The organism is Rubrivivax gelatinosus, from assembly GCF_016583785.1.
Lineage (GTDB): Bacteria > Pseudomonadota > Gammaproteobacteria > Burkholderiales > Burkholderiaceae_C > Rubrivivax > Rubrivivax gelatinosus_B.
The window spans coordinates 1-88,714 of the sequence record NZ_NRRU01000005.1; the positions used below are offsets into that span (position 1 = coordinate 1).

Consider the following 88,714-nt stretch of genomic DNA (forward strand, 5'->3'; position numbering starts at 1 on the left):
CGGCGTTGTGGGCGGGCGGGCGGCGGCCTTTCGACGCGGAGTCGATGGCGCGGCTGGCGCCTTATCTGGGGTTCGTGCGCGTCGGTGCCGGCAAGCGCCTGATCGTCCAGGACGAGCCGGGCGAGTTCATGATCGTCGTGCTCGAGGGCATGGTGGTCGTCGAACGCCAGGGCGCGGGGGCCAACGCCCGGCTGGCCGAGGTGAGGCCGGGCGACGTGCTCGGCGAGATGTCGCTGCTGGACGCGGGGCCGCGGCTGTCACACTGCCGTACCGCCGAGCCCTGCGTGCTGGCGGTGCTCGAGACGGCGCAGCTGCTGGCGCTGATGAACGACGATGCCCACCTGGCGCTGCTGCTGCTCGCGGCGCTGGCGCGGCGGCTGTCGCTGCGGCTGCGCCAGACCAGCACGCGGCTGTCGGCCCTGCTGGGCGACGCCTGATCGATACCGGGAGAACACATGGAACGCGACCAGGCCTCGAAGTTCGTCAACGACCTGTTGAGGCTGATGATCACGCGCAGCGGCTCAGACCTGTTCCTGACGGCCGAGTTTCCGCCGGCGATCAAGGTCGACGGCAAGGTCACCAAGGTCTCGCCGCAGCCGCTGACCGGGCAGCACACGCTGCAGCTGGCGCGCGCGGTGATGAACGACAAGCAGGCCGCCGAGTTCGAGCGCACCAAGGAGTGCAACTTCGCGATCAGCCCGCAGGGCGTGGGGCGCTTCCGCGTCAACGCCTTCATGCAGCAGGGCCAGGTCGGGCTGGTGCTGCGCACGATCCCGCAGACGCTGCCGACGATCGACACGCTGGGCCTGCCGAAGGTGCTCAAGGACATCGCGATGTCCAAACGCGGCCTGGTGATCTTCGTCGGCGCCACCGGCTCGGGCAAAAGCACCTCGCTGGCGGCGATGGTGGACTGGCGCAACGAGAACTCCTACGGCCACATCATCACCGTCGAGGACCCGATCGAGTTCGTGCACCCGCACAAGAACTGCATCGTCACGCAGCGCGAGGTCGGCGTCGACACCGACGGCTGGGAGCAGGCGCTGAAGAACACGCTGCGCCAGGCGCCCGACGTGATCCTGATGGGCGAGATCCGCGACCGCGAGACCATGGAGCACGCGGTCGCGTTCTCCGAGACCGGCCACCTGTGCATGGCCACGCTGCACGCCAACAGCGCCAACCAGGCGCTGGACCGCATCATCAACTTCTTCCCCGAGGAGCGCCGCGGCCAGCTGCTGATGGACCTGTCGCTGAACCTGAAGGCGCTGGTCAGCCAGCGCCTGCTGCCGCGCGAGCAGGGGCGCGGGCGCATCGCGGCGGTGGAGATCATGCTGAACACGCCGCTGGTCTCGGACATGATCTTCAAGGGCGAGATCGGCGACATCAAGGAGCTGATGAAGCGCTCGCGCGAGCTCGGCATGCAGACCTTCGACCAGTCGCTGTTCGACCTCTACGAAGCCGGCGCCGTCACCTACGAGGACGCGCTGCGCAACGCCGACTCGCTCAACGACCTGCGGCTGCAGATCAAGCTCAACAGCAAACGCGCGCGCAACACCGACCTCGCGGCCGGCACCGAGAACATGCGCGTGATCTGAGCGCCGCCGGCGCCGGCGGCAGAATCGGCCTTCCCCAGCCGAACCGAGAGCCGCCGATGAGCAAGACCTACGACCCGACCCCGCCGCGCACCGTCGCCTTCATCGGCCTGGGCGTGATGGGCTACCCGATGGCCGGCCACCTGGCACGCGCCGGCCACCGCGTCACGGTCTACAACCGCAGTGCCGCCAAAGCCGCCGCCTGGGTCGCCGAACACGGTGGCCAGAGCGCACCGACGCCGGCCGCAGCCGCCGCCGGTGCCGAGTTCGTCTTCGCCTGCGTCGGCAACGACGACGACCTGCGTGCCGTCACCACCGGCGACGACGGCGCCTTCGCCGGCATGGCGCCGGGCGCGGTCTTCGTCGACCACACCACCGCCTCGGCCGAGGTCGCGCGCGAGCTGCACGGCGTCGCCGCGGCACGGGGCCTGCACTTCGTCGACGCCCCGGTCTCGGGCGGCCAGGCCGGCGCCGTCAACGGCGTGCTGACGGTGATGTGCGGCGGCGACGAAGCGCCGTTCGAAGCGATGAAGCCGGTGGCGCTGGCCTTCTCGCGCGCGGTCACGCGCATCGGCGCGAGCGGCGCCGGTCAGCTGGCGAAGATGGTCAACCAGGTCGCGATCGCCGGCCTGGTCCAGGGCCTGGCCGAGGCCATCGCCTTCGGCCAGCACGCCGGGCTGGACATGCCGCTGGTGCTCGACGTCATCGGCAAGGGCGCGGCGCAAAGCTGGCAGCTGGACAACCGCGGCCGCACGATGGTCGAAGGCAAGTTCGACTTCGGCTTCGCCGTCGACTGGATGCGCAAGGACCTGGGTCTGGTGCTCGACGAAGCGCGGCGCAACGGCGCACGCGTGCCGGTGACGGCGCTCGTCGACCAGTTCTACGCCGACATCCAGCAGCAGGGCGGCCGGCGCTGGGACACCTCCAGCCTGATCAAGCGGCTGGGGTGAACGTGAGCAGCGGCGGGCGACCAGCCCGCCGCCGACTGCGTCAGCGCGAGCCCGATGCGGGCGTCGAAGCCTGGGTGGCTTTCTGCAGGTTGGCCAGTTCGGCCTCGGAGATCATCTCGAAGACACGCACGACCTTGTTCACGCCCGAGACCGAACGCGCCAGGTCGGAGGCGCGCGTCGCTTCGCGTTCGGTGACGCGGCCCATCAGGTAGACGACGGCGCGTTCGGTGGTCACCTTGATCGACGGCGACTGCAGGTCCTTGGCGTCGACGAAGGTCGCCTTGACCTTGCTCGTCAGGATCGAGTCGTTGGAGCGCGAGCCCAGCGAGCTGTTGCCGGCGACGACGAGCTCGTTCGTGACCTGGCGCACGTTCTCGACGCGGCGCACCGCGTTCTCGACGCGCGCGCGGTCCTCTTCGGCCGGCACCTCGCCGGTCAGCAGCACCATGCGGTTGTAGCTGGTGACGTTGACGTGGCCGAGCGTGGCCAGGTCGCGCACCGCGGACGCGCCCTTGAGCTCGATGGCCTGGTCCTCGACCTGGGCGCCCGAGGTGCGGCGGTCGATCACCATCAGGCTGCCACCGACCATGGCGCCGCCGACGATCAGCGGCGCGCAGGCCGACAGCGAAGCAGCGGCGGCGCAGGCGGCCAGGGTCAGCGCCAGCGGGCGCATCACGAAACGAATGTTCACGGGTCCAGTTCTCCCATCAGTTGCAGGTCGATCGCGTCGCACAGGCAGTGCAGCACGAGCAGCTCGAGTTCGAGCGCGCGGCCGCCGCGGGCGTGCGGGATCGCCACCTTGACGTCGGTTTCGGCGAGCTGCCCGGCGACGGCAGCGGCCGCGGGGCCGGTGCCGGCGGTCAGGCCCGCCACGGTCATGTCCTTGTCGTGCGCGGCGGCGATGGCGGCGCTCGCGGCGACGCCATCGCCGTCGGCGGGCTCGATCCAGAACAGCACGTCGCCGGGATGGCCCAGTGCCTGGATCTGCTGCGCCGCGTCGGCACCGAGCACCATCGCCGGCAGCGGCGGGCGTTCACGTTCGTAGCTGCCGACCAGTCGCTGCGCGAAGTGCAGCGCCAGCGCCGAAGCGGCACCGCCGCCGCCGATCATCAGCTTGCCGCCGGAGGTGACGGCGCCGATCAGCGCGCCGCAGGCTTCGGCGACCGGGCGCGACAGCGTCTCGGCGGTCTGGTACTTCAGGTCGGCGCTGTCGAAGAATTGTTGCTGAATACGCTGCTCTAGCATGGCGCGGCGATCATAAGCCCCGGGTCCGGGGCGACCCCGGGGCGCGCGGGTTCAAGCGGCGTCGAACGCCGCCTGCAGCCATTCGATGCGGCCGTCCTCCAGCACGACGACGTCGAAGCGGCAGGGCGGCGGTGCGCGCCAGCGCATCAGGTAGTGCTGCGCCGCATAGATCAGGCGCGCGCGCTTGGCCGCACCGATGCTGGCGGCGGCACCGCCGAAGCCGCGTCCGGCGCGCGAGCGCACCTCGACGAAGACCAGCGTGCCGTCGCGGTCGCGCAGGATCAGGTCGACTTCGCCGCCGCGCGCGTGCGGGCCGCGTGCGACCCGATAATTGCGCTCCAGCAGTGTCAGGCCGCGCGTTTGCAGCCAGGCCAGCGCCCGAGTCTCGGCGGCATCGCCGAGCGCCTTCGTCCCCTGCCCGCCCGCGCCCTTGAACATCACGCCCTCCGCGCTGCTCGCAGCGGCCGCCGCCGCCGCCGGCGGCCAGCAGTTCCCGCCCGGCGCACTCTACGTCGTCGCCACGCCGATCGGCAATCTCGCCGACCTGACGCTGCGTGCGGTGCACGTGCTTGCCCGCGCCGACGCGGTCGCCTGCGAGGACACGCGTGTCGGCGCGCAACTGCTGCGCCACCTGGGGCTGGACAAGCCGCTGGTCGCGCTGCACGCCCACAACGAACACGACGCGAGCGCAGGCCTGCTGTCGCGCCTGGCGGCCGGGCAGGCCGTGGCCTACGTCAGCGACGCCGGCACGCCGGCGGTTTCGGACCCGGGTGCGGTGCTGGTCGCGGCCGCGGCTGCGGCCGGCCACAAGGTGGTGCCGGTGCCGGGCGCGAGCAGCGCGGTGGCGGCGCTGAGCGTCGCCGGCGACACCGTCGGCACGGGTTTCGAGTTCGTCGGTTTCCTGGCGTCGCGCGGCGGCGAACGGCGCGAGGCGCTCGCCGCCAGCCTGGCCAAGCACACGACGCAGGTGCTGTTCGAAGCCCCGCACCGCATCGAGGCGCTGGCCCAGGCGCTGGCCGAAGGCGCGCCCGAGCGCCGGGTCACGCTGTGCCGCGAGCTGACCAAGCAGTTCGAGACCGTCGCGACGATGGCGGCGGCCGAGCTGCCCGGCTGGCTGGCGGCGGATGCGAACCGCGTGCGGGGGGAGTTCGTGCTGGTGCTGCATGCGCTGGCGACCGTGGCCGAAGAAGCGCTGCCGGCGGCGGCGCTGCATGCACTGGAGGTGTTGATGCGCGAGCTGCCGCTGAAGCAGGCCGTCGCGCTCGCCGCCGAGATCAGCGGCGCGCCGCGCAACGCGCTGTACCAGGAGGCCTTGGCGCGGCGCGGCTGAAGGTCTTACTTCGCGACCGCTTCCGAAGCTGCGGCAGCCGGCGTGGCGGCCTTGGCCTTGGTGGCCTTGTGCTTGGCGGCATGCTTGGCCGGCTTGGCAGGGGCGGAGGCGGTGGCGGCAGCCGGTTCCGGGGTCGCGGCGGGCGCGGCCGGGGCAGCGGTCTGGGCGAACGCACCGGCGGCGGCAAGCGTCAGACCGGCAGCAGCAAGCAGGGTGCGAATCGAGGTCATTCAGTGTTCCTTTGAGGTTCGCGGTGGGCCAACATGGCCTCCGCCCTCAGAACAACGCGCCGGCCCAGACCGCTGCGCACCGCAGTTTGGTTACTGGGCCGTAAAGAAACGTGAAGCGCCATCGGCCCGCGAGGGGGTACGGGGCGACTTCTACAATTTCCCCATCCACGACAAGGCAGCCGATGATCACTCGCGAACCCACCCTCGAACGCCTGGCGATCGCGCAGTCCTCGCTGCTCGAACCCGCCGGCATCAGCGAAACGACGCTGGCGCGTGCGCTGGCGACGATCCGCGAGCACCGCGTCGACGACGCCGACCTGTACTTCCAGACCACGCGCCACGAAGGCTGGAGCCTGGAGGAAGGCATCGTCAAGGGCGGCAGCTTCAGCATCGACCAGGGTGTCGGCGTGCGCGCCGTCGCCGGCGAGAAGACCGCCTTCGCCTACAGCGACGACCTGTCCGAAGCCGCGCTGCTGGACGCCGCACGCACCGTGCGCACGATCGCCGCGGCCGGCCAGAACAAACGCGTCAAGCTCGCGCGCGCGCCGCGCATCGCCGTCAGCCGCGCGCTGTATGCGCCGATGGACCCGATCGCGACGCTGGACAGCGCGCAGAAGGTGGCGCTGCTCGAACGCATCGAGAAGCTGGCGCGTGCCAAGGACCCGCGGGTCGTCCAGGTGATGGCCGGCCTGGCGGCCGAGTACGACCTGATCTTCGTCGCACGCGCCGACGGCACACGCGCCGCCGACGTGCGCCCGCTGGTGCGGCTGTCGATCACCGTGATCGCCGAACAGGACGGCCGGCGCGAAGTCGGCAGCGGCGGCGGCGGCGGGCGTTTCGGCCTGGGCTACTTCAGCGACAAGGTGCTGGAGGAGTACGCGCAGCAGGCGGTCAACGCTGCGCTGACCAACCTCGAGAGCCGGCCGGTGCCGGCCGGCGAAATGACCGTCGTGCTCGGCCCGGGCTGGCCCGGCGTGCTGCTGCACGAGGCCGTCGGCCACGGGCTGGAGGGCGACTTCAACCGCAAGGGTTCGAGCGCGTTCTCGGGCCGGCTGGGCCAGCGTGTCGCCGCCGCTGGCGTCACCGTGCTCGACGACGGCACTCTGCCCGACCGCCGCGGCTCGCTCAACGTCGACGACGAAGGCGTGGCCTCGCAGCGCAACGTGCTGATCGAGGACGGCATCCTCGTCGGCTACATCCAGGACAGCCTGAACGCGCGCCTGATGGGCGTGAAGCCCACCGGCAACGGCCGCCGCGAAAGCTACGCCCACCTGCCGATGCCGCGCATGACCAACACCTACATGCTGGCCGGCGACAAGACGCGCGACGAGATCGTCGCGTCGATGAAGCGCGGCCTGTATGCGACCAACTTCGGCGGCGGCCAGGTCGACATCACCAGCGGCAAGTTCGTGTTCTCGGCGAGCGAGGCCTTCTGGGTCGAGAAGGGCAAGATCCAGTACCCGGTCAAGGGCGCGACCATCATCGGCAGCGGGCCGGAGGCGCTCAAGCGCGTCAGCATGATCGGCAACGACCTCGAACTCGACACCGGCGTCGGCACCTGCGGCAAGGAAGGCCAGAGCGTGCCGGTAGGCGTGGGCCAGCCGACGCTGCGCATCGAACGCCTGACCGTCGGGGGTACCGCCTGATGGCCGCCGTCGAATACGCCGACATCGAAGCCGCCGCCGGCCGCCTGGCCGGCCACGTGCTGGACACGCCCTGCGTCGAGAGCCGCACGATCGGCCAGATCATCGGCGCGCAGGTCTTCCTGAAGTTCGAGAACCTGCAGTTCACCGCTTCGTTCAAGGAACGCGGTGCGCTGAACAAGCTGCTGGCGCTGGCCAAACAAGGCGTCGCCGGCGTCGTCGCCGCGTCCGCCGGCAACCACGCGCAAGGCGTCGCGCACCACGCGCAGCGCCTGGGGCTGCGCGCCGTCATCGTGATGCCGGTGCACACGCCGACGGTGAAGGTCGAGCGCACGCTGGGTTTCGGTGCCGAAGTGGTGCTGCACGGCGAGAGCTTCGACGAGGCGCGCGATCGTGCGCTGGCGATCGCCGAAGAGCAGAAGCTGGCTTTCGTGCACCCCTTCGACGACCCGCTGGTCATCGCCGGCCAGGGCACGATAGGCCTGGAGATGCTGCGCGCCCAGCCCGAGCTGGACACGCTGGTGATCGCCGTCGGCGGCGGCGGGCTGATCAGCGGCATCGCCACCGCGGTGCGCGCCGTGCGTCCTGACATCCGCATCATCGGCGTGCAGACCGCGCGTTTCCCAGCGATGGTCAACGCGGTCAAGGGAACGCAGCACCCGCAGGGGCTGACGACGATCGCCGAAGGCATCGCCGTCGGCCAGCCGGGCGAGATCACGCGTGCGCTGATCGCCGAGCGTGTCGACGACCTGGTGCTGGTCGACGAAGGCGACATCGAGCAGGCGATCGTGATGCTGCTCGAGATCGAGAAGACGCTGGTCGAAGGCGCCGGCGCCGCCGGGCTGGCGGCGCTGCTGAAGGAGCCCGAGCGCTACGCCGGGCGCAAGGTCGGCCTGGTGCTCTGCGGCGGCAACATCGACCCGATGCTGCTGTCGGCCATCATCGGCCGCGGCATGGTGCGCGCCGGGCGCCTGGCGCGCATCCGCGTCGGCGCACGCGACACGCCGGGCGTGCTGGCCAAGATCACCTCGGTCGTCGCCCAGGCCGGCGCCAACATCGACGAGGTCCACCACCAGCGTGCGTTCTCGACGCTGTCGGCGCAGAACGTCGAGGTCGAGCTGGTGCTGCAGACACGCAACCCGCGCCATGTCGCCGACGTCGTCGCTGCGTTGCAAACGGCCGGTTTCGGCGCCCAGGCTTACTGAGGCGTCAGCGCAGCGTCAAAACAGGCGTGCTACATTCGACCCCGATGCGTTCCTTCGCCTATTTCTTTGCGTTCTTCTGGTTCTCGCCCCGTCCGGCGGCTGGAGAGGCAAACGCGTAGACGCAACGCACCCGAACCCAGAAAACCGCCGGCAGCCCCGGCGGTTTTTTTTCGCCCGCACCCGATCCACAGGAAGCACCGTCATGAGCCCGAAATCCGCCGCAGCCGCCGAAGGGCGCTACGCGCTGAGCGAGAAGACCAGCCAGACCGACGACCAGCGCATCCGCGACGTCACGCCGCTGCCGCCGCCGGACCACCTGATCCGCTTCTTCCCGATCGCCGGCACGCCGGTCGAGACCCTGGTTTCGGGCACGCGGCAGAAGATCCGCGACATCATGGCCGGCCACGACGACCGGCTGCTGGTCATCGTCGGCCCGTGTTCGATCCACGACCCGGCCGCGGCGCTTGAGTACGCACGGCGCCTGCGTGTCGAACGCGAGCGCCACGCAGGCGAGCTCGAGATCGTGATGCGCGTCTATTTCGAGAAACCGCGCACCACGGTCGGCTGGAAGGGCCTGATCAACGACCCCTACCTCGACGAGAGCTTCCGTATAGACGAAGGCCTGCGCATCGCGCGCCAGCTGCTCGTCGACATCAACCGCCAGGGCGTGCCGGCGGCCAGCGAGTTCCTCGACGTGATCTCGCCGCAGTACATCGGCGACCTGATCGCCTGGGGCGCGATCGGCGCGCGCACGACCGAAAGCCAGGTGCACCGCGAACTGGCTTCGGGACTGTCGGCGCCGGTGGGCTTCAAGAACGGCACCGACGGCAACATCAAGATCGCGACCGACGCGATCCAGGCCGCGGCGCGGCCGCACCACTTCCTGTCGGTGCACAAGAACGGCCAGGTGGCGATCGTCGAGACCCGCGGCAACAAGGACTGCCACGTCATCCTGCGCGGCGGCAAGGCGCCGAACTACGACGCCGCCAGCGTCGCCGCGGCCTGCGCCGAGATCGAGGCGAGCAAGCTGCCGTGCCGGCTGATGATCGACGCCAGCCACGCCAACAGCAGCAAGCAGCACCAGCGCCAGATCGAGGTGATGCGCGACGTCGGCGCCCAGCTCGCCGCCGGCAACCGCTGCATCTTCGGCGTCATGGTCGAGAGCCACCTGAAGGCCGGCGCGCAGAAGTTCAGCGCCGGCAAGGACCGGGCGGCGGCGCTGGATTACGGCGTCAGCATCACCGACGCCTGCATCGGCTGGGACGATTCGGTCGGCGTGCTCGACGGTCTGGCCGCAGCCGTGAAGGCGCGCCGCGCTCGGCTTGCCGCCGGGCATCAGCCGGCGCCGGCGGTGCAGGCTCTCTGAGCGGATGTGAGCGTTTGCTCTCTCGTCACCAGGCGCCGCGCTTGCCGGTGCCCGGGACCGCAGCCCGAGGAGCAGCCGTGAAACCCAGCCTCTTGCCGCTGCAGCGCGCCGTCGTCGGCGCGCTGCTGGGCGCCGCGGCCGCCGTCGTGGCGGCCCAGGACAGCCCGCACCCGCCGGCCGACCCGGTGCGTGCCGCCTACGACCGCGCCGACACCGACCGCGACGGCAGGCTCTCGCGCGCCGAAGCGGCGCGGCTGCCGACCGTCGGCAGCAAGTTCGAGCAATACGACGAGAACCGCGACGGTTACCTGAGCTTCGAGGAATACCGCACCGGCTTCCCGGTGACGGTCAGCCGGCCTGGCGCCTGAGGCGCTCGCTGCGTCGGCTGACTTCGCCGCCGCTCCTAGAATGCCGGGCCCATGGTTTTGTGGCCGCGGCCCCGCGCCACGCACGAGGAGAAGGCCGTGAGCGCCCTGACCCACGATGGCGCGGCAAGCGCGCCGCGCAGGCCCCTGCCCGAGGCGATGAGCGTCGCGCTGCAGGCCTTGTTCGGCCCGCGCCTGAGCAGCGCCGAAGCCGTGCGGCTGCAGCACGGCCGCGACGAGTCGCCGTTTCCGACGACACCGCCCGACGCCGTGGTGTTCTGCGAAACCACAGAGGAAGTGGCGGCTGTCGTCCGGCTGGCTGCCGAGCACCGCGTGCCGGTGATCCCCTACGGAGCCGGTTCCTCGCTCGAAGGCCAGCTGCTGGCGGTGCAGGGCGGCGTCAGCATCGACCTGTCGCGCATGACGCGCATCCTGCGCATCGCCGCCGAAGACCTGACGGCGACGGTCCAGGCCGGCGTCACGCGCGAGCAGCTGAACGCCGAGCTGCGTTCGCTGGGCCTGTTCTTCCCGGTCGATCCGGGCGCCAACGCGTCGATCGGTGGCATGGCCGCGACACGCGCCAGCGGCACGAACGCGGTGCGCTACGGCACGATGCGCGAGAACGTGCTCGCGCTCACGGTCGTCACCGGCCGCGGCGAGGTCGTGCGCACCGGCACACGGGCGCGCAAGTCGGCCGCGGGCTACGACCTGACGCGGCTGTTCGTCGGCAGCGAAGGCACGCTGGGCGTGATGACCGAGATCACCGTGCGCCTGTATCCGCTGCCCGAGGCGGTGAGCGCGGCGGTCTGCCACTTCGCCGACGTCGCCTCGGCGGTGCGGGCGACGATCCAGACGATCCAGCTCGGCGTGCCGATCGCACGCTGCGAGCTGCTGGACGTGAACGCGGTGCGCGCCGTCAACCGCCAGTCGGGGCTGGCGCTGCGCGAGGCGCCGATGCTGCTGATGGAGTTCCACGGCAGCCCCGCGGGCGTGAAGGAGCAGGCCGAGGCGGTGCAGGCGATTGCCGCCGAACTCGGCGGCGAGGACTTCGAGTGGGCGAGCACGCCCGAAGAACGCAGCCGGCTGTGGGCGGCGCGCCACCGCGCCTACTTCGCCGGCCTGCAGCAGCATCCCGGCACACGCTCGGTGACGACCGACACCTGCGTACCGATCTCGCACCTGGCCGAGATCGTCGAAGCCTCGGTCGCCGACGCCGAGGCCTCGGGCCTGCCCTACTACATCGTCGGCCACGTCGGCGACGGCAACTTCCACCTCGCCTATCTGGTGAAGGACGGCGACGCGGCCGAGCGTGCGACGGCCGAAGCGATGAGCGAACGCATGGTGCGGCTCGCGATCGCGCTCGAAGGCAGCTGCAGCGGCGAACACGGCATCGGCCTGCACAAGATCGGCTTTCTCGAGGAGGAAGCCGGGCCCGGCGGTATCGCGCTGATGCGCGCGATCAAGCAGGCGCTGGACCCGCTGGACATCCTGAACCCGGGCAAGATCTTCCTGCGCTGAGCACCCGCGCGACAGGCCCGGCGCACCGGGTTCAGGCCGGCGCGGTGACGCTCCAGCGTTTGGTGACGTCGCTGCGCCCGTTGACGCTCTCCAGGTGCACCGCAAAACCCCAGAGCCGGGCGACGTGTTTCAGGACCTCGTTCGCGCTCTCGTGCAGCGGCCGGTCGTTGTGCTGGAAGTGGCGCAGCGTCAACGAACGGTCGCCGCGCAGGTTGACGTTCCAGACCTGGATGTTGGGCTCGCGCGTGCCCAGGTCGTACTGGTGCGAGAGGGATTCGCGCACGCGCCGGTAGCCGGCTTCGTCGTGGATCGCGCTGATCTCGAGTTCGTTCTGCTTCTCGTCGTCGAGGATGGTGAACAGCCGCAGGTCGCGCATCAGCTTGGGGCTCAGGTACTGGCCGACGAAGCTCTCGTCCTTGAAGTTGCGCATCGCCTGGTCGAGCGCCGGCAGCCAGGGCGTGCCGGCGATCTCGGGGAACCACTGGCGGTCCTCGTCTGTCGGCTTCTCGCAGATGCGCTGGATGTCGTTGTACATCGCGAAGCCGAGCGCGTACGGGTTGATGCCGCTGTAGGCGCGGTGGCCGACCGGCGGTTGGTAGATGACGTTGGTGTGCGACTTCAGCCACTCGATCATCACGCCGTCGGTCAGGTAGCCGTCGTCGTACATCTGGTTGAGCAGCTTGTAGTGCCAGAAGGTGGCCCAGCCTTCGTTCATCACCTGGGTCTGGCGCTGCGGATAGAAGTACTGGGCGACCTTGCGCACGATGCGCACGATCTCGCGCTGCCAGGGTTCGAGCAGCGGCGCGTTCTTCTCGATGAAGTACAGCAGGTTCTCCTGCGGCTCTTCGGGGAAACGTTTGTTCTCGGCCGCCGGCGAGTCCTTCTCGGCGCGCCGCGGCAGCGTGCGCCACAGGTCGTTGACCTGCTGCTGCACGTAGGCCTCGCGGTCCAGGCGCTCGGCCAGTTCCTGCGCCAGCGACTTGCGGCTGGGCCGGCGGTAGCGGTCGACGCCGTGATTGGCGAGCGCGTGGCAGCTGTCGAGAAAGGTCTCGACCGCGTCCAGGCCGTGTTTCTCCTCGCACTTGGCGACATAGTCCTTGGCGTAGACCAGGTAGTCGATGATCGACGACGCGTCGGTCCACATCCGGAACAGGTAGTTGCCCTTGAAGAAGCTGTTGTGGCCGTAGGCGGCATGGGCGATGACGAGCGCCTGCATCGCCATCGTGTTCTCCTCCATCAGGTAGCTGATGCAGGGGTTGGAGTTGATGACGATCTCGTAGGCCAGGCCCATGTGGCCGCGCTTGTAGTTCTTCTCGGTGGAGATGAACTCCTTGCCGTAGCTCCAGTGGCGGTAGTTCACCGGCATGCCGACCGACGCGTAGGCGTCCATCATCTGCTCGGCGGTGATGATCTCGAGCTGGTTCGGGTAGGTGTCCAGGCCGAAACGCGCCGCGGTCGCGCGGATGATCGCGTGGTACTTGTCGACCAGCTCGAAGGACCAGTCGCTAGGCCCCGGCAGCGCCTCGCCCGGGCGTTCGGCGATCGGGATCGGCTCGGTGAGCAGCGTGCGTGCGCTTGCGTGTCTCATGCCGCCTGCGCCCCTTCCTTCTTGAACAGGTCGCGGAAGACCGGGTAGATCTGGTCGGCGCTGGTGGCCTTGCGCATCGCGAAGTGGCGGTTGGCGGCCTGCAGCTGGGTGTATTCCTCCCAGAGGTTCTGCTCTTCCTCGGCCACCTGGACGTAGGCGTAGTAGCGCACCAGCGGCAGCAGCTTGTCGCCCAGCAGCTCGCGGCAGCGGCCGCTGTCGTGGTGCCAGTTGTCGCCGTCGCTGGCCTGGGCGCCGTAGATGTTCCACTCGCTCGGGCTGTAGCGCGCGCGGATGATCTCTTCCATCAGCACCAGCGCGCTCGACACCACGGTGCCGCCGGTCTCGCGGGCGTGGAAGAAGTCGTGTTCGTCGACCTCCTGCGCCTGCGTGTGGTGGCGGATGAAGACGAGTTCGATCTTGTCGTAGTGCCGCGTCAGGAAGAGGTAGAGCAGGATGAAGAAACGCTTGGACAGCTCCTTGCGCGCCTCGTCCATCGACCCCGAGACGTCCATCAGGCAGAACATCACCGCCTTGCTGGTCGGCACCGGCACGCGCACGCGGTTGCGAAAGCGCAGGTCAATCGGATCCAGGTAGGGGATGCGCTCGATCCTGGCGCGCAACAGCGCGATCTCCTCCTCGAGCGCCTTGATCTCGCCTTCGCCGGCCAGATCCCCGGGCTGGACTTCAGCTTTCAGCGTCGCCAGCCGCTCCTCGAGTTCGCGCAGACCACGCCGCGAGGCCGCGCCGATCGCGATGCGCCGGCCGATCGCCCCGCGCATCGAGCGCACGACGTGCAGGTTGTTCGGCGTGCCGTCGTTGGTGAAGCCGGCGCGGTGGCTCTTCCACTCGGGCACCTCGGCGAGCTGGGTGCGCACCAGGTGCGGCAGCGCCAGGTCCTCGAAGAAGACCTGCATGAACTCTTCCTTGGACAGCGCGAAGACGAAGTCGTCCTCGCCTTCGCCCTGGTCGCTGGCCTGGCCGCTGCCCGACCCGCCACCCGCGCCGCCGCCCTTCGGACGTTCGATGCGGTCGCCGCGGATGTACTCCTGGTTGCCCGGATGCACGATCTCGCGCACCCCGCCCTGGCCGTGGCCGAACACCGGCTCGGACAGGTCCTTCTTCGGGATGTGGATCTCCTCGCCGCGTTCGATGTCGCGGATGCCGCGGCCGTCGATCGCACGTTTGACCGCCTCGCGGATCTGGTCCTTGTGGCGGCGCAGGAAACGCTCGCGGTTGCCGATCGACTTGTTCTTGCCGGCGAGCCTGCGGTCAATGATTTGCTGCATCCTCGGCCTCAGCCTATGCGATCAAGCTTCCCGCCGCGGATCCGGCTTCGCCGGGCCGCAGGCGGACGGCCCCCTTGGGGGGTAGCGAGCGAAAGCGAGCTCGGGGGCACCATCAGCTACTCTTTCTGACGCGCAGGTACCACTCGCACAGCAGCCGCACCTGCTTGGGCGTGTAGCCCTTGGCGACCATGCGGGTGACGAAGTCCTCGTGCTTCTTGGCTTCGTCGGCGCTGGCCTTGGCGTTGAAGCTGATGACCGGCAGCAACTCCTCGGTGTTCGAGAACATCTTCTTCTCGATCACGGTGCGCAGCTTCTCGTAGCTGGTCCAGACCGGGTTCTTGCCCTGGTTGTTGGCGCGCGCACGCAGCACGAAGTTGACGATCTCGTTGCGGAAGTCCTTCGGGTTGGCGATGCCGGCGGGTTTCTCGATCTTCTCGAGTTCGCCGTTGAGCGCGGCGCGGTCGAAGACCTCGCCGGTGTCGGTGTCGCGGTACTCGTGGTCCTGGATCCAGTAGTCGGCGTAGGTGACGTAGCGGTCGAAGATGTTCTGACCGTATTCGGAGTAGCTCTCCAGGTACGCGGTCTGGATCTCCTTGCCGATGAACTCGGCGTACTTCGGCGCCAGCAGTTCCTTGATGAATCCGGTGTACTTCTGCTCGAACTCGGCCGGGAACTGCTCGCGCTCGATCTGCTGCTCCAGCACGTACATCAGGTGCACCGGGTTGGCGGCAACTTCGGTGCTGTCGAAGTTGAAGACCTTGGACAGGATCTTGTAGGCGAAGCGCGTCGAGACGCCGCTCATGCCTTCGTCGACGCCGGCGTAGTCGCGGTACTCCTGGTAGCTCTTGGCGCGCGGGTCGGTGTCCTTCAGGTTCTCGCCGTCGTAGACCAGCATCTTGCTGAACAGCGACGAGTTCTCGGGCTCCTTCAGCCGCGTGAGGATGGCGAACTGGCTCATCATCTTCAGCGTGCCGGGCGCGCAGGTGGCCTGGGCCAGCGACGAGTTGCGCAGCAGCTTCTCGTAGATCTTGACCTCTTCGCTGACGCGCAGGCAGTACGGCACCTTGACGATGTAGATGCGGTCGAGGAAAGCCTCGTTGTTCTTGTTGTTGCGGAAGGCCTTCCACTCGCTCTCGTTGCTGTGCGCGAGAACGACGCCGTCGAAGGGGATCGCGCCGAAACCTTCGGTGCCCTTGAAGTTGCCTTCCTGGGTGGCCGTCAGCAGCGGGTGCAGCACCTTGATCGGCGCCTTGAACATCTCGACGAACTCGAGCAAACCCTGGTTGGACAGGCACAGGCCGCCGGAATAGCTGTAGGCGTCGGGGTCGTCCTGGGAGTAGGTCTCGAGCCGGCGGATGTCGACCTTGCCGACCAGCGAGCTGATGTCCTGGTTGTTCTCGTCGCCCGGCTCGGTCTTGCTGATGCCGACCTGGCGCAGGATGGACGGGAAGCGCTTGACGACCTTGAAGCGGCGGATGTCGCCGCCGAACTCCTCCAGCCGCTTCACCGCCCACGGGCTCATGATGCGGTTCAGGTAGCGGCGCGGGATGCCGAACTCGCTCTCGAGGATGGGGCCGTCCTCGTCGGGGTCGAACAGGCCCAGCGGCGACTCGTTCACCGGCGAGCCCTTGATCGCGTAGAACGGCACCTCCTGCATCAGCTGCTTCAGGCGCTCGGCGATCGAGCTCTTGCCGCCGCCGACGGGGCCCAGCAGATACAGGATCTGCTTCTTCTCCTCCAGCCCCTGCGCCGCGTGCCGGAAGTAGGACACGACCTGCTCGATCGCGTCTTCCATGCCGTAGAACTCGGCGAAGGCCGGGTAGACCTTGATGATCTTGTTGGCGAAGATGCGCGACAGCCGCGTGTCGTTGCGGGTGTCGATGCTCGTCGGCTCACCGATCGCGCGGAGCATGCGCTCGGCGGCGGTGGCATAGGCCAGCGGGTTGCGCTTGCACTCCGCGAGGTAGTCCTCGAGCGACAGCTCCTCCGCACTGAGGCGTTCGTAGCGCGCCTTCAGGTTGCCGATCACGTCCATGCGATCTCCTGGTCGGGTAGCGGCACGGGCGGCGGGGTCGTGTGCGATCCCATCCGTCTGCGCCTGGGAAGTTCTGATGAAGTCCCGGCTGTACGGGCCCAGGCTCCATCAGAGCTTTCCGTCTCTCGCCAGTGGTGCATGACCACCGTCTCGGCAGGCAGGTCCATCCTGCCCGTGGCTGGCAACGTTTTCCACCGGGTTTGGCCTGTCATCGACCGCCTGTTCCGAGGAATCCGTCTCACCCCTGCATTGCAAGAGATGTGCCCTGCCGGCGCTGCCGACGCCGCGCTGCGTTTTCGGCTGCGTCGGCCGTGCCGGATTGCACGCCACCCGCCAACCACGCACCGATGATGCGACGACGGCGATAAGCCTGTCGGGGCATCGGCCTTCGGACTGGGGGGCGGTAAGGGTATGCGGGCCGTTGCCGGCCGGCGACGACGCACCGGCCGGGTGCGCCGTGGAGCGCGCTACTCCTCGGCCAGGCCGAGGCGTTCCAGCAGGCCGCCCAGCTCGTCGAGCGAACCGAAGCTGATCGTGATGTCACCCGCCTGGCGCTTGCCGCGCGCACGCACGCGGATCTCGACACTGGCCGAGAGCGCGTCGGCCAGGCGTTCCTCCAGCCGCACGATGTCGCGCGACTTGGCCGGCGCCGCCTTCGCGCGCTCGGCCGATTCGGGCTGCGACTGGCGCTGCACCAGCTTCTCGGCTTCGCGCACGCTCAGCTTGCGCGAGCTGATCTCGTGCGCTGCCATGACCTGAGGCGCCGCTTCCAGCGCCAGCAGGGCGCGGGCATGACCCATGTCAAGATCGCCCGCCAGCAGCATCTGCTGCACCGGCGGCGCCAGGTTCAGCAGGCGCAGCAGGTTGCTCGCCGCGCTGCGCGAGCGGCCGACGGCCTGCGCCGCCTGCTCGTGCGTCAGCCCGAACTCGTGGATCAGGCGCTGCAGGCCCTGGGCTTCTTCGAGCGCATTCAGGTCTTCGCGCTGGATGTTCTCGATCAGCGCCATCACCGCGGCAGCTTCGTCGGGAACGGGCTTGACCAGCACCGGCACCGTGTCCAGGCCCGCGAGGCGGGCGGCGCGGAAACGGCGCTCGCCGGCGATGATCTCCCAGCGCCCCGGGCCGACCGGGCGCACGAGGATGGGTTGCATCACGCCCTGGCTCTTGATGCTCTCGGCGAGCTCGTAGAGCGAGCCCTCGTCCATGCGCGTGCGCGGCTGGTAGCGGCCGGGCTCGAGCTGGTCGAGGCGCAGCGTGCTCGGCTGGCCGTCGCCGGCCGGTGCATCGGAGACTTTGGGGCCAAGCAGCGCTTCGAGGCCCAGGCCCAGCCCCTTCGGTTTTTTTGTCGCCATGGTGGTGATTGTCACCGAGCGGCGAGTGCAGCCAGCCGAGCGACACCCTCGGGCCAGTCGCCCAGGCCCGATTCGGCGTTCAGATGGCCGCGGGCACCCAGGCTTTCGGCCACAGCGCCCCAGTCGGCGGCGAGCCCGCGCGAAGCCTCGGGCGTGGCGAAGGGATCGTCGTCGCTGTAGAGCACCCGCGCCGGAAACGGCAAGGCTTGCCGCAAGGCCGGCCGCCAGCGCGCGACCGGCAGCGGCGTTTCGTCGCGCTCCAGGTCGGGCGGCGCGACCAGCAGGGCGCCGGCGATGCGCGCCGTGTGCCGCGAATGCGCCGCCCAGGCGCTGACGAGATGGCAGCCCAGGCTGTGCGCCGCCAGCCGCACCGGCCCCGGTGCCGCCAGCACCGCGTCCTCCAGCTGCGCCATCCAGTCGCCGCGCAGCGGCCATTCCCAGTCCGACTGCTGCACACGCACGAAGCCGTGCAGCGCCTCCCAGCGGCTCTGCCAGTGCTGCGGGCCCGATCCCAGCCAGCCCGGCAGCACCAGCACACGTTCATCCAAGGTCATCGCCTTGCCTTATCCTCGCCCGTTCACTCCATGGATTGTGCGCGAGAGGCAGAGATGACATACACGGTCTACGTCGACGGGCAGGAAGGCACGACGGGCCTGCGTATCCACGAATACCTGGCGGGCCGCGGCGACGTCGAGCTGCTGAAGATCGCGCCCGACCTGCGCAAGGACGCCGCCGAACGCGCGCGCCTGCTCAACGCCGCCGACGTCGCCTTCCTCTGCCTGCCCGACGCCGCCGCGCGCGAAGCGGTGGCGCTGGTGAACAACCCCGACACCTGCGTCATCGACGCCAGCACCGCGCACCGTACCGCGCCGGGCTGGACCTACGGCTTCCCCGAGCTGGCGCCGGGCCAGCGCGACGCGCTGCGCAGCGCCAAACGCATCACCAACCCCGGCTGCCACGCCACCGCCTTCGTCGCGCTGCTTCGCCCGCTGCTCGACGCCGGCCTGGTGCCGGCCGCGCTGCCGGTCAGCGCGACGTCGATCACCGGTTACTCCGGCGGCGGCAAGAAGATGATCGAGCAGTACGAGGCCGGCGGGAACCCGGAACTCGCTGCGCCGCGCCCCTATGCGCTGGGCCTGGCGCACAAGCACCTGCCTGAGATGAAGGCACACACCGGGCTGGCTGCGGCGCCGCTGTTCGTGCCCGTCGTCGGCCCGTTCTACAAGGGCCTGGCGCTGTCGGTGCCGCTGCACCTGTCCCAGCTGCCGGGCGTGACGCCCGAGGCCATCCAGGCCGCCTACGAGGCGCACTACGCCGGCGAACGTTTCATCCGCGTGCTGCCGCTGCGCGACAGCGCGACGCTGGAACACGGTTTCCTCGATGTGCAGGCCAACAACGAGAGCAACCGCATCGACATCCTCGTCTTCGCCAACGGCGAGCAGCTGCTGCTGGTCGCGCGCCTGGACAACCTTGGCAAGGGCGCCAGCGGCGCCGCGGTGCAGGCGATGAACCTGCATCTGGGCCTGGACGAAGGCCTCGGTCTCTAGGCCGACCACGCCCGCCCGTGCAACGGCGCCCCGCGGGGCGCCGTTCTCGTTTTCAGACCCCGGGCGCCTGCCGGTAGTGGTAGGCGAAGGCGTCGGCAAAACCGAGCCGGCGGTAGATCGCACGTGCCGGCAGGTTGTCGGCCTCGACCTGCAGGTAGCCGACGCGTGCACCCTGCCCCATGGCCAGCCCCAGCAGCCGCCGGCACAGCCGTGACGCATGGCCCTGGCCGCGTGCGGCCGGCGCGCTGAAGACGTCGTACAGCCCCGCGAACTCGGCTTCGACCGCGACCTGGCCGCAGGCGACGATGGCGCCGTCGGCCTGGCGCACCAGCGCCAGCGCGCTGTACGGCACCGGGGAGCCCGCGAGGCGCTGGGCCTGGGCGATGCGCTGCGACGCCGGCGAACCCCGCAGCTCACCGATCGCTTCGGCAAAATCTTCGGCGGCCAGCCTGTTCCACGTGAAACCATCCGGCGCAGGCGCCTCGGCCTCGTGCACCAGCTCCGGCGCCAAAGCCGGCGCCAGCATCACCCGGGTGTCGTCCAGGCTGGCCCAGCCACGCGCCGCCAGATCCGCATCCAGCGACGGCGGCTGGGTATACGGTGTGATGCGCACGAACATCGGCAGCCCGGCGTCGCGATACACCGCGGCGGCGAGCGCGATGCGTTCGTCCAGCGCCAGCCGGCCTTCGGCGACGGCGTTGATGCAGCGTGCACGTTTGGCCTTGCCCGGCGAGTAGCGCACGAGCCAGCCGTCCAGCCAGCGCTGCTCGCGCGGCGCTGCGGCGTTCAGCCCGGCGTCCTCGGCGCGGGCCGCCAGCGTCTCAGCCGACACGCAGCACCATCTCGCGCGCAAACTCGACGAAAGCCTGTGCGCCCTTGCTGGCCGGGTCGAAGGTGACGCCCGGCTGGCCGTAGCTCGGCGCCTCTGCCAGGCGCACGTTGCGCGGGATCACCGTGTTGAACACCTTGTCGCCGAAGTGCGCCTTCAGCTGCTCGGCCACCTGCTGCTGCAGCGTGATGCGCGGGTCGAACATCACACGCAGCAGGCCGATCAGCTTCAGCTCCGGGTTCAGGTTGGCGTGCACCTGCTTGATCGTGTTGACCAGGTCGGACAGGCCTTCGAGCGCGAAGTACTCGCACTGCATCGGCACGACGACACCGTGTGCGGCGCACAAGCCGTTCAGCGTCAGCAGGCTGAGCGAGGGCGGGCAGTCGATCAGCACGAAGTCGTAGTCGGCTTCGGCCGCGGCCAGCGCCAGCTTCAGCCGGCGCTCACGGCGCTCCAGCTTCACCAGCTCAACTTCGGCTCCGGCCAGCTCGCGGTTCGCGCCGAGCACATCGTAGTCGGCGACGCTGCGCTGGCGCGCTTCGGCGACGCTGGCGCTTTCCAGCAGCACGTCGTAGACCGACAGCGCCAAGGCTCGCTTGTCGACGCCCGAGCCCATGGTCGCGTTGCCCTGCGGGTCCAGATCGACGACGAGCACACGTTGGCCCACCTGGGCCAGGCCGGCGGCGAGGTTGACGGTGGTCGTCGTCTTGCCGACGCCGCCTTTCTGGTTCGCGATACAGAAGATGCGCATGCTCGACGCGACTAAGCGCGCTTCGAAGAGGTTCGTGAATGACCGGTCGGCGTTCGGCGCAGTGTGCGGCGCGAATCCCGTCGCGAGGACGGTTGCGTTTCCGGTGCCGCCGAGCGTAGCGCAGATTGCGCCCTCGGCGCCCGGCAGACGCTCAGCGTTTGCGCATCCAGACCAGGCAGCGCTGCGCGTCCAGGCCCGGCACCGCCAGTTGTTCCACGTGGAACACCTCGATGTCGGCCGGCAGCGCCGCAATCTCGTCCTCGGGCAGCCTGCCCTTCATCGCCATCCAGCAGCCGCCCGGCTTCAGATGCGAGCCGGTCAACGTGACAAAGTCAGCCAGCGAGGCGAAGGCGCGCGAGGTGATCAGGTCGAAGGCCGGCGCGCGCCACTGTTCGACGCGCGAATGCACCGCATGCAGCTTGGCCAGCCGCAGCTCGGCCGCGACCTGGCGGATGAAAGCCGCCTTCTTGCCGACGGTGTCGACGCAGGAAACGTCCCAGCCCATGACGGCGAGCACGACACCCGGCAGGCCACCGCCGCTGCCGACGTCGAGCACGCGCCCGGCCGGCAGGCGTTGCGCCAGCGGCTTCACGACGGCCAGACAGTCGGCCAGGTGCTGCGTCAGCATCTGCTCGGGGTCGCGCACCGCCGTCAGGTTGTAGGTGCTGTTCCAGCGCCGCAGCAGCGCCAGATAGCGGTCGAGCGCGTCGAGCTGCGCCGCCGTCGCCGCGAGCCCGAGCGCGGCGCAGACCGTGGCCGCGGCGCTCATTGGGGCCGCCACGCCGGCAGCCGCAGCCGCAGCCGCAGCCAAGTCCTCTTCGCTCATGCCGCCTCGTCCTGCGTGAAGCCCTTGAACCGGCCCTTCTTCAGATGCACCAGCAGCAGCGAAATCGCCGCCGGCGTGACGCCGGAGATGCGCGAAGCCTGGCCCAGCGTCTCGGGGCGGTGGCGCGTCAGCTTCTGCCGCACCTCGAAGGACAGCGCGGTGACCTGGGCGTAGTCCAGGTCCTCGGGCAGCTTCATCTGCTCGTAGTGCGCGGCGCGCTGCACCTCGTCGACCTGCTTGTCGATGTAGCCGGCGTACTTGATGCCGATCTCGGCCTGCTCGATCACAGCGTCGGCTTCACGCGCGCCGTACTCGGCGCGCAGTGTTTCACGTGAAACAGCGTCGGCGACCCCGGCCGCCGCGGCAGCGGCCCAAACGGCGTCGAAGTCGACACCGGGGCGGCGCAGCAGGTCGGCGAGCTTGTATTCGTGTTCCAGCGCCTTGCCGATCAGGCGTTCGGCGTCGGCCGCGGCCAGCGTCGCCGGGCGCACCCAGGTGCTGTTCAGCCGCTGCTGTTCACGCTCCAGGCGTTCGCGCTTGCGGCAGAAGGCGTCCCAACGTGCGTCGCCGACGAGGCCCAGCGCCCGCCCGGCCGCCGTCAGCCGCAGGTCGGCGTTGTCTTCGCGCAGCTGCAGCCGGTACTCGGCGCGGCTGGTGAACATGCGGTAGGGCTCGGTGATGCCCTTGGTCGTGAGATCGTCGACGAGCACGCCGAGATAGGCCTCGTCGCGTCGCGGCGTCCAGGGCTCGCGGCCCTGCGCCTGCAGCGCGGCATTCGCGCCAGCGAACAGACCCTGCGCCGCGGCTTCTTCGTAGCCCGTGGTGCCGTTGATCTGGCCGGCGAAGAACAGCCCGCCTATCGCCTTGGTCTCGAAGCTCGCCTTCAGTTCGCGCGGGTCGAAGTAGTCGTACTCGATCGCGTAGCCGGGGCGCAGGATGTGCGTGTTCTCCAGCCCGACCATCGAGCGGATCGCGGCGAGCTGGATGTCGAAGGGCAGCGAGGTCGAAACGCCGTTCGGATAGAACTCGTTCGTCGTCAGGCCCTCGGGCTCCAGAAAGATCTGGTGCGAGTTCTTGTCGGCGAAGCGGTTGATCTTGTCTTCGATGCTCGGGCAGTAGCGCGGGCCCACGCCTTCGATGACGCCGGTGAACATCGGGCTGCGGTCGAAACCGCTGCGGATGATCGCGTGCGTGCGTTCGTTGGTGTGCGTGATCCAGCACGGCAACTGGCGCGGGTGCATCTCGGGCCTGCCGAGGAAACCGAACACCGGCACCGGGTCCAGGTCGCCGGGCTGCTCTTCCAGGCGCGAGAAGTCGATCGTGCGCCCGTCCAGCCGCGGCGGCGTGCCGGTCTTCAGCCGGCCCTGCGGCAGCTTCAGCTCCTTCAGCCGTGCCGACAGCGTCGTCGCCGCCGGGTCGCCGGCGCGGCCGGCGCGGTAGTTCTCCAGCCCGACGTGCACCCGGCCGTCGAGGAAGGTGCCGGCGGTCAGCACGACCGCGCGCGCGCTGAAGCGCAGCCCGATCTCGGTGACGACGCCGGTGACACGGTCGCCCTCGACGACCAGGTCATCGCAGGCCTGCTGGAACAGCCACAGATTGGGCTGGTTCTCCAGCCGCTGGCGGATCGCGGCCTTGTAGAGCACGCGGTCGGCCTGGGCGCGTGTGGCGCGCACGGCGGGGCCCTTGCTGCCGTTGAGGATGCGGAACTGGATGCCGGCTTCGTCGGTGGCCTCGGCCATCGCGCCACCGAGTGCATCGACTTCCTTGACCAGGTGGCCTTTGCCGATGCCGCCGATCGACGGGTTGCAGCTCATCTGCCCCAACGTCTCGATGTTGTGGCTGAGCAGCAGCGTCGCGCAGCCCATGCGGGCGGCGGCGAGTGCAGCTTCGGTACCGGCGTGACCGCCGCCGACGACGATGACGTCGAACGCTTGGGGATGCAGCATGAAGCTGCGGATTTTACGAGGGCAGCGCCACCCGGGCCCGCTCGCGGCGCTGATCCCACCACCGGTCGAAGAAGTAGTGCGCGATCGTGTTCGCCACCGGCTCGATCAGCGTCATCGCACCGGCGATCGCGAGGCTGCCGGTGAGCGCATAACCGATAGCGAACGAGATACCCACGTGCATCACGCCGAACGCAGCAGACTTGGCCATCACGATCTCCTTGTTGCGAATGACTCGTATTCTGGCCAGGCCCAGCTGCCGCCGGGATCGAATGTCGGCATCGCCGCGATAGCATCGGCCATGCCCTGTACCGTATCCGCCGCCAGCTGCCGCCCGGGCTGCGGCGCCTGCTGCATCGCGCCGTCGATCACGAGCGCGATTCCCGGCATGCCGCGCGGCAAGACCGCCGGCACGCGCTGCGTGCAGCTCGACGACGAGCAACGCTGCCGCCTCTTCGGCCAGCCCGAGCGCCCGGCCTTCTGCGCCGGGCTGCAGCCCTCGGCCGAGATGTGCGGCGACTCGCGCGAAGCCGCCTTCGCCTGGCTCACCCGCCTCGAACACGCCACCACGCCGACGTGAACACCGCCACCGCCCCGAGCCTGCGCGAACGCCTCGCCGCGCTGTACCCGATGCTGGCCGCGCTGCCGGCGGCCGAAGCCGACGCCGTGCTCGCGCACGACGCGATGCGGCTGGACGCACCCGCCGGCATGCTGCTGTTCGACGAAGGAGCCCCCTGCGGCGGGTTCCCGATGGTGCTGACCGGCTCGGTGCGCGTGGCACGTGGCTCGCCCGGCGGGCGCTCGCTCGAGCTGTACCGCGTGACGCCGGGCGAACTCTGCGTCGTCTCGGCGTCCTGCCTGTTCGGCCACGCCGCGATGTCGGCGCACGGCATTGCGGCCGAGCCCACCGAACTGGTGCTGCTGACGCCGGCCGGTTTCGAGCGCTGGTGCGCCCACACCGCCTTCCGCCAGTACGTCTTCGGCATCTTCGCCGACCGCCTGGCCGACCTGATGGCGCTGGCCGAGGCGGTAGCCTTCCAGCGCCTGGACCAGCGCCTGGCCGCCACGCTGCTGGGCCACGGCGCGGTGCTGCACGCCACCCACCAGAGCCTGGCCGACGAACTGGGCACGGTGCGCGAGATCGTCAGCCGGCTGCTCAAACGTTTCGAGCGCCAGGGCTGGATCGCCGTCGGCCGCGAACGAATCGACCTGCTCGACAGCGCCGCGCTGCGGGCACTCGCTGCCGGTGAGGCGCCCCGGCCCGTGTGACCGCGGTCACCGACGCGGCGCCAGCCCGCCGCCCACACTCTCCTGCACGGCATTCCCGCCGTCACATCGTCAGGAGCGACCCATGAAATCCAATGTCGGCGGCATCGACCGCATTCTCCGCATCGTCCTCGGGCTGGCCCTGATCGCGATGATGCTGGCCGGCTTCATCGGCGTCTGGGGCTGGATCGGCGTCGTGCCGCTGCTCACCGGCGCGATCGGCTTCTGCCCGCTCTACCCGTTGATCGGCTTCAACACCTGCCCGGTCAAACGCTGAGTCACTTCAGAGCCGCAGTCCTCAGCGTGCGGGCGACGTAGGCGATCGCGAGCGCGCTGATCAGTGCGCACACCAGCACCGGCGGCAGCAGTGCTGCCGCGTCCAGCGCCTCGCCGCGCAGCACGCGGCCCATCAGCGTCACCTGGGCCAGCGCCGGCACCCAGACGTGCCAGGGCGCCTCGCCGCCCTGGTTGAACAGCGTCACCAGCGGCGCCAGCGTCACCGCGAGCACGACTACCGTCGTGTTCGCCTGCGCCTCCTTGAAGCTGCGGCAGCGGATCGCCACCGCCATCAGCAGCGCCGCCAGCGCCGCCGCCAGCGGCAGCAACAGCACGACGAAGGCCAGCGCCTCGGCCGGCCCGTAACGGAACATCACCGCCAGGGTGTCGCTGCGCAGCAGCCACTGCCCGGGCAGGAAACTCGCCGCGCTGAGCACGGCGATCATCATGCCGACGGCGGCGACCGCGCCCCATTTGCCCAGCACCAGCGCCGTGCGCGCCGCCGGGTTGCACAGCAGCGGCTCCAGCGAGCCACGCTCGCGTTCACCCGCCGTCGTGTCCAGAGCCGCGTTCAGCGCGCCGTAGACCACCGCCATCAGCACGAACAGCGGCAGCATGCCCAGCAGCTGCGCCGCGCGGGCCGCCGCGTCGGCCAGGTCGCGCTCCTCGATGCGCGCCACCTGCAGCAGCTGCGGTGCGACACCACGCAGCGCCAGCCGCAGCGTGCCCTGCTCCTGCACGAAACCCTGCACCAGCCGCTGCACGCGCGCGCTGCCGGTCGCCGCGCGCGTGTTCGCGCTGCTGCTCACCAGCTCCAGCACCGCCGGTTCGCCGCGCAGCAACTTCTGTTCGAAGTCGGCCGGCAGCACCAGCACCGGGTCGCCCAGCGTGCGGGCGCGCAGCTGGGCCTCGTAGTCGGCCGGCGCCTCGCGCAGCGTCCAGGCCTGGCGCTCGACGTAGTTGCGCAGCGTCGGCGCCGCGGCGATGTCGTGCACCAGCAGCTCGCGCGCCTCGGCACGCTCTTCCAGCGAAGACACCAGCACCGACAGCAGCACCAGCACCAGCGGCCCCATCGCGACCGAACTGAGCAGCACGGTGAGCAGCGTGCGCCGGTCGCGCAGCGCGTCGACCAGCTCCTTGCGGAACACCGTCCAGGCCGAACGCAGCAATGCGCTCACGTCCTGGCCCCCTCGTCGGCAAACGCCAGCCGCACGAAGGCCTCCTCGAAGTCGGGTGTGCCGGCGCGCTCACGCAGTTCGTCGACGCTGCCGTCGGCGACGACGCGGCCGTGGGCGATGACGACGACGCGGTCACACAGGCGTTCGACCTCCTGCATCACGTGGGTCGAGAAGACGATGCACTTGCCGGTCTGGTCGCGCAGCCGGCGCAGCGTCTCGCGCAGCGCGCGTGTCGCCAGCACGTCCAGGCCGTTGGTCGGTTCGTCGAGCACGATGTTCGCCGGGTCGTGCACCAGCGCGCGCGCCAGCGCCGTCTTCATGCGTTCGCCCTGGCTGAAGCCGTCGGTGCGGCGTTCCAGCAGCGGCGTCATCTCCAGCATCGCCGCCAGCGCCTCGGCGCGTGCGTTCGCACGCCCGGCGTCCAGCCCATGCAGCCGCCCGTAATAGACGATGTTCTCGCGCGCCGTCAGCCGCGGGTACAGGCCACGCGCGTCGCCGAGCACGCCCAGCCGCGCCTGGGCCTCGCGCGGGCGCGTCGCGACGTCGATGCCGTCGACCGCCGCGCTGCCGGCGTCGGCCTCGATCAGCCCGGCCAGGATGCGCAGCGTCGTCGTCTTGCCGGCGCCGTTGGGACCCAGCAGCCCGGTGATGCGGCCGTCAGCGGCGCTGAAATCGACGCCGGCGACCGCCTGCACCGTGCGCGCCTGGCGGCCGCGCCCCTGGACGAACCGTTTCTCCAGCCCCCGGACCTCGATCATCGCGGCGCTCCCGGCGGCATGAAGGCACCGGGCCGCGGCAGCTTCGCGACGCAGCCGAAGTCGACCGCCAGCGCGGCGGCATCGGTCTCGGCATCGACGAAGCGGAACACCGCGTCGCGCACGCAGCCGATGGCCATGGTGCCGTGGCCGGCGTTGGGCACGACGACGTGCCGCGCCAGCGGCCCGAGCGCGGCCGCCGTGTGTTCGCCGTGGCGCGGCGGCGTCACCGGGTCGGCACTGCCCGACAGCAGCAGCGCCGCCACCGGCGAGCGGCCCATGCGGTAGAAGCCGGCCGGCACCTCGCCACGCGGCCAGTCGCGGCAGACGGCGGCGTAGTCGTCGGCCAGCGCACGGCCGAAGTCGCGGCCCGTCGCCTCGCCCGGCGGCGCCAGCCGCGGCACATCCTCGGCGCAGATCACCGAGAAATGCAGCCCCTGGGCGATGCCGCGCCCGGACAGGTCGATGCCGGCCGACGCCAGCCCGAACAAACCATCGAAGCGCCCGGCTGCCGCCTCGCTGATAGCCGCCGGCAGCGCCGAACTCCAGGCCGGCAGGTACAGCGCCTGGCGCACCAGGCCGAGCACCAGCTCGCGCGACAGCAGCACGTTCTGGCGCCGGCCGGTGAACGGGTGCGTGACCTCGGCCTGGCGCGGCAGGCCGGCCAGCAGCGTCGCCCACGACGCCGTCAGCGCCGGGAAACGTGCGCGGCAGCCGGGCTCGAGTTCGCAGGCGGCGAGCACCGCGTCCAGCGCCGCCTGCGCGTCCAGCGACGCCGCCGCCGGCAGCACCATGTCCGGCGGCGCGACACCGTCCAGCACCAGGCGCCGCACCGCCTGCGGGAACTGGCGCTGGTACTCGATCGCGGCGCGGGTGCCGTAGGACACGCCGGCCAGGTCGATGCGTTCGGCGCCGAGCGCACGCCGCACGGCGTCGACGTCCTGCACCGCCAGCGTCGTCGTGTAGAAACGCAGGTCGCCCAGCGGCGACTTCTGCAGCCGCTCGCGGCAGGCTTTCAGCGAAGCCAGCCGGCGCGACGGTTCGGCCTCGGTCAGCATCGACGCCAGCGCGTCGCCATCGTCGCAGTCCAGCGCCGCGCTGCGGCCGGTGCCACGCAGGTCGACGAGCACGATGTCGCGCCGGCTGCCCAGGCGCCCGAGCAGCCGCTCGACGCCGCCAGCGATGTCGATCGCGCCCTGCCCCGGGCCGCCAGCGAGGAACAGCACCGGGTCGGGCCGCGGCCGCCGCGCCTGCGCCGGCAGCACCGCGTACTGCACCACGATCGTCGGGCCGCCCGGTTTTGCCGGATCGAGCGGGCGCTTGATGCTGCCGCAGCGCGCCTCGTGTTCGACACCGGGCAGGCGGCAGGCCGTCGTCTGGGCCCAGGCCGGGCCGGCCAGCAGCGCGACGCCCAGCGCCGCCAGCCGCAGCAGCACGCCGGCGCTCACGCCAGCAGCCGGCGCAGTTCGCCGCTGTCGTGAAGCGCTTTCAGCTCGTCGAAACCGCCGACGAGCACGCCGCGCACGAAGACCATCGGGAAGGTCGGCCAGCCGCTCCACATCTTCAGCGCATTGCGCCGCCGCCACTGGCTGAAGTAGCTGCCGTACTCGAGGTAGCGGTAGCGGATGCCGGCGGCGTCGAGCAGGCGCCGCGCGCGGCGCGGGAACGGGTTCTGCGCCATGCCGACGACGACCACGGCCTCGGCCGCGAGCGCCGCCTGCACCTCGTGCACGATGCCGGCATGCAGGGCCGCGACACGTTCGCGGATCGCGGGGTGCAGGTGGTCGTCGTCCAGGGTGGCGCGCGGCATCGGGGACGAGGTTAACAAAGCCTGTGCGCCGCCGCCGTGCCGGCTTTAGGCCGGCGGACGGATGGTGGCCTCAACCGGCAGCGCGCGGCTGCAGCAGCGTGCGGCAGGTCTCGCGGGCACCGTCGGCGGCGTCGACCTTGCGGCAGACGCCGTCGAGCCGCGCCTGCAGCCGCTTCAGCGCCGCCGCGTGGCGGCCGCCTTGGTTCCAGGCGGCGAGCTTGGCGCCCAGGCGCTGCAGCGAGCGCACGCTGCGGCCCTGGAAGGCGCCAGCGTCGCGGCCGGCTTCGTCCAGCAGCTGCGCGGCGGTCTTCTCGATGCGCGCGCCGTCCTGCGGCGCCAGCTCGATCAGCGCGGCGACGTAGCCGCCGCCCCACTGCAGCCGCGTCGCCGGGCCTTCGCTCTTCTCGAAGGCCTGGCGGTACCAGCCGAGCGCGTCGTCGGTGCGGCCGAGCTTGCGCGCGTTGCCGCCGAGCTGGCTCATCAGGTAGTAGGGCGAATGGCTCTTGGTCAGGTTGGCCTTGAGCAGCGCGTCGCTCTCGGCCCAGAGGCCGGCGCGCGCCAGCAGGTGGGCGTCGCCGGTGATCACCGCCTGGCGTTCGTAACCGTCGCTGATCTCGCGCTCGTCGCGTGCCGCCTGCTCGCGCACCAGCTGCAGCAGCGCCGGCGCCAGCTCGACCTTGACGGCGTCCTCGGGCACGGCCAGGCGCGCCAGCTCGACACGCGAGCCGAGCGCACCCTGGCGGTCGGCGCGCGACAGGCTGGCATCGGCGGCCAGCTTCTGCAGCGCGGCGTCGAACAGCGGCACCAGCGGCGAGCGCTCCGGCGCCTGGCCATCGGCCAACGCCCGCACCAGGTCGGCGGCGCTCCAGACGAAGACGTCGGCATGGCGCCGCGCCAGCGCCGGGTCGGCGGCGACGCGGCGCACACGTTCCCGCAGCGCCGCGTCGGCCTTGACGGCCCCCTTGCCTTCGTCGGCCACCAGCGCCTTCAGCCACAGCCGGGTCGTGGTCTCGTCGTCGGCCGCCGGCGCTGCGGCGGCCAGCCGGGCCAGCAGCGCGGCGCGTTCGGACAGCGCGACGACGCGGCCGTCGTCGACGTCCCAGGCGTAGAAGGCGAGTGCACGCCACTCGTTGGCGGCGAGCGTGCGGCCGGCGAGCGCGTCGGCGACCAGCGCCTTCACCGGCCGGCCGCCGGCCAGCGCCTGCTGCAGCAGCGCCAGCACCTGTTCGGGCTCGGCTTCGCCGGGCAGGCGCGTGATCTCGTGGCCGTCGGGTGCGAACAGCACCAGCGTCGGATAGGCGCTGACGCCGAAACGTTTGCCCAGCTTCTGTGCGCCGGGGCGGTCGCCGTCGACGTGCACGGCGACGAAGTTGCGCGCCTGCACGGCGAAATCCTGGCGGTTGAACAGCGTCGCCTTCAGCTGGTTGCACGGCGGGCACCAGGTCGCGCCCCAGTACAGCAGCACCGGCTTGTTCTCGGCGCGGGCGCGCACGAACGCGCGGTCGACGTCGGCGTCGGCCGCGGCCGGCACCCAGGCGACGTTCTTCGACGGCAGGCCCGGCGCGGCAGCGGCGGGCCCGGCGCCGACGAGGCAGACGGCAAGACAGCAGGCGGCGAGAGCGTGTTTCATCCGGCGGCGATGGGTAACGGGGACGGCGGATTGTGCGCCGGGGGCCACGCGCACACCCCCCGTGTCGCGGGGGCCGGGCCGGTGGCGGGGCCATCGGCCACGGCATGAAGTCACGACCCGCCGGCCGCGGGGTGCCCGGCGGTGGCGCACTCTTCTACGATGCGGGAGTGAAAATTCGTAACGCCTTTGTCCCGATGCGGCCGGCGCTGTTCGCTCTGGCGTTCACGGCGGCCGTGGCCGCGCACGCGGCCGACATGAAGTCGGCGCGCTTCTACGAAGACGCGCTCTCGCGCTACGAGAAACGCGACTACGCCGGCGCCGTCGTGCAGCTGAAGAACGCGCTGAAGACGGACAAGACCCAGCTGCCGGTGCACGTGCTGCTGGGCAAGGCGCTGCTGGCCAACGGCGACGCCGTCGGTGCGCAGGTCGCCTTCGAAGAGGCGCTGCGCCTGGGCGTCAACCGCGCCGAGGTGGTGCTGCCGCTGGCCCAGGCGATGGTCGGCCAGGGCAAGCCCCAGGCGCTGCTGGAGCAGCCGCGTTTCGCGCCGGCCGGGCTGCCGACCGAGCTGCGCGCGGCGATGACGGTGATGCGCGCCGACGCCAGCGCCGACACCGGCGACGCCCGCAGCGCGCTGCAGCTGCTCGACGAGGCCAAGGCGCTGGCGCCGCGCGATCCCGGCCCCTGGCTGGCGGAAGTGACGCTGCGTTTGCGCACCGGCCTGCCCAACGAGGCCCAGGCCGCGGCCGACAAGGCGCTGGCACTGGCGCCGGGCCTGGCCCAGGCGCACTACCTGCGCGGCACCGTCGCCCACGCCAGAGGGCAGTTCCAGGCCGCGCTCGACAGCTACGGCCGCGCGCTCGGCATCGATCCGGCGCAGGTCGAGGCGCTGGTCTCGCGCGCCGGCCTGCTGCTGGACCTGCAGCGCACGGCCGATGCCCAGCGCGACGTCGATCGCCTGCGCAAAGCCGCGCCGGCCGATCCTCGCGGCGCCTACCTGCAGGCGCTGCTGGCCGAAAAGGCCGGCCGCGGTACCGAGTCGCGCGCCGCGCTGCGCGACGTCACCGGGCTGCTGGACCCGGTGCCGATGGAATACCTGCGCTACCGGCCGCAGCTGCTGATGCTCGGCGGTCTGGCCCACTACGGCCTGGGCGAGCAGGAGAAGGCCCTGCCCTACCTCGAGGCCGTGCAACGTGCGCTGCCCGGCACCGGTGCCGCCAAGCTGATCGCCCAGATCCAGCTGACGCAGAACAACGTCGACCGAGCGATCGAGTCGCTCGAGACCTACCTGCGCCGTCACCCCCAGGACAGCCAGGCGACGCTGCTGCTGGCCGCGGCGCAGATGGCGCAGGGCCGCCACGCCCGTGCCGCGGCGATCGCCGAGGAGGCGCTGCGCCAAGGCGACTCGCCGCAGATGCGCGGCCTGCTCGGACTCAGCCTGGCCGCCGGCGGCAAGATGCCGGACGCGGTGCAGGCGCTGGAAGCCGCGTTCAAGGCCGACCCGAAACAGCTGCCGGCCGGCATCGCGCTGGCGCAGATCCGGCTGCAGTCGGGCGACGCCCGCCGCGCCGCGCAAATCGTGCAGACGCTGCTGCAGAACCACCCGCGCCAGCCCGGCCTGCTCAACCTGCTGGGCAGTGCCAAGGCGCGGCTGGGCGACAGCTCGGGCGCACGCCAGGCCTTCGAGCAGGCGCTGGCGCTGGACCCGCGTTTCGTCGCGCCGCAGGTGCAGCTGGCCCGGCTGGATGCCGCCGCCGGCAAGCCCGACGCCGCGCAGCAGCGGCTGCAGCAGGCTCTGGCGCAGGACGACAAAGCGCTCGAGCCGACGCTCGAGATGGCCCGTCTGTCCGAGCGCCGCGGCCGCCTGGACGACGCGCGCCGCTGGTACGAGAAGGCCGACGACGTCGCCGGCCCCAACCTCTTCGACGCCGCGCTCGAACTGGTCGACTTCCATCTGCGCCACGACCAGCCGGAGGCGGCGCGCGAAGCCGCCAAGCGGCTGACGACCCGCGCCCCGGAGGCGGTGCCGGTGCTGATCACGCTGGCGCGTGTCTCGCTGGCCAACGACGACCTCCCGGCCGCCCGCACCGGTCTGACGCGGGCCTCGACGCTGGCCGACCACGACGTCGGCGCGCTGGTGCGCATCGCGCTGCTGCAGCTGGCCGCCAACCACGCCCAGGGCGCGCAGCACACGCTGAACAAGGCGCTGGCCGAGCGCCCGGACTCGGTCCCGGTGCAGGCGCTGATGGTCGACGCCGAGATCCGCGGCGGCGACGTCGCCGCCGCCGACAAACGCGCCCGTTCCCTGGCGGCGCAATATCCGAAGCTGGCCGTCGGCCAGGCGCTGCTGGGTGACGTCGCGCTGGCGCGCGGGCAGACAGCGGCGGCGGTGGAGGCCTACCGCGGCGCGCACCGGCTGCAGCCCAGCTCCGAGAGCCTGCTGCGCCTGTACCGTGTGCTCGCGCCCCGAGAGCCGGCCGCGGCGCAGACGCTGCTCGAGCACTGGCTGGCGACGAACCCGCGCGACCTGGTCGTGCGCCGCACGCTGGCCGACGGCTACGCCCGCGCCGGCCAGTGGCCCGCCGCCGCCAGCGCCTACCAGGCGCTGCTGAAGCAGACGCCGGACGACGCCGAAGCGTTGAACAACCTCGCGCAGGTGCAGATCCGTCAGAAGGATGCGGCAGCGCTGCAGACCGCCGAACGAGCCCTAGCGCTCAAACCCGGCGCGCCGCACATCCTGGGCACCGCCGGCTGGGCCGCCTTCCAGGCCGGACAGACCGACAAGGCGCTGCAGCGGCTGCGCGACGCGCGCCTGCGCGACCCGGGCAATGCGAGCACGCGCTATTACCTCGCGACCGTACTCGCGCGCTCCGGCCGCACGGCCGAAGCGCGTGAGGAAGTGCAGGCCGCGCTGCGCACACCGTCTTTTGCCGAGGCGAAAGACGCCCAGACGCTGCTGCAGGCCCTCAAGTGAGGGAGGTGCCGGGTGTCGCAACTTCTTACATCCACCGCGACGTACTACGCGGATGGCATGCAAGTCATTGATGGGATTCAGAAAATCTGGCTGGCGCGAGGTTTGCTTGGAGCCACGGCAAGTGGCGGCGGAAACGGTGCCGGTGTATTCGAAGGAAATCCGATGAAAACGAAAGCAAGACAGATCACCACCGCGGCGCTGATGGCCGTGGGCCTCGGATTCGCCGGCGCGGCATCGGCGCAGAGCACCTGGAACCTGTCGACCGACGCCTGCGACCCCAACGGCCTGAACCCCGGCGCCGCCGGCTGCACGATCGGCGGCGTCACCGCCACCGTCACCGCCTGGGGCAACAGCGGCAGCGGCGGCACCTTCGTCGCCGCCAAGATCACCGACCAGAGCAGCAGCGGCGTCGGCGCGACGAGCTCCTACGGCGGCAAGACCGAAGTCAGCAACGACGGCAAGAACCACGCGATCGACAACGTCGGCGGCTCCGGCAGCCTGGGCGCGAGCACGGAACTGGTGATGGTCCAGTTCAGCAGCGCGCTGATCCTGAACCAGTTCTCGATCGGCTGGTACTACAGCTACGGCGACGCCGACGTCTCGGTGCTGCGCTGGGACGGCACCGGCACGCCCGACCTGGCCACCACCTCGCTGACCAACTACGCCTCCAAGGGCTGGACGCTGGTGTCCAGCAGCGATCTGGTGCCGGACAAGACCGCCAAGGTGACGGGCTCGACGGCTTCGAGCTGGTGGCTGATCAGCAGCTACTTCGGCGCCACGACGACCGCCGCCGACGGCTCGGGCGCGCTCGACAAGGGCAACGACTACTTCAAGCTGCTGTCGTTCACCGCGACGGCCTCCACTGGTGGCGGCGGCGGTGGCGCCGCCCCGGAACCGGGTTCGCTCGCGCTGGCCGGCCTGGCACTCGTCGGCCTGGTGGGCGCGCAGCGCCGCCGTGCGCGCAAGCTCTGAGTCCCGCACAACTTCGTCCGTCGGGCCGGCACTGCCGGCCCGTTTTTTTCAGGCCGGCGCTTCGTCCGCACCGCCCAGCCAGGTCTGGCCACCGTCCTCGTCGCCCGGCTCGGCATTCGCACGCGCCAGCGCCATCCAGACCGCGAACGGCACCCGCGCCGCACGCCGCGGAGCGGCGCGGGCGACCTCCAGCCGGCCGTCCTCCGCCGCCAGCATCACGCCGTAACACGCCGGCACCTCGTCGACGGTCGCGATGCCTTCGCGCAGCACATACCAGCACTGGCTGGCCAGCGCCCGGTAGGCCGCGCCCTTGTCGGGCCGGCGCAAATCGGCCAGCAGGTCGGCGCGGCGCACCTTGATCTCGTGCACCAACGGCTCGGCGTAGTCCTCGACCGTGGTGTGGCGGATCGAGAACACATCGGGCATCGCCACCACCCAGCGCGCCGCGCCGTGCTCGCCGTCCAGCGGCGCGCGCAGCGCCAGGCCGCGCCAGACGATGCGCCCGGCGCGCTGCATCTCGCGCGCGATGCGCCCGACCAGCGCCTCGTGGGCGTCGAAGGCCCCGCGGTTGCGCTGCAGCGTCGCCGCCAGCAGCGCGACACCGGTGTCGCTGACGATCAGCGTCTCGCGCCCGGCCTCGTCCCAGCGGCGCTGCAGCAGGCCGGCGGCGAGCAGGTCGATCTCGATCGCGTCGCGGCAGGGCCAGCCGGCCGAGCGCCAGATCTCGCGCAGGCGCCGCCGGTGGGCGGCACTGGGCTCCACCTCAGTCGACGACCTGCACGCCCTTCCAGAACGCGATCCGGCCCTTGATCTCGGCCGCCGCTTCCTTCGGCTCGGGGTAGTACCAGGCGGCGTCGGGGTTGGCGTCGCCGTCGACGAACAGCGTGTGATACCGCGCCTCGCCCTTCCACGAGCACATCGTGCGCGTGTTGCTCGGCAGCAGGTACTGCGTCTTTACCGCCTCGGCCGGGAAATAGTGGTTGCCTTCGACCACCACGGTGTCGTCGCTCTCGGCGACGACGCTGCCTCTCCAGATCGCCTTCATTTCGTTCCTCTCGCTCATGCCGGGTTCGCCGGCTCCAGCCAGTGCAGCGAAAAACGTCGCGCCGCATCGGTCCAGACGGGGCCGGGTTCGAACCCGGCGCGCCGCGCGAGGGCCCGGAAACCCTCGACGCCGTACTTGTACGAATTCTCCGTGTGCAGGCTGTCGCCTTCGTCGAATTCGAAGCGCTCGCCACCGACCTGCAGCACCTGGCGCCGGCGGCTGACCAGGTGCATCTCGATGCGGCGCAAAGGCGGATGGTAGAACGCCGCGTGCGCCCAGGCGCCGAGATCGATGTCGGCGCCCAGCTCCCGGTTGGCACGCGCCAGCAGGTTGAGGTTGAACGCCGCGGTGACACCCTGCGCGTCGTTGTAGGCCGCGTGCAGTTCGGCCGGCTCCTTGAACAGGTCGACGCCGATCAGCAGCGCGCCGCCGTCCAGCCACTGGCGAAAGCGCGCCAGCAGCGCCTGCGCCGCCTCGGGCTCGAAGTTGCCGATCGAGCTGCCGGGAAAGAAGCCGATGCGCCGCCCCGCCGCCGGCGGCAGCACCAGGTCACGCGTGAAGTCGCCAGCCAGCGGCTCGACGGCCAGCCCGGGATAGTCGGCGCGCAAGGTGGCGGCGGCTTCGGCCAGGTACTCGCCGGAGATGTCGATCGGCACGAAACGCCGCGGCGACTCCAGCGCATCCAGCAGCAGCCGCACCTTGACGCTGGCACCGGCACCGAACTCGACGATCTCGGCGCCGGTGCCGATGCGGGCCGCGAACTCGGGTGCGTGCCGGTCCAGCAGCGCGAGCTCGGTGCGCGTCGGGTAGTACTCGGGCAGCAGGCAGATGCGCTCGAACAGGCGCGAGCCTTCGGCGTCGTAGAACCACTTGGGCGCGATGTGGCGGGTGCGCAGCCCCGCGACGAACTCCTCGGCGAAGCTCATGCGTCGAGCGCGAGCCGCAGGCCGCTGTACTGCCAGCGTGCCGCCGGCGGGAAGAAGTTGCGGTAGCTGGCGCGTGCATGCCCCGCCGGCGTCGCCACCGAACTGCCGCGCAGCACGATCTGGCCGACCATGAACTTGCCGTTGTATTCGCCGACGGCACCGGCCAGCGGCCGGAACCGTGGATACGGGTCGTAGGACGAGCGCGTCCACTGCCAGACGGCGCCGAAACACTGCGCCGGCGGTGTCGCCGACGTCGCCGCGTGCTCCCACTCGGCTTCGCTTGGCAGCCGCGCGCCGGCCCATTCGGCGAAGGCCGCCGCCTCGTAGAACGACAGGTGGCGCACCGGGGCCTCCGGCTGGCGTTCACGTTCGCCGTACAGCGTGAACTCGAGGCCGCCGTCGCGCCAGTACAGCGGCGCCGTCCAGCCCTGGGCCTGCACCACCGCCCAGCCGTCCGACAACCACAGCGCCGCGCGCCGGTAGCCTGCGTCGTCGACGAATGCCTGGTACTCGGCGTTGCTCACGAGCCGGTTCGCGAGCCGGTAGGGCTGCAGCAGCACGCGGTGGCGCGGCGTCTCGTTGTCGAAGGCGAAACCGCCGCCGCCGTGGCCGATCTCGACGCTGCCGCCGGCGTAGTCCAGCCAGCCGGGCTCGGCGGCCACCACCGGCGGCGGTTCGCCCGGCCAGGCGGCCGGGGCCAGCGGGTTCAGCGCCAGCGCCGCCAGCAGGTCGGTCTGGATCAGCTCCTGGTGCTGCTGCTCGTGCTGCAGGCCAAGCTCGATCAGCGGCCAGGCGCGCGCGCGCGTGTCGGCGTCGGCCCCGGCGATGAAGGCGGCCAGCGCCTCGTCGACCGCATGCCGCCACGGCAGCACCTCGGCCAGCGAGGGCCGCGACAACATGCCGCGCTGCGGCCGCGGGTGGCGCGGCCCCAGGCTCTCGTAATAGGAGTTGAACAGCCGCGCCCAGCGTTCGTCGTGCGGCCGGAAACCCGGCGCGTGCGGGCCGAGCACGATGGCCTCGAAGAACCAGCTGGTGTGGGCCAGATGCCATTTGGTCGGACTGGCGTCGGGCATGGCTTGCAGCGCCTGGTCTTCGGGCGAGAGCGGCGCCGCGAGCGCCTCGCTGTGTGCTCGCACCCGCCGCAGGCGTGCGCCCAGGCTCTGATCGTCGTCGGACATCGGCGGGGCTCCTGCGGCCGGTCGGTGAATCATTCTGGTCTGGGCTCGTGTCGGTTACCCCTTCGGGCAAGCCCCGTACCGTGTGTGCAGCTGTAAGCGGCGCACACGCCGGCCGAACGCTGCGTGCAGCCCCGCTGAAACACCGCTCAAGCCCTGCCGCCTACAGTGGCTGCCATGGACAGCAGCACCCTCAGCCCCAGCGTCACCACCCCGCGCAGCATCGAACGCCTGGTCGCCGGCCAGCCGACGAGCGACGGTGCCGGCGTGCGCCTCGTGCGCCTGCTGACGCAGGACCTGCAGCGCCGGCTCGACCCCTTCCTGATGCTGGACAACTTCGGCACCGACCGGCCCGAGGACTACATCGCCGGTTTCCCCGACCACCCGCACCGCGGTTTCGAGACCGTCACCGTGATGGTCCAGGGCCGCATGCGCCACCGCGACAGCGCCGGCCACGAAGGCAGCGTCGGGCCCGGCGGCGTGCAGTGGATGAGCACCGGCCGCGGCCTGGTGCACAGCGAGATGCCCGAGCAGCAGGACGGCGCGATGGAAGGTTTCCAGCTCTGGCTGAACCTGCCGGCGCGCACGAAGATGGGCGAACCCTGGTACCGCGACATTGACGCCGCCGCGGTGCCGGTGTGGCAGGGCGAAGGCGTGCGCGCGCGCGTCGTCGCCGGCCGCACGCACGGTGTCGCCGGTGCGGTCGAACGCGACACGACCGAGCCGCTGATCCTGGACCTGGAACTGGCCGCCGGCGCGCGTTTCGAGCAGCCGCTGCCGGCTGCGCACAACGCCTTCGTCGTCGTCTACCGCGGCAGCGCGCTGCTCGGCGGGCGTGAACTGGCGCGCGGGCCGATGGTGATCCTGGCCAACGGCGGCGACGGCATCGTGCTCGAAGGCGGCGCCGCCGGCGCGCGTGTGCTGCTGGTGGCGGGCCAGCCGCTGGGCGAGCCGATCGCGCAGTACGGCCCGTTCGTGATGAACAGCAACCAGGAGATCTTCGAGGCGGTCGAAGACTTCCGCGCCGGCCGCCTGGCCTGAGAACGGACCTGCGGCGCCGCAAGGCGCCGCAGATCGGGCTCGGGCCAGCTCGGCAGCGTCAGCGCTTGAGCGGGATCGGCGTCGTGCGCTCGACCGGCACCGCCGTCACCGCGTTCTGCGGCGACCCTTCGATCACACGGTCGGAATAGGTCAGGTAGACCAGCGTGTTGCGCGCCGCGTCGACCATGCGCACCACGTGCAGGCGCTTGAAGACCAGCGAGATGCGTTCGCTGAACATGTCTTCCTGCTGCGGCAGCGGCTTCGGGAACGAGATCGGCCCGGTCTGGCGGCAGGCGATCGAGGCGTCCGATTTGTCTTCGGCCAGCCCGAGCCCACCCTTGATGCCGCCGGTCTTGGCGCGCGAGACGTAGCAGGTGATGCCCTTGACGCCAGGGTCGTCGTAAGCGTCGACGACGATCTTGTGGTCCGGGCCGATCAGCTTGAAGACGGTGTCGACTTCGCCGACCGGCTCGGCCGCGGCGGCGCCGGCGCACAGCACGAGCACCGCTGCGGCCGCCGCCCGCAGGTGCCAGCGGGTATGAGTCACCGTCAGTGGTCCTCGACCAGGTCGCCGGCGGGTGCGGCGGCGCTGCCGCCGACCAGCACCGTGTACACCTTGCCGGCCTCGATCACCTGCTCGGTCAGCGACAGCACCGAGCCGGTCACGACCGGCGAGGTGACGATCAGCGTGCCGCTGCTGGCGGTCGAGACGTCGACGTAGGCCGACGCAGTACCGACCGCGACGCTGGTCACCAGCTGCGAGGACCCGAGCTTCAGCGACAGCGTCGAACCCAGGTCGCTGATGGCGTTGATGAGCCGGATCTTGCCCTTGCTGCTGTCGGTCGACAGCGTGTTGTCGTCCGTCAGCCAGACGGCCGCCGGCGCGCCCGCGCTGCCGTAGACCAGCAGCGTGTAGTCGGTGCCGGCCACCAGCGTGCCGCTGGGCAGCGAGCTGCTGACGTCGGTGCTGCCGATGGCGACCGCCACCGTCGGCGTGCCGGCGTCGACGAGCGCGTAGTCGCTGACCACCGGCGAGCCCGAGGACAGCAGTTCGGTCCCGTCGACGGTGGCGGTGACGGTCGCATTCGCCGCCGCCGCCGCCGCGACGCGCACGCGGGCATCGGTGACGTCGATGCGGGTCAGCGTGCTCTTTTCCTCGCGCAGCAGCAGGCCGTTGACGAGCACGCCGCTGGCCGCCGCGGTCAGCGCCAGCGTGTAGACCTTGCCATCGCCGAAGACGATGTCGGAGACGTCCAGGCGGACATCGCTCTTGCTGCCCGAGGCGGTGACGACCACGCGCCAGGTGCCGGAATCGATCTTGATGAAGTCGTTGAGCGTGCCCACCGCGGCCGCCGACTGCGTCGCGACCGAGTCGGCCAGCGTGTCGTCGGCGCCCATCACGTAGACGTCCAGCACGCCAGCATCGGTGGCGCCGTTGAAGACCCGCACCTTGCTCTGGTCGTCGTCCGGGTCGGAGGTGGTCTCATCGAGCTGCAGCCAGTCGAGATCACCGACCGGGCCCCAGGCGAGGATGGTGTAGTAGTCGTCCTCGCTCAGCGAGGGCGTGAAGGTCGACACCAGTGCCGAGGCCGAGCCGCTGCGCGAGATCGTCGAGTCGCAGTCGCCCGGGTCGACGTCCTTGTACTTCGTCTCGATGCCGTAAGCGATCGAGCTGAACAGGTTGTCGCCGTCGACCTTCAGCGTCAGCGAGTCGTACGAGCTGGCGTTGATGAAACGGACATGGGCCTTGGTCGTGTCCTCGCCGCCGCCGCAGCCGGCGAGCACCACCGGCGACGACAGCGCCAGCGAGAGCCAGCGCCTGCGGTTGATCTGCTGCATCGAAGTCTCCTGCGCGCCAGCGCGAGCGGCCGGCAAAGACGACATCATCGCCCAGTCGCGTTGCGCTGTTGCGTCCGGCGATGACGTCGTCGCGTCGATGCTGCAGCCGCGATCAGGTCGCGGGCTTGTCCGACAGCGCCTTCAGGTTGTCCTGAAGCTCCTTGCCCATCGGCGCATTCAGGGTAATGCCCTTGGGCGGGATCGGCGCCAGGAACCACTTGCGGTAGAGCTTCTCGAACTCGCCGCTCTTCATCAGCCTGGCGACGACGCCGTCGACCAGATGCTTGAACGCCGGGTCGTCCTTGCGCAGCATGATCGCGTAGGGCTCGACCTGGATCGGATCGCCGACGACGGCCAGTTCGGCCGGGTTCGCCGAACTCGCACGCAGGCCGTACAGCAGGATGTCGTCCATGCCGAAGGCGGCGGCGCGGCCGCTCTGCACCAGCAGCGCGGCCTCGGCGTGGTCCTTGGCGCCGATCAACTCGATCGGCAGCTTGTTCTCGCTGATCAGGTTGCGCAGGATGCGGTAGTTGGTGGTGCCGGTGGTCGACACCAGCACCTTGCCGTGCAGATCGGCGAGCGACTTGATGCCCGAGTCGGAGCGCACCAGGAAGCGTGTGCCGGTGTAGAAGTAGTTGACCGCGAACGCCACCTGCTTGGCGCGGTCGCTGTTGTTCGTCGTCGAGCCGCATTCGATGTCGATGGTGCCGTTGACCAGCAGCGGGATGCGGTTGGCGCTGGTCACCGGCTGCAGGTTCACCTTCAGGTCGGCACGGCCGGTGGCCTTCTTCACCTCGTCGACGATGCGGCCGCAGATCTCGTAGCCGAAGCCGACCGGCTGCGCCTTGTCGTCGAGGTAGGAAAAGGGGATCGAGGACTCGCGGTAGGCGACACCGATGCTGCCGCTGGCCTTGACCTTCTCCAGCGTGGTCTGGGCTGCGGCCGCACCGGCGACGACGGCGAGGGTCAGGACGGCAAGATGGCGCACGATCTGGGGCATGGAGGACTCCGTGTCGAGAGGTGGAGACCAGCTTAAGCAAAGCGGCTGCCAGCGTGACTCCGCATGAACACCCGGAGTCTGGCGCGCCACAAACGACGACGCCCGGCAACAGCCGGGCGTCGCGAGGGGGTACCGGCCGCGTTCAGACGCGGGCAGCAGCGGCGCTCTGCGCGACGATGCTCGACGCGCCGTCCTGCGAAGCCAGCGAGTCGATGCCGGAGAGCATCACGACGGTGAAGAAGGCCGCGCTGGCCAGCGCGATCAGGCGGGGGGCGAAGCGGGTGGTCATCGTGGGCTCCTTCGGGTTGCGTGCTGCGATGGAGTCCACTGTAGGCAGCGCCCCCGGCGGCCGCGAGCGGCTTGCGACGACCGGCGCCGGCAGGCGACGAAGCGCCTGCGGCGGCGACGGGCTGCAGCGCTCAGCCGGCGTCGCCTGGGTTGCGCGACGGCTGCGAAAGCGCTTGCGGCCACTCGGGCGCGCCGAACTCGTCAAGCTCGGCGTGTTCCGTGACCGCCAGGCCCTGCATCAGTTCGAGGCTGGACTCGTACCAGCCGCAGGCAGCCCCGGCACGTGTGCCGGCCGCGGCCGCCTCGCCCGGCGAAGCAGGCCAGTCCGGCGAGCCGTTGCGGCGGCGGCGATGCGAGAACAGTGCAGGCATGGACGGCTCCTTCCACTCTCCCCTTCGCGTCGAGCAGGGGTGCCGGCAAATGGTGATCCGGCGACGGTCATCCGACCATCACCCGAACGGCTCCACCAGCCGGGTAGGAGCCCGCTCCCCCGCGAACGGGTGATGCAGCGTTCACGGCCCGCCAGAGGCCCGGCAGCCGGCTAGCGGCCCAGAGGCGCGACGCCGAAGAGCCAGGCGTGGGCCCAGAACGCGAACACCGCCCAGGCGGCGGCGCCGACGACGACGGTCAGCACGGTGCGCGAGGCCGTGCCCGGCGCATAGACGGTGCCGGCCGCGGCATCACGCCGACGCGACGAGCGGTAGTCGAACACCGCCCAGACCATGAAGCTGCCGAACAGCAGCACGTCGGCCAGCGTGTGGTTCGCCAGCAGGTGGGCGAAGGCCCAGAGCTTGACGCCCAGGATCATCGGGTGGTGCAGCTTGGCCTTGATCTGGTTGCCGGGCACATAGGCGGCGACGTTCAGGATGAAGGCCAGCAGCACCAGCAGCGAGGCCAGGTGCCGCGCCCAGAGCATCGGCGTCCACAGCGCCACCGGGTCCAGCCGCGCCTCGCCGTAGCCGCGCACGATCAGCACCAGGCCGACGAGCGAGAGCACCGAATACAGGCCCTTGAAGCCGTTCTCGCCCAGCCGCGAACGCAGCCGCGTGCGCCAGTCGTCGGCGACGATGCGCACCGAATGCACGGCCAGGAACAGCACGAGGCCCAGTATCAGTTGCGTCATGGGTGACAGGGGGAAGTCGGGACCGGGCGCATTGTCGCCGCTCGCCCGCTATCCTGCCCGGCCATGAACAAGCGCTACTTCTGGGAAGATTTCGCCGCCGGCAGCGTCCGCGAGTTCGGCGCCACCACCGTCACGCGCGAGGCCATCCTGGCCTTCGCCGGCCAGTTCGACCCGCAGCCCTTCCACCTCGACGAGGAAGCGGCGAAACACTCGCTCTTCAAGGGCTTGTGCGCCAGCGGCTGGCACACCGCGGCGATGACGATGCGCATGATGTGCGACGAGTACCTGCTCGACGCCGCCAGCCTGGGCTCGCCGGGCCTGGAGAACATCCGCTGGAAGAAGCCCGTCTACCCGGGCGACACGCTGTCGGTGCGCATGGAGATCCTCGAATCGCGGCCGATGGCCAGCCGGCCGCAGGTGGGCCTGGTGCGCTCGAGCTGGACGGTGCTGAACCAACATGCCGAGCCGGTGATGACGATGGAAGGTTGGGCGATGTTCAGCCGGCGCGAGCCGGCGGTCGGCGAAAATCCGGGCTGAACCCTTGCCGTCTGGCGCTCACCGTCTTCGGAGGAAATCCTTCATGTCCCGTACTTCCCGTGTCCTGCGTTCGCTGCTCGCTGCCGGCGCCGCCACCGTGGCCTTCGCCGCGGGCGCGCAGGGCGCCGAGCCCAAGGTCCTGAACATCTACAACTGGGCCGAGTACATCGCCGAAGACACGCTCAAGAACTTCGAGAAGGAAACCGGCATCAAGGTCCGGTACGACATCTTCGACAGCAACGAGATCCTGCACGCCAAGCTGGTGGCCGGGAAGACGGGCTACGACATCGTCGTGCCGGGCGCGCACTTCGCGAAGGCGCAGATCGAAGGCGGCCTGTTCCAGAAGCTCGACAAGTCGCTGCTGCCGAACTGGAAGAACCTGGACCCGGCGGTGCTCGAGCAGATGGCCAAGGTCGACCCGGGCAACCAGTACCTCGTCGACTGGCTCTGGGGCTACGTCACCGTCGGCATCAACGTGAAGAAGGTGAAGGCCGCACTCGGCTCGACGCCGCTGCCGGCCAACGCCTGGGACCTGCTGTTCAAGCCCGAGTACGCAAGCAAGCTGAAGGGCTGCGGCGTCAGCATGCTGGACTCGGCCTCCGAGGTGCTGCCGGTGGCGATGATCTACGCCGGCAAGCCGGCCTACAGCCACGCCGCCAAGGACTACGACGCCGCGCGCGCGGCGCTCGCCAAGGCGCGCCCGAACATCACGCGCTTCTCGTCCTCGGGCTACATCGACGAGATGGCCAACGGCTCGCTGTGCCTGGTGATGGGCTACGCCGGCGACATGAACATCGCACGCCAGCGTGCGATCGACAGCAAGACGGGCGTCGAGATCCAGGTGCTGATCCCGCCCAGCGGCGCGACGATGTTCTTCGACTCGATGGCGATCCCCAAGGACGCCGAGCACCCGAAGAACGCGCACCTCTTCATCAACTACATCCTGCGCCCCGAGGTGCACGCCAGCCTGACGAACAAGGTCTTCTACGCCAACCCGAACGCGGCGTCGAAGAAGTTCGTGAAGAAGGACGTGGCGTCCAACCCGACGGTCTTCCTGTCGGCCGATGACATGAAGAAGCTGACATCGCCGGACGCCGTGCCGCAGGACATCCGCCGCGTGCAGACGCGCATCTTCACGGCCTTCAAAGCGGGGGCGAAATAAGCTCCCCGGCCGCGGTCATCGGCTTCTGGTTCGGCCCGCCGCCCTACGAGCAGCGGGCCGGCTGGTTCCGCAAGAGCGAGGCCTTCGACCGCCTGGTGGCCGAACGTTTCGGCGCCGAGGTCGAAGCCGCGCTCGCCGGCACGCTGGCGCAGGTCTGGGCGGCCGAGCCGCTGGCCGAGATCCTGCTGCTCGACCAGTTCACGCGCAACATCTTCCGCGGCAGCGCGCGCGCCTTCGCCGGCGACGCCCGCGCGCTGCAGCTGGCGCAGCAGCTGGTGGCGAGCGGCGAACACCTCGATCTGCCACCGATGCAGCGCTGGTTCGCCTACCTGCCCTTCGAACACGCCGAAGACCTGGCGCTGCAGGACGAATCGGTGCGCCTGTTCGGCGCGCTGGCGGCCGAGGACCCGGGCCTGGCCGGAGCGCTCGACTACGCGCAGCGCCATCACGAGGTGATCCGTCGTTTCGGCCGCTTCCCGCATCGCAACGCGCTGCTGGGGCGCAGCGACACCGCTGCCGAGATCGAATACCTGGCCCAGCCGGGCGCCGGTTTCTGAACCGGCGCCAGACGGCGTGAGCGCCCGGCTCTCGCCCCCCTCTCAGTGGTCCTCGAGCCGGGTGTGCACGCCTTCGGCGGGTTCACCGGTGTCCGGGTCCAGCCAGTCGGCGATGCCGATCTCCTGCTCGGCTTCGAACAAGGTCTCGCAGGGTTCGATCTCGCCGTCGCTGGCGGCTTCCATCGCCGCCAGGGCCTCGTCCTCGCTGGCGTAGGGGCCGAACTGCTGCCGGCCGGCGTCGGCCAGCCAGTACCAGCCGTCGGGCCGTTGCACGAGTTCACCGTCGCCCGGAGGGGTGGCGTCCAGCGACGCCTCATCCTCGATTGCGGCCGGCACGAATCGCGTGGGGGTCTGGACTTGCGGCTTCATCACTCGTACTCCTCTTGGACGAAGCCATTCTGAACCTCGCACCGGGCGGCGCAAGGTGCCCGACAAGCGCGTGGCAGCAAGGCTGTCCGGGGCCGCCAAAGCCTGCTAAGGTCTGAGATCGATCCGCTGCACACCCGCTGCAGCAGACCCGGCCGCCGCAACCGGCGGCCGACACGGCAGCCACGCTGCTGCCGTCCGTTTAGGCGCGCACCGCGCCTGCCACCGCCGCATCCAGCCGCGGCCAGCACCCGATTTTTCGCCCCAGGCCCGCGCCATCGTCAACGCTGACGGCGACTTTTCCACAGCTTGTTCTCAACGCATCTGCCGTCACCGAGCCCGAATGCCGTCTTGTGGACAAACCTGGGGACGGATGGCGAACAAGTCATGGCTTATCCACAGGCCGATCGCGTCCGCCGGACTTGTCCAGAAACACGAACGCCGGCAAAAGTGCCCGGCCCACAGCGTTTGCGGCGCTGCAAGCCATTGAAAACAAAGAAGAAGTCAGGCTTGTCCCCAGAACAGGCCGGCCCCTACTACGACTACCAGTTAGAAAGATGAAGCTAATACTGAATAACAGCCGCGGTGCGCGCGCGTTTTTCCGGGGTGCCGGCGCTGCATCGCGGCGGCCGCGAAAAATCGCGTTGTGAACGGGAAAGAAGAGCGCCGTCAGGAAGACAGCGCCGTCTGCGCGTTGGCAGCGGCGGCTTCGAAGACGATGAAGCGCGGAGCGGGCGCTGCGCGCCGGCTACTGGATGTCCGAGGCCTCGGCCCAGGTCTCGTGGCGCGGGGTCTCGCCGTTGGCCAGCTCGAAGGCCCAGCGCGACGCGAGTACACGCACACGTTCGACGTTGGCCGGCAATGGCGTGCCGCAGACCGTGCGGCCCAGCCAGTCGCTGTCTTCGCCTTCGGCGTCGACATGGGTCGAACCGGCACCCATGCTCACGCCGACGAAGCCCTCGTGGCCCGCGGCCAGCGACTCGGCACGCAACTGCCGCAGCACCGGCATCGCGCTCTGCTCGGCGTTGCAGCCGCTGGCCGCGGCCGCGATCGCGAGGATCGGGCGCTCGCCAGCGCGCGAAATGGCACGCAGCTGTTCAGCAAAGCCCTTGACCGGCACTGGATCGAGCAGCAGCGCACCGGCCAGGCGGTCCGGAGCGGCCGCGTCCAGACGCCAGCCCAGGCGTGCGGCGAAGGCGGCACCCGCCGAATGCCCGCCGACGACGATGCGCTGCGGGATAGCGCGGCCGTCGGGCAGGCGCAGGCCGGCCAGCAGCGCGGTCGCCATCGTGTCGGCCAGGTCGGGGTTGCCGTAGGCCATGTCGGCGTCCACGCACAGCGTCGCCAGGCCTTGTTTCGCGATGCGGCGTGTGGTCTCGCGCAGATTGGCGCAGCTGCGCGTGAAGCCGTGCTGCAGCACCAGCAGCGCGGTCGGTTCGCCCACCGGCAGCGCCCATTCGGCGGCGTAGCTGCGGCCACCCAGTTCGAGCGCTGGTGTCGGCGTGATGCTTCCGGTCGTCGGCCCTGGCACGCTCGCACAACCGGTCAGACCGATGGTGAGCGCACGGACCAGCAGACGCTTGAAGGACTTGAACACGCGAGGGGCTCGGGCCGCGACGGGCGACGCCGGCAGGGCCGCAAGGCAAGCCGGATTCCCGGTGGCGTCGTGGTCGGCGGTGTCGGTGGTGGGCGGCATGGCGGCTCGAGTTCCTGATTCTCTTCATCGGCTATTTGCCCTGTGCGAATCAGTGCGAAATGGCAATTTCGGTGTGAACTGATACACGCAGGCCACGGCTGATCCCCTGAACCCGGGGGGTGAACGCTGGAATACCCGAATCTGGCTCAAGGCTTGCGACAGCGGGCGTCCGCAACATCCACCCGGGGCCGGATCACCCGGCAGTTCAACGCGTCGGTCACGCGTGTCACGCCGCCGCCCCAGGGGGAGATGAGATTGAGACCGGAAACCATCGTCTGGATCGTTCCAGACGACATGGGCGACGCCGACGCGTCGCCGGCCGCGCTGCGTGCGCTCGGCTATACCGTCATCGAAGCGCCACTGGCCACCGCACCGCGGCTGGCTGCCGACCTGCGCGTGCTGCCGACCTCACCGCTGGCGGACGAAGCCGCGCTGCGCGCCGCCTGTGCCGGCGACCGCCGGCCGACGCTGGTGCTGGCCCACGACGCCGGCTGCGAAGCGATCGCACTCGAGGTCAGCGACCTGCGCGACGAGGTCGTGCGTCTGCCGCAGTCGCCCGAACACCTGGCCGCGCGCATAGACCGGCTGGTGCGCCGTGACCGCGACTCGGCCTGGCTGCACCGCGACATCCTCACCGGGCTGCTGAACCGGCGCGCATTCGGCCAGCGGCTGCGCAAGGTGCTGGAGGAGATGCTGCCGGGCGAGGTCCGCGGCCTGGTGCTGCTGGATCTGGACCATTTCAAGCGCATCAACGAACAGTTCGGCCATTCGGTCGGCGACCAGCTGCTGCGCAGCGCCGCCGAGACCCTGGCCGCCGGCTCCTCGCCCGACGACCCGATAGGCCGCCTCGGTGGCGACGAGTTCGTGCTGCTGCTGACACGCTACGACACCCAGACGCTGCTGAACGACGCCCGTGCGCTGCTGCGCCGGCTGTCCACGCCGCTGCAGGTGCCGTCGATCGGCGACAGCGTCGTGCTGACGGCCAGCGCCGGCCTGACGCTGCTGCGCCCGCATCTGACCGAAGGCGAGGTCATGCGCCAGGCTGACGCCGCGATGTACGAGGCCAAAGGATCGGGGCGCAACCGGCTGATGTGTTTCGAAGCCAGCGCCTCCTGCCCGTCGGCACCGGACATCGACGCCGACCTGGAACGTTTCAACGAGGTCACCAAGGTCTTCAGTGACCGCCTGGCGCGCATCGTCGGCGACATGGGGCGGCGCCTGGTCGAAGGTGCGCGCCGCCAGGCGCTGCAGGACGCGCTGACCGGCGCCCACAACCGGCGCTACTTCGACGAACGCCTGGCGCGCGAGGTCACGCAGGCGCAGCGCAACGGCCGGCCGCTGGCGCTGGCGCTGATGGACATCGACGACTTCCACGGCGTCAACGCCGGCTTCGGCTGGCCTTCGGGCGACGCCGTGCTGCGCGAGTTCGCGACCCTGGCCACCGGCAACGTGCGCCTGGTGGACTGGCTGGCGCGTTACGGCGGCGAGGAGTTCTGCGTCGTGCTGCCCGACACCGGAATCGACGCCGCGCTGGCGGTGATGGAACGCATCCGCGCGGCCGTCGCCGGCTACCAGTTCCACGCCATCGACGGCCGCACGATCCCGGTGACCGTCAGCGTCGGCGTCGCCGCGCTCGGGCCCGAGGACAACACGCCGATCACGCTGGTCGACCGTGCCGGCCGCGCCTGCCTGCGCGCCAAGGCCGCAGGCAAGGACCGGGTCGTCGCCGCCGGCAGCGCCTGATTCAGCGCGCCGCCAGGCGTGCGGCGAAGGCTTCCAGCGCCGGCTGCAGGCGCAGCGCTTCGGCCGCACGCACCCGCGCCTTGAGCTCGATGCGGGTCGCGACACGTTCCGCCGGTGCCTTGCCGGGCGCACCGACCAGCCGCTGCTGGTCGGCACGCAGCCGGTCCGCCGCCGCCTGCTGGTCGAAACCGGCGGCGCTGCCCGGCAGCAGCCAGGCGCGCGCGCCGAACATCGGCCCGGCCAGTTCCGCCAGGCGCGGGAACTGCTCGACGACGAAACCGTAGGCCAGTGCCGTGTGCCGCGGCGAGCTGCCCACCAGCTGCGGCAGCGAGGTCGCGATGTTGGCGGGCAGCGAGCCGTCCAGCGACAGCGCCAGCAGCCGGCGCACGAGTGCCGGCTCGGGCGCCTGTGCCGCCGCCGACGCGTAGAGCCAGCGGTCTTCCTCGGACGTGGCCGCTTTCAGCCGGCCCAACAGGATCTCGAACCGTGCCGTGTCGGCATGCCTGCCGACGGCCTGGACGACGGCACCTCGCAGTGCCGCCGGCAGCGGCTGGCGGCCCGAGGCGTCGGCGTCGAAGAGCAGACGCGCCTGTTCCAGCGTCGCCGTGTCGCCGTGCTGCGCGAGATCGGTGATCAGGCCGCTGCGCAGCGCCTCGATCTCGCTGCTTTCGTACTCAAGGGGCTGCCAGCCGAGGGTGGCGAGTTCCGGTGCCAGCAAGGCGCGAGCAGCCGCGTGCAGCGCCGCTTCGGCCGGGCTGCCGGCCAGCGTCTCGTCGAGGAAGCCGATCGCCCGCCGCGCCTGGGCGACGAGCGCCGGCCGGCCCGCGCCCTGCACCCGCGGCAGCTCGGCCAGCAGATCCAGCAGCGCCGCCATCGGCACGCGCCCGGCCTGGGCCAGCGCCAGCGTGTCGGCCAGCAGCGTGGCCTGCGCGGTGGCGGGCAGGCGGGGGAAGGACTTCAGCAGCGCGGCCTGCGTCGCCGGTGCATAGGCGACGCGGTAGAAACCTTCGCCGCCGGGGTTCAGCAGCGTCGGCGTGTCCGGGCAGCCAGGCAGCATGAGCGTGCTGCGCTCGCTGTCCATGAGCAGTGCCTGGGTGCTGTCGCCATGGCGCAGCACCAGCGGCAGCTTCCACAGCCCGGGCGCCGGCCGGCCGTCGAGCATGAAGCGCTGCTGGCTCAGCTCCAGCCGGGTGCGCCCGTTTTCGCAGCGTTCGCTCGCTTCGACCAGCGGGAAACCGGGCTGGTCGGTCCAGCTTGCCGCGACCGCCGTGACGTCCTCGCCCGAGGCGCGGCCGATGTGGTGCCAGAGGTCGCCGGCGGTCGCGTTCGAGAAGCGGCGCTCGGCCATGTAGGCGGCCAGCCCGCGCTGGAACGCCTGCGGCCCTATCCACTGCTCGAGCATCGCCAGCACCGCCCCGCCCTTGACGTAGGTGATGTCGTCGAAGACGTCGAAGACGCGGTCCTCGGGCACCGCGCCGGAGCGGATCGCACGCGTCGAGCTGCCGGCGTCGCGTGTCATCGCATCGTCTATCGGTCCGCGGCGGCGCAGCGCGATGTTCCAGTCGGGGTTGAAGCGCTCGGTCGCTTTTTCCTCCATCCAGGTGGCGAAGGCCTCGTTGAGCCAGATCTCCTCCCAGGACGCGGCGGTCACGAGGTTGCCGAACCACTGGTGCGCGACTTCGTGCGCAACGGTCGAGAAGATGCGCCGGCGCGTGAAGGTGTTGCTGCGCGCCGGGTCGAACAGCAGCGTGCTCTCGGCGTAGGAGATCAGGCCCCAGTCCTCCATCGCGCCGAAGCGGGTGCTGGGCACCGCCAACTGGTCGAGCTTGGGCAGTGCGTAGGGCAGACCGAAGTACTCGGTGTAGTAGGGCAGCACCTGCTGCGTGACCGACAGCGCGTAGGCGCCCTGGGCAGCCTTGCCGGGCGCGGTCAGGATGCGCAGCGGCACGCCGGCGGCCTGGCCGGCGAGCGCATCGAAACGCCCGACCGCCAGCGCGACGAGGTAGCTCGGCATCGGCGGTGTCGGCGCGAAGCGGTGCAGGCGTTTGCTGCCTTCGTCGACGGTGGCGATCTCGCTGGTGTTGGCGAGCACCTGCAGTTCCGCTGGCGCACGCACCGAGAGTTCGAAGACGGCACGAAACGAGGGTTCGTCGAAGGCCGGGAAGACCATGCGTGCAAACACCGCTTCGAGCTGGGTCGCGAGCATCGCCCCGGGCTGGCTGCCGCCGTAAGGTGCCCGGAACAGGCCCGAGCCGCTGCGCTGCACCGCGCCGTCCCAGGCGACTTCCAGCGTGGCGTCGCCGGCGGCCAGCGGCAGGCCGTCTTCGGGCGCGAGACGCCAGGTCTGGGCCTGGCTGTCGGCCTGCACCACGAGCCGGCGGTCGCCGCCGCTGGTGCGCAGCGTCACGCCTTGGGCAGTCAGCTCATGGGCGTGCAGCAGGATCGCGGGCACGGTCTCGCGCAGCCGCAGCGTGATCGTCGCCTTGCCGCTGAAACGTTCGGCCGCCGGGTCCAGGTCGAGCACGATCGTGTAGCGCGAAGGCAGCACCGTCTTGGGCAGATGGCCGGGCGTGCGGTCGAAATCGAAGCGCGGCTGGGCCGGTGCGGCGGCGGCCAGCATCAGCAGCGCGCAGGCCGCGGCGGCGCGGCGCAGCAGGCAGGCGGATCGGCCGATGCAGGTGCGGATGCGGACGGGACCGAAGTGCGTCATCGTGGGCTCCGAAGGGCTGAACGACGACTCTAACGGCAGCCGATCGCCGTGAATCGCCGCCGGCTTGCGCCGGCCATGCGCACACCGGCTTCTGCTGCGGCGACAATCCCCAACCTTTTCCGCGCTGCCTCCCATGCCTGACGACGATCAAATTCCGCCCGAATCCGGTGCGGAGCCCGCGAACCTGCCGCCTGCCGCACCTGCGGCCGATGCGGCCCCGGAGGTGGCGACCGAACCCGTTGCCCAGCCTGAGGGCGAAGCCGTGCCCGAGGCCGAAGCCGAAGCCGATGCGCCGGCACCGGCCGAGGCCGCTGGCGCCAAGGCCGTGCCCGAGCTGTCGCCGGCGGAGTGCGCCGCGCGCCTGGCCGAGCTCTTCCCGGCCCTGTTCGGTGCTGCGCCCAAGCCACTGAAGCTGCGCATCCAGGCCGACATCCAGCAGCGCGCGCCGGGCATCTTCACGCGCCGCACGCTGTCGGTATTCCTGCACCGCCACACGACGTCCAACGCCTATCTGAGCGCGCTGACGCGCTCCGAGCAGCGTTTCGACCTCGACGGCCAGCCCGCCGGCGAGCTGAGCGCCGAACACCGCGAGCTCGCGACCGCCGAACTGGCGCGCCGCCGCGGTGTGCACGAGCAACGCCGCGCCGCCGAACGTGCTGCCGCGCGTGCCGCCGAGGCCCAGAGCCGCGAGCAGCAGAACGCCGAGCACGAAGCGCGGCGCGAACGTGCCGGGCTGCTGCGTGCCTTCGAGACGACGACGCTGACGCGCGCCAACTTCTGCGCCTTGAAGGGCATCGCCGACGCCGAACTCGACGCCGTGCTCGAACGCGCGCGCCAGGAACGGGCCGAACGCCCGGCTTTGCCGCCGCGTGACGCCCATCCGGGCCGTCCCGACAATCGGCCTGAGCGCCGCGGCCAGCGGCCGCAAGGCCACGACCGCCGCCCCGGCGGCCCGCGGCCCGAAGGCGGCGAACGCCCCGATCGTGGCCCGCGCCCTCAGGGTGAACGACGTGCCGAAGGCGCACCGGCCGACGGTGCACCGCGTCCCAAGGGTCCGCGTCCCGAACGTGGCCCGCGCCCCGAAGGCCAGGGCCGGCCGCCCAAGCGCTGACAGCCGCGGCGCCCCGGCGCCGCGCTTTCAGGACGACGCGAGGATCGTGCGCACGCGCTCGCCGGCGGCACGCGGCAGTTCGCCGGCGAGCGCGATCGTCGGCCCGGCGGCGAGCAAACGTTCGAACGCCGCACGCACCGTCTCGGCCGGCACCGCGGCGATCGTCGAGCACCACTCGGCGCTGTCGCGCACGCGGCCGATCGCGTACAGGTCCAGCACCGCGTCTTCCAGGCGCCGGTACGGGCGCTCGTGCGAGCGCAGCCGGCGCACCTCGAGCTGCGCCTTGGCGCGCTCCAGATCCTCGGCCTCGACACGCTGGGCCTGGGTCTTCAGCAGCTTGAGGGTTTCGGCCAGCAGTTCGTCCAGCTGCTCGGGCGCGGTCGAGGCCTCGACGACGAACTGGCCGGCGATGTCGAGTACGTCGGCCGAACAGGCGGTGTAGTAGGCCAGGCCGCGCTGCTCGCGGATGCGGTCCATCAGCGGCGAGCTCATGCCTTCGCCGAAGACCGCGGCCGCCAGAACCCCGGCCGGACAGCCGGCCGACAGCCCCGGCAGCGGGAAACCCAGCACCAGGTGCGCCTGGCTGCTGCCCGACAGGCGCTTGGTCGCGACGCCGCCGGCATAGACCGGCGCGGCGACCAGGTTCTCGCTGCCGGCCGGCATGCTGCCGAAGGCGGCGGTGACGGCGGCTTCGAAAGCCGGCACGTCGATGTCGCCGGCGGCACCGACGACGACGTTGGCGCCGGTGTACTGGCGGCGCAGGTAGTCGACGAGCGCGTCGCGCGTGAAACGTTCGATGTTGCGCCGCGGCCCGATCACCGACTGCGCCAGCGCATGCGTGCCCCAGCAGGCCTTGTCGAAGAGCTTGAACGCGGTCGACAGCGGGTCGTCCTCGTCCTCGGTGCATTCGTGCAGCAGCACCTGGCGCTCGCGCTCCAGCTCCTCGGCCGGGAAGGTGGGGTGGCGCACCAGGTCGGCGAGCATGTCCACCAGCTGCGGCAGGTCGCCGGGGCGGCCGTGCATCGTGTAGCCGGTGTGGTCCTTGTCGGTGTGGGCGTTGACCTCGGCACCCAGGCGCTCGGCGTCCAGGTTGATGCGGCGCGCGTCGCGCATCAGCGTGCCCTTGAACACCATGTGCTCGACGAAGTGGCTGATGCCGTTGTCGAGCCGGCTCTCGTGCGCGCTGCCGCTGCGCACGAAGACGCCGATGCTGGCGGTGTGCACGTGCGGCATGCGGATGGTGACGATGCGCACGCCGTTGGCGAGCGTGGCGACGCGGGTGTCGTCGCGGGAGGTGTCGATACGGGAGACGGGCATGCGGCAAAAAACGGGAGCGCGGTCGGCGAGCATAGGCCAAGCGCAGGGCCGGCGTCGCCGGGCCGGGCCGCCGGCGGCAGCCACCACCGACCGGTCTGCATTGCTGCCCGCGCCGATCAGCCGGACCCGACATCCGACCACCAGCCTCGTGCATCGGCTCGCCGCCGGCAGCCGCGTTGGCCCCGGAGTAGGCTGGCCGGACCGACATGAGTCGGGAAAGCCCCATGAGCCAGTTGTCTGATGTCCGATAAGCTGAAACCGATGTTGACCGCCAGCCACGACCCGATGCCCAGCCGCCGCCGCCTGCGCTCTCTGGCCGACGGTGTCGTCGAAGCGCTGGTCGATCGCATCCGCAGCGGCCGCATCCCGACGGGTGACCGGCTGCCCACCGAATCGGCGCTGGTCGCGGAGTTCGGCGTCAGCCGCACCGTCGTGCGCGAGGCGATCTCCAAGCTCCAGGCCGGCAGCCTGGTCGAGACGCGCCACGGCATCGGCAGCTTCGTGCGGGCCGCGGGCGAGGGTGCGGCCTACCAGGTGCGGCCCGACCAGCTCGAGACGCTGCAGGACGTGATCGCCGTGCTCGAGCTGCGCATCGCCGTCGAGACCGAAGCCGCCGGGCTCGCCGCCCTGCGCCGGGACGACGGGAACATCAGCGTCATGCGCAAAACGATCGCCGACTTCGATGCCGCGGTCGAAGAAGGCGGCGACGCCGTCGGTGCCGACTTCGCCTTCCACCGCGAGCTTGCCCGGGCGACGCGCAACCCGCATTTCGAGAACCTGTTCGCCGCGCTCGGCACCGGCGCGATCCCGCGTGCGCGCCTGCCGGGCACGGTGCCGGACGCCGAGCAACAGGCCTATCTGCGCCGCGTCAACGTCGAACACACGAGCATCGTCGACGCCATCGCCGCGGGCGACGCCGACGCCGCTCGCGCCGCGATGCGCACCCATCTCGCCAACAGCCGCGAACGCCGCCGCCGCGCCGCGGCCGCCGCCGGCGGCTGACGTGAACACGCCCGACCCCCGGCAGGACCCGCGCGCCTTTCTGCGTGCGCTCTACGACGCCGCAGTGCGGCGGGCGCTGCCCGAGTTCGTCATCGCGCCCTTCCTGCCGCCACCGCCGCGTGGGCGCACGCTGGTGCTGGGCGCCGGCAAGGCCGGCGGCGCGATGGCCGCGGCGGTCGACGCGCTCTGGCCGGCCGACGCGCCGCTGTCGGGCCTGGTCGTCACGCGTTACGGCCATGTGCCGCCGGCCTACCGCAGCAGCGGCGGCCGCATCGAGCTGGTCGAAGCCGCGCACCCCGTGCCCGACGCTGCCGGCCGCGCCGCGGCGGCGCGCATCGCCGGCCTGGCGCAAGGCCTGGGCCCGGACGACCTGGTGCTGGCGCTGATCTCCGGCGGCGGCTCGGCGCTGCTGTCGCTGCCGGCGCCGGGGCTGAGGCTGGAAGACAAGCAGGCGATCAACCGCGCGCTGCTGCTGAGCGGCGCCTCGATCGGCGAGATGAACTGCGTGCGCAAGCACCTCTCGGCGATCAAGGGCGGGCGCCTGGCAGCGCTGGCGGCACCGGCGCCGCTGTGCTCGCTGCTGATCAGCGACGTGCCGGGCGACGACCCGGGCGTCATCGCCAGCGGCCCGACCGTGCCCGACGCGACGAGTTGCGCCGACGCGCTGGCGATCTGCCGGCGCTACCGCCTGGACCTGCCGCCGGCCGCGCGCGAAGGCCTGGATAGCGGCGCCTTCGAGACACCCAAACCCGGCGACGCCTGTTTCGCCGGCCAGACCCTGCACCTGATCGCAACACCGCAGCAAAGCCTGGAAGCCGCCGCCACGCTGGCGCGTGCCGCCGGTGTAGAGGCCCACGTGCTGAGCGACGAAATCGAAGGCGAGAGCCGCGAGGTCGGCAAGGTGCACGCGGCGCTGGCGCGTGCCGTCGCGCGCCGTGGCCAGCCCTTCGCCCGGCCCTGCGTGCTGCTGTCGGGCGGCGAGACCACCGTGACGATCAGGAACAAGGGCGGCCGCGGCGGCCGCGCCGGCGAGTTCCTGCTCGGCTGCGCGCTCGCGCTGCAGGGCGAGCCCGGCGTGCACGCGCTCGCCGCCGACACCGACGGCATCGACGGCGTCGAGGACAACGCCGGCGCCGTCGTCACCCCCGACACGCTGGCGCGCGCCGCGGCGCTGGGGCTGCGCCCCGCCGAGGCGCTGGACCTGCACGACAGCTACCCGCTGTTCGAGGCCCTGGGCGACCTGCTCGTCACCGGGCCCAGCTACACCAACGTCAACGACTTCCGGGCGCTGCTGGTCGTCTGAGAAGCAGCGATGCGGCGGCTCCTGCCGCCGCGTGACGACCGGCCGTGCCGGCCTCCGCACAGACCCGGGCATCGCGGGCAAGCCCGGATGCCGCCTGCGCTCCGCTGATGCGTAATGCCGGGCGCCGCCTGCCGGACCGCCGCCGCGGCGAACCACGACCACGAGGAGGAAACGATGAAGCCGAGCCCGCGCATCCGTGTTCGCTGTGCGTCGCTGCTGATCGCCGCAGCCGCGGCGCTCCTGCCGGCCGCAGCCAGCGCCGACACCTACACCCAGACGCGCTACCCCATCGTGCTGGTGCACGGCATGCTGGGTTTCGGCGCCATCGGCCCGGTCGACTACTTCTACGGCGTGCCGGCGGCGCTGCGTTCCGGCGGTGCGCTCGTCTACACGCCGTCGGTGTCGGCGCTGGAAAGCAGCGAGGCGCGCGGCGAGCAACTGCTGGCCCAGCTGCGTCAGCTGCAGGCGGCCTACGGCTACCGCAAGTTCAACCTCGTCGGTCACAGCCACGGCGGCCCGACCGCACGCTACGTGGCCGCGGTGGCACCCGAGCTGGTGGCCTCGGTGACGACCGTCGGCTCGCCGCACACCGGCTCGCCGGTGGCCGACGGCATCCAGGCACTGGCCGAAGCGACCGGCCTGACCCGGCTGGTGGCCGCCATCGTCGACGCGCTCGGCGTCGTGATCTCTTGGATCTCGGGTGCGTCGCAGCTGCCGCAGGACGCGCTGGGCTCGCTCACCTCGCTGAACAGCGCCGGCGCGGCCGCGTTCAACACTCGCTTCCCGCAAGGTGCGCCGACGACGAGCTGCGGCCAGGGCCCGGCCAGCGTCAACGGCGTGCGCTACTACTCGGCCGGCGGCACCAGCGTCGTCACCAACATCCTCGACCCCGGCGACGCCTTCCTGGCGCTGGGTGCGGCCTTCTTCGGCGGCCAGGCCAACGACGGCTTGGTGGGCCGCTGCTCCTCGCACTGGGGCATGGTGCTGCGTGACGACTACGGCTGGAACCACCTCGACGAGGTCAACCAGGCGCTGGGCCTGCGCAACCTGTTCGCGTCGGACCCGGTGGCGTTCTACCGCAGCCAGGCCAACCGGCTGAAGCAGGCCGGGCTGTGAGCGGCGGCGCGCCAGCGCGCGCTGCGCTGGCCCTGGGTGCCGCAGCGCTGGCCGTGCTGTCGGTGACGGCGCTGGGCTGGCGCCCCGGCACCCAGACCCGCGACGCGGCGGCGGCGCCCGGCGTCGCGCCGACGGCGGCGCCGGTGGCCGCGGCTGCCCGGCCCCCGCCCGTGCTGCGGCCGGAGCTGCCGCCGGACTTCGTGAGCTGGCTGCTGCAGCACAGCGCGCTGCGCGGCAGCACGCGCGATGGCGGCTGGGGCACGGCCGCTGGCGGCCGGCTGCAGCCTTCGCGCGAGCTGCGCCGGCTTTTCGACCATTTGCTGCAGCTGGAGGGCCAGGTGCCGGTCGACACGATCGGTGCGTGGCTGCAGCAGATGGCACGCGCCGAACTGCAGCCCGAGGTGGCGGCCGAAGTCGGGCGTATCTGGCAGGCCTATCTCGGCCTGCTGGCCGCTCCGGTGCGTACGCCACCGCGGCTGGACGACCCGGCCGCCATCGCCGCGGCACTGGACGAGCGCCACCGCCAGCGGGTGCAGTGGCTGGGGCCGGCCTGGGCTCACGCCTTCTACGGCGACGAGGAGGCGGCGATCCGCCAGACGCTGGCCGGCCCGGTGGCAGCGGACCCGCCGCAGCTGATCGACCGTAGCCGGCTCGACGCTGCCGCGCTGCAGCGCCTGGTCGAACTCGATGCCGAGCAGGCGCGCTGGCAGCAGCGCATCGCCGACGCGCGTGCCGATCTCGAGCGCATGCGCCAGGCGCCGGAACTCAGCGCGCTGCAGCGCGCCGAAGCGGCCGAGCGCCTGGTCAGCGAACGGTTCGAAGCCGGCGGCGAGCGGCTGCGGGCTCGCGCGCTGCTGCGGCTCGCGCCCTGAGCCGGCTACGGCGGTCGCCGGAACACCGTCGCAGCGGCGCCGTACACGGCGCTCGTGGTCGATGTTTCACGCTCCGGCCGACCTTGTTTGCGCATCGTGGTGTCGCAGCACGGATAATCCACGGATGAAACAGACCGATTTGCTTGCCGTCCACCAGCAGGAGCCGCTGGCGGCCCGCTGGTTCAGCCTCGCCAGTTATTGCCTGGAGAGCGGCTGCAACATCGTCACCTACGCGCCCGACAGCTTCCGCGCCGAAGTCGGCGACGTCGAAGAAGGCCAGTCGCGCCTCACCGGCTTCTTCGAAGCAAAGGTGCAGGAAGACGGCAGCGCCCGCTGGACCTGGGCCTGGACCGAAGACGACGCGCCCGCCGGCGCCGTGCTCAGCGAAGACGACGGCCGCAGCGAGTCCTGGACCCGCGTGCTGTCGGACTGGCGCGAACGGGCCTTCCCGGCCTGATCGCGGCCCTCGAGACCTAGCCCGCCTGATCCAGGCCGACGCCGGCCCCCGCGCCTGAACCGGCGCGCAGCTCCAGCGCGGCCGCCTCGCCGAAACGCAGCGGCGCCAGCGCCTGCGCGGTCGCTTCCTGGGCGGACTTGAAAACCAGGTGCTCGGCTTCCAGCCGCTCGTACCAGGCGGAGATCTCGACGCACGAAGCCGGCGGGTTGCCGGCTTCGTCGACGCAGCAGGCAGCCAGCAGCTGCTGCTCGGCGTCGGTGTGGCGCGCGAACAGCTCGGCCACCCAGTCGACGAAGACACGCAGCTTGGTGCTCAGGTGCCGGTTGGGCGGGTAGACCACGTACATCGGCAGCGGGTCGGTGTCCCAGTCGCACAGCAGCGGCACCAGTTCGCCCGAGTCCATGTGCGGGCGCAGCGTGAAGTACGGGATCTGCACGATGCCCAGGCCGTTGATCGCCGCGGTCAGGAAGGCGTTGCCGTCGTTGACCGAGAGCCGGTAGCGGCCCTGGACCTCGATGCGTTCGCCGTCGCGGTTGAAGTCGAACGGGAAGTGCCGCCCGGTCTGCGACGAAAAATAGCTCACCACCCTGTGCTCGCCGCTCTCCAGCTCGCGCGGATGGCGCGGCAGCCCGTGGCGGCGGATGTAGCCGGGCGAGGCCGCGCAGACGAAGCGCCATGAGCCCACCCGGCGCGCCACCAGCGACGGGTCGGTGATCTCGCCGGCGCGCAGCACGCAGTCGACCTTGTCGCCGACCAGGTCCACCGGCCGGTCGCTGACGCCCAGGTCGATCTGGATCTCGGGGTACTGCTCGTGGAACTGCGGCAGCGCCGGGATCAGCAGCAGCCGCGCCACCGCGGACGACACGTCGACCCGGATGCGGCCCTTGGGCGTCACGCGCGCATGCGTCAGCGAGCCTTCGAGCTCGTCCAGGTCGTTCAGCAGCCGGCTGACACGCTCGTAGTACGCCGCACCGTCGGGCGTGACGGTGACGCGCCGCGTCGTGCGGTTCAGCAGCCTGGTGCGCAACTGCTCCTCCAGCCCCTGGATCAGCCGCGTGACCGCGGCCTTGGGCAGGCCCATCGAATCGGCGGCCTTGGTGAAGGTGCCGGCTTCGACGACCCGGGTGAAGGCCTGCATCGCGCTGAGCTTGTCCATCGGTTTTCTCCGGCTGCTGAAGGGGCATTGTTTCATTTGCAGAAAAACTGTGTCTGCCAATCGGCTGTTTATCTCTCGTCAAGCAACGCCTATCGTTCAGTCCAACGCTGAAAGCCTCGTCTGCCTGCCGTCCACCCGATGAACACGATCGCCCCCACCCGCACTGCCGCCTGGCGCGACCACCAGGTCGACGCCGGCCTGGGCGAGCCGCTGGCGGTGCGGGTCCATGCGGCGGTGGCCGACGGTGCCGAGCTGCCGGCGCGCTGCCCTCTGGTGCTGCACCTGCCGGGTGGCGCCTTCATCGGCGGCGATCTGGACAGCGGCCTGCCGACCGCACGCCTGCTGGCCGAAAGCGGCAGCGTCGTCGTCTCGCTGGACTATCCGAAGGCGCCGGCGCGGCCCTTCCCGGCGGCGCTGCAGGCCGCGGCCGCCCTGCTGCGCTGGCTGCTGCGCATGCGCGGCCGGCTCGCCGGCACCGGCAGCGCGATCTGGGTGGCGGGCGAGGAAGCCGGCGCCAACCTGGCCGCCGGCCTGGCGCTGTGGGCACGTGACCAGCGCCTGCCGCTGGCCGGGCAGCTGCTGATCTCGCCGCTGCTGGACCCGCGTATGGCCAGCGCCTCGCTGCGTGCCGCCGGCCAGGGCTGCGCCGACTGCACGATCGCACGCGGCTGGCACGCCTTCCTCGGCCGCGAAGGCGAACACCCGTATGCCGCGCCGCTGTACGCGGCCCGGCTCGCCCACGTGGCCCCGGCTTTCGTCGCCGTGGCCGAAGACGACCCGTTGCGCGACGAGGGCCTGGCTTATGCCGCGGCCTTGCGCGCCGCCGGTGTCGCGGTGCAGACGCAGCGCCTGGCCGGCCCGACCGGCTGGCCGCAGGCGCTCGCCCGCCTGGCCAGCCTGCAGTCGCCCTGGGCGGCCGAGCTGCGCTGTTCGTTGCGGGCCTTCCTCGCCGAAGGGCTGGCCTGCTGTCCGATCGTCCGGCGCCCGTCGCGGCGCGCCGGACCTGCAGAGCCGGAGGCGGGCGCCAGCGCCGCCTGAGTTCCCTCTTTCCCCCGGGCCCGCCGTGGCCCGACCGTGGCCGCCTCGTGGGCGGCCCGGGATGGTTTTGTCTCTCTTTTCCCGTGCCTGTCCGGAGGACCCCACCATGTCGTTCCTTTCCACCTATTCGCGCCGTCCCGGCCCGCTGGCGCTGACGGCGCTCGTCGCCGCTCTCGGACTCGGCGGCGCCGCGCTGCTCGCCACCCACGACGCCGGCGCCGAAGCCGCAGCGACCGCCATGCCGGCGATGCCGGTATCGGTCGCCGCGGTGCTGCAGCAGGACGTGGCGCCCTGGTCGGCCTTCTCCGGCCGGCTCGAGGCGGTCGAACACGTCGAGCTGCGTGCCCGCGTCTCCGGCACCGTGCTCGCCAGCCACTTCCGCGAAGGCGCGCTGGTCAAGGCCGGCGAGCTGCTCTTCAGCATCGACCCGGCGCCCTACGCGGCCGAAGTCGAACGTGCCCAGGCCCAGGTGCTGGCGGCGCAGGCGCGCCTGAACTACACGCGCAGCGAGCTCGAACGCGCCAAGCGCCTGTGGGACGAACAGGCCATCGCGCAGCGCGAGCTGGACGAACGCGACAACGCCGCACGCGAAGCCGAAGCCAACCAGCGCGCCGCCCAGGCCGCGCTGCAATCGGCGAAGCTGAACCTGGGTTACACGCAGGTGCGGGCGCCGGTGTCAGGGCGGGTCGGCCGGCGCGAGGTCACGGTCGGCAACCTGGTGGCCGCCGGCCCGGGCGCGCCGGTGCTGACGACGCTGGTCTCGGTGAACCCGATCTACGCCAGCTTCGACGCCGACGAAGCCACCGTGACGCGTGCGCTCGCCGGCCTGCCCGGCGGCGGCCAGCGCCAGATCGAGCGCCTGCCGGTGCTGCTGGGCAGCGGCGAGGGCGCACGCACCGGCCGGCTGCAGCTGGTGGACAACCAGGTCGACGCGCGCAGCGGCACGGTGCGCCTGCGCGCCGTCTTCGACAACGCCGACGGCGTGCTGATGCCGGGCCAGTTCGCCGAGCTGCAGCTGGGCCAGGTGCGCAAAGCCAGCGCGCTGCTGGTCGACGAACGCGCTGTCGGCACCGACCAGAACAAGCGCTACGTCTGGGTCGTCGGCGCCGACCACAAGGCGGCCTACCGCGAGGTCAAGCTGGGCGCCGCCGTCGGCGGCCTGCGCGTCGTCAGCTCGGGCCTGAAGGCCGGCGAGCAGATCGTCGTCAACGGCCTGCAGCGGGTGCGTCCCGGTGCTGAAGTGGCGCCCCAGGTCGTGCCGATGGGCGCCACGGCCGACACGCCGGCGCGCTCCTGAGCCGTCACCCGCTTTCCGGGAACCACCCCATGAACCTGTCCAAATTCTTCATCGACCGGCCGATCTTCGCCGGCGTGCTCTCGCTGCTGATCTTCCTCGGCGGCCTGATCGCGGTGCGTGGGCTGCCGATCTCGGAATACCCCGAGGTCGTGCCGCCGTCCATCGTCGTGCGCGCCAACTACCCCGGCGCCAACCCCAAGGTCATCGCCGAGACGGTGGCGACACCGATCGAGGAGCAGATCAACGGCGTCGAAGGCATGCTCTACATGAGCAGCCAGGCCACGACCGACGGCCTGATGACGCTGACCGTCACCTTCAAGCTCGGCACCGACCCCGACAAGGCGCAGCAGCTGGTGCAGAACCGCGTCGCACGTGCCGAGCCACGCCTGCCCGAGGAGGTGCGCCGGCTGGGCATCACGACGGTCAAGTCCTCGGTCGACCTGACCATGGTCGTGCACCTGCTGTCGCCCAGCGGCCGCTACGACATGACCTATCTGCGCAACTACGCGGTGCTCAACGTCAAGGACCGCCTGGCGCGGGTGCAGGGTGTCGGCGACGTGCAGCTCTTCGGCTCGGGCGACTACGCGATGCGCATCTGGCTGGACCCGCAGAAGGTGGCCGCGCACGGGCTGTCGGCCGGCGACGTGGTGGCCGCGATCCGCGAGCAGAACGTGCAGGCCGCCGCCGGCATCGTCGGCGCGTCGCCAGGCGTGCAGGGCATCTCGGTGCAGCTGCCGCTGAACGCACGCGGCCGGCTGCAGACCGAGGAGGAGTTCGCCGACATCGTCGTGCGCACCGGCGCCGGCGGCGCGGTGACGCGGCTGCGCGACGTCGCACGCATCGAGCTCGGCGCCGCCGACTACGCGCTGCGCTCGATGCTCGACGGCAAGGACGCGGTGGCGGTGCCGATCTTCGCCGCGCCGGGCTCGAACGCGATCGCCATTTCCGACGGCGTGCGCGCGACCATGGCCGAGATCGCCAAGGCGATGCCCGAGGGTGTCAGCTACGAGATCGTCTACGACCCGACGCAGTTCGTGCGCGCCTCGATCGAGTCGGTGGTGCACACGCTGCTGGAGGCGATCGCACTCGTCGTGCTGGTCGTGATCCTGTTCCTGCAGACCTGGCGCGCGTCCATCATCCCGCTGCTGGCGGTGCCGGTGGCGGTGGTCGGCACCTTCGGCGTGATGGCGCTGTTTGGCTTCTCGATCAACGCGCTGTCGCTGTTCGGGCTGGTGCTGGCGATCGGCATCGTCGTCGACGACGCCATCGTCGTGGTCGAGAACGTCGAGCGCAACATCGAGGGCGGCCTGAGCCCACGCCAGGCGACCTACCGCGCGATGCGCGAGGTGTCGGGGCCGATCATCGCCATCGCGCTGGTGCTGGTGGCGGTGTTCGTGCCGCTGGCCTTCATCAGCGGCCTCACGGGGCAGTTCTACCGCCAGTTCGCGCTGACGATCGCGATCTCGACGGTGATCTCGGCGATCAACTCGCTGACGCTGTCGCCGGCGCTGGCCGCGCTGCTGCTCAAGGGCCACGGCGAACCGCCGGACCGGCTGACGCGAGGCATGGACCGCGTGCTGGGCGGTTTCTTCCGCGGCTTCAACCGCATGTTCCACCGTGGCGCCGAGCGCTACAGCGGCGGCGTGCGCGGCGCGATCTCGCGCAAGGCGCTGATGCTGGCCGTCTACGCGGTGCTGGCGCTGCTGACGGTCGGCCTGTTCCAGGTCGTGCCCAAGGGCTTCGTGCCGGCGCAGGACAAGCAGTACCTGATCGGCTTCGCCCAGCTGCCTGACGGCGCGACGCTGGACCGCACCGAGGCGGTGACGCGGCGCATGGACCAGATCGTGATGCAGCAGCCGGGTGTCGAACACGCAATCACGTTCCCCGGGCTGTCGATCAACGGCTTCACCAACAGCGCCAACTCGGGCATCGTCTTCGTCGCGCTGAAGGACTTCGACCAGCGCCGCGACCCGGCGCTCTCAGCCGGCGCGATCGCGCAGTCGCTGAACCAGCAGTTCGGCCAGATCCAGGACGCCTTCATCGCGATGTTCCCGCCGCCGCCGGTGCAGGGGCTGGGCACGACCGGGGGCTTCAAGCTGCAGCTGGAAGACCGCGCCTCGCTCGGCTACGACGCGCTCGACGCGGCGCAGAAGGCCTTCATGGCCAAGGCCTACCAGACGCCCGAGCTGGCCGGCATGTTCTCGAGCTGGCAGGTCAACGTGCCGCAGCTGTATGCCGACATCGACCGCACCCGGGCGCGCCAGCTGGGTGTGCCGGTGACCGAAATCTTCGACACGCTGCAGATCTACCTGGGCAGCCTGTATGCGAACGACTTCAACCGCTTCGGCCGGACCTATTCGGTGCGTGTGCAGGCCGACGCCGAGTTCCGCGCCCGGCCCGAGGACATCAGCGCGCTGAAGGTGCGTTCGACCAGCGGCGAGATGGTGCCGTTGTCGGCGCTGCTGAAGATCGAACCCAGCTTCGGCCCGGAACGGGCGATGCGCTACAACGGTTTCCTCAGCGCCGACATCAACGGCGGCGCGGCGCCCGGGTTCTCGTCGGGCCAGGCGCGCGACGCGGTCGAACGCATCGCCGCCGAGACGCTGCCGCCCGGCATCGGCTACGAGTGGACCGAGCTCACCTACCAGGAGATCCTGGCCGGCAACTCGGCGAAGCTGATCTTCCCGCTGGCCATCCTGCTGGTGTTCCTGGTGCTGGCGGCGCAGTACGAGAGCCTGACGCTGCCGCTGGCGATCCTGCTGATCGTGCCGATGAGCCTGCTGGCGGCGATGACCGGTGTCTGGGCGAGCGGCGGCGACAACAACGTCTTCACCCAGATCGGGCTGATGGTGCTGGTGGGGCTGTCGGCGAAGAACGCGATCCTGATCGTCGAGTTCGCACGCGAGCTGGAGTTCGCCGGGCGCACCCCGGTGCAGGCCGCGATCGAAGCCAGCCGGCTGCGGCTGCGCCCGATCCTGATGACCTCGCTGGCCTTCGTGATGGGTGTGCTGCCGCTGGTGCTGGCCAGCGGGGCCGGCGCCGAGATGCGGCACGCGATGGGCGTGGCCGTGTTCGCCGGGATGATCGGCGTCACCGCCTTCGGCATCTTCCTGACGCCGGTGTTCTACGTGCTGCTGCGCCGCCTGGCCGGCAACCGCCCGCTGAAGCTGCACGGCGAGGTGCCGCACGACGTCGAGGCGCCGCTGGAGCCCGACATGGAGCCGGGTGGCGCGGCGCTGCCGCGGCCGGCCACGACCCCGGGGGCGGCATGAGGCGCGATGGCCCGTCGCCGGCCCACGCCCGATTGACTGCACCCGTACTGGAGAACGAGATGACTGCTTCCGCCCTGCTGCGCCGTTGGCGCCGCCCCGCCCTGGCGCCGCTGCTGGCCGCGCTGGTGCTGGCCGGCTGCGCCACCGCGCCGGCGCCCGACCTGTCGGCGGTGCCTGCGGCACCGGCGGCCTTCAAGAGCACGCTGCCGGCCGAGGGCCGCTGGGCCGTCGTCGCGCCGGCCGACGCCGCCGAACGCGGCGCCTGGTGGGCCGTGTTCCAGGACCCGGTGCTCGACGACCTGGTGGCGCGTGCGCTGGCCTCCAACACCGACCTGCAGGTGGCCGCGGCGCGGCTGCAGCAGGCGCGTGCCGGGCTGAACGAAGCCGATGCGCGTCGCCGGCCGCAGCTGGGCGCCAGCGCCGGCGTGTCGCGCGCCACCGACCCGGGCGTGACGACGGTGCCGGCCAGCCTGGGCACGGCCGGGCTGGACCTGGCCTGGGAGCTGGACGTCTTCGGCCGCCTGAGTCTTTCCAGCCGCGCCCAGGCGCTGGACGCGCAGGCGAGCGAGGCGCTGCTGCAGAGCACGCGGCTGATGGTGCAGGCCCAGGTCGCGCAGAGCTACTTCGCGCTGCGCGCGAGCGACGCCGAACGCCGCCTGGTGCGCGCCACGGTGGCCGCCTACCGCGACACGCTGCGCCTGTCCGAACGCCGTCAGGCCGCCGGCGACCTGGGCGAACTCGAGGTGCAGCGGCTGCGCAGCGAAGTCGCCGGCACCGAAGCCGACGCGCTGGCGCTGGACCGCCAGCGTGCCGCGCAGGAGAACGCGCTGGCGGTGCTGCTGGGCGAATCGGCCAGCGGCTTCCGCCTGCCCGAAGCCGGCGACAGCGCCTGGACGGCGCGCCCGCCGGCGGTGCCGGCAGGCCTGCCGAGCGCGATGCTGGCGCGCCGCCCCGACGTCGCCGCCGCGCAGCGCAGCCTGATGGCGGCGCAGGCGCGGCTGGGCGTGGCGCAGTCGGCCTGGCTGCCCGACCTGACGCTGACCGCCAGCGGCGGCCACGCGTCGACCGACCTGGGCGACGTCTTCCGCTGGTCGGCACGCGCCTGGTCGGTGGGCACGCTGCTGTCGCTGCCGATCTTCGACGGCGGCCGCCGCCAGGCGCAGGAAGACCGGGCCGCGGCCGAAGCCCAGGTGGCGCTGGCCAGCTACCGCCAGCAGGTGCTGACCGCGCTGCGCGAGGTCGAAGACCAGCTCTCTGGACTGGGCCTGCTGCAGCAGCAGGCCGACGCGCTGGCGCAGGCGGTGCAGTCGGCGGGCCGCGCCACCGCCTTGTCGGACACGCGCTACCGCAACGGCATGGTCAGCCAGCTCGACCTGCTGGACGCACGCCGCAGCGAGCTGCGCAGCCTGCGCCAGGCGGTGCAGGTGCAGGGGGCGCAGTTGCAGGGGGCGGTGGCCCTGATCCGGGCGCTGGGCGGAGGGTGGGAAGGGGCTTGACGAGGCCGGAGTCGTCGGCCGGCGGCTCCGCGCGTCACGCTCGCCGGCACGACGCAACCGGCCCTCCCGACGCCGAAGGTTTCGCCTTACGCCACCGTCGAGACGCAGGTCTTCGCCGGTCTCGACTCGGTGGCGCCGCGCTCGTTCAGGCGGTGCCGGCCGTGTGCGTCACGGAATCGGAACCGACGCGTTGGCGTTCGGGAAGAAGGCCTTGCCGTAGGTGCCGTTCGTGATCTGAAGCCCGCCACGCGAGAAATAGCCTGCGCAGTTGCCTTGCTGCACGACGACGTATTCGCCGTCTGACGAGACGTTGTCGGTCGGGTTGCCGCAGATCTCGCCGGACGTCACCCGGTCGTTTGCAAGATTGATGGCGTGGTAGCGCACCGACTGGTCGGTTCCGAGATAGAGCTGGTTGCGTACCGCGGCGGCCCAGCACTTCGCCGTGGACGAGGCGGGCAAACCGTCCAGGGCAATCCGGCGCAGGAAGTCCACCGACGGCGCCGTGCCGTTGGACTCCCGGTAGATCACGAGTGCGGCGCCGACGGCTGAGGCGGGGTCGCCGCTGTCGACGACGACCACCAGGTCTGCCATTCGCACGATGGCGCAAGCGTGAGCGAAGGGGCCGATCTGCCCCGACCCCCAGCAACCCATGCCGCTGCCGTTGTCGCCGCACGTTGTCCAGTTGATGCGGGATTCGCCGGCAAGATGGTTGTAGACGGTGAAGAGACCGGGGCCGCGCGCGGGCGCATCAGGCCCTGCCGCCAACACCGGGGTCAGGACGCACAGGCAGGCCAGGCCCGCGAGCGAGGTCATGGCGAGCCGGGCCCGCAGAAGCGGATTGGATGTCACTGTCGAGCGCATGCCGTCGTCCTCCGTTGGCGCCGATGGTGGCGCGTTGCGGGCTGATACTGACGGGAGGCGAAGGTGGCGGCAATCCACTGCATGCGAGGCACCCGGCCGACGCTGTGCGGCCCGGCCGACGTGCGCGCCGGCGTGGCGCCCCTCTCGGTGCCGGGCCGGGGCCGGGGCTTGCTTGCTCGCCGAAGACCGCCGCGTTCATCGGCGCGCGAGACGCTCAGCCTCCGGAGGATGCCGGTCGAGCATCGAAGCGGTCGTCCGGCGCGAGCCGCACCAGGGCCGCCGCGTCGCGGGCGGTGCCGAACAGCCACTGGTCGACGTCCTCCAGTTCTATCGGCACGACCGAGCGTTTGTCCTGGCGATCGGGCGGGAGCTGGGGGTCGGGCTTGTGCATGCGCGACATCAGCGGGCAGGCATCGGCATTGAGCGTGAGCATCGTGTAGCTCTCGACCACCTCGCCCGTGGTCCGGTCGACCCAGGTGTTCCAGAGCCCGGCCAGACCCCAGACGCCACCGTCGGCACGGTGGAAGCGCCACCAGACGTTGCGGCCGGACTCCCAGTTGGGCTCGTCGAAGGACAGCGCGGGGATGACGCAGCGCCGCCCCTTGGCCCAGGAGTCCTTGTACGAGGCCTTCTGGGCAAGTTCCTCGAAGCGCGCGTTGTAGGTGGAGTAGCTGAGCTTGGGTGTCTTGGCGAAGCCAGGGACGAGGCCCCACTGGCCGACGACTTGTTCACCCCGGGCTTCGGTGAGGTCGCGCGCGGGGCGGATGAAGAGGCCTTGTGCGCGGGGGAAGACCTCGGCGCCCCGCCAGGGATGCCGGGTGTCCACCTGCCAGTACCGCTCGATGGCGGCGGCGTCGGGGGCGAGGTAGCGGGTGCACATGGCGGTGCATCGTATGGGCTCGATGACGGGCGCAGGGAGCCTGGGTGCGTCTCGCGGCTGCGTTCGCGGTCGTGGGGGGCTGCTTCAGACTGATTGCAGCCGCTCGAGCGTGGCCGGTGAGTGACTGCAGCGGGCAAGAAAGCAGTCGTTCCCGGTCGGGTCTCGGCAGCGCATGCGCCAGGAGTTGGCGAAACATCCCAATGCCAGCGACTCGATCACTTAGACCGCTTCCAGCAGGTCCGGGCGGCATGATGGGGCGGAATACGGCGATTCAATTGCCGGTGACCTGCCTAGGCCACATCGCCCCATCCCTGAGAACCACCCTCATCGCATGGATGCGTCGATCCGATTGAAAATGATCAAGCTATCCGTTTGTCTTCGATTGCCCAAAGCACGCGGCCGTCGCGGATGAAGAAGTGGCTTCTGCATCCCTTGATACGCCACACCGAGGGATACAGCGTGACATTGCCTTGCTTTGTGACCGTTGCCCTCCAGGACGGGTCGTCACGCGGAATGAGGCTGAGTGCGATGGTTTCTCGGCACCCACAGGGGCACTTAAATTGCGCTGACCACAAGGTCGCCGGGTCGTCTCCGATAAGGTAGACGACGGACTCGGCGACCTCGTCCGGCGGATCTTCAGCAAAGGTGTGGCCGTAGGTCCGCCTTGGATCCAGGAGCAGCCGGAACCATCGTGTGAGTTGCTTGAACCAGCTCATGAAGCTTTGAGGCTCAGTTCGGCCCAGTCCAACGGCGGTTCGACATCGCCGCGGCCAACATGTCGCGCCATCACCTCGCACGGCTCACCGTCCTCTTCACGGTCGAAGATGCCATGCATGAGGCTGATGCGCGTCGCCGCGTACTCACCATTCGGGTCCGAGCGGTAGGGATGCAGGCGAGCCAGCAGCTCATTTATCGCCAGGCTCGCGATCAGCGAGTTCAGCTGGATGACGGCCGGTCGATCTTCCTGGGCCCCACGGATGTAGCCCTCCGCCAGCAGTTCACGGTACTGCGCAGGGTCGGTACGCTGCAGGCCCGCGGCACGAACCTGTTCGAGGGTGAATTGGTGTCGACTCAACAAGCTGGAGCCCCCAGGGCGGATGTAGTGCACCGTGCCACACACCTGGTCGACGCCACCTTGGCCATCCGCCTCGATCTTGACGCCGAGGTCGAGATAGGGAATCTCGTAGAACGAGGCGAGCTTGTTCAGCAAGAAGCGGCCGTCGATCGTGTCCATGCAGCCGATCACCACGTCGCAGTCGGAGAGCGCCTGGATGACGGTGCGACTGAACAGGGTCTCGGGGTAAGTGGAGACCTGCGTGCCCAGTCCCATTGCCTCGATCGAACGCCGTGCGACGTCGACCTTGAGCCGTCGATCACGGGCATCGTCCACTGTCGTGTTGAGGATGCGGTTGAGGTTTTTTTCTTCTACCCGGTCCGGATCGACAAGGACAAGTTCGCCGACGCAGTTGCGCGCTAGTTGCTCAATGACAGGGCTGCCTGTGCCCGAGCACCCCACCACCCCCACCTTCAGCCGACGCAGGCGCTCGAACGTGCCGGCACCGAACGTCTGCGCCACTCGACGGGCGTATTCCGGCACCGGCGCCTCGGTTGCCCGGCGATAGATGCGAATGTCGTCGCCGACGACGCTCACGGCCGTGAGGTCTTCGAAGCGGCCGTCTTCGTGCACGACGCGTCCGAAGACGCGGCCATCGTCCATCACGATGACACTGGCGTGGGGCGCCGCACTGTCGGTCCAGGCATAGAGGCTTGGAAAGAGCGCTAGGTCCGACGCGTCGTCAATTTGGGAGAAGCGATCGAATCCACGGTGCCCGTGGATCTTGACGATGGCCCAGTTGCGCTTGGCTGCTTCGGCCAACAGAGGAACCAGCACCTGGGTAGGCCAGGTCACCCGGTCCGGGCGGCGTTCGGAGCAGATGCTGTAGGGCACCAACTCGAGCCGACGTACCAGCAGGCGATGCTTGGTTTCCCCCGCCGCGCGGCCGCAGATCGCGATCGCCACCGCCTCGCATCCATCGTCGGGGAAGAGGTGTTCCAGGAGCGACGCATGTTGCTCCTCGGTCATCGTCAGCGTGACTGCCATTTCAAGCCTTCTTTGTTTCGCGCTCCAGCCAGACCTGGACCTGCGCGAAATGGGTCCCCAGATTGTCGATACCCGGCCGCCAGGGGTTGATCGGCGTGCGGTGGCGGCTCCATCGCTGCCAGGTCTTGCCGTCGAAGGTGTCGGGGCTGATGGCCCCGATGGGTCGGCCGTCGACCAGCGCCAGGTCGGGCAGGAAGTACACCATGTCGATCTGGGACTCAGGGTAGCCAGGCTCAATCCGTACGTACGCCGCGACGGTCGAGACGTTGTAGCCCGGGGGCACGGGTAAGTCATACAAGACGACGCGTAGAGCGCCCCCGGTCGCCACGAGCTCGTATGGCAAACCCCGGTCTTCCAGCCACTCCATGTCCTCGGACGGCAGCGTGAACTCGCGCCGCATGGCTCAGCCCTCCGTCTGGTCCAGCGGCAGCGTTACGAAGCGCTCTACGCCCGGCTCGCTGAGGTCGACCTTGTCGCCCAGCCCGATGCGCTGGGGCTGGTTGCCCTTGTTACGCAGGTAGAGTGCGAACTGCTCCGGAGGCGTCTTCCCGGCGAGCGTGAGCAGTTCCAAGCCCGTCGGCGTTGCCATATGGACTTCGTAGGGTTTCTTGTCGATCTGGATCTTGAAACTGCGCGGCTTGGCCGACTCGCCGGGGGCGTCACCCTTGCCGGAACCCGATTGCACGTTGTCTTCTTGCATATGCCTGTCCTTCTGAATTTGCGCCTTTCTCAGGCTCCTGCTTTCATATGCGCATGGCAGGCCTTGGTGCGGACAAGAAAATATTTGCAGGCGGTGTGTCCGCAGGCGTGGGTTTGCAGCGCATATGCCTAAGTGGAGCTTCTAGCCATCGAACACCCGACCGACGAAGACGTCGCCTCCCACGAGGAAGTCGTACAGGCGCTGCAGTCGCTGTCTGAAGCGGACCTGTTGCGCCTGAAGCAGCTGGCCAAGCTCAGGTGCGCCGGCCTCCACGTGATGGATTGGGAAGACCTGCTGAACGAAGCCGTGACTCGGGTTCTCGCCGGCAATCGCCGGTGGCCAAGGGCGGTGCCGTTCGTGGCTTTCATGGCCCAGACCTTCCGAAGCATTGCCAGTGAAGAGTGGCGCCGGCTTGAGGTGGCCAACACCACGTCGGAGAGTGACCTGAGTGATTCCGACGGCACGTCGCCGCTGGAATCAGCGGCGCTAGACCCGATCCATCCGGGCCGTGAGGTGCTGGCGCGCAAGGCGCTCGAAGAGATCGAGGCCTTGTTCAGCGCCGATCCGTCGGCGATGGCGGTCCTGCAGGGCTTTGCCCAGGGCTACACGCCTGAGGAAATCATGGGGCAGAACGGCCTCACATCAACCCAATACGCAACGCTCCAGCGCCGCATCCGCCGCAAGCTGGGCAAACACTTTTCCTAGGGGTGCAACCATGCCCAGCCGTAGTTCCTCTTTCAAGACGCTCGAGCAGACACTCTCCGGTCTCGAGCAGTTGGTGCTCCACGCCTCAGACAAAAATCTTCTCAGGGACACCCAAGCAGCCTCCGATGCTGCTCGGGAAGTTGAGCAGCTCATCGCACGTCGCGTGGCACCGTTAGGCCAAGTCAAGAAGCGCGGCCGGGGCGTAGGTGGCGTAAGTGATTTCGGCTTCCTTGCAGGCATGCGCTCGAGTGGCTCCGGCGCTCCGGTGAGCGCCGTATATGGGGCTAAAAAGCAGCCCACGAGTGATGAAGTCGAGCAGGTCATCGAGAAGCTGCTGTCTCCCTCGGCGAACAAAAAGAAGGTTCAGAAGAAGTTCAAATAGTGTTGGTGAGGTGAGGCGATGACGTCAGAAGTTGTTGTCATGAATCGGTTTGGCGTTGCCTTGGCCAGCGACAGTGCCGCCACGGTCTACGTGGGAGGCCGTGTGAAGTTCTATCACGCCGACAAGCTTTTCATGTTGTCGCACTTCCATCCTGTCGGGGTGATGGTCTACAACAACTCATCGCTCCTGGGCGTGCCTTGGGAAACCATCCTCAAGATGTTTCGCGCACAGCTTGCCGACAAGTGCTTTGACACGCTCGAAGAATACGGCACTGAGTTAATCAAGTACTTGAACGGAAACACTGCGTTGTTTCCGGAAGCTGTTCAGCAGCAGTACTACTGCCACCTGGTGGAGACCCTGTTCAAGGGAATCAAGGACGGGGTGGACAACGCCTGGATCGAGCGAGGTTCCAGCACGGCTTGGAGTCGTGACGACGAAGACGCGGCTTCGGAGTACAAGTCCGTGCAGGCCAACGTGATTCAGGAATCCTTGAAGGAGTGGCGACAAAAGCAGGATGTTTCTGCTGACTGTTTCGGCCTTGAGGTTGGAGCCGAACTGGCTGGCATGGCGTCCGGCAAGATCTCCGACCTTGTGGCCAAGTACTTCCCGTCTGCCGATGGAGCAGATGTCGTGGCGCTCAATGAGTTGGCGCGCTTGGTGGTGACAAAGCAGGAAATCCTGACTGAGTCCTTGTCGGGCTTGGTTATTGCGGGCTATGGCAAAGCCCAGCATTTCCCCGTGATGCAAGAGTACACGCTTGGGGAGATCTTCAAGAGCCGCCTGAAGTACAAACTAGAGCGAACTGAGGCGATAACCTCCAAGCGACCGTCGTTCATCAGGCCGTTTGCCCAGTCAGAGATGGTGGACACCTTCTTGAATGGCGTGAGTCCTGCTTTTGAGTACGAGGCTTACAAGGAGATCTATGAAGTCGTGATGGCTTCGGCAGAACAGATTATCGATGGCATCCCTCGGATGAGTAAGAAGGCCAAACAGGCCTACTTGGACAAGGTTGTCCCTCCCAGCGGCGAGGCTGTGCTGGCGGCAGTGCGTAGACTGCGTGATCTGCGCAAACGTAAACATCTGAAGCCTGTGCTTCAGTCGATCGAGTTTTTGCCGAAAAACGAACTGGCACATGTCGCCTCGTCTTTGGTAAACCTCAGTTCTTTTCAAAAGCGGATGTCGATCAGTGAGGACGAAACCGTTGGAGGCCCCATCGACGTCGCCGTCATCTCGAAGGGAGACGGCTTTGTTTGGATTGATCGAAAACACTACTTCAAGCGCGAACTGAATCGCCATTTCTTTGGGCACGGCAAGCCCACCCCAGACCAAAACCGCAACGGAGCAGCAGATGACGAATAAATCAGCCGAGAGGAGAGCGACCCAAAGGCAAGAACGTAGTGCGACTGACGCTCACGAGTTTCTTGCGACCGTTGTGTCGGAAGATACCAGGCTCAAAACGGTGCATCGTCTGTCGCTGCAGTCCGATTCCAAGAAGGCGTCTCCAACCGACGAGACGGTCAGAATATACCGCCATCACTTGCAAGCCAATAAATGAAGGGCGCGGAGCTTGAATAGGCGCGGCGCGGTGTCCAAGTTTCATTGGGCGATAATGTCAACAAGCGCCGCATCTCGGCTTCCGCTCGAAAGGGAATGAAATGAAGTATCCCGACTTCAGCGAATCAAAGATTCTTCAGGATTTGCCAACGCTGGCCGCTCAGGCCGGCAAGAGGGCCAATGCCCACGCACTGTCAACACTTGGGAAAGTGGTGATGGTTAAGGGCGGCCACGTTGTCGAAGCGAGCTTGGACGGTTCTGTGCGCGCGCTGTTCGCCGTGAGCCCAGCCACCGTGGTCAAGAAGGGTCTTGTACTCAAGCGCCGCACCAAGAAGTGACCACCGAGGCGCCTCGACGCATCCGGATGTTTGCCGGCCCGAACGGGTCCGGCAAGAGCACTGTCTTTGATGAACTCCGAAAGTCGTGGATCGGCATCTACGTCAACGCGGATGACATCGAGCGCGATTGGAAGCAGAGCAGCATCCTGGAACTGAATCAGTTCGAGCTGAACGCCGAAGCGGCCGCGCGCCTCCCGGCATTCTTGCAAGCTTCACCTCTGGTAGGCAAAGAGAGGCTTGCCGCTGCTACCGTGACGATGGCAGCGACGCGAGTGTCCATTGAAGGGCTCGAGATCAATTCCTACCTTGCGGCGGCAACCGCGGACTTCATTCGCTACGAACTGCTGACGGCGGGCAAGTCATTTACCTTCGAAAGCGTGATGTCGCACCCGGGGAAGGTGGAGTTTCTCAAGCGTGCGCAGCTAGATGGCTATCGCTGCTACCTGTACTTCATCGCGACGGATGACCCAGAGATCAATGTCGCCCGCGTAGAGCAGCGAGTGAAGCTGGGCGGGCATCCAGTTGCACGAGAACGAATCATCGAGCGATATCACAAGTCGATCCAGTTACTCGAAGACGCGGTAAGCGCGACAGACCGGGCGTACGTCTTCGATAACTCGGGGGATCGCCCCGTCCTATTGGCAGAGATCACAGGCGGAGAACAGCTGCAAATCTGCGCGGACCTGTTGCCTCGTTGGTTCGCCGAGTCTTCTCTGTGGCTCTCGTTCAAGGATGCGTTCGCTCAGCAGCAGGACGTGGCGGGCGACTGTGGCGCGAACTAACCCTTCGGATGCGCAGAGCGGCGCGTTGAAGCACTAGGTAATCGGCAGGACAGAGCGGTGAGGAACCGCGAATGTCGCGTTCGTGTCACTGATCAGCCATTGGGCTTGGCGACCCATATGACAGCTTTCGCTGCATACCGGTCTTTGCCCCCCGATCCGGCAGCGGATCCGTAATCGCGAAGCCCACCAACTCCCGGCAGGCTCCTAGGTAACGACGACCGCCAGCGCTCCTAGGCGCAGCGATCCACTGCAGCGAGCGTGTTGGAGATCCGTGTCGAACAGGGCCCCGCACGGAACGCTGCGTCAGATCGATAGCCGCTCGTCGGCTCTCCGGAGGCGTTTAACCCGAGGACATCTGCGGGGCGCTCAAGGCGGGTCACCCCGTGCCGCGTCCGGCCGGCCGAGCCCACCCGCAAAGCGTGCCTGCGCCCCTACAGATGCTCGGCCAACCCCGCCATGTAGGCCAGTCGCCCTAACTTTGTCAGCCAGTCGCCTTTTTGTGGCGCCAGTCGCAAAAACTCTGGCGCCCTACGGGGAGAACTAGACGCTCAAACGTCGATATTCCCCGCCCTCAACGCATTGCTCTCGATGAACTCCCGCCGCGGCTCCACCTCGTCGCCCATCAGCATCGTGAACACGCGGTCGGCTTCGAGCGCGTCCTCGATCTGCACGCGCAGCAGGCGGCGCACCTGCGGGTCCATCGTCGTCTCCCACAGCTGCCCGGGGTTCATCTCGCCCAGCCCCTTGTAGCGCTGGCGCGCGACGGCGCTTTCGGCCTGGGACATCAGCCAGTCCATCGCGGCGCGGAAGTCGCCGGCCTTCTGTTCCTTCTGCTTCTCGCCTTCGCCGCGGCGCACCACGGCCTCAGCGCCCAGCAGGTCCTTGAAGGTGCGGCCGGCCTCGGCCAGCGCGGCGTAGTCGGCACCGTGCAGGAACTCCTGCGTGATGACGCTGGCCTTGACGTTGCCGTGATGGCGCCGGCCGATGCGCAGCAGCGGCTTGTCGGTGCGCGGGTCGATGTGCGCCTCGACGCTGGCGTCCTTCAGCGCGGCCTGCAGCGCCGCGGCGCTGGCCTGGGCCGCTTCGACGCTGTCGACGTTCAGTTCCAGCCCGTTGGAGATGGTGCGCAGCGCGTCCAGGTCCATCCAGTTGCCCAGGCGCTGCACGACGTTGCTGGCGACGATGTACTTGCGCGCCAGGCTCTCCAGCGCCTCGCCCTGCAGCGCCGGGCGGCCGCCTTCGGCCAGGCCGTCGGGCAGCACCGCGGCGCCTTCCAGCGCCACCTTCAGCAGGAAGGCGTCGAGCTCGATGCCGTCCTTCAGGTACTGCTCGTTCTTGCCCTGCTTCACCTTGTACAGCGGCGGCTGGGCGATGTAGATGTGGCCGCGCTCCACCAGCTCCGGCATCTGCCGGTAGAAGAAGGTCAGCAGCAGCGTGCGGATGTGGGCGCCGTCCACGTCCGCGTCGGTCATGATGATGATGCGGTGGTAGCGCAGCTTGGCGACGTTGAAGTCCTCGGGCCCGATGCCGGTGCCCAGCGCCGTGATCAGCGTGACGATCGAGTCGGAGGACAGCAGCTTCTCGTAGCGCGCCTTCTCGACGTTCAGGATCTTGCCGCGCAGCGGCAGGATCGCCTGGAACTTGCGGTCACGCCCCTGCTTGGCGCTGCCGCCAGCGGAGTCGCCCTCGACGATGTAGATCTCGCACAGCGCCGGGTCCTTCTCCTGGCAGTCGGCCAGCTTGCCCGGCAGGCCCACGCCGTCGAGCACGCCCTTGCGCCGCGTCATCTCGCGCGCCTTGCGCGCGGCTTCGCGCGCCCGCGCGGCGTCGACGATCTTGCCGCAGATGATCTTGGCGTCGGTCGGGTTCTCCAGCAGCCAGTCGTTGAGCAGCCGGCTGACGATGTCTTCCACCGGCGCGCGCACTTCGCTCGAGACGAGCTTGTCCTTGGTCTGGCTCGAGAACTTGGGCTCCGGCACCTTGACGCTGACGACGCAGGCCAGGCCTTCGCGCATGTCGTCGCCGGCGACCTCGACCTTGGCCTTCTTCGCCAGCTCGTTGTCCTCGATGTACTTGTTGATGATGCGCGTCATCGCCGCGCGCAGCCCCGTCAGGTGGGTGCCGCCGTCACGCTGCGGGATGTTGTTCGTGAAGCAGAGAACGCTCTCGTTGTAGCCGTCGTTCCACTGCATCGCGACCTCGACGCCGATCGTCGTGCCCTGGTCGCTGTTCTTCTCGCCGGTGGCGTGGAAGACGTTGGGGTGCAGGATCTTCTTGCCCTGGTTGATGAACTGGACGAAGCCCCTGACGCCGCCGGCGAAGGCGAAGTTGTCTTCCTTGCCGTTGCGTTCGTCGACGAGGCGGATCTTGACGCCGTTGTTCAGGAACGAGAGCTCGCGCAGCCGCTTGGCGAGCACGTCGTAGTGGAAGTCGATGTGGTTGAAGATCTCGTCGTCGGGCAGGAAGTGCACCTCGGTGCCACGCTTGTCGGTGTCGCCCAGGATCTTCATCGGGCTGGTCTCGAAGCCGTCGCGCACTTCGATCACGCGGTCCTGCGTGGCGCCGCGCTTGAACTCGATCGAATGCACCTTGCCTTCGCGGCGCACCGTCAGGCGCAGCCACTTGCTCAGCGCGTTGACGCAGGACACGCCGACGCCGTGCAGCCCGCCCGAGACCTTGTAGCTGTTCTGGTTGAACTTGCCGCCGGCGTGCAGCTCGGTCAGCGCGATCTCGGCCGCCGAGCGCTTGGGCTCGTGCTTGTCGTCCATCTTCACGCCGGTCGGGATGCCGCGGCCGTTGTCGACGACGCTGATCGAGTTGTCGCTGTGGATGGTGACGACGATGTCGTCGCAGTGCCCGGCCAGCGCCTCGTCGATCGAGTTGTCGACGACTTCGAAGACCAGGTGGTGCAGGCCGGTGCCGTCGGAGGTGTCGCCGATGTACATGCCCGGGCGCTTGCGCACCGCTTCCAGCCCTTCGAGGATCTGGATGCTGCCTTCGCCGTAGGCCACCGAGGCGGCGCTGCCGGTCGACGCAGGCACGGGTTGCGGCGTCTGCGGGGCGTCGTTCGGGGTCGGGGTGTTCGGGAGTTCGCTCATCGGGGTTCTCGTTTCTCGGACGCCATCGGCGCCCGACGGCCCGCGGGCCGTCTGCACATCAGGTGGGCGCCGCGGCCGCTGCGCGGCTGCCGGCGCCGGCCCGCGCCGAGCCGGCCGGGCCTGGGCGCGGCGGGCTCGGCCGCCGCGGGCAAAGGCTTCAGATCCGCATCGGCATCACGACGTACTTGAAGCCGGGGTGCTCCGGCACGGTGAACAGCGCGCTCGCGTTCGTGTCCTGCAGCTCGATCTTCACCATCTCCTGCTGCATGTTGGTCAGCACGTCGATCAGGTAGGTGACGTTGAAGCCGATCTCGATGGCGTCGCCGGCGTAGTCGATCTCGAGCTCTTCCTTGGCCTCTTCCTGCTCGGCGTTGGACGAGGCGATGCGCAGCACGCCCGGCTCGATGTTCAGGCGCACGCCCTTGAACTTCTCGCTCGTCAGGATGGCGGCCCGCTGCAGGCTGCCCAACAGCGTCGAGCGGCCCAGCACCAGCGCGTTCTTGTGGTTGCGCGGGATCACGCGGTTGTAGTCGGGGAACTTGCCCTCGACCAGCTTGGTGACGAACTCCAGCCCCGAGAACGCGAACTTGGCCTGGTTGCCGGCGAAACGCATCTCGATCGGCGTCTCTTCGTCCTTCAGCAGGCGCTGCAGTTCGAGCACGGTCTTGCGCGGCAGGATGACTTCCTGGCGGTTGGGCACGTCGGTTTCCAGCGTGCCCTGGGCCATCGCCAGGCGGTGGCCGTCGGTGGCCACGAGCGTCAGCGTCTTGCCTTCGGCGATGAACAGGATGCCGTTCAGGTAGTAGCGGATGTCGTGCACCGCCATTGAGAAGTGCACCTGGTTGATCAGCTGGCGCAGCGTCTTCTGCGGCACGCTGAAGGCCGGGCCGAAGTCGACCGCCTCGTTGACCAGCGGGAAGTCGTCTGCGGGCAGCGACTGCAGCGTGAAGCGGCTCTTGCCACCGGCCAGCGTCAGCTTGTTCTGCGCCGCCGACAGCGTCACCACCTGCTCCGACGGCAGTGCGCGCAGGATGTCGATCAGCTTGCGCGCGCCGACGGTGGTGGCGAACTGGGCGTCGTCGCCGCCGAGCTCGGCGCTGGTGCGCACCTGGATCTCCAGGTCGCTCGTCGTCAGCTCCACGACCGGACCGTTCTTGCGCAACAGCACGTTGGCCAGGATGGGCAGCGTGTGCCGCCGCTCGACGATGCCGGCCACCGATTGCAGGGCCTCGAGCAACTTTTCCTGGGCGGCCTTCAGAACAATCATGTCTTCCTCTTTAACTTGGTGGTCGTAGTAGGCAGCGGGGACTTCTGGGGACAACGCTATTTTCCGCTTTTCCCACAACGTCTTAGCCGGTGCGCAGCGCTGTGGGTCGACAGGTGGCGCGTGACGCAGGTTTTCTGGACAACTCGGCGGCGGCGGCGCGCGCTGTGCACAAGTGCCAGCTTGTCCCGAAGTTTTCCCCAGGCTGCGGCGCCATCCGGTGACGGCCGTCAGCCCTTGAGTGTCTGCTCGAGCACGTGCAGCTGCTGGTTGAGTTCGCTGTTGCGGGTGCGCTCGTCGGCGATCTTGCGCACCGCGTGCAGCACCGTCGTGTGGTCGCGGCCGCCAAAGAGCTCGCCGATCTCGGGCAGGCTCTTCTTGGTCATGTCCTTGGCCAGGTACATCGCGATCTGGCGCGGCCGCGCGATCGAGGCCGGGCGCTTCTTGCTGTACATGTCGGCGACCTTGATCTTGTAGAAGTCGGCCACCGTCTTCTGGATGTTCTCCACCGAGATCTGCCGGTTCTGGATCGACAGCAGGTCCTTCAGCGCCTCGCGCGACAGCGCGATGTTGATGTCCTTCTGGCTGAAGCGGCTGTAGGCCAGCACCTTGCGCAGCGCGCCTTCGAGCTCGCGCACGTTGGCGCGCACGTTCTTGGCGATGAAGAAGGCCACGTCTTCCGGCATCTCGGCGCCTTCGCCCTGCGCCTTCTTGATCAGGATGGCCACGCGCATCTCGAGCTCGGGCGGCTCGATGGCCACCGTGAGCCCGGCGTCGAAGCGGCTGGTCAGGCGCTCGTCGATGTCCACCAGCCCCTTGGGGTAGGTGTCGCTGGTCATGATGATGTGCGCGCGCTTGGCCAGCAGGGCCTCGAAGGTGTTGAAGAACTCCTCCTGCGTGCGGTCCTTGCCGGCGAAGAACTGGACGTCGTCGATCAGCAGCAGGTCCAGCGAGTGGTACTTGGCCTTGAGCTCGTCGAAGGTCTTGCGCTGATAGTTCTTGACGACGTCGCTGATGAACTGCTCGGCGTGCAGGTACAGCACGCGGGCGTCGGGGCGGTCCTTCAGCAGCGCGTTGCCGACGGCGTGCACCAGGTGGGTCTTGCCCAGGCCGACGCCGCCGTAGATGAACAGCGGGTTGTACATCTGCCCCGGCGCGCCGGCGACGTGCAGCGCGGCGGTGCGCGCCATCTGGTTGGCGCGCCCCGGCACCAGGTTGTCGAAGGTGAGCGAGGGGTTGAGCTTGTGGCGGTTGGACGCCGGTGCCGGCGAGGCCGCCATCGGTGCGCTGGTGGCGGCCGCCACCGCGTTGGCGGCGAACACGGCCGCCGTGGCCACCGGAGCCGGCACCGAGGCGTGGGCGTAGCCGTTGCCGGCGCGCAGCGGTGCCAGGGCCGGCGCCTCGGCGCGCGGCGCCAGCGTCAGCTCCAGCCGCACCGGCTTGCCGGCGATGTCGCTCAGCACCGACTCGATGCGGCCGGCGTACTGCGCGCGGATCCAGTCGAGCTTGAAGCGGTTCGGAACCCGCACCGATACGACCGCGGCGTCCGCCTCGTCTTCGCTGACCTGGGCCGGCGGCAAAGGCCGGATCCAGGTGTTGAACTGATGTTCGGGCAACTCGGTCGCGAGGCGCTCGCAGCCGCGTTGCCAGAGGTCTACGGTCATTGTGGAAATCTTGTTTTGCAGGGGGCGCATTCTACGTGCCGGACGCCAGGGTTCAAGCGAGTTATCCACAGATCGGGAGCCGGGGGTGTGGTGCCATCCCCTGCAGCGCGACTCAGGGGCATCAGGCGTAACTGATTGACGTTGAACGCATTTCTTGCTGTAATCGAGGGTTTTCCGAATTTCTTACCCCCTGGCAAGAAAGAGCTCTACATCATGAAGCGCACCTACCAGCCGTCCAAGATCCGCCGCGCCCGCACCCACGGCTTCCTCGTGCGCATGAAGACGCGTGGCGGCCGTGCCGTCATCGCCGCCCGTCGCGCCAAGGGCCGCAAGCGCCTCGCCGTCTAAGGCCGTACCGGTCCGGCACGCCCCGCGTCGCCGCCGTCTTACTGCCGCCGAGGCCCCGTGCAGCGTCCGGTCCGCCCTCTCGTGCACCCGATGGTGCAGAAGGCCGACTTCGAGCGCGTGCTCGCGACGCCCAGCCGATCGCGAAGCACTCACTTCGCCGTTCACCACGTGGACGGCGGACCTTGTGCGTCCCGCTGGCATCAGCTTCACCCGGCTGACGCCGAGTTGTCCACAGGCGACGCACAGAGTGGTGCACAGCCTGTGGATGACTCGCGCCGCGTGGCACCCGATGCCTGCTGGCTCGGCAGCATCGTTCCGAAGCGGCATGCCCGCCGCTCGGTCACGCGTGTCCTGCTGAAGCGCCAGATCCGCGCGGCGATGGCGCGTCACGCCGATACCCTGGCCCCCGGGCTGTGGGTGGTGCGGCTGCGCGCGCCGTTCGTGCCGGCGCAGTACCCGTCGGCGGCGTCCGACGCGCTGCGTTTGGCGGCGCACCACGAGCTCGAGCAGCTCTTCGGCCGTGCCCGGCGCGCCTGAGATGCTGGCCGAACTCGCCCGCCTGCCGCAGCGCCTGCTGGTGCTGCTGGTGCGTGCCTATCGCCTGCTGCTCAAGCCCTGGTTGGGCAATGCCTGCCGCTTCGAGCCCAGTTGCTCGCAGTACGCACTGGACGCACTGGGCCGCCACGGCGCCGCTGGCGGCAGCGCGCTCACCGTCTGGCGGCTGCTGCGTTGTCATCCGCTGTGCAACGGCGGCTGCGATCCTGTGCCCGAGCGTTTCCCGAACCCCGCGCGGGGTCTGTTCACCCGGCTCGTCCGCCCTCATGCGGACGACGCCCTGTAGCCCGAGCCTATGACCGACATTCGCCGCACCATCCTCTGGGTGGTCTTCGTCACCTCGCTGTTCCTGCTGTGGGACGCGTGGAACAAGCACAACGGTCAGCCTTCGCTGCTGGGCGGGCCGGCCCGCCCGGTCGCTGCGGCGTCGGCACCGGGCACATCGGCTTCGGCCGGCGTGCCCAGCGCCTCGCCGACGGCCCAGGCGCCTGCCGGCACCGTGCCGCAGCCGGCGGCAGCGCCCGGTGGCGAGCCGGTCGTCGTCACGACCGACCTGGTCAAGGCCACCTTCGACAGCGTCGGCGGCCAGCTGGTGCGCCTGGAGCTGCTGAAGTACCGCGACGCCAACCACCCGGAACACAACGTCGTCCTGATGGACCGCGTCGCCGCGCGTGAGTACGTCGCCCAGACCGGCCTGATCACGGCCCAGTCCGGCGTCGCGCTGCCCACGCACCTGACGCCGATGACGGCGGTTCCGGGCGCGCGCGTGCTCGCCGACGGCCAGGACAGCCTGAGCCTGCGCTTCGAGTCGGCGCCGGTCGACGGCCGCCGCCTGGTCAAGGTCTACACCTTCAAGCGCGGCGACTACGCCGTCGGCGTGCGCCACGAGTTCGTCAACGGGGGCAGCACGCCGGTGACGGCGCAGCTGTACCTGCAGCTGGCGCGCGACGGCCAGGCGCCCGAGGGCGAGTCGAAGTTCTATTCGACCTTCACCGGCCCGGCGATGTTCACCACCGCCAGCAAGTACAAGAAGATCGACTTCAAGGACATCGCCAAGGGCGACGCCGGCCACGACAAGACCGCCAAGGACGGCTGGATCGCGATGGTCCAGCACTACTTCGCGTCGGCCTGGATCGTCAACGCCGAAGGCGCGCGCGAGTTCCGCACCGCCAAGGTCGGCGACAACCTGTACACGATCGCGATGGTGCTGCCGCTGGGCGAAGTCGCGCCGGGTGCGACCCAGGTGCAGGAGTCGCAGCTCTTCGCCGGCCCGCAGATGGAGAACCGCCTGGCCGAACTGGCGCCGGGGCTGGAGTACCTGAAGGACTACGGCTGGCTGATGCCGCTGTCCAAGCCGCTGTTCTGGCTGCTCGACGAGCTGTATTCGGCGATCGGCAACTGGGGCTGGGCCATCGTCGCGCTGGTCGTGGTGCTGAAGATCGCCTTCTTCTGGCTCAACGCCAGCGCCTACAAGTCGATGGCCAAGATGCGCGCCATCAACCCGCGTGTCATGGAGATGCGCGAGCGCCTGAAGGACAAGCCGCAGCAGATGCAGCAGGAGATGATGCGCATCTACCGCGAGGAGAAGGTCAATCCGCTGGGCGGCTGCCTGCCGATCCTGATCCAGATGCCGTTCTTCATCGCGCTGTACTGGGTGCTGCTGTCCAGCGTCGAGATGCGCAACGCGCCCTGGATCGGCTGGATCACCGACCTGTCGGCGAAGGACCCGTGGTTCATCCTGCCGGTGCTGATGACGGCCTCGTCGCTGGCGCAGGTGGCGCTGGGTGCCAAGCCGCCCGATCCGATGCAGGCGCGGCTGATGTGGTTCATGCCGCTGGCCTTCGGGGTGATGTTCTTCTTCTTCCCGGCCGGCCTGGTGCTGTACTGGCTGACGAACAACGTGCTGTCGATCGCGCAGCAGTGGTACATCAACAAGAAGCTGGGCGTGGCCTGACGGCCAACGGCTGAAAGCCCGATGACAAAGCCCCCGCGGCTCGCGCCGACGGGGGCTTTTTTCTGGGTGCCGCCGGGCGGCTAGGGCTTCCAGCGCTTCAATTGGTCGGTGTCGAGGAAGAAGTAGGGCTTGAAGGCGCCGTCCTGGCGCGTGCCGACCTCGATCGCCTGGACCTCGACCACGAGCGCGGCGTCGACGCTCGACTTGTCGGCGCGCGCCGTGTTCGGCTGCAGGCCGGTGACGTGGCCGTAGACACGCACCAGCCCGCGCGCGTCGTGTTCGCGCAGGGCCTCGATCTCGCGCGCCTTCTCGATCGGCACCTTGACCGTCATCGGCACGTAGCCCGAGCACTCGTCGCTGCAGTTCTGGCCCAGCCCCAGCGCCTTGAACGATGGCTCGTAATGCAGCCGGTAGTTGTAGCCCTTGGCGTCCGAGTAGAAGACGGTGTCGAAGCGGCGGCCCAGGTTCAGCGTCAGGTAGTACTCGCCGGTGGCGACGTCTGGGCCGGCCAGGGTCATGATCTCGCCCATCCAGCCGAAGACGACGTTCAGGCTGTCGCGATCGGGCCTGGCCTCGGCCTTGGCGCGGTCGGCGGCCTCCTGCTTCTTGAAGGCGTTGCTCTCGGCCGTCAGCGCCGGTTGGCGGATGCGCGCCAGCAGCAGCCAGTCGGGCTGCTCGACCGACGCCGCCTGCAGCAGCCAGGTGGCGCCGTAGCGGTCGAAGAGCGCGTCGGGCATCTTCTGGATCTCGGCGTTGCCGGCTTCGCTGACCTCCTGGCGGACGTAGCCGGCGTAGCGCGCCGGCACCTGGAACAGCGGCTGGAGCACGATGCTGCTGACGCTGCCGAAGCTGGTGCTCTGGCGCGTGGTCGGCGCGGCGTCGCCCTGGGCCGGCGGGTTGGCCGGCGCAGCGGCGGAACCGGCCGTGTCGGGTTTGCCGCAGGCCGCCAGCGCGCAGGCGGCGACGGCCGTGAGGATGAAACGCAGCTTCATCACGATGCTCAGGGCTGGATGAAGGCGAGCACGCCGTAGCCGCCACTGGCCTTGCGCACCGTGTGCACGATGACCTGCTTGCTGCCGCCGTCGACCGGCAGCTGGTAGAGCTGCCAGCGGAAGACCTCGCCGTCCTCGGCGTAGCCGCTGTCGGAGAACAGCGCCGGCACGTCGGCGGCGGCGACCGTCAGCACGGTGCTGCCCGAGTCCTTCACCGTCAGGCTGCCGTCGCTGGCGAAGGTCGCCACTGCGCTGCCGTTGCCTGCGTGCACGCCCGTGCTGTCCTGCACGCACCCGTAGGACTGGAAGCCGACGCTGCGCGCCACGTTCGCCGCCTGGGTGCTGCCGAAGACGTCGGTCGCGACGCGGCCCGAGGACAAGACCGCCAGGTGTTTGACCGCGTCGCTGTTGCTCTGGCAGGTGATGAACAGCTTCTGGTTCAGCTTGATGCCGCCGGCGACCGAGGTTGCGGATGGGTCGAAGTAGGAGATCGCGTCCGCCCAGGCATCGGTGGTCACGGCCTGGAACTGGGCGCTGTCGGCCTGCGCCGTCGACGCCGCCACCGCGATGCACTGCTCGGCGGCGCTGGCGCTGCCGTAGACCTCGGTCGCACGCGCCGCCCGGGTGATGCCGTAGGCGCCGGGGAAATAGACGTCGTACGAGGTGGCGCTGCCGCTGCCGCTGCCGCTGCAGATCGTGGCCGCCTGGCCGGCCGTGGGCGGCGTCGCGCTGCCGCCGCTGCCGCTGTCGTCGTCACTGCCGCCGCCGCCGCCGCAGGCACTCAGCGCGCAGGCGGCCGCCAGCATCGTCGCGGCCCATGCCGCCATGGCCAGCGGCCGCTTGTTTCCCTTGCTCATGATCGGTGTTCCTTCAGGGTCGAGTGGTGAACCCACCTGTCGTGCAGGTGCTCACACGGCCCTAACGAGAACGGCGCCCGCCAAGCGCCATCGGCGGACGCAATATCAGCGTGCCAGCGCCTGTTCGAGCGGCCCGAGCAGCGCCGCGTAGTAGCGCTCGCCGCCTTGCTGCCGCAGCCGCGCCTGCCAGGCCTGCAGGCGGCCGCGGCTGTCGTCGTCGAGCCCGCCGCTGGCGCCCAGGCGCACGCCGGCCTCGATCGCCCAGAGCACGCCGCTGCCGTCGGCCAGCGCGACGGCACGCTGCCAGGCGCGGCGTGCGTCTGCCGCGTGGCCGGCGGCGGCGGCGACGTCGCCTTCGCGCAGCGCCAGCACCGCCGTGCGTGCCGGCTGCGCCGCCAGGCGTTGCTGAGCCAGCGCCTGGCCCTGGGCCAGCAGCGCCTGCGCCTGCTCCTGCCGGCCCTGGTGCAGCGCGCTGGCGATGCACATCTGCACGAAGCGCAGCTGCAGCGTCGGCTGCGGTGCGGCCGGCTGCGCGCCGAGCTGCGTGCAGTCGCGCGCCAGCGCCGCCCAGTCGCCGTCGCGCAGCGCGAACTCCATCGTGTTCGCCTGCGCCGTGAGGCGAAAGGCCGGCAGCGCGGCGTTGGCCGGCAGCGCCGCGATGCGCCCGGCTTCGGCGATCTCGCGCCGGGCTTCGTCGCGTGCGCCGCCGCCCAGCAGCAGCAAGGCCAGGTTGGCGTGGCTGCGCGAGAGGATGACGACGTCCTCGCCCATCACGCGGCGGATGACGCCGATGCCGTGGCGCAGCCAGTCTTCGGCGCGCGCCGGCTCCAGCGCCCAGGCGGCGACCTGGCCGGCCTGGTCCTCGGCGGCCGCGGTCTTCCAGTCGTCGGCACCCCATTGGCGGCGGTTGGCCTCGACGCCGGCCTGGGCGGCGCCGAAGGCGGCGTCGAGTTCGCCGCGGTTCAGGTGCGCGACCAGCAACTGCTCGTAGACCGTGCCCAGCGCGTTGCGGCCGGGCAGCGGCGTCAGCAGCTCGGCGGCGCGCTGCAGGTCGGCCAGGTCGGCGTCGCTGGGCGTGTGCAGGCGGGCGCCGAAACCGCCGCGCGCCATCAGCGCGCGCGCCAGGCGCAGCGGGTCCTTCACGCCGTGCGCCTCGTAGGCCGCCAGCGCCTGCTGCGCCTCGGCCAGGCCGTCGGCATAGCGGCCGCTGGCTTCGCGCAGGTCGCGTTCGCCCATCAGCGCGTCGGCCCAGGCCACGCTGCCGCGCCCCTGCACCTGTTCGGCCTGGCGCACCCGTTCGTCGGCCAGCTGCTGCGACAGCGGCGCCAGCCCGAGCTGCTGGGTCAGCGTGCCGAGGTCGGCCAGCAGCCGGTCGCGCGCTTCGGGCTGGCCCTGCAGGCTGTGCAGCACCTGCTGCGCGCCGCGTTCGATGACCAGGCGCAGCGGCATCTCGCGCTCGCGCGTGTCCGGCAGCGGCTTGTGCTCGGGGTTGAAGAGGTCGACGACGAAGCCGTACATCGCCTCGGCGCGCCGGGCTTCGGCCCGCGCCTGCTGCGCCGACTGCAGCGCCCACGCGGTCGTGCCGATCAGCGCGAAGACGGCGAGCGCGCTGGCGCTGACGGCCCAGCGGTGGCGGCCGACGAAACGCCGGGCACGTTCGCGCCAGGGCTGCGGCCGCGCCAGCAGCGGTTCGCCGGCCAGATGGCGCCGCAGGTCGGCGGCCATCGCGTCGATGCCGGAGTAGCGCGCCGCGACCGGCTTGCGCAGCGCCTTGCCGATCCAGGTGTCGAGGTCGCCGCGCAGCGCACGCGCCAGCGCCCGGTCGGCGACGACGGCCGACGGTGCCGGCGGCTCGCATTCCAGCACCGCGTGTTCGAGCGCGTGCCGGTTCCCGGGCTGCCAGGCGGCATAGGGGCTGCGGTCGGTGACGAGGCGGTAGGCGAGCACGCCCAGCGCATAGACGTCCGCGGCGACGCCCGGCTCCTCGCCGCGCACCTGCTCGGGCGCCGCGTACTCGGGTGTCATCGGGCGCTGGCCGTGCTGGGTCAGCCCGGGTTCGCTGCCGCCGTCGAGCAGGCGGGCGATGCCGAAGTCCAGCAGCCGCACCTGGCCGTCGGCCTGCACCAGCACGTTGGCGGGTTTGATGTCGCGGTGGATGACGAGCCGGCCGTGGGCGTACTGCAGCGCGTCGCAGATCTGCAGCAGCAGGCCCAGGCGTTCGGCCAGCGGGCTGCGCCGCGCGTCGCACCAGGCGAGCAGGTCCTGGCCTTCGACGTATTCCAGCGCCAGCCAGGGCAGGCCCTGGGCGCTGGTGCCGGCGTCGTACAGCCGCGCGATGCCCGGGTGCGCCAGGCGCGCGAGGATGTCGCGCTCGCGCCGCAGCCGGCCGGCCCAGGCGGCGGACGGCCCGTGCGGCAGCTTCAGCGCCACCTCGCGCTGCAGCTCGCCTTCGGTCGAATGCGCGCGCCAGACGCTGGCCATGCCGCCGCGGCCGAGTTCGGCGACCAGCGTCCAGGGGCCGACGATTTCGCCGGCGGCGTGCTGTGCCTGCGCCGGCGCTTCGTCGCCGGCACCGGA

General features: G+C 70.0%; 84 protein-coding genes and 1 pseudogene. 39 read left to right on the plus strand and 46 right to left on the minus strand.

Translation table 11 applies throughout. From position 1 onward, the window contains the following. From CKO43_RS02330 to CKO43_RS02340, 3 genes are all read left to right on the plus strand, one after another. Nucleotides 1–437, plus strand: a 437-nt coding sequence (locus CKO43_RS02330; protein ID WP_200377713.1) for a cyclic nucleotide-binding domain-containing protein, incomplete at its 5' end; no start/stop codon positions are given. 18 nt (nucleotides 438–455) lie between these two features. Continuing rightward, nucleotides 456–1,592: a PilT/PilU family type 4a pilus ATPase gene (locus CKO43_RS02335; protein WP_200226640.1), complete on the plus strand. Its 1,137-nt coding sequence runs from the start codon at nucleotides 456–458 to the stop codon at nucleotides 1,590–1,592. Nucleotides 1,593–1,648: 56 nt separating this feature from the next. Beyond that, nucleotides 1,649–2,539 (plus strand): NAD(P)-dependent oxidoreductase, encoded by an 891-nt coding sequence (locus tag CKO43_RS02340; RefSeq protein WP_200377714.1) that lies wholly within the window; start codon nucleotides 1,649–1,651, stop codon nucleotides 2,537–2,539. 40 nt (nucleotides 2,540–2,579) lie between these two features. On the opposite strand, the gene CKO43_RS02345 is transcribed toward CKO43_RS02340, so the two are convergent. Genes CKO43_RS02345 through CKO43_RS02355 form a run of 3 tightly spaced genes read right to left on the minus strand, consistent with a single transcriptional unit; the run spans nucleotide 2,580 to nucleotide 4,222 of the window. Beyond that, nucleotides 2,580–3,212 carry a BON domain-containing protein gene (locus CKO43_RS02345; protein WP_200226702.1) on the minus strand — a complete coding sequence of 211 codons (633 nt, stop codon included), beginning with the start codon at nucleotides 3,210–3,212 and terminating at the stop codon, nucleotides 2,580–2,582. A 14-nt stretch (nucleotides 3,213–3,226) separates the two neighbouring features. Next, nucleotides 3,227–3,784, minus strand: coding sequence for an SIS domain-containing protein (locus CKO43_RS02350; protein WP_200226638.1), 558 nt, complete (start codon nucleotides 3,782–3,784; stop codon nucleotides 3,227–3,229). A 51-nt stretch (nucleotides 3,785–3,835) separates the two neighbouring features. Beyond that, a complete protein-coding gene (locus CKO43_RS02355) occupies nucleotides 3,836–4,222 on the minus strand; it encodes a YraN family protein (RefSeq protein ID WP_200226637.1) in 387 nt (128 codons plus the stop codon). On the opposite strand from CKO43_RS02355, the gene rsmI reads away from it, so the two are divergent. Further along, nucleotides 4,215–5,114 carry a 16S rRNA (cytidine(1402)-2'-O)-methyltransferase gene (gene rsmI, locus CKO43_RS02360; protein ID WP_200226636.1) on the plus strand — a complete coding sequence of 300 codons (900 nt, stop codon included), beginning with the start codon at nucleotides 4,215–4,217 and terminating at the stop codon, nucleotides 5,112–5,114. The genes CKO43_RS02355 and rsmI overlap by 8 nt on opposite strands. Nucleotides 5,115–5,119: 5 nt before the next feature. Here rsmI and CKO43_RS02365 read toward each other — a convergent pair whose 3' ends face one another. Then, the gene (locus tag CKO43_RS02365) at nucleotides 5,120–5,344 is read right to left on the minus strand and encodes a hypothetical protein (RefSeq protein ID WP_200226635.1); all 225 of its coding nucleotides are present in this window, start codon (nucleotides 5,342–5,344) and stop codon (nucleotides 5,120–5,122) included. Nucleotides 5,345–5,526: 182 nt separating this feature from the next. On the opposite strand from CKO43_RS02365, the gene tldD reads away from it, so the two are divergent. The 5 genes from tldD (at nucleotide 5,527) to CKO43_RS02390 (ending at nucleotide 11,441) form a co-directional block, all read left to right on the plus strand. Next, nucleotides 5,527–6,990, plus strand: coding sequence for a metalloprotease TldD (gene tldD / locus CKO43_RS02370; protein ID WP_200226634.1), 1,464 nt, complete (start codon nucleotides 5,527–5,529; stop codon nucleotides 6,988–6,990). After that, nucleotides 6,990–8,192 (plus strand): threonine ammonia-lyase, encoded by a 1,203-nt coding sequence (locus CKO43_RS02375; RefSeq protein ID WP_200226632.1) that lies wholly within the window; start codon nucleotides 6,990–6,992, stop codon nucleotides 8,190–8,192. The genes tldD and CKO43_RS02375 overlap by 1 nt, the downstream gene beginning before the upstream one ends. Nucleotides 8,193–8,394: 202 nt before the next feature. After that, a complete protein-coding gene (locus CKO43_RS02380) occupies nucleotides 8,395–9,558 on the plus strand; it encodes a 3-deoxy-7-phosphoheptulonate synthase (RefSeq protein WP_200377715.1) in 1,164 nt (387 codons plus the stop codon). A 77-nt stretch (nucleotides 9,559–9,635) separates the two neighbouring features. Further along, nucleotides 9,636–9,926: an EF-hand domain-containing protein gene (locus CKO43_RS02385; protein ID WP_200377716.1), complete on the plus strand. Its 291-nt coding sequence runs from the start codon at nucleotides 9,636–9,638 to the stop codon at nucleotides 9,924–9,926. A gap of 156 nt (nucleotides 9,927–10,082) precedes the next feature. Beyond that, nucleotides 10,083–11,441: an FAD-binding oxidoreductase gene (locus tag CKO43_RS02390; protein ID WP_242481032.1), complete on the plus strand. Its 1,359-nt coding sequence runs from the start codon at nucleotides 10,083–10,085 to the stop codon at nucleotides 11,439–11,441. 31 nt (nucleotides 11,442–11,472) lie between these two features. Here CKO43_RS02390 and CKO43_RS02395 read toward each other — a convergent pair whose 3' ends face one another. From CKO43_RS02395 to CKO43_RS02415, 5 genes are all read right to left on the minus strand, one after another. Then, complete coding sequence (locus CKO43_RS02395; protein ID WP_200226628.1) at nucleotides 11,473–13,029, minus strand: SpoVR family protein; 1,557 nt, start codon at nucleotides 13,027–13,029, stop codon at nucleotides 11,473–11,475. Then, complete coding sequence (locus CKO43_RS02400) at nucleotides 13,026–14,315, minus strand: YeaH/YhbH family protein (RefSeq protein WP_200226627.1); 1,290 nt, start codon at nucleotides 14,313–14,315, stop codon at nucleotides 13,026–13,028. The genes CKO43_RS02395 and CKO43_RS02400 overlap by 4 nt, the downstream gene beginning before the upstream one ends. A gap of 112 nt (nucleotides 14,316–14,427) precedes the next feature. Beyond that, entirely contained in the window at nucleotides 14,428–16,350 is a 1,923-nt protein-coding gene (locus tag CKO43_RS02405; protein WP_200226625.1) for a PrkA family serine protein kinase, read from the minus strand. Nucleotides 16,351–16,817: 467 nt separating this feature from the next. Next, nucleotides 16,818–17,702, minus strand: coding sequence for a ParB/RepB/Spo0J family partition protein (locus CKO43_RS02410; protein ID WP_200377718.1), 885 nt, complete (start codon nucleotides 17,700–17,702; stop codon nucleotides 16,818–16,820). An 11-nt stretch (nucleotides 17,703–17,713) separates the two neighbouring features. Continuing rightward, entirely contained in the window at nucleotides 17,714–18,256 is a 543-nt protein-coding gene (locus tag CKO43_RS02415; protein ID WP_200377719.1) for an RBBP9/YdeN family alpha/beta hydrolase, read from the minus strand. Nucleotides 18,257–18,310: 54 nt separating this feature from the next. On the opposite strand from CKO43_RS02415, the gene argC reads away from it, so the two are divergent. Continuing rightward, entirely contained in the window at nucleotides 18,311–19,249 is a 939-nt protein-coding gene (argC, locus tag CKO43_RS02420; RefSeq protein ID WP_200377720.1) for an N-acetyl-gamma-glutamyl-phosphate reductase, read from the plus strand. A 52-nt stretch (nucleotides 19,250–19,301) separates the two neighbouring features. On the opposite strand, the gene CKO43_RS26280 is transcribed toward argC, so the two are convergent. From CKO43_RS26280 to CKO43_RS02445, 5 genes are all read right to left on the minus strand, one after another. Continuing rightward, entirely contained in the window at nucleotides 19,302–20,081 is a 780-nt protein-coding gene (locus tag CKO43_RS26280; protein WP_200377721.1) for a GNAT family N-acetyltransferase, read from the minus strand. Beyond that, nucleotides 20,071–20,829 carry a ParA family protein gene (locus CKO43_RS02430; protein ID WP_200226618.1) on the minus strand — a complete coding sequence of 253 codons (759 nt, stop codon included), beginning with the start codon at nucleotides 20,827–20,829 and terminating at the stop codon, nucleotides 20,071–20,073. Before CKO43_RS02430 ends, CKO43_RS26280 begins: the two co-directional genes overlap by 11 nt. Before the next feature lie 151 nt (nucleotides 20,830–20,980). Beyond that, the gene (gene rsmG, locus CKO43_RS02435; RefSeq protein ID WP_200377760.1) at nucleotides 20,981–21,598 is read right to left on the minus strand and encodes a 16S rRNA (guanine(527)-N(7))-methyltransferase RsmG; all 618 of its coding nucleotides are present in this window, start codon (nucleotides 21,596–21,598) and stop codon (nucleotides 20,981–20,983) included. A gap of 53 nt (nucleotides 21,599–21,651) precedes the next feature. Then, nucleotides 21,652–23,601 (minus strand): tRNA uridine-5-carboxymethylaminomethyl(34) synthesis enzyme MnmG, encoded by a 1,950-nt coding sequence (gene mnmG / locus CKO43_RS02440; RefSeq protein ID WP_200377722.1) that lies wholly within the window; start codon nucleotides 23,599–23,601, stop codon nucleotides 21,652–21,654. A gap of 13 nt (nucleotides 23,602–23,614) precedes the next feature. Beyond that, nucleotides 23,615–23,809 carry a DUF2061 domain-containing protein gene (locus CKO43_RS02445; protein WP_200226611.1) on the minus strand — a complete coding sequence of 65 codons (195 nt, stop codon included), beginning with the start codon at nucleotides 23,807–23,809 and terminating at the stop codon, nucleotides 23,615–23,617. 90 nt (nucleotides 23,810–23,899) lie between these two features. Here CKO43_RS02445 and CKO43_RS02450 point away from each other — a divergent pair, with 90 nt between their 5' ends. From CKO43_RS02450 to CKO43_RS02460, 3 genes are all read left to right on the plus strand, one after another. Continuing rightward, nucleotides 23,900–24,178: a YkgJ family cysteine cluster protein gene (locus tag CKO43_RS02450; RefSeq protein WP_200226609.1), complete on the plus strand. Its 279-nt coding sequence runs from the start codon at nucleotides 23,900–23,902 to the stop codon at nucleotides 24,176–24,178. A 50-nt stretch (nucleotides 24,179–24,228) separates the two neighbouring features. After that, nucleotides 24,229–24,867, plus strand: coding sequence for a Crp/Fnr family transcriptional regulator (locus CKO43_RS02455; protein WP_200377761.1), 639 nt, complete (start codon nucleotides 24,229–24,231; stop codon nucleotides 24,865–24,867). An 82-nt stretch (nucleotides 24,868–24,949) separates the two neighbouring features. Continuing rightward, nucleotides 24,950–25,141 (plus strand): YgaP family membrane protein, encoded by a 192-nt coding sequence (locus CKO43_RS02460; RefSeq protein ID WP_200377723.1) that lies wholly within the window; start codon nucleotides 24,950–24,952, stop codon nucleotides 25,139–25,141. Nucleotide 25,142: 1 nt separating this feature from the next. Here CKO43_RS02460 and CKO43_RS02465 read toward each other — a convergent pair whose 3' ends face one another. From CKO43_RS02465 to CKO43_RS02485, 5 genes are all read right to left on the minus strand, one after another. Beyond that, a complete protein-coding gene (locus CKO43_RS02465; RefSeq protein WP_200377724.1) occupies nucleotides 25,143–26,318 on the minus strand; it encodes an ABC transporter permease subunit in 1,176 nt (391 codons plus the stop codon). After that, on the minus strand, nucleotides 26,315–27,076 hold the full coding sequence (locus tag CKO43_RS02470) for an ABC transporter ATP-binding protein (RefSeq protein WP_200377725.1): 762 nt from the start codon (nucleotides 27,074–27,076) through the stop codon (nucleotides 26,315–26,317). Before CKO43_RS02470 ends, CKO43_RS02465 begins: the two co-directional genes overlap by 4 nt. Further along, nucleotides 27,073–28,521 (minus strand): alpha/beta fold hydrolase, encoded by a 1,449-nt coding sequence (locus tag CKO43_RS02475; RefSeq protein WP_200377726.1) that lies wholly within the window; start codon nucleotides 28,519–28,521, stop codon nucleotides 27,073–27,075. The genes CKO43_RS02470 and CKO43_RS02475 overlap by 4 nt, the downstream gene beginning before the upstream one ends. Further along, nucleotides 28,518–28,883: a glutaredoxin domain-containing protein gene (locus CKO43_RS02480; protein WP_200377727.1), complete on the minus strand. Its 366-nt coding sequence runs from the start codon at nucleotides 28,881–28,883 to the stop codon at nucleotides 28,518–28,520. Before CKO43_RS02480 ends, CKO43_RS02475 begins: the two co-directional genes overlap by 4 nt. A 70-nt stretch (nucleotides 28,884–28,953) precedes the next feature. Next, nucleotides 28,954–30,513, minus strand: a complete 1,560-nt coding sequence (locus tag CKO43_RS02485) for a thioredoxin family protein (RefSeq protein ID WP_200377728.1) — start codon at nucleotides 30,511–30,513, stop codon at nucleotides 28,954–28,956. A gap of 167 nt (nucleotides 30,514–30,680) precedes the next feature. On the opposite strand from CKO43_RS02485, the gene prsT reads away from it, so the two are divergent. Together prsT and xdp1 are read left to right on the plus strand one after the other, a co-directional pair. Continuing rightward, nucleotides 30,681–33,485, plus strand: a complete 2,805-nt coding sequence (gene prsT / locus CKO43_RS02490; protein ID WP_346728197.1) for an XrtA/PEP-CTERM system TPR-repeat protein PrsT — start codon at nucleotides 30,681–30,683, stop codon at nucleotides 33,483–33,485. 162 nt (nucleotides 33,486–33,647) lie between these two features. After that, nucleotides 33,648–34,457 carry an exosortase-dependent surface protein XDP1 gene (xdp1, locus tag CKO43_RS02495; protein WP_200377729.1) on the plus strand — a complete coding sequence of 270 codons (810 nt, stop codon included), beginning with the start codon at nucleotides 33,648–33,650 and terminating at the stop codon, nucleotides 34,455–34,457. Nucleotides 34,458–34,505: 48 nt separating this feature from the next. Here xdp1 and CKO43_RS02500 read toward each other — a convergent pair whose 3' ends face one another. Genes CKO43_RS02500 through egtB form a run of 4 tightly spaced genes read right to left on the minus strand, consistent with a single transcriptional unit; the run spans nucleotide 34,506 to nucleotide 37,606 of the window. Next, the gene (locus tag CKO43_RS02500) at nucleotides 34,506–35,219 is read right to left on the minus strand and encodes a hypothetical protein (RefSeq protein ID WP_200377730.1); all 714 of its coding nucleotides are present in this window, start codon (nucleotides 35,217–35,219) and stop codon (nucleotides 34,506–34,508) included. Nucleotide 35,220: 1 nt separating this feature from the next. Continuing rightward, on the minus strand, nucleotides 35,221–35,502 hold the full coding sequence (locus tag CKO43_RS02505) for a DUF427 domain-containing protein (RefSeq protein WP_200377731.1): 282 nt from the start codon (nucleotides 35,500–35,502) through the stop codon (nucleotides 35,221–35,223). Between the two features lie 14 nt (nucleotides 35,503–35,516). Beyond that, nucleotides 35,517–36,428, minus strand: coding sequence for an L-histidine N(alpha)-methyltransferase (gene egtD / locus CKO43_RS02510; protein ID WP_200377732.1), 912 nt, complete (start codon nucleotides 36,426–36,428; stop codon nucleotides 35,517–35,519). Next, nucleotides 36,425–37,606, minus strand: coding sequence for an ergothioneine biosynthesis protein EgtB (egtB, locus tag CKO43_RS02515; RefSeq protein WP_200377733.1), 1,182 nt, complete (start codon nucleotides 37,604–37,606; stop codon nucleotides 36,425–36,427). The genes egtD and egtB overlap by 4 nt, the downstream gene beginning before the upstream one ends. A 174-nt stretch (nucleotides 37,607–37,780) precedes the next feature. On the opposite strand from egtB, the gene CKO43_RS02520 reads away from it, so the two are divergent. Next, nucleotides 37,781–38,644, plus strand: coding sequence for a pirin family protein (locus CKO43_RS02520; RefSeq protein WP_200377734.1), 864 nt, complete (start codon nucleotides 37,781–37,783; stop codon nucleotides 38,642–38,644). 58 nt (nucleotides 38,645–38,702) lie between these two features. Here the strand turns inward: CKO43_RS02520 and CKO43_RS02525 are convergent, their stop codons facing one another. The 6 genes from CKO43_RS02525 to CKO43_RS02550 all read right to left on the minus strand — a co-directional run bounded on the left by CKO43_RS02525 (nucleotide 38,703) and on the right by CKO43_RS02550 (nucleotide 42,894). Then, complete coding sequence (locus CKO43_RS02525) at nucleotides 38,703–39,191, minus strand: CreA family protein (protein WP_430699134.1); 489 nt, start codon at nucleotides 39,189–39,191, stop codon at nucleotides 38,703–38,705. Nucleotides 39,192–39,193: 2 nt separating this feature from the next. Continuing rightward, the gene (locus CKO43_RS02530; protein ID WP_200377735.1) at nucleotides 39,194–40,483 is read right to left on the minus strand and encodes a DUF4397 domain-containing protein; all 1,290 of its coding nucleotides are present in this window, start codon (nucleotides 40,481–40,483) and stop codon (nucleotides 39,194–39,196) included. 112 nt (nucleotides 40,484–40,595) lie between these two features. Then, entirely contained in the window at nucleotides 40,596–41,483 is an 888-nt protein-coding gene (locus CKO43_RS02535; RefSeq protein WP_200377736.1) for an amino acid ABC transporter substrate-binding protein, read from the minus strand. Nucleotides 41,484–41,625: 142 nt separating this feature from the next. Further along, nucleotides 41,626–41,772, minus strand: coding sequence for a hypothetical protein (locus tag CKO43_RS02540; RefSeq protein WP_200226585.1), 147 nt, complete (start codon nucleotides 41,770–41,772; stop codon nucleotides 41,626–41,628). A 130-nt stretch (nucleotides 41,773–41,902) separates the two neighbouring features. Further along, nucleotides 41,903–42,142 (minus strand): hypothetical protein, encoded by a 240-nt coding sequence (locus CKO43_RS02545; RefSeq protein ID WP_200226584.1) that lies wholly within the window; start codon nucleotides 42,140–42,142, stop codon nucleotides 41,903–41,905. 170 nt (nucleotides 42,143–42,312) lie between these two features. Beyond that, nucleotides 42,313–42,894 (minus strand): NnrU family protein, encoded by a 582-nt coding sequence (locus CKO43_RS02550; protein ID WP_200226583.1) that lies wholly within the window; start codon nucleotides 42,892–42,894, stop codon nucleotides 42,313–42,315. 63 nt (nucleotides 42,895–42,957) lie between these two features. On the opposite strand from CKO43_RS02550, the gene CKO43_RS02555 reads away from it, so the two are divergent. The 3 genes from CKO43_RS02555 to CKO43_RS02565 are packed head-to-tail and all read left to right on the plus strand — an operon-like array spanning nucleotide 42,958 to nucleotide 45,150. Further along, the gene (locus CKO43_RS02555) at nucleotides 42,958–43,431 is read left to right on the plus strand and encodes a MaoC family dehydratase (RefSeq protein ID WP_200226582.1); all 474 of its coding nucleotides are present in this window, start codon (nucleotides 42,958–42,960) and stop codon (nucleotides 43,429–43,431) included. Nucleotides 43,432–43,474: 43 nt separating this feature from the next. Then, entirely contained in the window at nucleotides 43,475–44,593 is a 1,119-nt protein-coding gene (locus CKO43_RS02560; protein ID WP_200226581.1) for a polyamine ABC transporter substrate-binding protein, read from the plus strand. Beyond that, complete coding sequence (locus CKO43_RS02565) at nucleotides 44,590–45,150, plus strand: DUF924 family protein (protein WP_200377763.1); 561 nt, start codon at nucleotides 44,590–44,592, stop codon at nucleotides 45,148–45,150. The genes CKO43_RS02560 and CKO43_RS02565 overlap by 4 nt, the downstream gene beginning before the upstream one ends. A gap of 42 nt (nucleotides 45,151–45,192) precedes the next feature. Here CKO43_RS02565 and CKO43_RS02570 read toward each other — a convergent pair whose 3' ends face one another. Beyond that, nucleotides 45,193–45,519 (minus strand): hypothetical protein, encoded by a 327-nt coding sequence (locus tag CKO43_RS02570; RefSeq protein ID WP_200226580.1) that lies wholly within the window; start codon nucleotides 45,517–45,519, stop codon nucleotides 45,193–45,195. A 745-nt stretch (nucleotides 45,520–46,264) separates the two neighbouring features. Further along, on the minus strand, nucleotides 46,265–47,113 hold the full coding sequence (locus CKO43_RS02575; protein ID WP_200377737.1) for an alpha/beta fold hydrolase: 849 nt from the start codon (nucleotides 47,111–47,113) through the stop codon (nucleotides 46,265–46,267). A gap of 354 nt (nucleotides 47,114–47,467) precedes the next feature. On the opposite strand from CKO43_RS02575, the gene CKO43_RS02580 reads away from it, so the two are divergent. Next, nucleotides 47,468–48,955, plus strand: a complete 1,488-nt coding sequence (locus CKO43_RS02580) for a diguanylate cyclase (RefSeq protein WP_242481029.1) — start codon at nucleotides 47,468–47,470, stop codon at nucleotides 48,953–48,955. A 1-nt stretch (nucleotide 48,956) separates the two neighbouring features. Here CKO43_RS02580 and CKO43_RS02585 read toward each other — a convergent pair whose 3' ends face one another. After that, the gene (locus tag CKO43_RS02585) at nucleotides 48,957–51,665 is read right to left on the minus strand and encodes a M1 family metallopeptidase (RefSeq protein WP_200377738.1); all 2,709 of its coding nucleotides are present in this window, start codon (nucleotides 51,663–51,665) and stop codon (nucleotides 48,957–48,959) included. 262 nt (nucleotides 51,666–51,927) lie between these two features. On the opposite strand from CKO43_RS02585, the gene CKO43_RS02590 reads away from it, so the two are divergent. Then, complete coding sequence (locus tag CKO43_RS02590; protein ID WP_346728198.1) at nucleotides 51,928–52,776, plus strand: ProQ/FINO family protein; 849 nt, start codon at nucleotides 51,928–51,930, stop codon at nucleotides 52,774–52,776. Nucleotides 52,777–52,803: 27 nt separating this feature from the next. Here CKO43_RS02590 and CKO43_RS02595 read toward each other — a convergent pair whose 3' ends face one another. Continuing rightward, nucleotides 52,804–54,093, minus strand: a complete 1,290-nt coding sequence (locus tag CKO43_RS02595; protein WP_200226576.1) for a M16 family metallopeptidase — start codon at nucleotides 54,091–54,093, stop codon at nucleotides 52,804–52,806. 261 nt (nucleotides 54,094–54,354) lie between these two features. On the opposite strand from CKO43_RS02595, the gene CKO43_RS02600 reads away from it, so the two are divergent. The 5 genes from CKO43_RS02600 to CKO43_RS02620 all read left to right on the plus strand — a co-directional run bounded on the left by CKO43_RS02600 (nucleotide 54,355) and on the right by CKO43_RS02620 (nucleotide 58,843). Further along, on the plus strand, nucleotides 54,355–55,095 hold the full coding sequence (locus tag CKO43_RS02600; protein ID WP_242481030.1) for a FadR/GntR family transcriptional regulator: 741 nt from the start codon (nucleotides 54,355–54,357) through the stop codon (nucleotides 55,093–55,095). A 1-nt stretch (nucleotide 55,096) separates the two neighbouring features. Then, entirely contained in the window at nucleotides 55,097–56,398 is a 1,302-nt protein-coding gene (locus CKO43_RS02605; protein WP_200226575.1) for a DUF4147 domain-containing protein, read from the plus strand. Between the two features lie 174 nt (nucleotides 56,399–56,572). After that, nucleotides 56,573–57,514, plus strand: coding sequence for an esterase/lipase family protein (locus CKO43_RS02610; RefSeq protein ID WP_200377740.1), 942 nt, complete (start codon nucleotides 56,573–56,575; stop codon nucleotides 57,512–57,514). Then, a complete protein-coding gene (locus CKO43_RS02615; protein ID WP_200377741.1) occupies nucleotides 57,511–58,386 on the plus strand; it encodes a lipase chaperone in 876 nt (291 codons plus the stop codon). Before CKO43_RS02610 ends, CKO43_RS02615 begins: the two co-directional genes overlap by 4 nt. A 124-nt stretch (nucleotides 58,387–58,510) precedes the next feature. Beyond that, the gene (locus tag CKO43_RS02620) at nucleotides 58,511–58,843 is read left to right on the plus strand and encodes a hypothetical protein (protein ID WP_200226571.1); all 333 of its coding nucleotides are present in this window, start codon (nucleotides 58,511–58,513) and stop codon (nucleotides 58,841–58,843) included. Nucleotides 58,844–59,102: 259 nt separating this feature from the next. On the opposite strand, the pseudogene CKO43_RS02625 reads toward CKO43_RS02620, so the two are convergent. After that, nucleotides 59,103–59,999, minus strand: a pseudogene (locus CKO43_RS02625) (LysR substrate-binding domain-containing protein); the annotation flags it as partial. Between the two features lie 138 nt (nucleotides 60,000–60,137). On the opposite strand from CKO43_RS02625, the gene CKO43_RS02630 reads away from it, so the two are divergent. From CKO43_RS02630 to CKO43_RS02645, 4 genes are all read left to right on the plus strand, one after another. Next, nucleotides 60,138–61,037: an alpha/beta hydrolase fold domain-containing protein gene (locus CKO43_RS02630; protein WP_200377742.1), complete on the plus strand. Its 900-nt coding sequence runs from the start codon at nucleotides 60,138–60,140 to the stop codon at nucleotides 61,035–61,037. A gap of 106 nt (nucleotides 61,038–61,143) precedes the next feature. After that, complete coding sequence (locus CKO43_RS02635; protein ID WP_200377743.1) at nucleotides 61,144–62,334, plus strand: efflux RND transporter periplasmic adaptor subunit; 1,191 nt, start codon at nucleotides 61,144–61,146, stop codon at nucleotides 62,332–62,334. A 29-nt stretch (nucleotides 62,335–62,363) separates the two neighbouring features. Then, entirely contained in the window at nucleotides 62,364–65,606 is a 3,243-nt protein-coding gene (locus CKO43_RS02640; protein ID WP_200377744.1) for an efflux RND transporter permease subunit, read from the plus strand. A gap of 59 nt (nucleotides 65,607–65,665) precedes the next feature. After that, complete coding sequence (locus CKO43_RS02645; protein ID WP_200377745.1) at nucleotides 65,666–67,102, plus strand: efflux transporter outer membrane subunit; 1,437 nt, start codon at nucleotides 65,666–65,668, stop codon at nucleotides 67,100–67,102. A gap of 168 nt (nucleotides 67,103–67,270) precedes the next feature. On the opposite strand, the gene CKO43_RS02650 is transcribed toward CKO43_RS02645, so the two are convergent. From CKO43_RS02650 to CKO43_RS02675, 6 genes are all read right to left on the minus strand, one after another. Next, the gene (locus CKO43_RS02650; RefSeq protein ID WP_200377746.1) at nucleotides 67,271–67,963 is read right to left on the minus strand and encodes a hypothetical protein; all 693 of its coding nucleotides are present in this window, start codon (nucleotides 67,961–67,963) and stop codon (nucleotides 67,271–67,273) included. A 214-nt stretch (nucleotides 67,964–68,177) separates the two neighbouring features. Then, nucleotides 68,178–68,843: an SOS response-associated peptidase gene (locus CKO43_RS02655; RefSeq protein ID WP_200377747.1), complete on the minus strand. Its 666-nt coding sequence runs from the start codon at nucleotides 68,841–68,843 to the stop codon at nucleotides 68,178–68,180. A 359-nt stretch (nucleotides 68,844–69,202) separates the two neighbouring features. After that, nucleotides 69,203–69,559: a DUF6527 family protein gene (locus CKO43_RS02660; protein WP_200377748.1), complete on the minus strand. Its 357-nt coding sequence runs from the start codon at nucleotides 69,557–69,559 to the stop codon at nucleotides 69,203–69,205. Beyond that, nucleotides 69,556–70,944: a HesA/MoeB/ThiF family protein gene (locus CKO43_RS02665; protein ID WP_200377749.1), complete on the minus strand. Its 1,389-nt coding sequence runs from the start codon at nucleotides 70,942–70,944 to the stop codon at nucleotides 69,556–69,558. Before CKO43_RS02665 ends, CKO43_RS02660 begins: the two co-directional genes overlap by 4 nt. A gap of 1 nt (nucleotide 70,945) precedes the next feature. Further along, nucleotides 70,946–71,344, minus strand: a complete 399-nt coding sequence (locus CKO43_RS02670) for an E2/UBC family protein (RefSeq protein ID WP_200377750.1) — start codon at nucleotides 71,342–71,344, stop codon at nucleotides 70,946–70,948. Nucleotides 71,345–71,347: 3 nt separating this feature from the next. Beyond that, complete coding sequence (locus tag CKO43_RS02675) at nucleotides 71,348–71,644, minus strand: multiubiquitin domain-containing protein (protein WP_200232482.1); 297 nt, start codon at nucleotides 71,642–71,644, stop codon at nucleotides 71,348–71,350. 132 nt (nucleotides 71,645–71,776) lie between these two features. Between CKO43_RS02675 and CKO43_RS02680 the strand changes: the two genes are divergently transcribed. From CKO43_RS02680 to CKO43_RS02700, 5 genes are all read left to right on the plus strand, one after another. Next, nucleotides 71,777–72,349: a hypothetical protein gene (locus CKO43_RS02680; RefSeq protein ID WP_200377751.1), complete on the plus strand. Its 573-nt coding sequence runs from the start codon at nucleotides 71,777–71,779 to the stop codon at nucleotides 72,347–72,349. 10 nt (nucleotides 72,350–72,359) lie between these two features. Continuing rightward, a complete protein-coding gene (locus CKO43_RS02685; RefSeq protein ID WP_200377752.1) occupies nucleotides 72,360–72,731 on the plus strand; it encodes a hypothetical protein in 372 nt (123 codons plus the stop codon). Nucleotides 72,732–72,749: 18 nt separating this feature from the next. Next, a complete protein-coding gene (locus CKO43_RS02690; protein ID WP_200377753.1) occupies nucleotides 72,750–74,090 on the plus strand; it encodes a hypothetical protein in 1,341 nt (446 codons plus the stop codon). A 296-nt stretch (nucleotides 74,091–74,386) separates the two neighbouring features. Further along, nucleotides 74,387–74,623 carry a hypothetical protein gene (locus tag CKO43_RS02695; protein WP_200377754.1) on the plus strand — a complete coding sequence of 79 codons (237 nt, stop codon included), beginning with the start codon at nucleotides 74,387–74,389 and terminating at the stop codon, nucleotides 74,621–74,623. Further along, nucleotides 74,620–75,405: a zeta toxin family protein gene (locus CKO43_RS02700; protein WP_346728199.1), complete on the plus strand. Its 786-nt coding sequence runs from the start codon at nucleotides 74,620–74,622 to the stop codon at nucleotides 75,403–75,405. Before CKO43_RS02695 ends, CKO43_RS02700 begins: the two co-directional genes overlap by 4 nt. A gap of 548 nt (nucleotides 75,406–75,953) precedes the next feature. Here CKO43_RS02700 and gyrB read toward each other — a convergent pair. From gyrB to dnaA, 3 genes are all read right to left on the minus strand, one after another. After that, on the minus strand, nucleotides 75,954–78,503 hold the full coding sequence (gene gyrB, locus CKO43_RS02705) for a DNA topoisomerase (ATP-hydrolyzing) subunit B (RefSeq protein ID WP_200377755.1): 2,550 nt from the start codon (nucleotides 78,501–78,503) through the stop codon (nucleotides 75,954–75,956). Between the two features lie 157 nt (nucleotides 78,504–78,660). Beyond that, on the minus strand, nucleotides 78,661–79,770 hold the full coding sequence (gene dnaN / locus CKO43_RS02710; protein ID WP_200226556.1) for a DNA polymerase III subunit beta: 1,110 nt from the start codon (nucleotides 79,768–79,770) through the stop codon (nucleotides 78,661–78,663). Between the two features lie 227 nt (nucleotides 79,771–79,997). Beyond that, complete coding sequence (gene dnaA, locus CKO43_RS02715) at nucleotides 79,998–81,431, minus strand: chromosomal replication initiator protein DnaA (protein WP_242477804.1); 1,434 nt, start codon at nucleotides 81,429–81,431, stop codon at nucleotides 79,998–80,000. 213 nt (nucleotides 81,432–81,644) lie between these two features. Between dnaA and rpmH the strand changes: the two genes are divergently transcribed. The 4 genes from rpmH to yidC all read left to right on the plus strand — a co-directional run bounded on the left by rpmH (nucleotide 81,645) and on the right by yidC (nucleotide 84,288). Then, nucleotides 81,645–81,779, plus strand: coding sequence for a 50S ribosomal protein L34 (gene rpmH / locus CKO43_RS02720; RefSeq protein WP_200226552.1), 135 nt, complete (start codon nucleotides 81,645–81,647; stop codon nucleotides 81,777–81,779). 90 nt (nucleotides 81,780–81,869) lie between these two features. Then, entirely contained in the window at nucleotides 81,870–82,316 is a 447-nt protein-coding gene (locus CKO43_RS02725; RefSeq protein WP_200226550.1) for a ribonuclease P protein component, read from the plus strand. A 1-nt stretch (nucleotide 82,317) separates the two neighbouring features. After that, nucleotides 82,318–82,620 (plus strand): membrane protein insertion efficiency factor YidD, encoded by a 303-nt coding sequence (yidD, locus tag CKO43_RS02730; RefSeq protein WP_200226694.1) that lies wholly within the window; start codon nucleotides 82,318–82,320, stop codon nucleotides 82,618–82,620. A 9-nt stretch (nucleotides 82,621–82,629) separates the two neighbouring features. After that, nucleotides 82,630–84,288 (plus strand): membrane protein insertase YidC, encoded by a 1,659-nt coding sequence (yidC, locus tag CKO43_RS02735; protein WP_200377756.1) that lies wholly within the window; start codon nucleotides 82,630–82,632, stop codon nucleotides 84,286–84,288. Between the two features lie 80 nt (nucleotides 84,289–84,368). On the opposite strand, the gene CKO43_RS02740 is transcribed toward yidC, so the two are convergent. From CKO43_RS02740 to CKO43_RS02750, 3 genes are all read right to left on the minus strand, one after another. Then, complete coding sequence (locus CKO43_RS02740) at nucleotides 84,369–85,280, minus strand: hypothetical protein (RefSeq protein ID WP_200377757.1); 912 nt, start codon at nucleotides 85,278–85,280, stop codon at nucleotides 84,369–84,371. An 8-nt stretch (nucleotides 85,281–85,288) separates the two neighbouring features. Continuing rightward, nucleotides 85,289–86,137: a hypothetical protein gene (locus CKO43_RS02745; RefSeq protein WP_200377758.1), complete on the minus strand. Its 849-nt coding sequence runs from the start codon at nucleotides 86,135–86,137 to the stop codon at nucleotides 85,289–85,291. A gap of 105 nt (nucleotides 86,138–86,242) precedes the next feature. After that, nucleotides 86,243–88,714: serine/threonine-protein kinase (locus CKO43_RS02750; protein WP_200377759.1), on the minus strand; the 2,472-nt coding region annotated here is incomplete at its 5' end.

Coding starts and splice junctions, on each gene's coding strand:
- CKO43_RS02335 (WP_200226640.1), top strand. CDS start 456: ATGGAACGCGACCAGGCCTCGAAGTTCGTCAACGACCTGTTGAGGCTG.
- CKO43_RS02340 (WP_200377714.1), top strand. CDS start 1,649: ATGAGCAAGACCTACGACCCGACCCCGCCGCGCACCGTCGCCTTCATC.
- CKO43_RS02345 (WP_200226702.1), bottom strand. CDS start 3,212: ATGCGCCCGCTGGCGCTGACCCTGGCCGCCTGCGCCGCCGCTGCTTCG.
- CKO43_RS02350 (WP_200226638.1), bottom strand. CDS start 3,784: ATGCTAGAGCAGCGTATTCAGCAACAATTCTTCGACAGCGCCGACCTG.
- CKO43_RS02355 (WP_200226637.1), bottom strand. CDS start 4,222: ATGTTCAAGGGCGCGGGCGGGCAGGGGACGAAGGCGCTCGGCGATGCC.
- CKO43_RS02365 (WP_200226635.1), bottom strand. CDS start 5,344: ATGACCTCGATTCGCACCCTGCTTGCTGCTGCCGGTCTGACGCTTGCC.
- tldD (WP_200226634.1), top strand. CDS start 5,527: ATGATCACTCGCGAACCCACCCTCGAACGCCTGGCGATCGCGCAGTCC.
- CKO43_RS02375 (WP_200226632.1), top strand. CDS start 6,990: ATGGCCGCCGTCGAATACGCCGACATCGAAGCCGCCGCCGGCCGCCTG.
- CKO43_RS02380 (WP_200377715.1), top strand. CDS start 8,395: ATGAGCCCGAAATCCGCCGCAGCCGCCGAAGGGCGCTACGCGCTGAGC.
- CKO43_RS02390 (WP_242481032.1), top strand. CDS start 10,083: ATGAGCGTCGCGCTGCAGGCCTTGTTCGGCCCGCGCCTGAGCAGCGCC.
- CKO43_RS02395 (WP_200226628.1), bottom strand. CDS start 13,029: ATGAGACACGCAAGCGCACGCACGCTGCTCACCGAGCCGATCCCGATC.
- CKO43_RS02400 (WP_200226627.1), bottom strand. CDS start 14,315: ATGCAGCAAATCATTGACCGCAGGCTCGCCGGCAAGAACAAGTCGATC.
- CKO43_RS02405 (WP_200226625.1), bottom strand. CDS start 16,350: ATGGACGTGATCGGCAACCTGAAGGCGCGCTACGAACGCCTCAGTGCG.
- CKO43_RS02410 (WP_200377718.1), bottom strand. CDS start 17,702: ATGGCGACAAAAAAACCGAAGGGGCTGGGCCTGGGCCTCGAAGCGCTG.
- CKO43_RS02415 (WP_200377719.1), bottom strand. CDS start 18,256: ATGACCTTGGATGAACGTGTGCTGGTGCTGCCGGGCTGGCTGGGATCG.
- argC (WP_200377720.1), top strand. CDS start 18,311: ATGACATACACGGTCTACGTCGACGGGCAGGAAGGCACGACGGGCCTG.
- CKO43_RS02430 (WP_200226618.1), bottom strand. CDS start 20,829: ATGCGCATCTTCTGTATCGCGAACCAGAAAGGCGGCGTCGGCAAGACG.
- rsmG (WP_200377760.1), bottom strand. CDS start 21,598: ATGAGCGCCGCGGCCACGGTCTGCGCCGCGCTCGGGCTCGCGGCGACG.
- mnmG (WP_200377722.1), bottom strand. CDS start 23,601: ATGCTGCATCCCCAAGCGTTCGACGTCATCGTCGTCGGCGGCGGTCAC.
- CKO43_RS02445 (WP_200226611.1), bottom strand. CDS start 23,809: ATGGCCAAGTCTGCTGCGTTCGGCGTGATGCACGTGGGTATCTCGTTC.
- CKO43_RS02450 (WP_200226609.1), top strand. CDS start 23,900: ATGCCCTGTACCGTATCCGCCGCCAGCTGCCGCCCGGGCTGCGGCGCC.
- CKO43_RS02455 (WP_200377761.1), top strand. CDS start 24,229: ATGCTGGCCGCGCTGCCGGCGGCCGAAGCCGACGCCGTGCTCGCGCAC.
- CKO43_RS02460 (WP_200377723.1), top strand. CDS start 24,950: ATGAAATCCAATGTCGGCGGCATCGACCGCATTCTCCGCATCGTCCTC.
- CKO43_RS02470 (WP_200377725.1), bottom strand. CDS start 27,076: ATGATCGAGGTCCGGGGGCTGGAGAAACGGTTCGTCCAGGGGCGCGGC.
- CKO43_RS02480 (WP_200377727.1), bottom strand. CDS start 28,883: ATGCCGCGCGCCACCCTGGACGACGACCACCTGCACCCCGCGATCCGC.
- CKO43_RS02485 (WP_200377728.1), bottom strand. CDS start 30,513: ATGAAACACGCTCTCGCCGCCTGCTGTCTTGCCGTCTGCCTCGTCGGC.
- xdp1 (WP_200377729.1), top strand. CDS start 33,648: ATGAAAACGAAAGCAAGACAGATCACCACCGCGGCGCTGATGGCCGTG.
- CKO43_RS02505 (WP_200377731.1), bottom strand. CDS start 35,502: ATGAAGGCGATCTGGAGAGGCAGCGTCGTCGCCGAGAGCGACGACACC.
- egtD (WP_200377732.1), bottom strand. CDS start 36,428: ATGAGCTTCGCCGAGGAGTTCGTCGCGGGGCTGCGCACCCGCCACATC.
- egtB (WP_200377733.1), bottom strand. CDS start 37,606: ATGTCCGACGACGATCAGAGCCTGGGCGCACGCCTGCGGCGGGTGCGA.
- CKO43_RS02520 (WP_200377734.1), top strand. CDS start 37,781: ATGGACAGCAGCACCCTCAGCCCCAGCGTCACCACCCCGCGCAGCATC.
- CKO43_RS02530 (WP_200377735.1), bottom strand. CDS start 40,483: ATGCAGCAGATCAACCGCAGGCGCTGGCTCTCGCTGGCGCTGTCGTCG.
- CKO43_RS02535 (WP_200377736.1), bottom strand. CDS start 41,483: ATGCCCCAGATCGTGCGCCATCTTGCCGTCCTGACCCTCGCCGTCGTC.
- CKO43_RS02540 (WP_200226585.1), bottom strand. CDS start 41,772: ATGACCACCCGCTTCGCCCCCCGCCTGATCGCGCTGGCCAGCGCGGCC.
- CKO43_RS02545 (WP_200226584.1), bottom strand. CDS start 42,142: ATGCCTGCACTGTTCTCGCATCGCCGCCGCCGCAACGGCTCGCCGGAC.
- CKO43_RS02550 (WP_200226583.1), bottom strand. CDS start 42,894: ATGACGCAACTGATACTGGGCCTCGTGCTGTTCCTGGCCGTGCATTCG.
- CKO43_RS02555 (WP_200226582.1), top strand. CDS start 42,958: ATGAACAAGCGCTACTTCTGGGAAGATTTCGCCGCCGGCAGCGTCCGC.
- CKO43_RS02560 (WP_200226581.1), top strand. CDS start 43,475: ATGTCCCGTACTTCCCGTGTCCTGCGTTCGCTGCTCGCTGCCGGCGCC.
- CKO43_RS02570 (WP_200226580.1), bottom strand. CDS start 45,519: ATGAAGCCGCAAGTCCAGACCCCCACGCGATTCGTGCCGGCCGCAATC.
- CKO43_RS02585 (WP_200377738.1), bottom strand. CDS start 51,665: ATGACGCACTTCGGTCCCGTCCGCATCCGCACCTGCATCGGCCGATCC.
- CKO43_RS02595 (WP_200226576.1), bottom strand. CDS start 54,093: ATGCCCGTCTCCCGTATCGACACCTCCCGCGACGACACCCGCGTCGCC.
- CKO43_RS02600 (WP_242481030.1), top strand. CDS start 54,355: ATGTTGACCGCCAGCCACGACCCGATGCCCAGCCGCCGCCGCCTGCGC.
- CKO43_RS02610 (WP_200377740.1), top strand. CDS start 56,573: ATGAAGCCGAGCCCGCGCATCCGTGTTCGCTGTGCGTCGCTGCTGATC.
- CKO43_RS02620 (WP_200226571.1), top strand. CDS start 58,511: ATGAAACAGACCGATTTGCTTGCCGTCCACCAGCAGGAGCCGCTGGCG.
- CKO43_RS02630 (WP_200377742.1), top strand. CDS start 60,138: ATGAACACGATCGCCCCCACCCGCACTGCCGCCTGGCGCGACCACCAG.
- CKO43_RS02635 (WP_200377743.1), top strand. CDS start 61,144: ATGTCGTTCCTTTCCACCTATTCGCGCCGTCCCGGCCCGCTGGCGCTG.
- CKO43_RS02640 (WP_200377744.1), top strand. CDS start 62,364: ATGAACCTGTCCAAATTCTTCATCGACCGGCCGATCTTCGCCGGCGTG.
- CKO43_RS02645 (WP_200377745.1), top strand. CDS start 65,666: ATGACTGCTTCCGCCCTGCTGCGCCGTTGGCGCCGCCCCGCCCTGGCG.
- CKO43_RS02650 (WP_200377746.1), bottom strand. CDS start 67,963: ATGCGCTCGACAGTGACATCCAATCCGCTTCTGCGGGCCCGGCTCGCC.
- CKO43_RS02655 (WP_200377747.1), bottom strand. CDS start 68,843: ATGTGCACCCGCTACCTCGCCCCCGACGCCGCCGCCATCGAGCGGTAC.
- CKO43_RS02660 (WP_200377748.1), bottom strand. CDS start 69,559: ATGAGCTGGTTCAAGCAACTCACACGATGGTTCCGGCTGCTCCTGGAT.
- CKO43_RS02665 (WP_200377749.1), bottom strand. CDS start 70,944: ATGGCAGTCACGCTGACGATGACCGAGGAGCAACATGCGTCGCTCCTG.
- CKO43_RS02670 (WP_200377750.1), bottom strand. CDS start 71,344: ATGCGGCGCGAGTTCACGCTGCCGTCCGAGGACATGGAGTGGCTGGAA.
- CKO43_RS02675 (WP_200232482.1), bottom strand. CDS start 71,644: ATGCAAGAAGACAACGTGCAATCGGGTTCCGGCAAGGGTGACGCCCCC.
- CKO43_RS02685 (WP_200377752.1), top strand. CDS start 72,360: ATGCCCAGCCGTAGTTCCTCTTTCAAGACGCTCGAGCAGACACTCTCC.
- CKO43_RS02690 (WP_200377753.1), top strand. CDS start 72,750: ATGACGTCAGAAGTTGTTGTCATGAATCGGTTTGGCGTTGCCTTGGCC.
- CKO43_RS02695 (WP_200377754.1), top strand. CDS start 74,387: ATGAAGTATCCCGACTTCAGCGAATCAAAGATTCTTCAGGATTTGCCA.
- gyrB (WP_200377755.1), bottom strand. CDS start 78,503: ATGAGCGAACTCCCGAACACCCCGACCCCGAACGACGCCCCGCAGACG.
- dnaN (WP_200226556.1), bottom strand. CDS start 79,770: ATGATTGTTCTGAAGGCCGCCCAGGAAAAGTTGCTCGAGGCCCTGCAA.
- dnaA (WP_242477804.1), bottom strand. CDS start 81,431: ATGACCGTAGACCTCTGGCAACGCGGCTGCGAGCGCCTCGCGACCGAG.
- rpmH (WP_200226552.1), top strand. CDS start 81,645: ATGAAGCGCACCTACCAGCCGTCCAAGATCCGCCGCGCCCGCACCCAC.
- CKO43_RS02725 (WP_200226550.1), top strand. CDS start 81,870: ATGGTGCAGAAGGCCGACTTCGAGCGCGTGCTCGCGACGCCCAGCCGA.
- yidD (WP_200226694.1), top strand. CDS start 82,318: ATGCTGGCCGAACTCGCCCGCCTGCCGCAGCGCCTGCTGGTGCTGCTG.
- yidC (WP_200377756.1), top strand. CDS start 82,630: ATGACCGACATTCGCCGCACCATCCTCTGGGTGGTCTTCGTCACCTCG.
- CKO43_RS02740 (WP_200377757.1), bottom strand. CDS start 85,280: ATGAAGCTGCGTTTCATCCTCACGGCCGTCGCCGCCTGCGCGCTGGCG.
- CKO43_RS02745 (WP_200377758.1), bottom strand. CDS start 86,137: ATGAGCAAGGGAAACAAGCGGCCGCTGGCCATGGCGGCATGGGCCGCG.